Origin of the sequence: Xylanimonas allomyrinae, assembly GCF_004135345.1 — a bacterium.
Lineage (GTDB): Bacteria > Actinomycetota > Actinomycetes > Actinomycetales > Cellulomonadaceae > Xylanimonas > Xylanimonas allomyrinae.
On record NZ_CP035495.1, the window covers coordinates 1612291 to 1727633 of the forward strand.

Below are 115343 nucleotides of genomic sequence, written 5' to 3' on the forward strand. Positions count from 1 at the left end.
GCAGCGTTGATGAGGAACGCGGCCACGAAGGTGCCGGGCCGCTCGACGTCGACCAGGAAGCCGCCGACGACGCCGCCCACGCCGATGCCGAGGTTGAGCAGGGCGAAGTTGACGCCGAAGTAGCGCTGCCGCAGCTCGCCGCGCACCACGGTGGCCACGAGCGCGTTGGACGCCGGCCATGCGACGCCCAGCTGGACGCCGAACAGGCACAGCCCGGCGGCGGCCACGACGGGCACGGTCGCGCACGCGAGCAGCACCAGCCCCCGATGCCCGCGGCGAGCCCCGCGAGCACGACGCGGCGCGCGCCGTAGCGGTCCACGAGCGCTCCGGCGGGCCCGGTCACGGCCAGTCCGACGACGGCAATCAGCCCCATGAGCGTGCCCGAGAGGCCGAGGGTGAACCCGCGCACCTCGTGCAGGTAGATGATCGTGAACGGCAGCGTGAGACCGCGCCCGAAGAACTGGACGACGACCGTCGTCAGCAGCCACCGCCCGTCGCGGGGCAGGGCGAACCAGAACGCGACTGCGCCGGAGCGCGCGGAGGTGGGCACGCACCGATCCTCGCCCGTGCCACCGGCTCAGGGCGAACGGATTCCGGCGGCGGCGGGCTGACGTGACGACCGGCACAAACCGGGACATGACACCCAGTCAGCATGCGTGACGCATCTCACGGCGATCCTGACCACGTGTTGTGATCTGGGTCATAGACGATCATTCAGTTTCGTGACGGTTTTCACGAGGTCCTAAACTCGCACGCCATGGCTGCCGTTACCCCCCGCCCCACGGACCAGGTCGACGTCGTCCTGATCGGCGGCGGCATCATGAGCGCGACCCTTGGCACGCTGCTGCAACAGCTCGAGCCGACGTGGACCATCCGCCTGTACGAGCGACTCGACGACGTCGCCCTCGAGTCGAGCAACCCGTGGAACAACGCCGGGACCGGGCACGCCGCACTGTGCGAGCTCAACTACACGCCCGAGCGCAAGGACGGCTCGATCGACGTCTCCAAGGCCGTCACGATCAACGAGCAGTTCGAGGTGTCGCGCGAGTACTGGCACCACCTGCTCACCGAGGGCGCGCTGACGGGCACCGACTTCCTCCAGCACACCCCGCACATGACGTTCGTGCGCGGCGCCGAGAACGTCGACTTCCTGCGGCGCCGCTTCGAGGCGCTCTCCGCACACCCGCTGTTCAAGGACATGGAGTTCTCGACCGACCGCGACCAGATCGCGCGGTGGGCCCCGCTCCTGGTCGAGGGCCGCGACGAGTCCGAGCCGGTCGCCGCGACCCGCAACGCGGCCGGCACCGACGTCGACTTCGGCGCCCTGACCCACCAGCTCGTCGACTCCCTGGTCGCCCGCGGCGCCGAGGTGCACCTTCAGCACGAGGTCACGAGCCTGCGCCGCACGCGCGACGGACGCTGGCGGCTCAAGGTCAAGGACCGCAGCTGGAACGCCGCGAACCGGACCCGCACCGTCAGCGCCCGCTTCGTCTTCGTCGGCGCGGGCGGCGGCGCGCTGCCGCTGCTCCAGTCGTCCGGCATCCCGGAGATCCGCGGCTTCGGCGGCTTCCCGATCTCGGGCGAGTTCCTGCGCACCTCCGACCCCGAGCTCGTGGCCCGCCACCACGCCAAGGTGTACGGCATGGCCGACGTCGGCGCTCCCCCCATGTCGGTGCCGCACCTGGACACGCGCGTCGTCGACGGCCGCCAGTACCTGCTGTTCGGCCCGTACGCCGGGTTCAGCCCCAAGTACCTCAAGCGGGGCAAGTACCTGGGCCTGGTGACGTCGCTGCGGCTGCACAACCTCACGTCGATGCTGGGCGCCGGCCTGCGCAACATCGACCTCACCCAGTACCTCGTCGGCGAGCTCGTCTCCCGCCCCGAGACCAAGTTCCGCACCCTGCAGGCCTTCTTCCCCCAGGCGCACCCCAAGGACTGGGAGCGCATCACGGCGGGTCAGCGCGTCCAGGTCATCAAGCGCGACAAGAACGGCAAGGGCGTGCTCGAGTTCGGCACCGAGGTGGTCGCCGCCGCCGACGGCTCGATCGCCGGCCTGCTCGGTGCGTCCCCGGGGGCCTCGACGGCCGTCTCGGCCATGGTCGAGCTGCTCGGCCGCTGCTTCCCGGCCAAGGCCGAGGCCTGGCGGCCGCTCCTCGCCCAGATGATGCCGAGTCTCGACGGCGTCCCGGCCGACACGGGCGGGCTCGCGAGCGAGTCCCACGCGGACGCCCACGGCCTGGTGCTCGACGCGGAGGCGTACGGGGCGTAGCCGCTGCCGCCGAGTTCGAGCACTCGTCGCGGCGTTCGAGCCCCCGGGCGCTCGAACTCGCCGCAGGTGCTCGAACTCGGCGGACCCGCCCCCTCACCCCAGCAGCGCGGCACGCGCCGCCGCGCGGATCGCCGCGGCCACCGCGTCGAGCACGGGCGTCCGCAGCGACCACTGCTGCCAGTGCAGCTCGACGTCCACGTGCGTGCCCGGGCCGAGGTCCACGAGCTCGCCCGCGGCCTCGGCGTCGTCGGCGTGCTCGGCGGGCAGCAGCCCCCACCCCAGCCCGAGCCGCACCGACCGTGCGTAGTCGGCCGACGACGGCACATAGTGCCGCGGCGGATCGACCGGGCCGCCCGCGCGCTCGCGCAGGTAGCGATCCTGCAAGTCGTCCTTGCGGTCGAACATCAGGACGGGCGCACCGGCCAGCGCGGCGGGCGTGACGCCGTCGGGGAACCAGCGCGCGGCGAACGCGGGGGTCGCGAACGGCCGGTAGCGCATCACGCCCAGCCGCACCGCGACGCACCCCTGCACCGGGGTGGCCTGCGTGGTCACGGCGGCCATGACCTCGCCCTGGCGCAGCAGCTCGGCCGAGTGGTCCTGGTCCTCGCGGTGGACGTCGAACACCGCCAGGTGCGCGACGTCGGCCAGCGCCCGCAGCGCCCACGTGTTGAGGCTGTCGCCGTTGATCGCGAGCGGCACGAGCGGCAGCCCGCCCGTGGCGGTGCGCGGCCGGGGCAGTCCCGTCTCGCGCACGACGGCGAGCACCTGCCGCGCGGAGCGCACGACGTCGGCGCCCGCCGTCGTCACCCCCACGGGCCGGGAGCGCCGCAGCAGCACCGTGCCCGCTGACGTCTCCAGGGCCTTGATGCGCTGGCTGACCGCGGACGGCGTGACGTGCAGGGCGCGCGCGGCGGCGTCGAAGGAGCCCTCGTCGACGACCGCGACGAGGGCCTCCAACTGGGCGAGCTCCATTCCTCGATCATAAGGAGAACTGTTGCCCCGGTAGAAACATTCGCTGGACTGCATTCGGGTGACGTCCTAGCGTCGCGTCGTGCTCACCTCCACCGTGCTCACCTCCACCGTGCTCACCTCCACCGCCGCGCTCGCCGGAGTCTCGGGCCTCGGGTTCGGCCTGTCCCTCATCGTCGCGATCGGCGCGCAGAACCTCCACGTGCTGCGCCAGGGGCTGCGCCGCGAGCACGTGGGCGCCGTCGTGACCGTGTGCGCGGCGTCCGACGTGGTGCTCATCGCGGCGGGCGTCGGCGGGGCGAGCGCGGCGCTGGCCGCGCTGCCGTGGCTCGGGACGGCGACACGCTGGGGCGGCGCGGTGTTCCTGCTCGCGTACGCCGCGATCGCGGCTCGGCGGGCGCTGCGATCGGGCGCCGCACTGCGCGCCGACGACGGCGGGCCACGCACCGGGCTCGCCCCCGTGCTCGCCACGACGGCGGCGCTCACGTGGCTCAACCCGCACGTCTACCTCGACACCGTCGTGCTCATGGGCTCGGTCGCCTCGGGGCACGGGGACGCCCGCTGGTGGTTCGCGGCCGGCGCGATGACCGCGAGCCTGGCCTGGTTCTCGGGTCTCGGCTACGGCGCGCGCCTGCTGCGCCCGCTGTTCGCGCGGCCCGCCTCGTGGCGGGTGCTCGACGCCGCGGTCGCGGCAGTCATGACGGCGATCGCGGCGGGCCTGCTGCTCGCGCCCGGTGCGCGGTGAGCGGCCCGTGATCCCCGCGACGCTCGCACCGATGCCCGGACGCCGGGGTGACGGGTTCCGCGTCAGGGAATGTCGCCGCAGGTCGGGACGGTCCGGGCCCCCAGAGGACGGGATCGGTGCCCCACGACCGAACGACGATCACGACAGCGGCCGCGGCGCCCGGTCGTGCCAGCCCCGGAGCTCTTCGGCGCGTCCTCCGGTCAACGCGAGGCAGACGAGACCTTTGCCGTTCGCGATCATGAAGTTGACCACGCCCGGCGTGGCGTGCTCCGCGGCGACGATCAGGTCGCCCTCGTTCTCTCGGTCTGCGTCATCGACGACGACAACCATCTCGCCGCGGCGGATGGCAGCGATCGCGTCGACCGCATCCGCCAGGTCGCCATCGTGCTGGTCACCCTCAAGGGTCACGCCGCTCGCGTGTGTCATCCGGAGGCCTCCGGTCGGTACATGTTGTCTCACTAGTTGCGGGCACTGTGATTGACATGTTGCGCATCTAGTCGCCGCGTGAGACGGTGGCAACACCCTCGCCCCCCGCTCGACGCCCCTCACCCGCACCAAGGAGGACTTGACATGTCCGAGAAGGAACCGAGGACCTGTCGAGCGTCTCTCAGGAGACGGGCCACAGAACTCGACGAAAAGACAACGAGGCTGGCAATCCTCGCTGCCCACCGCGCCGGAGAGTCCCGGAACCGATCAGCTCGGCCCGATAGATGATGTGTCATGGATAGTCGCACGATGTGAAGGAGCAGTTTCAAAGATGAACAAGCTGGTGTTGCTAGCACTCCGGGTGCCTCGCGTGATCATCGGGCTCTGGCTGGTCCTTGTGGCCGCCGCAGCACCTCTCGCGATTCACCTTGACGGCGCGCTTTCCGGCGGCGGGTTCACGAACCCGCGGGCCGAAGCACTTGTCGCGCAAGCGAGCATAGAAGACCACTTCGGCGATCAGCCCAACCAGTTCGCTGTCGTTGTCAGCGCAGACGCCGGCGTGAAGCCGGAGCTGATAGCAGAGCTGGCCGATGCACTGCACAGCGCCGGAGCCGAGACGACGGCGACTCCGCGCGACAACCCTTCATGGGTTTCCGAGGACGGAACGGCTGCCCTGATCGTCGCAGGGTTCGGCGGGAGCAACACCGCCGCCCAGAACCTGGCGCCCGTCCTCCAGGCAGACCTGGACCAGCGCGCCGGTGAGGGCGCGTCGGTGCATGTCACCGGACAGGCCGCTCTCGACTACCAGCTCAACTCGCTCTCGAAGGAGGACGCGACCAGGGCAGAGCTGATCGTCTTCCCGCTGCTCCTTGTCGTCCTTCTCCTCGTCTTCCGGTCGGTGGTCGCAACGCTGCTCCCGTTGCTGATGGCAGGGTCGGCGCTCGCTGTCGCAAGTGGCACCGGGTTCCTCCTGACTCAGGTCACCGAGATATCGAACCTGTATTCGAACATCGTTTCGATGATCGGCCTCGCGGTCGCGGTCGACTATTCGCTGTTCGTCATCACGAGATTCCGTGAGGAACTGGCGCAGGGGGCGGTCCGCGAAGAGGCGGTGCGAACGGCGATGGCCACGGCAGGGCACTCTGTCGTCTTCAGCGGCGTCGCAGTGGTTCTCGCCCTCGCCTCCTTGTTTGTACCGAACGCCATGGCCTTCACCAGCATCGCGCTGGGCGGCATCGTCGTCACGCTCGCTGCCATAGCCCTGACGATGACGGCACTGCCCGCGGTGCTCGTGCTGCTCGGCGAGCGGATCAACCGCTGGGCGCTCCCGCTCCCGCGACGCCTGGCCTCAAGGACCTCGCGACCGGACTCGCCGGCATTCGGGCGTCGTTACAGGGCCGGCGGCGTGGCCGCAATGGTGGCGATGCTCGCTGCGGCTCTTCCGCTGCTCGGCCTCACCGTGCAGTCTCCGGTGGCGAGCGCCACGATCCTCCCGGCCGAAGACCCTGCCCGAGCCGGCCTGGATGTCGTCGACACCAGGATCGGAAACGGGCAGCTCTTCCCGATCCAGGTCGTGCTCACCATTCCGGGCGGCACCTCGCACTCCGAGGCGATAGCCATCGCCTCCCGGGCGCAGACTCACCTGGAAGGCGAGGTCGGGGTTGCATCGGTGACCTCCGTAGCGTCTGCGGGCCTGCCGGACGAGCAGCTCGAGGCCGCGCTCTCCTCCACAGATCCTCCCGAGCAGCTCGCGAGCCTATGGCACGAGGACGACCAGCACATCACGACGCGGCTCCTGGTGGAGACCCGCAATGGCCCGGACTCCGTTCGCGCTCACGAGCTCGTGCGCGAGATTCGCGCAGATCTGCCGGCTCTGCTCGGCAATACGACGAGCATTGCCGTGTCCGGCGCCACGGCGCAGGGCCTCGACTTCGACGAGACGATCACGCGGTCCATCCCCGTCATTGCCGCACTGGTCTTTCTGTTGACATTCGTCATGCTGGCGATCGCGTTCCGCTCGCTCCTGCTCCCTCTGCTTGCTCTGCTCTTCAACGCACTCGTCGTCGGAGCGAGCCTCGGGCTGCTGACGCTCGTCCAGACCGCGACGAGCGATCTCCCGCTCAACTCCGTCACGCCGATACTCCTGTTCGCGGTCATGTTCGGCCTGAGCATGGACTACATGGTCATCATCATCGCTCGCATGGTTGAGACCTATCGGCAGGGCATGCCCTACAAGGTCTCCGTACGCACGGGGATGACCCGCACGCGCAGCATGATCAACAGCGCAGCCATCATCATGATCACCGTCTTCCTCGCATTCATGACAGGCCAGATCAGCATCGTCCGCGAGATCGGCCTGGGCCTGGCCATCGCCGTTGCTCTCGACGCGCTGGCAATCAGGATGCTTGTCATGCCCACGCTGCTCGTCCTGATCGGCCCGCGAGCCTTTGGACGGCACACGAGGGTCCTGGAGAGCGGCCCCTCGCCTTCGAGGGCGTAGTCCCCGGGTCCGTACGGCTCCGTCGCACTCTGGGCGGTGGCCGGCGGGTGCCGGCGTGCGGCGGTGCGACACCATCGGCGCGGGTCCACGGCCGGGCGGTGCGCTCGCCGTCGGACCGTCCGGTGGTGCGCTCCTTCGTCCACCGCCTCGAGCCAGACCACGCCGCCCCGCCCACCACGAGCGGCCACCGTCGCTGGTGTCGGCGCGTCGGTCAGAACTCGCTCACGGGTCTTCGCTTGGCGGCGAAGCGCCGCTCAAGCACGTCGTGGCTCTCGGAGTCGGCGAGATAGAGGCGCAACGACGAGACGAGGCCGTCGAGCTGCGAGTGCGCGAGCTGCGCGAGCGCTCCCGCGTTGATGGCGTGGTCGATCTCTTTGAGCACCGAGACGAGTGCACGGCCGGATTCGCTGAGCTCTATCGAGACCGCGCGGCGATCGACGGTGTCTTGCGTGCGGACGACGAGTCCGCGCCTCACGAGGGTGTCCACGATTCTGCTGGGACTTCCTGCTTCGCAGACGATGAGCCCCCCGAGCTCCTTGAGCGTGATGGGGCCGAACTCTCGGAGGACGAGGATGATCTCCGCTTGTGACGCCGTCAGCTTCAGGTCTGCCAGGCGGCGGTTGACTTCCCTGCTGCCTTCCCGTTGCGCGGCAAGCACCAGATAGCGGAGCTCCGAAGGCGCCAGCCTCGACTCCGTGTCAGGGGTCAACGACGCGGACATGGGTTGCTCCTGTACTCCCGGCTTCGCCTGCACTTACATGCAACGTCATCATATGTCTCTTCGCCATTATGGGAGCGCCCGGCCCGGCGGTCGCCCTGACGCGAGCCCGTGACCTGCACCTCTGCGAGACGGGACCTAGCGCAGCCGAGCCTCGACCGCCGCGATCGTGGTGTCGAGCGCGGGCGTCGCGACGCCGTGGCTGCGGCCCCGCCGCTGCACCGCGCCACCGATCGCGTCCAGCTCACCGGCCCGCCCGGCCTCGACGTCGGCCTGGAGCGAGGAGCGCATGGTCGGCGGGAGCCCCGCGAGGATGGCGTGCAGGTCCTGCGCCGTCGTCGGCACGCCCTCGGCGGACGCGACGGCGGCGACCTCCGCGAGCAGGGCCTGTGCGCCCGCGGGGTCGCGGTCGAGCGCCTCGCCCAGGCCGGCGTCCCACCGTGAGGTGAGCAGCGCCATCGGAGCGAGGAACCGCAGCTTGAGCCACAGCACCTGTGCCTGCGTGCCGTCCACGACGACGTCGGCGGCCGTGTCGCGCAGCGCACGGACGCTGGCGAGGCCGGCGGCGTCGGCCGGGGCCACGACGCGCAGGAGCCGGCCGCGGTGGCGGACCGTCAGAGGTCCGTCGCGACCGGCCGACGTGCGCAGCGTCTCCCCGGCGATCGTGCCGGCCACGACGCGCGTGCCGGGCAGCGCGGCGCGCAGCGCGTCGAGGTGCTCGACGCCGTTGAGCAGCGACAGCACCTCGGCGGGCGCCGCGGCGGCCAGCAGGGCCGCCGCGGCCTCCAGGCCCTCGGCCTTGACGGCCACGATCACGCAGGCGCCGTGCGGCACCTGGGCCGCCGCGGCCGGTTGCGCCGTCCAGGAGCCGACGAGGTCCGACTCGACGGCGATGCCGTGCGCGGCCACCTGCGCGACGCTGCCCGCACGCCCGACGACGGTGACCGGGTGACCGGCCCGCTCCAGCAGCGCGGCGACGAGGCCGCCGATCGCGCCGGGCCCGAGGACGACGAGCGGTGCGTCAGTGCGAGGCATGCCCCGCATCCTGGCACAGCACGTCACAGCACGTCACAGCACGTCACAGCGCTTGGACGATCTTCTCCACCTGATCCTTGGCGTCGCCGAACAGCATCTGGGTGTTGTCGCGGAAGAACAGCGGGTTCTGCACGCCCGCATACCCGGTGGCCATCGAGCGCTTGAACACGATGACCTCCTTCGCGTGCCAGACCTCCAGGACGGGCATGCCCGCGATGGGCGAGCCCGGGTCCTCGAGCGCGGCCGGGTTGACGGTGTCGTTCGCGCCGATGACCAGGACGACGTCGGTGTCCGCGAAGTCGTCGTTGATCTCGTCCATCTCGAGCACGATGTCGTAGGGCACCTTGGCCTCGGCCAGCAGCACGTTCATGTGCCCGGGCAGGCGCCCCGCGACGGGGTGCACGCCGAACCGCACGGTCACCCCGTGCCCGCGCAGCCGCGAGACGAGCTCGGCCACGGGGTACTGCGCCTTGGCGACGGCCATGCCGTAGCCCGGCGTGATGACCACGGACTTCGCCGACCGCAGCAGGTCCGCGACGCCGTCGGCCAGGATCTCGCGGTGCTCGCCGTAGTCGGCCCCGGCACCCGACGACGGCGTGGCGCCGCCGTCGGCGCCGAACCCGCCGAGGATCACCGAGATGAACGAGCGGTTCATGGCCTTGCACATGATGTAGCTGAGGATGGCACCCGAGGAGCCGACGAGGGCACCGGTGACGATGAGCAGGTCGTTGCCGAGCATGAAGCCGGCCGCGGCCGCGGCCCATCCGGAGTAGGAGTTGAGCATCGACACGACGACGGGCATGTCGCCGCCGCCGATCGCGGCGACCAGGTGGAACCCGAGCAGCAGCGCGACGGCGGTCATGATCCCGAGCGGGAGCAGACCGGACGACGGCGCGACCACGAACCACACCATGAGCCCGAGCGAGGCGACCAGGGCGCCGAGGTTGAGCCAGTTGCGCCCCGGGATCGTCAGGGGCGCCGACCGCATCTTCGCGCTGAGCTTGAGGTAGGCGACGATCGACCCGGTGAAGGTCACGGCACCGATGAGCACGCCGAGGAACACCTCGACCAGGTGCACGGCACCGCCCGCGCCGGCGTGCACGCGCTCGGTGAGGTAGGAGTCGAAGCCGACGGCGACGGCCGCCAGACCCACGAACGAGTGCAGGATCGCGATGAGCTCGGGCATCTGCGTCATCTCGACGCTGCGGGCACGCCACGCGCCGACGCCCGCGCCGATGAGCAGCACGACGACGATGAGCGAGAGCGTCACGGCGACGGGGCGCTGCGACTGGTCGGCGGCGAGCAGCACGGTCGCGACGAGCGCCAGGCCCATGCCGACCATGCCGAGCGTGACGCCGCGGCGGGCCGAGGTCTGCTTGGCGAGACCGGCCAGGGACAGGATGAACAGGACGGCCGCGACGACGTACGCGGCCTGGGCGAGCTGGGTCAGCACGTGGTCACGCGTCCTTCCGGAACATGGCGATCATCCGGCGCGAGACCAGGAAGCCACCGAAGATGTTGATGCTCGCCACGGTCGCGGCGACGAACGCCAGGATCGTGACCACGAGGTTGTCGTTGCCGAGCTGCAGCAGCGCGCCGACCAGGATGATGCCCGAGATGGCGTTGGTCTGTGCCATGAGCGGCGTGTGCAGCGAGTGGCTGACGTTCGAGATGACGTAGAAGCCGATGACCACGGCGAGCGCGAACACGGTGAAGTGGCCGCGGAACGTCTCGGGCCCGTAGGTGAGCCCGAGGATGACGAGCACCGCGGCGAGCGCCCCGCCGAACGTCAGCCGCTGCGTGCGCAGCCGGGCCTTGGCCTGGGCCGTCTCGGCGGCGGCCGCGAGATCGGCCGCGTGCTGCTGGGGCGTCGGGGCGGGCGCGGCACCGGCCGGGGCCGATCCCGCCGAGACGCTCACGGGCGGCGGCGGCCAGAGGATCTCCCCCGCCCGTGCGACGGTCATGCCGCGCTGCACCGCGTCGTCGAGGTCGAGCACGAGCTCGCCGTCCTTGCCGGGCGTCAGCAGCGCGAGCAGGTTGACGATGTTGGTGCCGTACAGCTGCGACGTCTGCGCGGGCATGCGGCCGGGCAGGTCGGTGTAGCCGAGCACGACGACACCGTTGTCGGTGACGACGCGCTGCCCCGGCACGGTGGCCTCGGCGTTGCCGCCGCCCGACGCCGCGAGGTCGACGATGACCGAGCCCGGCTTCATCGCCGCGATCATCTCGCTCGTCAGCGTGCGCGGGGCCGTGCCGCGCACGAGCGCCGTCGTGATGACGATGTCGGCCCGTGCGGACTCCTCGGCGTACATGCGTGCCGTCGCGGCTTCCTGGTCGGCCGTGAGCTCGCGCGCGTAGCCGTCGGAGCTGACCTCCTGCTGCGCGGCCTCGGCCTGCACGAACGTCGCGCCCATGGACTCGATCTGCTCGCCCGCCTCGGGGCGCACGTCGAACGCGCGCACGTCGGCGCCGAGGCTCGACGCGGTGCCGATCGCGGCCAGGCCGGCGACGCCGCCGCCGATGACGAACACGGTGGCCGGCGGCGTCTTGCCCGCGGCGGTCACCTGCCCGGTGAACATGCCCTGGAACTCGGCCGCCGCCTCGATGACGGCCCGGTAGCCCGAGACGTTGGACATCGTGGAGAGCGTGTCGAGCGCCTGGGCGCGCGAGATGCGCGGCACGGCGTCGAGCGCCATCGCGGTGATGCCGCGCGCCCGGTAGTCGTCGACCCGCTCGGGGTGGGTGCCCGGGAAGAGCTGTGCGATGAGCACGGCCCCGGGACGCAGCAGTGCGAGCCGGTCGTCCGCGGGGGCGTCCACGGCCACGACGACGTCGCTGCCCCAGACCTCCTCGGTGCTGCCGGTCGCGGCGCCGGCCTCGACGAACGCGTCGTCCGAGAAGTTGGCCGCGGCTCCGGCGTCGTGCTCGACGACGACGTCGTACCCGAGCTTCCGGAGCTTCGCGACGGTTGCGGGGGTCGCGGCCACGAGCCGCTGACCTTCCCCGGACTCCCGGGGCACGCCGATGCGCATGGGACCTCCACAGGTCGGTAGGGACGAGACGCAACCTACAGACTGTGGTGACAGACCACACAATCCTGTCGCTCGGTGTGCCGTGGCTCACGGTGCGCGGGGCGGGGACCGTGCCGGCCGCCTGGCGGCTACCGGCCCGTTCGCGCCCGCGTGCGGCGCAGCGCCCCGCTGGTCACCAGGAAGGCGGCGGTGTCGCGCAGCGTCTCGCGGCTCGGGCGGGGTGCGTAGCCGAGCTCGCGCCGGGCCTTGCCGCTGCAGACGTGCGGCGCGGCTCGCAGGGTGCCGAGCGCGGCGGGCGACAGCGCGTCGACGCCGTCGCGCCGGGAGAGCGGCCCGGCGACGACGCCGATCGCCCGGGCGCAGGCGAAAGGCACGGTCAGCAGCGGCGGGCGGCGTCCGAGCAGGCCGGCCACGGCGCCGAGCATCTCGTGCATGACCAGCCGCTCGCCCGCGAGGAGGTACCCCTCGCCGGTGCGTCCCAGGCGCGCGGCGAGCAGCAGCCCGGCGACGACGTCGCGCACGTCGACGAAGTCGAAACCCCCGGCCACGTCCAGGAAGGCGGTGCCGAGCGCGGCCCGGCGCAGCACGGCGTTGGTGGGGGCGAGCCGGCCGACGTGGTCGACGGGCCCGTAGATGCCCGTCGGGTTGACGGTGACGGCGTCCAGCCCGGCGTCGACGACCCTGGCGAGCTCGAGCTCGCCTCGCGCCTTGGACCTGTCGTACACGGGCAGGCCGGCGCGGACGGCGCGCGGCGACGTCTCGTCGATGACGCCGCTCGCCAGGTCGTACGCGTGTACCGAGCTGCAGTGCACGAGCCTCCCGACGCCGACCGCGAGCGCCGCGCGCGCCACGGTGCGCACGCCGTCGGTGTTGACGGACCAGGCGAGCGGGTCGGTCTGCCGCAGCGTGATGCGCGCGGCGAGGTGGAAGACGAGGTCGGTGCCGTCGAGGGCGGCGCGCATCGCGGGGGCGTCGCGCACGTCGGCCCGGACCGCGCGCACGGCCGCCTCGGCGGTCCACGGCAGCGTGGGCGACCCGTCGACGGCCGTGACGGTATGACCCTGGCTGACCAGCGTCGGCACCAGGTTGCGAGCGACGTACCCACCGGCTCCGGTGACGGCGATGCGCACTTGCGACCTTCCTTCTGCGCTCGTGAGCCTAGTGCTCGGCGTACCCGTCAGCATCGGGCCGAAGGTCGGTATTTCGCGCGGTCGCTCCTTATTACGTGTTTGCGCAATCACGGATCATAATGAGTGGGTGCTGCGCGTCCTGTCCCACCGCACCTACCGCCACCTGTTCCTCGCCCAGGTCGTCTCCCTGGCCGGGACGGGCCTGGCCACCGTGGCGCTCGGGCTGCTCGCCTTCGACCTCGCGGGCGACCGCGCGGGCGGCGTGCTGGGGACGGCGCTCGCGATCAAGATGGCGGCGTACGTCGTCGTCGCCCCTCTGGCCGCCGCCCTGCTCGGGCGGCTGCCCCGGCGGGCGGTGCTGGTCGGCTCGGACCTGCTGCGCGTCGCGGTCGCGCTGCTGCTGCCGTTCGTCGGCGAGATCTGGCAGGTCTACCTGCTGATCTTCGTGCTCCAGGCGGCCTCGGCGACGTTCACCCCGACCTTCCAGGCCGCCATCCCGCAGATCCTGCCCGGCGACGACGAATACACCGAGGCGCTGTCGCTGTCGCGGCTGGCCGACGACCTCGAACAGGTGCTCTCCCCCCTGCTGGCCGCGGCGCTCCTGCTCGTCGTCGACTCGGGCGCGCTGTTCTTCGGGACGGCGTTCGGCTTCGCCGGGTCGGCCCTGCTCGTGGCGTCGGCCGCCCTGCCGGCGGGCGCCCGGACGGGCAGCACCGGCCCCGAGGCGCCGCTCACGCGGCGGGTCCGGCACGGCATCGCGCTGTTCGTCCGCACGCGGGCCCTGCGGCCGGTGCTGGCGCTCAACCTCGCGGTGGCCGCCGCGGGCGCGTTCGTCATCGTGCAGACGGTCGTCATCGTCCGCTCGGTCTTCGGCCAGGGCGGCGACGTCGTCGCGGTCATGCTGGCGGTCAACGGCGCCGGGTCGATGCTCGCGGCGGTCGCCCTGCCCCGCGTCCTGCACCGGCGCTCCGAGCGGCGCATCATGCTCGGCGGCGCCGTCGCGCTCACCGGAGCCACGCTGCTGGCCCCGCTCGCGCTGGCCGTCCCGTCGCCCCGGCTCGGCCTGGCCTCCGTCGGCGTGCTGTGGCTGGCCGTGGGCGTCGGCTGGTCCGCGGCCGAGACGCCGATGGGCCGCATCATCCGCCGGACCGTCCCGCGCGAGGACCTGCCCGCGGCGTTCGCGGCGCAGTTCTCCCTCTCGCACGCCTGCTGGCTGCTCACCTACCCGCTGGCCGGATGGCTCGGCGCCGTGGGCCTGGGACGCACGGCCCTCGTGCTCGCCGGGGTCGCCGCCGCCGCGACGGCAGCCGCCGCCGCGTCCTGGCCCACCGCCGCGCCGGTCGCGCAGGAGTCGACCGCCCAGGATCCGGTGCCAGGATGATGAGCGTGACCGTCACCGAGCCCCCCGCCGACGTCGAGCTCGACCACGCCGTCGAGGCGCTGCGTCTGCTCGCCGACCGCACGCGCCTGGCGATCCTCGCCATGCTCTCAGGGACCGAGATGTCGGTGACGGCGATCGCCACGACGCTCGACCGGCCCACGCCCGCGGTCTCGCAGCATCTCGCGAAGCTGCGCGCGGGCAACCTCGTCGCCTGCCGGCGCGAGGGCACGACGATCTACTACACCCAGCCCGACGAGCACGTCGCGGCGCTGGTGACCAACGCGCTCCAGTACGGCGAGCACGTCGGGTACGTCGTGCCGCCGCACCACCAGGGATGAGGTAGGCAGGCACCGTCGGCCTACCCCGCACGGGGTGTCCATCAAGGTATCCACATCGTGGACGGCACGTCGCCGCGCTCGCGGCGGCCCCTAGTCTCGGCCCGTGCTCACCGCCAGGACTCCTTCGACAGCCACCGCGTGCATCGTCGCCGCGGGCTGTTGTCGCGCCTCCTGAACACCCGGCACCAGGCCGTCGCCTGACCGTCACGGGCGCCACGTCCCCCTGACCCCGAGCGACCCGCCGCAGCCCGGGCACCGCAGCCCCCGAGCCCGCTCGGCGGTCACCTGCCTCGAACCCCGGTCGCCGCTGCGTCTCCGCTGAGCCGCCCCGCCACCGGACGAGACCGTCGTCGGACGAGACCGCCGCCGGACGAGCCGGGCACCTGCGCCCGCTCGATCCCGGTGGCCCACCGGACCCGCGTCCCCGGGCCGCGTGCCGCCCTCCCCTGCCGCCCTTCTCCGAGAGGACCCACCATGTCGCCATCTGCCCGCGCCCGGCTCACCGCCACGGCCCTCATGCTCGTCACCGTCGCGACCGTCTCGACCGTCGCCTCCGGCTGCGCCGGTGGCGACGCCGCGCACGGCGCCGGACCGACGAGCGCCGCCCCGAGCGGCTCGCTCGAGGAGATCAAGGCCAGCGGCGTCCTCACCGTCGGCGTCTTCCGCGACCTCGCCCCGTTCGGCTCCGTCGGCGCGGACGGCGCCTACGCGGGCTACGACATCTACCTCGGCGACCAGCTCGGCAAGGACCTGGGCGTGCGCGTCGACTACGTCGGCCTCGACGCCCAGGGGCGTGTGCCCGCGCTGACCAGCGGGAAGGTCGACCTGGTCCTGGCGAACTTCGCCGTCACCCCCGAGCGCCAGCAGCAGGTCGACTTCTCGCTGCCGTACATGCAGGCCTACCAGGCGCTCGTCTCGCCCGACGACGCACCCGTCACCGACGTGTCCCAGCTCGCCGGCAAGAAGCTCATCGTCACACGCGGCACGAGCCAGCAGGCGTGGTTCACCGAGCACTTCCCCGACGTCGAGCAGGCCGTCTTCCAGACCCAGACGGACGCCTACGCCGCCCTCAAGGACGGGCGCGGCGCCGCCCTGGCCCAGTCGAACCTCGACGAGCTGGCCTGGACGCGGCAGAACCCCGGCTTCACCGTCGGCGTCGAACGCATCGGTGACCCCACGCTCGTGGCCGCGGCCGTGGCGAAGGGTGACCAGAGCCTGCTCGACTGGGTCAACCAGGAGATCACCACGGGCCTGCCCGACCACTTCTTCCACGACGACTACGCCACAACCCTCGCACAGGTCTACGGGCCGGACGCCGACCCCGACGACATCGTTGTCGAGCGCGGCAAGGCCGGGGCATGACCGTGCCGTCGGCCCCGGGCTCCGCGCCGCTGCTGACCATCGAAGGTCTGCGCAAGTCCTACGGCGACCTGCTGGTTCTCGACGGCATCGACCTGACCGTCGAGCGCGGGCAGGTGCTCGCCGTCGTCGGTCCCTCCGGCTGCGGCAAGTCGACGCTGTTGCGCTGCGTCAACGGCCTCGAGGCCACGCAGGGCGGCACGATCCGGCTCGGCACGCAGACCATCACCGACCCCGGCACGAGCTGGAGCCGGGTGCGCCAGCGCGTGGGCATGGTGTTCCAGGACTACGAGCTGTTCAGCCACCTCACCGTGCTGGACAACATCCTGCTGGCGCCGCGCGCCGTCCAGCGCCGGCGCCGCAGCGAGGCCGCCGCCGAGGCCGAGGAGCTGTTGCGTCGGGTCGGCCTGCACGACAAGCGAGACGCCTACCCGCGGCAGCTGTCCGGCGGGCAGAAGCAGCGCATCGCCATCGTCCGGTCGCTGATCCTGCACCCCGAGCTGATGCTCTTCGACGAGGTCACCGCGGCCCTCGACCCGGAGATGGTCCGCGAGGTGCTCGACGTCGTCGCCGAGCTCGCCGCCGACGGCATGACGATGCTCATCGTCACCCACGAGATGGCCTTCGCCCGGGCGGTCGCCGACCAGGTCGTCCTGCTCGACGCCGGGCGGGTCGCCGAGCGCGCCGAGCCCGAGCAGTTCTTCACCCGGCCGAGGTCCGAGCGCGCGCGAGCCTTCCTCGCCAGCCTCGACTTCACCCCCCGCAAGCCCGTGCGCGCCTAGCGCGCACCCCACCAGGACCCGCTGCCCAGCGGACACGAGAGGACCCACCATGACCACCACACCAGCCACCGCGCCCGCACGCTCACGGCGCGCGTCGTGGCGCCGCATCGGCGCCGCGCTCGCTGCGACGACGGCCACCATCGCCCTCGCCGCCGGGTGCTCCAGCGCGTCCGGGGCCGGTGCGCACGCCACCGGCGACGCCTCGCAGGCGGCCGACTCGCTCGAGGCGATCAAGGCCAAGGGGAAGATCACCGTCGGCGTCTTCCGCGACCTGCCCCCGTTCGGCTCGGTCGACGCCTCCGGGGCGTACACCGGCTACGACGTCTACTTCGCCGAGCAGATCGGCAAGGACCTCGGCGTCGACGTCGACTACGTCGGGCTCGACGCCCAGGGCCGGGTCCCCGCGCTGACGAGCGGCAAGGTCGACCTGGTGCTGGCGAACTTCACCGTCACCGACGAGCGCAAGCAGCAGGTCGACTTCGCCCTGCCGTACATGCAGGTCTACATGGGCGTCGTGTCGCCCACCTCGGCCCCGATCACGGACGTGTCCCAGCTCGAGGGCAAGGAGCTGATCGTCGCGCAGGGCACCACCCAGCAGACGTACTTCACCCAGCACTACCCCGACGTGAAGCTCAACGTCTTCACCACCGAGACCGACGCGTTCGCCGCGCTCAAGGACGGCCGGAGCCCGGCGCTGTCCCAGGACACCACCAACGTCCTGGCCTGGGCGCTGCAGAACCCCGGGTTCACCGTCGGCATCGAGAAGCTGGGCGACCCGCAGGCGATCGCCCCCGCCGTGCGCAAGGGCAACACGAGCCTGCTCGACTGGCTCAACGAGGAGATCACGACGACGCTCCCCGACGACTTCTTCCTCCAGGACTACGAGGCCACCCTCGCCCCCGTCTACGGGGACGCCGCCGACCCGGCGACCATCGTCGTCGAACGCGGGAAGATCGGCTGACGATGGCCTGTCCTCGGCTCACGCGCCGGGCCTGCCGCGCCCCTCGGCCCGCGGCAGGCCCGCGGTGAACTGGCACATCGTCGCGGACTACGTGCCCCAGTACGGGCGCGCGGTGCTGGTCGTGCTGCGGCTCGCGGCGATCGCGATCGCGGGCTCCCTCGCGGTCGGGATCGCGGCGGCGCTCGTGCGCCACCACCGGGTACCGGGCGCCGCCCGGCTCGTGGCGGTCTACGTCGAGGTCTCCCGCAACACCCCCTCGATGGTCCAGCTCTACTTCCTCTACTTCGGCCTGCCGCTGGTCGGGGTCAAGGCCGACGGCTTCACGTGCGCGGCCGTCGGCCTGGTCTTCCTCGGCGGGTCGTACATGGCCGAGGCGCTGCGGTCCGGGCTGGAGGCCGTGCGCAAGGGCCAGCTCGACGCGGCCGCCTCGCTCGGGCTCAGCCCACGGCAGACGTTGCTGCGCGTCACGCTGCCGCAGGCGTTCGCCGTCGCGCTGCCGGCCCTGACCGCCAACGCGATCTTCCTGGTCAAGGAGACGTCGATCGTCTCGGTGATCGCCGTCGTCGACCTCATGGCCCTCACCCAGAACCTCGTGAGCATGTTCTACACGTCCAACGAGGCCTACCTCCTGCTCGTCGCCTCCTACCTGGTCATCCTGCTGCCGCTGTCGGTGGCCTTGCGCCTGCTCGAACGGAGGGTGCGCCATGCCTCTTTCGGTTCCTGAGTGGCTGGTCAGCGCCGGCAACGCCCGGCAGCTCGCCGAGGGCCTCGGGCTCACCGCGCTGATCGCCCTGGTCTCGGCGGCTGCCTCGATGCTCCTGGGCACCGCGTTCGGGTTCGTCCTCGCCGCGAGGCACCCGGCGGTCCGTGCGGTGGGGCGTATCTACCTGGAGGCCGTGCGCATCGTCCCGCTCGTCGTCCTGCTCTACCTCGCCTACTACGTGGCATCGGCCGAGCTCGGGCTGAACGCGTCGAACGTCACCACGTCGATCGTGGTGTTCACCGTCTGGGGCACCGGGGAGTTCGGCGACGTCGTGCGGGGCGCGGTGACCTCGATCCCGCGTCACCAGTACGAGTCGGCGCAGGCGCTCGGGCTGTCCACCACGAGCACGTACCTGCGGGTGATCGTCCCGCAGTCGGTGCGCCGGGTCGCGCCGGCGGCGATCAACCTGGTCACCCGCATGATCAAGACGACGTCGCTGTGCGCCTTCATCTCCGTCGCCGAGGTCATGACGGTCGGGCGCCAGATCGTGTCGGTGGCCAACCAGTCGTTCCAGCACCCGCAGGCGCCGTTCGTCGTCTACGCCGTCGTGATGGTCCTGTACTTCCTGCTGTGCTGGCCGATCTCGCGTGGCGCCCAGAGGCTCGAACGGGTCTGGGCCACATAGCGGGAGCCGGTTGACCGCACGAGATACCTCAGTCAAACTTGACTCTATGACCGTTGAGGCAACGGCGGACCTCACCCGGCGGGCCGCCGTCCACGCCGCGCTCGGCGACCCCGCCCGGCTGCGGATCGTCGACACCCTCACGCTCGGCGACGCCTCGCCGAGCGAGCTCATGCAGGTGCTCGGCATCACGTCCAACCTCCTGTCGCACCACCTCGGCGTGCTGCGCGACGCGGGCCTGGTCACGTCCCACCGCTCGCAGGGCGACGGCCGGCGCCAGTACGTGCGCCTGCGTGCCGGCGCCCTCGCGCTCGCCCTGCCGTCGGTGCCCGCGCCGACGCGCGTGCTGTTCGTGTGCAGCGCCAACTCCGCCCGCTCCCACCTGGCCGCGGCACTGTGGCGCCAGGCGTCGCCCGTCCCGGCGGCCTCCGCGGGCACCCGCCCCGCGGCGGTCATCCACCCGGGCGCCCGGGAGGTCGCCCGCCGGCGCCACCTCGACCTCCCGACCGTCGCACCGCGCCGGCTCGACGACGTCGCCGCGGACGGCGACCTCGTCGTCACGGTCTGCGACCTCGCGCACGAGGAGGCCGCCGTCCGCGGCGACCTGCACTGGTCGATCCCCGACCCCGTCCGCGTGGGCACCCCGGCGGCGTTCGACGCCGCCTACGACGAGCTGTCGGCGCGCGTCCGGGCCCTGGCCGCCCGCCTGGCCGCGTGAGCACCACCCGTCAGCGGCTCGTCGCGGCCGCGCACCCCCGGAAGGCACCATGACCAGCACCGGCACCGCCACCCCCGTCACGATCGTCGTCGTGGGCTCGGTCGCGGCAGGGACCTCCGCCGCCGCGAAGGCCCGCCGCAACACCGAGTCGGCGCGCATCACGATCTACGAGCGCGACCACGACATCTCCTACTCGGGCTGCGGCCTGCCGTACTTCGTGGGCGGCGCCGTCGCGAGCATCGACGCGCTGACCCCGCGCACCCCCGCCTGGTTCGCCAAGCGCTACGGCGTGGACGTACGCACGGGGCACGAGGTGGTCTCGGTCGACGCCGCGGCGCGCACCGTCGAGGTGCGCGACCTGGCGACCGGCGAGACGTTCACCGACACCTACGACGAGCTCGTCCTGGCGACGGGCGTGCACCCCGTCGTCCCGGCGGTCCCCGGCATCCCGGCCCCAGGCGTGTTCACCGTGCGCACCCCGCAGGACGCCCGCGACATCGACGCCTGGATCCGGGACCGCGACGCGCGCGCCGCCGTCGTCGTCGGTGCCGGGTACATCGGGCTGGAGATGGCCGAGCAGCTCGTCCACCGGGGGCTGGACGTCACCGTCGTGGAGGCGCTGCCGCACGCGATGGCCCGCCTCGACCCCGACATGTCGGCGCGCGTCGACGCGCAGCTGCGCGCGCACGGCGTCGACCTGCGGACCCGGACGGCACTGACGGCCGTCGAGGCCACGGCCGACGGCGTGACCGGCGTCGTCGTGCGCGACGGCGCCGGGGAGGCACGCATCGCCGCCGACCTGGTGGTCGTGGCCGTGGGCGTGCGCCCGAACACCGACCTCGCCGTGCAGGCGGGCGTGCGGCTCGGGCCCACGGGAGCGATCGCCGTCGACCGCCGCCAGCACACCTCGGTGGCGCACGTGTGGGCGGCGGGCGACGTCGCCGAGTCGTTCGACCTCGTCACCGGCGAGCCGGCCTGGGTGCCGCTCGGGTCGACGGCGAACAAGACCGGCCGCATCCTCGGCGACGCGATCACGGGCGGGCCGCTGGAGCATCGCGGCATCCTGGGCACGTCGATCGTGCGCGTCTTCGACCTGGGCGTCGGGGGCACGGGTCTGACCGAGACGGCCGCGCGCGCGGCCGGGTACGACGTCGAGGTGCTGCACAACATCAAGCCCGACCGCCCCGAGTACCTGGGCGGGCGGCCGCTGGTCATCAAGGCCGTCGCCGACCGGGCGACCGGGCGCCTGCTCGGCGCGCAGGTGATCGGCTCGTCGGGCGCCGACAAGCGTCTCGACGTCCTCGCCACGGCCATCACGTTCGGCGCCGACGTCGCCGACCTGTTCCACCTCGACCTGGCCTACTCCCCCGCCTTCGCGACGACCAAGGACCCGGTGCACTACACGGGCATGGCCCTCGACGGCGCGATCCACGGCCGGACCCCGTTGCTGACCCCCGCCGAGCTCGTCGCCCGCCGCGGGGCGGGCGAGACGATCCAGGTCGTGGACGTGCGGGGCGCGAAGGACCGGGCCCAGGGGTACGTCGACGGCTCGGTGCACATCCCGCTCGCCGAGCTGCGCGAGCGGGCCGCCGAGCTCGACCCGGCCCTGGTCACCGTGACGTACTGCAACAAGGGCGTCACCGGCAACGCCGGTCAGAACGTGCTGCGCAACCTCGGCTTCGATCGGGTCTACAACCTGTCGGGCGGCCACCAGAACTACCGGGCGTTCGTCGAGGCCCGTCCCTGAACCACGCGCCCGTCGACGCCCATCGACGCCCGTCGATGGGCATGGGAGGATGACACCATGACGACGTCGCTCCCCCTGGTCGGCACCACGAGCGACGCGTGCGGCCGTCCGGCCGCCGCCGGCCTCGGCGCCGAGCAGGCCGGCGCCGTCGCCCGGACGTTCAAGGCGCTGAGCGACCCCGCACGCGTGCGGCTGCTGTCGATCATCGCCGCAGCCCCCGAGGGCGACGCGTGCATCTGCGACCTCACGGAGCCGGTCGGGCTGTCCCAGCCCACGGTGTCCCACCACATGAAGCTCCTGGCCGAGGCCGGGCTGGTCACGCGTGAGCAGCGCGGGCGCTGGGCCCACTACGCCGTCGCTCCGGGGGCCCGGGCGCTGCTCGCGGCGTCGGCCGACGCGGCCCTCCAGCCTGCCGATGTCGCCGGTGCTGCCGAGCGATCCTGAGCGAATCCCGGCAGCTCGCTTGACACCGCACGCGAGCTCTCGCAGGATGGCCACATCGGAATGACAATCATTCCCATTTAGACCGTCCTCTCCTGCCCGCTCTTCTCTTTGGGGGTGACCACGTGACCTGGCTCGACACCGAGGCCCTGCGCCCTCACGCCCACACGCGCGGCCACCTGGCCGCCGGCGCGGCCCTGCGCTGCGGCTGCGGGTCCGACGCCCTGGACACCCCGGCCGCCACGCACGCGTGCCCGGCGGCACGCTGGGAGCCCGTGCGCCGCCAGCTCACCGGCTGGGTTCGCGCCCGGCTGATCTACTCCTCCCGGTAGCCGTCGCACCGCCGCGACGCCCGCGCCCCCGGACGGGCGCACCGCCTGCCGCAACGACCAGGCCCACCGTCGCCCACCGTCGCACCGCGCCCCACCACCGCGCCCACCCTCGCGTCCCGCGACAGCACCCACCCTCGCGTCCCGCGACAGCACCCACCCTCGCGTCCCGCGACAGCACCCACCCTCGCGTCCCGCGACAGGGGACCCCCGACCCGGAGACCTCCGTGCGCCCTGCCCGGCCCCGGCGTGCCCTCGCCGCCCTCGCCGCCCTCACCCTGCCCCTGACCGCCTGCACCGCCCGGCCCACCCTCCCCGCCGACGGCGCGCGCCTGCGCGTGGTCACGACGACCGGCCTGCTGCGCGACCTGGTGCAGCACGTGGCGGGCGAGCGCGCCGTCGTCGTCTCGCTCGTGCCCGACGGCGGCGACCCGCACACCTACGAGCCCACGCTGCGCGACGCCCGCAACGTGGTCTACGCCGACGTGGCGTTCAGCAACTACGCGCTGCTCGAGGAGCACGCCGTCATCAAGACGCTCGACGCCAACCTGCGCCCCGACGCCGTGAGCGTGTCGCTGGCCGAGGAGTCGGTCAAGTACGCGGCCGAGCTGATCCCGCTCGTCGAGGACGTCACGCTCGACACCGTGTGGCTGGGCCTGCGCGTGCAGGGCACCGGGGAGCACCTCGGCGCCACGCGGTCGTCCCAGGTGCTCGTCTCGGCGGTCGGCGCGACCGGGCCCGGCAACGTGTTCGCCTACCTCACGGGCACCTTCGGGGACACCGACGTGTACATCGACTCGTCCGACGGCTTCGACGCCGCCGACGGGTACGAGCACGACACCGTCGCCCTGCCCGCCGACGCGCACACGCACCTGTCGTGGGCGTTCACCGAACCGGGCCTCTACACCCTCACGCTGCGCGCCCGGCTCCAGGTCGACCCCACCACCCGGCCCGTCGGCCTGGGCGAGGAGACGTTCACCTTCGCCGTCGGCGTCGACCCCGCCGCGGCGCGCCCCGGCGCCGTCGTGCTCGACCGCGGGCACGCCGACCTCACGGCCGGACTGGGGGACGCCGCGACGCCGCCCGGCCTGGGCGTGCGCCACGACCCCGAGGGCGGCGGCGACCACACGCAGCGGACGCTCGGTGCGGGCGACGTCGTCGTCGACGTGCCCGCCAAGGCGCTCGACGAGATCCCCGCCGGGCCGCAGTTCCGGTTCCTCGGCACGCCGGGCGACCAGGTCTACCAGCTCCCCCAGGCCGTGCTGGGCAAGCACGTGCACGGCGAGATCGACCCCCACCTGTGGCAGGACGCGCGCAACGGGATGGCCTACGCGCAGCTCGTGCGCGACACGCTGACCGCCGCCGATCCCGCCGGCGCCGCCGTGTACCGCGCCAACACCGACGCCTACCTGGCCGAGCTCACGGCCGCCGACGACGAGGCGCGCGCCCTGCTCGCCGCTGTCCCCGCCCACCGCCGCCACCTGGTCACGACGCACGACGCGTTCGCCTACCTCGCCCACGCCTACGGCCTGCACGTGGCCGGGTTCGTGACACCGCACCCGGCGGCCGAGCCGTCGCTCGCCGACCGCCGCAAGCTCGCGGCGACGCTGCGCACGCTCGACGTGCCGGCCGTGTTCCTCGAACCCAACCTCGCGGCGCGCTCGGCGACGCTCACCGACGTCGCCGCCGAGCAGGGCGTGGCCGTGTGCCCCATCTACGGCGACACGCTCGACGACCGCGTGCGCACCTACGCCGACCTCGTGCGCTTCAACGCCCGCTCGATCCACGACTGCCTGACCCGACCCGACAGGACGACCTGATGCCCCTTGCCGCCCCTCGCCCCGCGGCGGCCGCACTCGCCGCGGCCCTGCTGGCCCTCACCGCACCCGCGTCCCCCGCGGGCGCCGCGACGGCCCCGCCGGACGACGACCCCGCCCTGGACCAGACGCTCGCGACCGACCAGCCCGTCGCGCACGGCGAGCACGTGCTGTCGCAGGGGCACGTGGACCTCGGCCCGCGATTCGACGGCGGTCGATGGAGCCTGCTCGTGCACGACGACGCCGCGAAGGCGGGCGGCACGAGCGTGTGGCGCCACCCCGACGACGTCGTGCTCCAGGTCGCGGACGCCGCGGCGGCCCAGGTGCCCGACGACCCGGCGTACGGGTTCCTGGGCGCCGCCCCCGGCGCCCAGGTCTGGGTGCTGCCGCAGACCCAGGACCCCGACGTGGTGTGGCTGGGCTGGAACACCCAGGACCCCGAGGTCATGGCGCGCATCGACCGCGGGGTCACGCTGTCGCTCGCCGGCGTCCAGGGCCCCGGGGACGTGACCGTGTACCTGCAGTCGGGCAGCTTCGGCGAGCCCGACGTCCTGGCCGACTCGCGCTCGGCGGAGCCCGGCCGGATCTGGGTCGACGTCAACACGCACACGCATGCGAGCTGGGTGTTCACGCAGCCGGGGGTGTACCTCGTCGCGCTGCGCGCCGAGGCCACCCTGATCGACGGGACGGACGTGAGCGACACGCGGGTGCTGCGGTTCGCGGTCGGCTCGGCCACTTCCGTCGCCCAGGCGCGATCCGCGGCCTGGCGGGGCGAGGTGCCCGGCGGCGCGGACCCGGCCGCGCGCGCGGCCGACGGCGACGACGGGGCGAGCCTGCCCGTGCTCGCGACGCGCGACGGCATCGCGCCCGTGCTCCTCACGGTCGGCGCGCTGGCGGGCCTCGTCCTGGCCGGCGCCGTCGTCCTCGGGGCGCGCGGGCGCCGCGCGCGGGCCCGGGCGCTGACCGCGCGCGGCACCGCGGCCGGACCCGGCGACCCGGCGCCCGGCGACGACTCGGCACCTGCTGGTGACCCCGCCGACGGCCCGGCACCTGCTGGTGACCCGGCCGACGCCGCGGCCGACCGTGCGCCCGGCGACGAGCGCGCCGCGCGCGGGTCCGCCGGTCACGGGCGCGCCGACCGGTCGCCCGGCGCGCCCGGGGACGCGCGGTGACCGCGCTGGACGTCCGGCACGCGGACGTGGACCTCGGGGGTGCGCGTGTGCTCCACGACGTGTCGCTGCGCGTGGACCAGGGCGAGCTGGTCGGGCTGCTCGGCCCCAACGGGGCGGGCAAGACCACGCTGCTGCGCACCGTGCTCGGCCTCCAGCCCGTCCGGAGCGGGTCCGTGCTCGTCGCGGGGCGCCCGGCGCGGCCGGGACGCACCCCGGTCGGGTACGTGCCCCAGCGGCACGACTTCGCCTGGGACTTCCCGATCTGCGTGGCCGACGCCGTCCTGACCGGGCTGACGGGACGGCTCGGGCCGGTGCGCCGCCCCGGGGTACGGCACTGGGAGGCGGTGGCGGACGCGCTCGACCGTGTGCGCCTGACCGCGCTCGCCGAACGGCCCGTCGGCCAGCTCTCGGGCGGGCAACGTCAGCGGGTGCTGGTCGCGCGGGCGCTCGCGCTGCGCCCGCAGGTGCTGCTGCTCGACGAGCCGTTCACGGGCCTGGACCTGCCGACGCAGGAGCTGCTGACGGCGCTGTTCGCCGATCTCGCGCACGAGGGCCGGGCCGTGCTCATGGCGACCCACGACCTGCTCGGGGCGCTCGCCGCGTGCGACCGTGTCGCGCTGCTGCACCGCACCGTGATCGCCGCCGGCACGCCCGCGACGCTCGCCGCCGACACCGCCGCGTGGACGACGGCGTTCGGCGTGGGGCCCGACAGCCCGCTCCTGCGCGCACTGCGGGCGGTGTGATGTCCCCCGCCGACTTCCTGGCCGACCTGCTCAACCCCGACCTGGTCTTCCTGCCCAAGGCGCTCGCCGTGGCCGTGATGTCCTCGATCGCGTGCGGCGTCGTGGGCTGCTACGTCGTGCTGCGCGGCATGGCGTTCATCGGCGACACCGTCGCGCACGCCGTGTTCCCCGGCCTGGCCGTGGCGTTCGTCGCGGGCGGCAACCTGGTGCTGGGCGGTGCCGCGGCCGGCGTCGTGACCGCCGTGCTCATCGCCGTGGTCGCCCAGAACCGGCGGCTGCGTGAGGACTCCGTCATCGGCATCTGCTTCGTCGCCGCGTTCGCGCTCGGGATCGTCGTGATCTCGCGGGCCCCCGGGTACGCGGGGTCGCTCCAGCAGTTCCTGTTCGGGTCGATCACCGGCATCCCGACGTCGGACCTGTACGTCGTCGCGGGCACCGGTGCCGCGGTGCTCGCGGCGCTGACGGCGCTGCGCAAGGAGCTCGTGACGGTGGCGCTCGACCGCGAGTCGGCGCGCGCGACGGGCGTGCCCGTGTTCTGGCTCGACCTGGCGCTGTACGTGCTGGTGACCCTCGCCGTCGTGATCAGCGTGCAGACCATCGGCAACATCCTCGTGCTCGCGCTGCTGGTCACCCCCGCCGCGACCGCCCGGCTGCTGACCGACCGGCTCACCGTGATGCTGTGGCTCGCCCCCGTCATCGGGTCGGCCGCCGCGGTGGTGGGCCTGTACCTGTCCTGGTCGTTCGACCTGCCCACGGGCGGCGTCGTCGTGCTGGTCCTGACCGCCGGGTTCCTCGCGGCGTGGACGCTCGCACCCCGGCACGGGGTGCTCGCGCGGCGCACGACCCGGCGGCGCGTCCCGGACGACACCCCGCCGCCCCACCCGGCTCCCCTGCCCGCTCGCGCCGACGAAGGAGCACCCGCATGAGCATCCGACGCACCCTGCACGTCCTGGCCACCGCATGTCTGCTGGCCGCGGGGGGCCTCGCGGCCGCTGGTCCGCTGCAGGCCGACCCGATCGCCCCCACCGTCGTCGACGCCGCCGCCATCGCGTCGGTCGCGCTGACGTACGAGCCGGACGCGATCGTGCTGGAGGCCCGCACGGCCGACGGCGCCACGCTCGACCCGGGCACCACACGGGTACGGCTCGGCGGCGGCGACCTCCAGGGGTCCGCGCTCGCCGTGGTGCTCGACGCCGGCCTGCTGCCCGCGGGCGCCTTCACGGACGACGCCGTCGACGTCACCGCGGGAGCCACGGAGGGTGCGGGCGTGCGCGTCGCCGCCGGGGAACGCACGCCCGTCACGTGGACGGCCGACGACGACGCGATCCGCCTGACGGCACAGGCGTCGCTGGCGGCGTCGGGCCGGCCGGTCGGCGCGCAGCTCGTGCTGGAGCGCGCACCGGCGGCCGATGCCACGCCCACGGCGACGGAGCCCGCCGCGGGCGGGAGCGGTGACCTGCCCGCGAGCGCCGACGGCGACGCGTCGCCCTCCGCGGACGGCGAGCGGCTCCCGGCCGCAACGGACGCGGCGTCCGCAGCGGACGCAGCGGACGTGGCAGACACCGCGGATGCCGACCGGTCGGGCACGCCGCCCGGCCGGGAAGGGCCCGACGCCGCTGCGGCGGCGTCGGCGGAAGCAGCAGCCGGCATCTCGGACCGGTCCGGCGAGGCGCTCACCGTGGCGCCTGGCCCGATCACCGAGGCGCCCGTGCTGCGGTCGGCACCCCGAGAGGGATCGTCCGCACGGGGGTCGGGCGGGGGTGCCGGGGAGGGCGGCGGGCCGGGCGACGGGGATGCGCCCGCGCCCGCCGCACCTTCCGAGGCGGGAGCACCGGGTGCGACCGGAGCGCCGGGCGCCCCTGCCGGGCAGGGCACACCGGCGTCGGGCACCACGCCCGAGCAGTGCATCGCGACCGGACCGGCCGCGCCCGCCGGTGCCGTCGACGTCGTCACCGAGGGGCACCTCGACTTCGGCCCCGTGCTGGAGGACGGCACGCTGCGCGCCCTGGTGAAGGACGACCGCGCATCGCCCCCGCGCTGGGTCGATCCGGCGGGCCTGGTGCTCCACGTGCAGGACAACGCGGCGGTCCAGGCCCCGGGCGGCGACTTCGCGTTCCTCGGGTCGGGCCAGGTGTGGCAGATCCCGCTCACGCAGGCGTCGGGCGTGCCGTGGCTGGGCTGGAACACGCAGCACGAGTCCGTCGCCGGCAAGACCGACGGGAACGTCACGCTGTCGCTCGACGCGCTCGACGGTCCCGGCCGGCTGGCCGTCTACTCCATGGGCTCGTTCGGCAACGTGGGCGAGAAGTTCTTCGGGACGGTCGACGGGTTCGGCCGGTCCACCGAGATCCCCGTGGGTGCCTCGGGCGTCCACGTCCACGCCATCTGGGCCTTCACCGAGCCGGGCGCCTACCACGCCACGCTCACGTTCTCTGGCACCGTCGCGGGCCAGCCCCGGACGGCCACGACCACGCTGACGTTCTTCGTCGGCCCCGGCGACCCGGCGTCCGCGGCCCGGCCCGGGGCGGCGACCACCGGGCGCACCCCGGACGGGCGCGAGTGCTCGCTCGCCGCCGGGACGCCGGGTCCGGGGAACGGGGCCCCGGGCGGGCCCACGCTCCCGCGGACCGGTCCCGCGCTCACCGGGGACCTGGCCGGTCTGGCGGTCGCGCTCGGCCTCGTCGGGCTGGCTTTCCTGGGTGCCGCGGCGCTCGCCCCGCGTGCTGCCCGCACCTCGCACGCTTGACCAGCCACCAATCCGTTCCGCCGCACGGCGGAGCCCCACGAGAAGAATGCGAGAGACATCATGCGAACCTCGTCCAAGCGACGAACGGGAGCCGCCGCGATCGTCGCGGCCCTCGCCCTCGCCGTCGTCCCGGCCTCCGCGCGTGCCGCGGGCGGTGACCTGACGGACCCGCAGCGGTTCGACACCGGCCACATCGACCTGTTCAACCTGTCCCTCAACGACGACGGCACCGTGCGGCTCAACCTCAAGGAGGACGTCACGGGCTCGCACGTCCACCGGGCGCCCGAGTCGGTGGAGCTGGTCGTCAAGGAGCAGGCGCACCTGACCGACCTGCCCGCCACGCACCTGCCGCCCGGCGCCCCGACCTCGCTGTACTACCTGCCGCTCACCCAGGACCAGAACCTCGTGTGGCCCGGCTGGGACACCCTGGAGATCGCGTCGCGCTACGGCGCGGGCGCCGACACGGACATCGTCGTCTCGGCGGTCGACGGGCCGGGCCAGGTGTACCTGTGGTCCACGGGCGCGTTCGGCGACGTGCGCCAGCTCCTGGCGGACGGGTGGACGCTGCCCGGCACCGTCCACCAGGACGCCACGGCGCACGCGCACGCCAACTGGGGCTTCACCGCTCCCGGCACGTACCGGCTGACGGCGAAGGCCACGGTGACCAGCGAAGACGGCTCCCGCACCGCGACGTCGAACGCGGCGACGTACACGTTCGTCGTCGGCTCACCCGGCGGCGAGCCGACCGGTGAGCCCACCGGCGAGCCGACCGGTGAGCCCACCAGTGAGCCGACCGGTGAGCCCACCAGCCCGCCCACCGGCGAGCCCACCGGCCAGCCCGGGCAGCCGCCCGCCACGACCACGCTCACCGTCACGGGCGTCGGCGGCCACTACCACACCGGCGACGTCGCCGGCCTGACGGCCGAGCAGTCCACCCACGTCTCCGACCGCCACCGCTGGTTCACCCGCACCGCGGCCGACGGGCAGTGGCAGCAGGTCGAGGGAGCCGACACGGACCGGTACGGGTTCGTCGTCACGGCCACGCACCAGGTCAAGGTCGCCGTCTACGACGACCACGACCAGCTCGTCGCCGAGTCGGAGCCCGTCGACATCCTCGTCGACGACCACGGCAACACCCCGGTCCTGGGGCCCGAGATCGAGGCGACGCTCCCGGTGACCGAGGGCGCGCTCGTCGTGTCCGTCTCGCCCGAGGGGAAGAAGGCCACGCTGTCCGACCTCACCCTCAACGCCACGGCCACCCGGTACACCTCGACCGGCACCATCACGGGCATCACCGTGACCGACACGCGCGCCGACAACCTCGGCTGGTCGGCCACCGGCCGCGTGCGCGGCCTGGTCGCCGTCGACGGTGGGGCCATCGACGGCGCCAACGTCGGCTGGACGCCGCGCGTCGTGTCCACGACGGGCGGCGCGGTCGCCGGGAAGGCGGTCCTGCCCGGGTTCGCCCACGGGACCGGCATCAGGGGCTGGAGCCAGCTCGGCTCGGCCCGGGCCGGGTCGTCCATCGGCACGTCGGTGCTCGGCGCCGACCTGGCGATCGACGCCCCCCTGTCCACCACGCCCGGCACGTACACCGGCCTGGTGCTGCTCGCCGTCATCTGACCGCCCGACGCCGGCCGGGCCGCCGCGCCCGGCCGGCGTCACCGTGCCGGACACCGGCACCCTCCCGTGAAGGAACCTCATGCCCCGCACCGCCGCCGTGGCCGCCGCCCTGTGGGCCGTGCTGCTCTCGCCTGCCGCCGACGCCCGAACGGCCGACCCCGAGCCCGGCCCCCGCACGTGGGCGGTCGTGCCCGCGACCGCGGACGGGCCCGACGGCCGCGGTCGCATCGAGGTCACCGTCGAGCCCGGGCGGCGCCACGAGGACCACGTGGCGGTGCGCAACCTCGGCGACCAGCCGCTGACGCTCGACCTGTACGCCCAGGACGCCGGCCAGACCCCGCAGACCGAGTTCGAGGTCCAGGCCCCGAGGACGACGCCGCACGCGTCGGCGCGTGGACCTCGCTCGCCGAGACCCGGGTCTCGGTCGCACCGCGCAGCGCCGCCGTCGTCCCGTTCACGCTCGACGTGCCCGCCGACGCCGAACCCGGCGACCACGCGGGCGGCATCCTCGCCGTGTCCGTCGTCGAGCAGGACGACGGCCCGTCGGTCGGGTACGCCGCGGGGACGCGCCTGTACGTGCGCGTCGCCGGCACGGTGGCGCCCGCCGTCGACGTCGACCGGCTCGGCGGCGCCTACCGGGGCCGCATCGGGCCGGTCTCGCCCGGCGCTCTCGACGTCGAGGCAACGCTCGTCAACTCCGGCAACGTGCGCCTCGACCCGCGCACGGTGGTGCACGTGCGCTCGCTGTTCGGGCTGTGGACCGCGACCGTCCCGCTGCACGACGTCGGCGAGGTGCTGCCGGGGGGCGCGACGACCACGTCGGGGACGCTCGACCGGGTGCCCCCGCTCGGCCCCCTGTGGCTGACGCTCGAGGCCCCCGACGTGACCTCGCGGGGTCAGGACCTCACCGCGGCCACCGCGGTGACCGGCCCGGCGACGCTGGTGTGGGCCGTGCCGTGGACGCTGCTGGCAACGCTCGTTCTGCTTGCGGCGGCCGCGGGGCTCGCGGTGCGCAACCTGCGGCGGCGGGTCCCAGGCACCGGCACGTCCGGAGCGACGAGCACGATCCACGACTCGCCCGGCACGCCACGCCGCAGCGAGTCACGCCCACACATCACCGGCGTCACGGTCAGCCCCGACCCCGGTGCGGGCGGGGAGCGGCCGACCGAGCGCGGCGCGCCGTGATCAGATGCCGTCGAGCAGGTCGACGACGCCTTGCGCGGTCGGTGTGCCGCGCAGCTGCGCCCGGAAGTCGGCATGGACGAGCCGCCGTGCCAGCGCGGCAAGGATCCGCAGGTGCTCGTCGCTTCGGTCGGCCTCGGTGACGGCGAGCTGGACGACGAGATCGACGTCGTCCTCGCCCGACCACCTCACGGCCGTCGAGAGCCGGAGGACGGCGATCGAGGTGCGGGCAACGGCGTCGGTCTTGGCGTGCGGAGTCGCGATCCCGAACCCGACGGCCGTCGACGTGGCGGCCTCACGCTCGAGCACCGCCTGCACATAGGCGTGCTCGTCGGTGAGCCGCCCCGCGCGGCTCAGTCGGCTCGCGGCGACCCTGATCGCGGTGTCACGGTCGTCCGCCGTCGCGCCGAGCAGCACGAGGTCCGGCGTGATGAGCGCGGCGTGGCCTCCGGCCGTCGTCACTGCTTTCCCCTCTGCGTCCGGAACTCGTCGAGGATCCGCAGGGCGCTGCTCGTGCCGATGCGCTCCGCGCCGGCACCGAGCATCGCCGCGCACCTCTCCCACGTGCGGATTCCGCCGGCCGCCTTGACCTTGACGTCCGCACCGACGGTCGCCTTCATCCGCCTCACGTCCTCGACGGTGGCGCCGGACGGCCCGAACCCGGTGGATGTCTTGATGAAGTCCGGGCGCACCTGCCTGGCGATCTCGGCAAGCCTCACGATCTCGGAGCGCTCGAGGTAGCAGTTCTCGAAGATCACCTTCGACAGCACGCCGTGGGGCCGGCACACGCCGACGATCCGCTCCATCTCTGCCTGCACCGACGCGAAGTCGCCGTCTTTCACCTTGCCGACGTCGATCACGTAGTCGATCTCGCCTGCGCCGTCGGCGATCGCCCGCTCGGTCTCGAGCACCTTGACGTCGGTTGTCGTCTGCCCCAGGGGAAACCCGATGGCGGCTCCCACGCGGACGCTGCTCCCGGCGAGAAGCTCACGGCACAGCGCGGTCTGCCCGGAGTTGACCGCCACCATGGCGAACCCGTTGTCGGACGCCTCGCGGCACAACCGCTCGAACCCCTCGCGCTGGGCGAACGCGGCGAGCAGCGTGTGGTCGAAGGTGGAGCAGAGCTGACTTTCGGTGATGGTGTCGGGATCGAAGACCCCGAGCGTGTTGTTGATGTCCATGGCGTCCTCCTTCGTGGGTGTTCCTCGTCTGTCAGTCGTACGAGATGACCGTCTTGATGCCCTGGCCCGCGCCGGCGAACGCGACGGCACCCGAGAACTCGGCCAGCGGGAAGACCTTCGAGATCATGGGCGGCAACGGGACGGCGCCGCCCTGTGCGACGGCCGCGGCAGTCCTGTACTGCGCCACGCTCGCGCGCGCCGACCCACAGACCCGCAGCTGCCGATAGTGAATGGTGTTCGTGTCGACCTGAACCCTGCCGGCCGACTTCGGCAGCCCCCCGAAGTACAGGACGCGACCGTTGGTCGCCATCGCCTCGACGACGGCGGCCTGCGCGGCCGCGGAGGGCGCCGCCGTGATCGCGACGTCGACACCGCGCCCGCCCGTGTGCGACAGCACCGATCCGACCATCGCCTCCTGTGCGGGGACCGCCTCGATGAAGGACCCGAGCCGGACGCAGGCCGCGACGCGCTCGGCGGACAGGTCGGTGAGCATGACGCGAGCCGCGCCGCGGGCTCGCGCCAGGAAGGCGTGCATCAGCCCGATCGGACCCGCGCCGACGACCAGGACGACGTCGTCGACACCCACACCGATCACGTCTTGGCCGTTGACGACGCAGGACAACGGCTCGTAGAGCGCCGCCGTCTCCGGGGCGGTGTCCGGTTGCAGCACGAGCAGGTTGCCTTGCGCGACCGGACCCGCGGGAACCAGCACGAACTCCGCGAACGCGCCGTCGATCGTGATGCCGAAGGCCTCGTAGACCGGGCACAGGTGCGTCATGCCCCGCACACACCACTCGCATCGCCCGCACCCATAGTTGGGCGCCACCGCGACGGACTGCCCGACCTCGTACCCCACCACCCCGGGCCCGACCTCGGCGATCGTGCCGGCGAACTCGTGCCCCAGCGTGAGGGGATGGTCCACGTCGACGCCGCGGTATCCGTTGGCGATCATGCGCAGGTCGGAGCCGCACAGGGACGCCGCGGTCGTGCGCAGGAGGATCTCGCCCGGCCCCGGACGAGGCCTGCCCACCTCCGTCACCCGAATGTCGCCCGGGCCGTACAGGCGCGCCGCCCGCATCAGCGGTCCGTTGTCCTCCATGTCAGTCCTCCTGGGCGTCGAGGGCGACACGGCGTCCCGTTCGGATGGACTCGTTGCCGGCCGCGACCATCGCGACCGCGCGGAGGCCGTCCTCGCCGGTGACCTCGGGGTCGCGTTCGGCTCGGATCGCGTCGATGAAGCTCTGGTCCTGGGCGACATAGGCCTGCTGGAACAGGTCTCGCCAGCTCGGCACGATGTCGGCACGCATGCCGGCGTCGGCCGTGCTGACGACGGTCGAGTTGCCGCGCAGGCTCCCCACCTGGACGCTTCCGTGCGTCCCCACGACGTCGACGTGCGCGTCATACCCGTACCGAACGCCTTGCTGGCCCTCGATGTTGCCCAGCGCACCGCTGCGCAGCTGCACGTTCATCAGCACGGCGTCGTAGAAGTCCGGGTACTCGGACCGCGCGGCCTCGCTGCGGAAGTTGCCGGCGAAGGCCTGCAGCGTGACGGCCTCGCTGCCGGTGAGCCACCGCAGGGTGTCGATGTCGTGACTGCTCACCTCGGCGAGCGGGCCGTTGCTCGCGCGCAGGTCGTACATCCACTCGTGCGGGACGCTCGGGCCGCGGGTGTGGGACTTGACCACCACCACGTCGCCGATGGCTCCCGACTCGATGGCCTCCTTGGCACGGCGGAAGCTCGCGTCGAAGCGACGCATGAAGCCGATCTGGAGCCGGACTCCTGCGGCGGCCGCGGCTGCGTTCATCTCCTCGCACTCCGCGACGGTGATGGCCATCGGCTTCTCGCACAGGACGTGCTTGCCGCGCGCGGCCGCCTCGACCACGATGTCGCGGTGCAGCCGGGTCGGGGTGACCACGACGACGGCATCCACCTCGGGAGCTTCGAGCAACCGTTGGTAGTCGGTCGCCCAGAGGTCGGCGCCAAGCTCTCTCGCCGACTGCTCGGCCACCTCGTGCGACGCGTCGCAGACGGCGACCAGCTCGGCGCCCACGACGTCGGCCGCGATGGCACGGCCGTGGATCCTGCCCGCTCGGCCTGCGCCGATGAGTCCGACACGCACGCTGCTGTTCATGAGTCTCCCCTTCGAGTGGAACGGACGCCTACACCGCAGCGGGCACGGGCGCAGGGGTCCGGACCGGCTTGATGACGGAGACGACCACGGCCGCGAGAACGGTGCCGGCAGCGATGGCGACCAGGAACAGCGGAAGCCGGGAGATGGCACCTGGGATCGGCAGGACGAACAGCCCGCCGTGGGGCACGGCCAGACCGCAACCGAAGAGCATCGACAGCGCGCCGGTCACGGCCGAGCCGATGGACACCGAGGGAAGCACCCGCAGCGGGTCGGCGGCGGCGAACGGGATCGCGCCCTCGGTGATGAACGACAGCCCCAGGAGCCAAGCGGTTTCTCCGGCCTGACGCTCCTCTTTGGTGAAGCGACTCTTGGCAATCACGGTGGCCAACGACATCGCGAGCGGCGGAACCATTCCGGCCGCCATGACGGCGGCCATGATCAGCGACGTCTGTCCGGCCGAGAGCGACGTGAGCGTGGCGACGCCGAAGAAGTACGCGGCCTTGCCGATCGGACCCGCCATGTCGATAGCCATCATCGCTCCCAGTATGAGCCCAAGAATGGCACCGTTCGTTCCCGAGATCGAGTTGAGCCAGCCGCTCAGAGAACTGTTGAGCGCCGTCAGCGGCTTGCCGAGGGCGAAGATCATGACCAGCCCCACGATGACCGACGAGATCAACGGAATGACGAGGACGGGCAGCAGCCCGGACAATCCGCTGGGCATCTTGATCCACTTCTTCATGGCCAGCACGACGTAGCCGGCGAGGAAGCCGGTGACGACAGCACCGAGGAACCCGGCTGTCAGGGAGTTCGCGATGAACCCGCCGATGAGGCCGGCCGCCAGGGCGGGCCTGTCGGCGATGGAGAACGCGATGAACCCCGACAGCACGGCGAACATGAGCCCGAACGCGCTCGATCCGATGGTCCCGAAGGCGCTCGCGACCGCCCCTTCCGCATGGATCCCGCCGAACGCGAAGGAGAGCGCGATGCTGATTCCGCCGGCGACGACCAACGGGATCATGTAGGAGACGCCCGTCATGAGGTGGCGGTATGCCCCGCCGAACCCCCGGCCACCACCGGTGCGCGCGGGATCGTGCGCCGCCCCCGGCGTCGCCGGCCCGCTCTCGGTGGCATCCGGGCCGTAGACGTCGACGGTCGCCAACGCTCTGTCGAGGATTTCTCCGGGCCGCCGGATACCGTCTTCGACATTGGTGTCGTAGAGCCGCTTCCCGATGAACCGGTCCTTGTTGACCGTGGCGTTGGCCGCAATGAGCACGGCGTCCGCATCGGCAATCTCCTGCGCGGTCAGCACGTGTTCAGCGCCGATGCTGCCCTGCGTCTCGACCCGCAGCGAGATCCCTTTCTCCGCGGCTGCCGCCTGCAAGGCCTCGGCCGCCATGTACGTGTGGGCGATCCCGGTTCAGCACGATGTGATCGCGACGATCCTCTTCATTGCACGCTCCTTTGCTCAGGGAGCCGAGCCGCCCGTCTCGCCCGACGCCATTGCCGGGCACCATGGGCGCCTCGCCCGCAGCCCCAGTATGCGCGCCTGTACGTACAGGATGTCAAGTTGAACGGCGCCCGTCCCCCACAGCGGTCGCCGGAGGGCGCGTCCGCACGCGGGGGAGACCGTTATCCTCTTCAGACATGAGCGAACGCATCGATCGATCGTCGCCGCTGCCGTTCTACTTCCAGCTCAAAGAAGGCATTCGCGCGAGCATCACGGATCGCGGCCTGCGCCCAGGCGACAGGATCGAAGGAGACCACGAGCTCTGCGCCCTGTACGGAGTCTCCCGGACCGTGGTCCGCCAGGCGCTGGCGGAGCTGGAGACCGAAGGTGTGATCGAGCGCGTCAAGGGACGCGGCACGTTCGTCGCACAGCCGAAGACCTCCGAAGGTCTGGTCCAGTCGCTCACCGGCTTGTTCGAGGACGTGGCGGCGCGAGGCGGGCACCTGCGCAGCGCGGTTCGTCGCGTCGACCTCGTCCCCGCCGACGAGAGAGTGGCAGATGAGCTCGGGCTCCAGCACGGCGAACCCGTGATCGAGATCGAACGCCTGCGGTTCGTCGACGAGGAACCGTGGGTGCTGACCGTGACGCACATCCCGCAGGCGCTCGCGCCGGGCCTCGTCCACGACGACCTGACCGAGACGTCGCTCTACGCGATCCTCGAGACGAAGTACGGCGTGACGTTGGCCCACGGGCGGCGGACCGTCGAGGCGGTCGCCGCCAAGTCGAGCATCGCGGCGAGCCTCGGAGTTCCCGAGGGTGCGCCGGTGCTCCTGCTCCGCTCCGTCAGCTTCGACGCCGACGGCCGTCCGGTCGAGTCCTTCGTGGCGTACCACCGCGGCGATCGAAGCCGGTTCGAAGTCGAGCTGGCACGCTCCCCACGGGGGCCCTCACGCCCCATGGCGCAGCACGTCAAGTAGGGCGCCGTCACCGTGCGACGCCGGCCCGGCCCGGCGTCGGTCGAGCACCCCGTCGCAGCCCGGCCGTGACGCACCCGCCCGTCAGGGCCGCCACGCCTCGTCGTAGTCCGGGTGGTCGGCGTACGGCAGCGCCAGCGCCTGGAGCATGCGCTCCCCCACGAACGCCACTCCGCTGTCCTCCCGGGCATTGACGGCACGCTCGAGGTCCTTGTCCATGTCGAGGCCCGTCGCCTCGTACGCGAGGCGCAGCAGCCGGCGCTTCGCGTCGACCTCGGCCTTCAGGCGCGCCGGGGTGAACGTCCGCTCGACCTCGCCTGCGTGAGTCTCGTCCAGTGCTCCTGAGCCGCGCCGGAGCTCCTCGGCCACAGCCCGCGCTTCGTCCTCGTCCAGGCGGGCGGTCAGGAAGGCGCTCAGAGTCACCCCGGCAGCATACGGGTGGGCCGCAGCCGGCATCACCCGCGTCCACACCGACGGCGATCGGAGGAGTACCGTCAAGGAGTGGGTGATCGAGGGATCGGCCCACACGAGGCCGATCATGACGGCTCGTCGGCGCAGGCACGGTCCTCCGCCCGGGACGAGGAGACTTCCAGCGCCCGGTGGGACGACGACGGCGGGCACGAGCGCGCCACCCCCGCACCCCAGCCCCAGGGCACGCTCTTCGTGCGCGGCGTGCTCACCGCGGCGCTGCCGCCCGAGCTCGGCACCGACCGCGCGCCGAAGCGGTACATGGTGCCCGGAGTCCTGTCCCGCCACGTGCTGCCCGAGGAACGCGCCCTCATCGAGAGCCCCGCCACCGCGGCGCGGCTCGCCGGTCACGGCTACCCCGGCGTCACCCTCAAGGTCGCCGACCGCCGCCTGGAGATCTCGCAGACCAGCCTCGCGACGCTCACCGGCGGGCTCGCCGCGCAGATCGCGGCGGTGATGCGCGACGCCGAGCAGTCCGTCGTCGACGCCCGCCGGCGCAGCGACGACGAACGCGCGCGGTGGACCGCGGCGGAGTCGGTGCGCGCCGCCCGGGTCCAAGCCGAGGCGGATCGTGTCCGCTTCGAGTGAGCGCCCGGCGCTGACCAGCGAGAGGACGCGGACTGCTCCCACCCGCAGGGACACGAGCCGCGACTACTCCGTCCTGGCGAAGATCGTGCGCGACTGCGGGCTGCACCGCCGGCGTTACGCGTACTACTGGACGCGGCTGGTCGCCACCGTCACCGCCTTCGGCCTGACCTGGGCGGCGATCGTGCTCGTCGGGGACTCGTGGTGGCAGCTCCTGCTCGCCGGAGCGCTCGCGGTGATCCTGGCCCAGCTCGCGTTCCTGGGGCACGACAGCTCGCACCGTCAGGTCTTCCGGTCGCACCGGTGGAACGACTGGACGGGCCGCATCCTGGCGAACGTCTTCGTCGGCCTGAGCCACACCTGGTGGACGGCCAAGCACAACGCCCACCACGAGGCGCCGAACCGGGAGGGCCACGACCCGGACATCGCGCCCGGGCTCATCGCGTTCACCCCGGCGGCCATGGCCGTCCGGCACGGATGGCGGCGCTGGTTCGCGCGCCGTCAAGGCTGGTTCTTCCTCCCGCTGCTGGCCCTCGAAGGGCTCAACCTCCACGTGGCGAGCGTGCGGACCGTGCTCGGCCGGGGCCCGGTGACCCACCGCGCGGTGGAGGTCCCCGTCCTGCTGACCCGTCTCGCCCTGAACGTCGCCGTGCTCGTGATCCTGCTCCCGCCCGCCATCGCCGCTGCGTTCCTCGCGGTGCAGCTCGGACTGTTCGGCGTGCTCCTGGGCGGGGCCTTCGCCCCCAACCACAAGGGCATGCCCATCGTCCCGGCGGACGCGGACGTCGACTTCCTGCGCCGGCAGGTGCTCATGTCACGCAACATCCGCGGCGGCATCGTCGTCGACTTCCTCATGGGCGGGCTCAACCGGCAGATCGAGCACCACCTGTTCCCGAGCATGCCCCGACCCAGCCTGCGGCGCGCCCAGCCGCTCGTGCGCGAGTACTGCTCGACCCTGGGCGTCACCTACACCGAGGTCGGCTTCTTCGCGTCCTACCGGATCGTCGTCGGCTACCTCAACGACGTCGAGCACCGCGCGCGCGACCCGTTCTCCTGCCCACTGGCGGCACGGCTCGGGCGGTGAGGAACGGACCCGGGCGGGCGCAAGACGCGTACAGTCGAAGGCATCCGGGACGAACGCCCCTCGTCTGAGGTGCGCGGGCCCGGAGAGGCAAGGAGGCCGTCATGGCCACCGCCCCCACCCCGCCGCTGGCCGACGCGACCAACGGCACCCCGCTCAGGCCCGTCGCCGGGAGACGCACGGCACCTCACGTCACGCGGACGACCACCCACCCCGAGAAGGCCCCGCGCAGCCGGGCCGGCGCGCTCTGGCTCGGGGTGTGCATCGCGGCCCTGCTCCTGGTCGCCCTCATCGTCTTCATGCTCCAGAACACCCAGCCGGTCCTCGTCTCGTTCCTGGGCATGCAGGGCGACGTCCCGCTCGCCGTCGCGCTCCTGGTGGCCGGCGTCGGAGTCGGTGTGATCGCCGTGATCATCGGCAGCGTCCGCATCACCCAGCTGCGACGACGCCTCCACCGACGCCCGTAGGACGCCACGCGGCCGGTCGCTCCGGGGCACAAACCCGGGGCGGCCGGCCGCACGTTCGGGGGACAGCCCCACTGGTCCAGGTCCCGCGCCCCCGTAGGGTGAAGTGATCCGCACGACAGAGCCGCCGCTCACCCCTCCCCGGCTGGGAAGCCGACCTCGACCCTGCGAGGCACGCATGCCCCCCGTCACCACGGTCGAGGAGCACGTCGCTCGGCTCTCGGCGGCACCCCACACGAGCTCGTACGGCGCGTTGTCCCGCACCGTCCGCGAGGCGGGACTGCTGCGGCGCGCGTACGGCTACTACCTGCGGATCGCGGGAGGGCTCGCCCTCGCGTTCGCCGGCGCCGCCACCGGGTTCGTGCTGCTGGGCGACTCGTGGTTCCAGCTGCTGATCGCCGGCGCGCTCGGCGTGATCCTCACCCAGTGCGCGTTCCTCGCGCACGAGGCCGCCCACCGGCAGGTGCTCGCCTCCGGTCCCGCCAACGACCGCGTCGGGCGCATCCTCGCCAACGCCGTCGTCGGCATCAGCTACTCGTGGTGGATGTCGAAGCACTCCCGCCACCACGCCAACCCGAACCACGTCGGCAAAGACCCGGACGTCGCCGACGACGTCATCGTCTTCACCGAGCAGGCCGCGCGCGAGCGCCGCGGGCTGCTCGCTCTCGTCACCCGCCACCAGGGCTGGCTGTTCCTCCCGCTCCTCACGCTCGAAGGGCTCAACCTCCACCTGACGTCGGTGCGGTCGCTGATGCGGCGCACCGGCCCGCCCGCGCGGGCAGCCGAGCTGACGACCATCGGCGTCCGGCTCGCGCTGGGGACCGCCGTCGTGCTCTGGTGGCTGCCGCCCGGCCTGGCGTTCGCGTTCCTCGGCGTGCAGCTCGCCGTCTTCGGCGTGTACATGGGCGCCTCCTTCGCACCCAACCACAAGGGCATGGCACTGGTCCCCGACGGCAGCCACCTCGACTTCCTGTCCAAGCAGGTGCTCACCTCACGCAACATCCGCGGCGGCGCCTGGACGAACGCCCTCATGGGCGGCCTCAACCACCAGGTCGAGCACCACCTGTTCCCCAGCATGCCCCGCCCGCACCTGCCCCGCGCCCGGCTGCTCGTGCGCGAGCACTGCGCCGCCCACGCCGTGCCCTACACCGAGACGAGCCTGCTGCGGTCGTACGCGATCGTCGTCGGCTACCTGAACCGCGTCGGCCTCGCGGCCCGCGACCCGTTCGACTGCCCGACGCGGCAGACCCTGCGGGGGTACTGACGCGGACGACGGCGTGGCGGCCCGGCCGGGTCCACGCCGTCCCCGCCCGGACGGACCGGTGACCTCGGGACCCGGTGACCTCAGAACTGGTGGGCGAAGCCCGTCACGATGGTCTCCGGCTGGCCCTTGCGCTCGTCGAGGAGCCGCTGGATGCTCTCGACGTACGCGCGGAACGCCGACGTGTCGGCCCGCCCGCTCGTCTCGAGCTCGCGCGCGATGCTCACCACCAGTGCGCGCGCCTTCGCGGCAGCCGGGCCGGTCGCGACCCGCACCACGCACTCGGACGCCCGCCAGTGCGGGACGTCGGCCGGGACGACGACGCCGTCGACCTCGTCCGGCGAGTTGTCCAGCAGCCACTGGATGCCGTGCTCGTCGAGCTGACCCGGGCCGAAGTTCTTCATCTCCATCGACTCGGGGGCCTCCGGGCCCTCGCTCTCGAGCCACTGGTCGCGCAGCAGGTCGGCGAACCCGGGGATCGAGAGGATCTCCTCCCGGACGGCCGGAGTGAAGATGTCGAGTGCGTCGAACGGCTGATCCATGGTTCTGCTCCCCGCTGTGGTGTGAGTCTGACGGTAGGCGCGGCGTGGGCCCGGCGCATCTTCCGGCGTCGCATGAGCGAGGGGCCGCGCTTCCCTGGTCGGCCGCAGGGTGACGTCGCTGGTTTTGGCCTAGTCCTTCTGGCCCGAGCGCCGTGGCCACGACGGGGTCTGCACGGTCTTCGGCTCTGGCGCACTTCCGGTGGTGGCCTGCAGTTCTGACCTGCGGTGACGCTCATGCGCAACTGCTCCGACCTGCCAGAACTGGACCTCGTCGGCGCCGTCGACGACGTCGGACCAGAACGGGACACGGCGCGGTCTGGTGCCGGTCGTCTCGCCGAGGAACTCGAGAGCGCAGTAGTCGGCGGGGCCGGCACCGGAGCAGAAGATGCCGGCCTGATGGACCGACAGGTGTCGGAGCGCGAACCGCTCCGGCCCGTCGGCCGCCTGGTGCGCGTCGACCTCGACGACGTCGAGCACGAGCTCGTCGTCGAGATCCCGAGCGCACGGCGAACCTGGGCAGCATCTGGCCCAGCCCGGCGCGCGCGACCGAGTTCGGCAGCGACGGTCCGGCTCATCGTCGCGGCGAGGTCGACATCGCGTTCCATGGTCGCCTTCTGGTACCTCAGGACGACCTGGATGTCGGCGTGACCGCCGCGGCGCATCAGCTCGGCGAACGTCGCGCCTTCCAGGGCGAACCGCGTGAGCCCCGTGTGCCGCAGATCGTGGCACCGGTAGCGGTCGCACGTCGAGCCGTTCTTCTGGGGGCGCACGAACAGCGTGGCCGACGCCCCGTCGTCGGACCACACGATGTCCCGCCGTTGCAGGTCGAGGGCCTCACCTCGGCGCCGCTGGCACCAGGCGGCGAGCAGCACGGCGATCCGCCATCGCTCCGGGGCGGCCTCGTAGAGCGCGCCGTGCCACCCCGTGCCATAGCGGATGGAACTGCTGGGCCTCTTTTCTGTCTCCAGGTGTCCACGCCTCCCCGGGCACAGCAAGAGGCCCGGACCTGCGAAAACTCGCAGATCCGGGCCTCTGACCAGATGTGATCCAGATCACGCCATACGCGTGGGATCAGAAGTTGATCATGTGCCCCGCGATCCCGTGGATCGCCTCCTGGATCGCCTCCGACAGCGTCGGGTGCGTGTGCACGTTGCGCGCGACCTCGTCGGCCGTGAGGTCCCACTTGGCGGCCAACGTGAGCTCCGGCAGCATCTCGGAGACGTCCGGGCCGATCATGTGCGCACCGAGCAGCTCGTTGTACTTGGCGTCGGCGACGATCTTGACGAACCCGGTCGGGTCGCCGAGGCCGTGCGCCTTGCCGTTGGCCATGAACGGGAACGAGGCCACCTTGACGTCGTAGCCCTCGTCCTTGGCCTGGGCCTCGGTGAGGCCGAACGACGCGACCTGCGGGGAGCAGAACGTGGCGCGCGGCATCATGCGGTAGTCGCCGAGCGTCATGGTCTCGGCGCCGGCGATGGTCTCGGCGGCGACGACGCCCATGGCCTCGGCCACGTGGGCGAGCATGAGCTTGGCGGTGACGTCGCCGATGGCGTAGACGCCGGGGACGTTGGTGCGCATGTGGTCGTCGATGGCGATGGCACCGCGGTCGGTCAGGGCGACGCCGGTGTTCTCCAGGCCGTAGCCGGCGACGTTCGGGGCGAACCCGACGGCCATGAGCACCTTGTCGACGGTGAGCTCGCCGGCCTTGCCGTCCTTGACGCCCTGGTAGGTGACGGTCACGGACGAGCCGTTGTCCGTGACGGTCTGGACCGCCGTCGAGGTCAGGACGTTGACGCCGAGCTTCTTGTACTGCTTGGCGATCTCCTTGGAGACGTCGGCGTCCTCGTTGGGCAGCGCGCGGTCGAGGAACTCGATGATCGTGACGTCCACGCCGTAGTTCTTCAGGACGTAGGCGAACTCCATGCCGATGGCGCCGGCGCCGACGATGGCGATCGACGACGGCAGCTCGCGCGTCATGATCTGCGTCTCGTAGGTGACGATGTTGTCCGACAGCTCGACGCCCGGCAGCAGGCGCACCTGCGAGCCGGTCGCGATGATGACGTTGTCTGCGGTCACGGTCTCGGTCCCGCCGTTGTTGAGCGCGACCTGGATGGTCTTGGCGTCCACGAACGTGCCACGGCCGTCGAACTCCGTGATCTTGTTCTTCTTCATCAGGAAGTGGACACCCTTGGTGCGGCCGTCGGCGACCTCGCGCGAGCGGTCCCAGGCACGGCCGAAGTCGAAGCTGACCTCTCCGGACATGCCGAAGAAGTCCTTCTGCGTGTGGAAGATGTGCGCCAGTTCCGCGTTGCGCAGCAGCGCCTTCGAGGGGATGCAGCCGACGTTGAGACACACACCGCCCCAGTACTTCTCCTCGATGATCGCGACGGACTTGCCGAGCTGCGCGGCACGGATGGCGGCGACGTAGCCACCGGGGCCCGCGCCAAGAAGAACGACGTCAAAGTGGGAAGCCATGGCGCAAGCCTAAGACGCCCGGAGCGTGCGTCTTGCGTGACGTGGGTCGCATCCGCACCCCGGCTGGCGCACGGCGACACCCGCTCGTGCGCGGACTGATCTACGTGTTTTCACGGTGGTGTGAGAACTCCACGGCGGTTCTATCACGCGCTGGAGGTGCGCCCACCAGCGGTGTTGGGATGCACAACGTTCGCCACGGGAAGCAGCCGCCCACGACGGCCACGGCTCGCCGCCCTCAGTCCATGCCCACCGCACCAACCGGCACACCGCCTCCAGCGGGTGTCGTTCTTCAACGGAGAAGACCATGTACCCATCAGGCCTGTTCGAGAACCTGGACATCTCAGGTTTCTTCATCCTGGCATCCCTCGCAGGCGGTTTCCTCGGTGCCGCCATCGGCGCCAACTTCGCATTCGGACTCACCGGCATCACGGTGCTGCTCGGGCTCGCGTCGCTCGCCGGCACCGGCTCCACGGCCGTGCTCGACTACATCGCGTTCGGTCCGTTCACCGGCCCGCATGTCGCGTTCGCGGGCGGTGTCGCCGCGGCGGCGTACGCCGCCAAGCGCGGCTACTGCGACGACGGCAAGGACGCCACCACTCCCCTGGCCCGGCTCGGCAAGCCAGACGTGCTGCTGGTCGGCGCCTTGTTCGGTGCCGGCGGCTACATCGTCCAGACGGGCATCTTCCACCTGCCCTGGTTCGGCGCGCACACCGATCCGGTCGCCCTCACCGTGGTCATCTCCGCAATCGTCGCCCGTGTCGCGTTCGGCAAGAGCCGCTCGCTGTTCGACCTGCGCCGCCCCGCCGGGCGCGACCTCGCCCCGCGCGGTCTGGCCGCGATCGCCCCCGACGACAAGTTCGCGTGGGTCCGTTACCAGGAGCGCCCCGCACAGTTCCTGACCCTGGGGCTGTTCAGCGGCGCCGCCGCCGCCGGCGCCAGCCTCTGGCTCCACGACGCGTTCCCCGCGATCGCCGAGGCCGGCACGGCCCACGTCTTCCCGTTCGCGATCAGCGCGGTCACGATCATCTTCCTGATCCTCGGCGCGCCGATGCCCGTCACCCACCACATGACGATCACGGGCGCCCTCGCCGCGGTGACCTTCCTGCCCATCGTCGGGCACAACGTCTCGGTCGCACTGCTGATCGGTGCCGCAGCGGGTGCCCTGGCGGCCGCCATCGGCGAGCTGTGCTCGCGGGGCATGCACATCCGCGGGACGACGCACTTCGACCCGCCCGCCGCGGCGATCTGGCCCACCACCACGGTGATCCTCGGTCTCGGCGCGGCGCTGGGGGGCTGACGGCGATGGACCCGCTTCGGTTCCCCACCGAGTTCCACGACGCCTACGTGTTCGACCTGGACGGCACGATCTACCTCGGCGACCATCTGCTGCCCGGCGCGGAGCGGTTGATCGGCGAGCTGCACCGCCGCGACATCCCGGTGCGGTACCTGTCGAACAACCCCACGAAGAACCCTTCGCAGTACGTGCAGAAGCTGGCGTCGCTCGGGGTGACGACGACGGTCGACGAGGTGGCGAACACCGTCGTCACCATGACGCGCTGGCTGCAACGCCACCACCCGGGAGCAGTCCTGTTCCCGATCGCGGAGGAGCCTCTGTGCCTCGCGCTGCGCGAGGCGGGGTTCGAGCTCAGCGACGACCCGGCACGCATCGACGTGGTGATCGCCAGCTACGACCGGACGTTCGACTACCGCAAGCTCCAGATCGCGTTCGACGCCCTGTGGCACCACCGCCGGGCGATCCTCGTGGCCACCAACCCGGACCGCTTCTGCCCTTTCCCTGAGGGTCGCGGGAGCCGGACTGTGCCGCGATCGTCGCCGCGATCGAGGCCTGCACCGGCGTCACATGCCAGGAGAACGTCGGCAAGCCCAACCCGCGCATGCTCACCACCGCGCTCGACGGCCTGGACGTCGACCCGTCCCGGTGCGTCATGGTGGGCGACCGCATCCAGACCGACATCCAGATGGCCCTGGACACCGGAGCACATGCCGGGCTCGTGCTCACGGGCGAGGCGACGGCCTCGGACGCGAACACCCTGCTCGACGGCGGCTACTCCGGCTACGTCCTGGACCGGGTGGACCGGCTGGTCCCGGCCTGGGCCTGGGACGAGCTCGGCTGGACGACGTCCGACTCCTGAACCCGGCCCCACGGGGCGTGTCCGGCGGCGCCGCCGGACACGCCCCGTGCACCACACCCTTCATTGCTGCCCCACGGGCACACCCGCCGCGCGACGACGCGCGAGAACGGAGACACCATCATGAACGCACCCCAGATCACCGACGGCCCCTACGTCATGGGAATCGACTTCGGCACGGAGAGCTGCCGAGTCGCGATCGTCGACCTCACCGGCCGCCCCGTCGCCATCGCGAGCACCGGCTACGTCACGAGCTACCCCCGTCCGGGCCAGGCCGAGCAGAGCCCGGACGACTGGTGGGAGGCGCTGGTCGCCTCCACGCACAAGGCGATGGCCGACGCCGGGATCGGCGCCCACGCCATCGCGGGCATCAGCTACGACGCGACCACGATGACCGTCGTCGCGATGGACGAGCGAGGCAACGCGCTGCGCCCGGCGATCATGTGGATGGACGTGCGTGCCACGGAGCAGGCCGCGCGCGCGTCCCACTCCGACAGCCCGGCCCGCCGCTACAACGGTGGGGGCTCGATGCCGGCGACGGCCGAGTGGTTCCCGTTCAAGGCCGCCTGGCTGCGCGAGAACGAGCCGCAGACCTACCGTGACGCCCACCGGCTGGTGGACGCGCCGGACTGGCTGACCTTCCGGCTCACCGGGCGCTGGACCGCGAACATCAACTCGGCGTCGCTGCGCGCCTACTACGACCGCAACCTGGGCGGTTGGCCGGTCGACTTCTACGAGGAGATCGGCTGCGGCGACGTCTTCGACAAGGTCCCGGGCGACGTGCTCGACCTCGGCGAGCCGGTGGGCGCGCTGACGGTCGCCGCCGCGACCGCGCTGGGCCTGGTGCCGGGCACGCCCGTCGCCCAGGGATGCGCCGACGCGTGGGCGGGGCAGATCGGCCTCGGGGTCCTGTCCCCCGGACGCTTCGCCCTCATCACGGGCAGCAGCCACGTGCTGACGGGGCAGACGGCGCAGCCGGTCAGCGGCCCGGGCTTCTTCGGGGCGTACACCGACGGCGTTCTGCCCGGCCAGTACACCGTCGAAGGTGGTCAGGTGTCGACGGGGTCGGTCCTCAAGTGGTTCAAGGACAACTTCGCGCGCGACGTCGTCGCGGCGGCCGAGCGGACCGGCCTCAACGCCTACGACATCCTCAACGCCCAGTCGCGGGACCTGCCCCCGGGGTCGGAGGGGCTGATCATCTGCGAGTACTTCCAGGGCAACCGGACGCCGTACACGGACTCCAAGGCGCGCGGCATCATCTCCGGCCTGAGCCTGCGCCACGGACCGGAGCACATGTACCGCGCCATCCAGGAGAGCGTCTGCTACGGCACCGCTCACAACGTCCGGGTCATGGCCGAGGCCGGCATCCCGGTCGAGGAGCTGGTCGTGTGCGGCGGTGCCACCAAGTCGCGTGACTGGATCCAGATGCACGCCGACGTCACGGGCGTGCCGATCACGTTGACGGAGGTGGGCGACGCCGTTGTGCTGGGCACGAGCATGCTCGCCGCCACCGGAGCCGGACTGTTCGCCGACCTCCCGACGGCGGCCAAGGAGATGGTCACCGAGGTGGACCGCATCGAGCCCGACCAGGAGCGCCACGAGGAGTACCAGTTCTTCGTCGACACCTACGTCCAGACCTACCCGCAGCTCAAGGAGCAGATCCACGGTATGACCGACAAAGTGAGCGCCGCATGAGCACCCTGATCAAGACCGCCCTGGAGACGGCGGACGAGACCACGGCGATCGCGTTCGGCGACGACGTCCTGCGCACGACGGGCGCCATCTTCGCCGAGCAGTTCCCGGGCGCGCGGGTGCTCGTCGTCGCCGACGACAACACGTTCGCGGCGGCCGGGGACGTCGTCCTCGCGTCGCTGGCGTCCGCCGGGGTCCCCGGCGCGGGCGACACGTACCTGTTCCCGGGCACGCCGACGCTCTACGCCGGCTACGAGAACGTGGAGCTCCTGCGAGAGCACCTGCGACCGCTCGAGAACACCGTGGTGTGCTCGATCGGGCGGGAACGCTCAACGACATCGCGAAGCTCGCCTCCGGCGAGCTGGGGCGCCCGTACCTCAACGTGTGCACCGCGGCGTCGGTCGACGGGTACGCGGCCTTCGGCGCGGCCATCACCAAGGACGGGTTCAAGAGCACGCACACCTGCCCCGCGCCCAGGGCACTGGTCGCCGACAGCGCCGTGGTGGCCTGCGCGCCCGCACGCCTGACGGCCACGGGCTACGGCGACCTCATCGAGAAGATCCCGGCCGGCGCGGACTGGATCCTCGCCGACCTGCTCGGGGTCGAGGCGATCGACGAGTACGTCTGGGGTCTCGTCCAGGGACCGCTGCGCGAGTCCCTCTCCCGACCGGAGGACCTGGCGGAGGGCAACCCGCGAGCGATCGAGCTGCTCGCGGAGGGCTCGATCATGTCGGGTCTGGCGATGCAGGCCGCGAAGTCCTCACGTCCGGCGTCGGGAGCCGGGCACCAGTTCTCGCACGTGTGGGAGATGGAGGGCCACGGGCTCGACTGGGAGCCGCCGCTGTCGCACGGGTTCAAGGTGGGCGTCGGGACGGTGGCGTCGCTCGCGCTGTGGGAGCTGTTCCTCGCGCTGAAACCGGAGGACCTCGACGTCGACCGTGCGCTCGCGGCCGTGAAGTCTCCCGACGCCGTCGAGGCGGAGGTCCGCGCGGTGCTCGGCCCGCGCATCCAGGACGAGGCGGTCCGGCACACCCTCGCCAAGCGGATCGACGGCGCTGCGCTGGTCGCTCGCGTCGAGCGCCTGCGCGAGGTGTGGCCGGAGCTCACGGCGCGCTGCGGCGCACAGATCCTCCCCGCATCCGACGCGATGGAGCGGCTGCGCACGGTCGGGGCGCCCTGGCACCCTTCGCTGATCGGCATCGATCACGAACGCCTCCGCGCGACGTACGGCAAGGCCAGGATGATCCGCAACCGCTACACGGTGCTCGACATCCTGACCGACCTCGGCCTGCTCGACGAGTTCATCGACCGGTTGTTCGCCCCCGACGGCTTCTGGGGCACCAACTGCGAGCCGGTCGCCTGACGACGTGGTGCCGGCAGGTGGCGGGCTTGCCCCGCCACCTGCCGGCATCTCGCGCGCGCCGAGCCTCGGCGCGGCGCGCGCACGCGTCATCCTCCCGAGCCGGTCCCCGCTCCGGCGACGCGCACGTGCACACCCGAGTCGCGCATCGCGGCGATCGCGGCGGCCGGCGTGGCGCTGTCGGTCACGACGAGGTCGAACTCGGTGAGGGCCGCGAAGGCGTGTCCCGCCTGCCGGGTGAACTTCGTGTGGTCCACGACGAGGATCGACGTGTCGGCCGACCGCAGCATGACGCGCTTGAGCTGGGCGAGCTCCTCGATGGGGTGATAGCACGAGCCCCGCAGGATGCCGGAGGAGGACATCACCGCGTAGTTCGCGCGCAGACCGGACAGGATCTTGGCCGTCGTCGGCCCCACGAAGCTGTCCGCCCACGGCAGGTAGGCTCCGCCGGCGACGAAGAGCTGCACGCCCGAGCGGGCGCTGGCCTCCTGCGCGATGCGCTGGGAGTGCGTGATCACGCTGAGCGGCAGCACGTCGGCCATCGCGCGCAGCACCCACAGGCCCGACGTCGAGTCGTCGAAGATCACCGAGCTTCCGGGCGAGACCTCCTGCGCGACGAGCCGGGCGATCGCACGCTTCGCGGCCTTGCGCTGCTCGATGCGCAGGCTCGCCGCCGCCTCCTGCTGGGTGGTCGCCAGCGCCGAGACCCGCCCGTGGCGGCGCTCGATCAGCCCGACGTCTTCGAGCTTGGCAAGGTCCCGGTGCACGGTCATCGCCGACACGCCCACGCTCTCGATGATCTCGCCGATGGACACCTCACCTCGTCGCGCGATCATCTCGGCGATCCGCAGCCGTCGTTGGCTCATTGTGCTCACTCGAACATCGTCGATGTGCGTCCTGGTCGCAGCGCACAGATGGCGCGAGCAACCGCCTGATCAGTCGCCGCCGTAACCCACACGACGCGCCGACGCGACGCCGGACAGCGGGTGCTCCTACGTTGGGCGCATGATGATCGGCCTGGTCGGCAGCTACGGCTCCCCCGCGCAGATGGTCCGGCTCGCGCACGAGGCCGAGCAGCACGGCTGGGACGGCTTCTTCACCTGGGACGGCGTGAGCCTCGCCGACGAGGGCTTCGACACCGTTGCGTGCTACGACCCGTTCAGCATCCTCGCCGCGGTCGCGTCCGTCACCCAGCGGATCACGCTCGGTGCGCTGGTCTTCGCCGCTCCGCGGCACCGGCCCTGGGAGCTCGCGCAGCGCGCCCTGACCGTCGACCACCTCTCGGGCGGCCGCCTGGTGCTGCCGGTCGGCGTCGGCGTCCCGACCGAGCGCGCGGTCACGTCGGTGCACGGCCAGCCGTCCGCGCGGCGCGACCGCGCCGGGCTGCTCGACGACGTCCTCGCGTGGCTGGAGCGTTCGTGGTCGGGCGAGGAGTTCTCGTTCGAGGGCACGCACCTGAGCACGGGGCCGTTCCGGTTCCCCCAGCGCCCGGTCCACGGCCGCATCCCGGTCTGGCCGGTCGCGGTGTGGGACGCGGATCGTCCCCCGCTCAAGAGCCTCGACCGCGCGCTGCGCTGGGACGGCGTGGTCGCTCAGGTCCGCGGCGACAGCCCCGAGGACGCGGAGGCGGGCCCGGAGGCGATCGCCGGGCTGGTCGCCTGGGCCGCGGCCCACCGGGATCCCGCCGCAGGGCCGTGGCAGGTCGTCGTCCAGGGACGGCTGTCGGCCGACGACGGCCAGGCGGCGGAGCAGCTCGCCGCCGCCGCCGACGCAGGCGCCACGTGGTGGGTCGAGAGCTGGTGGGACCCGCGGACGGTGACGCCGGAGCACCTGCTGAGGGTGGCCCGCCGGCGGCTCCCGCGCCCGTAGGCGACTGTTCCGGTCGCGCGGCGCGGGCATGCTGAGGACGCCGCGCGACGACGCCCGGTGCGCGGTCTCGACGCCTCGACGCCGACGGGCTCGACCGTCGTCCACGGTCGAGCCCGTCGAGCCCGTCAACCTCACGCGCTCACGCGCTCACGCGCTCACGCGCTCACGCGCTCACGCGCTCACGCGCTGCGCGCGTCAGACCTGTACCGGGCGCGCCGGCTCGATCTCTGCCTTCTCCCAGTGCTTGGCGGGCAGCGTCCTGGGCCGCCACGCCTCGCGCTGCGCCTCGAACTGCGTGATCGCGTCCTCGTTCTGGAGCGTCAGGCCGATGTCGTCCAGCCCCTCCATGAGGCGCCAGCGCGTGTAGTCGTCGATCTGGAACGGCACGGTGACGTCGTCGGCGTGCACCGTGCGGTGCTCCAGGTCGACGGTCACCTCGGTGCCGGGGCGGGTCTCGAGGACCTTCCACAGCAGCTCGATGTCCTCCTGTGCGACGACGCCCGCGACCAGGCCCTGCTTGCCCGAGTTGCCGCGGAAGATGTCCGCGAACCGCGACGCGAGCACGACGCGGAACCCGTAGTCCTTGAGCGCCCAGACGGCGTGCTCGCGCGAGGATCCGGTGCCGAAGTCGGGGCCGGCGACCAGCACCGATCCGGTCTTGTACGCGTCCTGGTTGAGGACGAACGCGGGGTCGCCGCGCCAGGCGGCGAACAGCGCGTCCTCGAACCCCGTGCGGGTGATCCGCTTGAGGTAGACGGCCGGGATGATCTGGTCGGTGTCGACGTTGCTGCGGCGCAGCGGCACCCCGACGCCCGTGTGGACGGTGAACTTCTCCATGATGTGACTTTCCTTAGCGAAGTGTCCGGGTGCGGTCAGGCGTGGGCGGCGACGGGCAGGTCGAGGTCGACGACGACGGGCGCGTGGCCGTCGAAGCCGCGCGCACCCACGCCGTCGAGCGGCGAGCCGTCGAAGGTCGTGAGGTCGACGCCGGCCGGCAGGTCGAGGTCGGCGAGCGAGGACAGCGTGCCCCGCACGGCCGTGGCCGCCGCGACGAGCGGCGAGACCAGGTGCGTGCGGCCGCCCTTGCCCTGTCGCCCCTCGAAGTTGCGGTTCGACGTCGACGCCGAGCGCTCCCCCGGCGCGAGCTGGTCGGGGTTCATGCCCAGGCACATCGAGCAGCCGGCGTTGCGCCACTCGGCGCCGAACTCCGTGAAGATGACGTCGAGGCCCTCGGCCTCGGCCTGCAGGCGAACCCGCGCCGACGCCGGGACGACGAGCACGCGCACGCCGTCGGCCTTGCGGCGGCCGCGGAGCACCTTGGCGACCGAGCGCAGGTCCTCGATGCGTCCGTTGGTGCACGAGCCGATGAAGACGGTGTCGACCTTGACGTCGCGCAGCGGGATTCCGGGCTCCAGGCCCATGTACTCCAGCGCGCGTTCGGCGGCGACCCGCTCGTTGGCGTCGGCGATCTCGGCCGGGACCGGCACGTTGGCCGACAGCGGCAGGCCCTGGCCAGGGTTGGTGCCCCAGGTGACGAACGGCTCCAGGTCTTCGGCGTTCAGCACGACCTCGGCGTCGAACGTGGCGTCGTCGTCGGACCGGAGCGTCTTCCAGTACGCGACGGCGGCGTCCCAGTCGGCGCCCTCGGGGCGTGCGGGCGACCCTTGAGGTACTCGAAGGTCGTCTCGTCGGGGGCGATCATGCCGGCGCGTGCGCCGGCCTCGATCGACATGTTGCAGATCGTCATGCGGGCTTCCATCGACAGCCGGCGGATCGCCTCGCCGCGGTACTCGAGCACGTAGCCCTGGCCGCCGCCGGTGCCGATCTTGGCGATGATCGCCAGGATGATGTCCTTCGACGTCGCGCCCGGGGGCAGCTCGCCGTCGACCGTGATGGCCATGGTCTTGAACGGCTGGAGCGGCAGCGTCTGGGTGGCGAGCACGTGCTCGACCTCGGAGGTGCCGATCCCGAAGGCCAGGGCGCCGAAGGCCCCGTGCGTCGAGGTGTGCGAGTCGCCGCACACGACGGTCAGGCCGGGCATGGTCAGGCCGAGCTGCGGCCCGACCTGGTGGACGATGCCCTGGTCCGAGTCGCCGAGGGAGTGGATGCGGACGCCGAACTCCCGGGCGTTCGTGCGCAGCTGGTCGATCTGGGTACGGCTGGTGAGGTCGGCGATCGGCAGGTCGATGTCAAGCGTCGGGGTGTTGTGGTCCTCGGTCGCGATCGTCAGGTCCGGGCGGCGGACGGGGCGTCCGGCCAGGCGCAGACCCTCGAACGCCTGCGGGCTCGTCACCTCGTGCAGCAGGTGGAGGTCGATGTAGAGGAGGTCGGGCTCTCCGTTCGTGCCGCGGCGCACCAGGTGCGCCTGCCAGACCTTCTCCGCCAGCGTGCCGGCCATCCTTGTTCCCTCCTCGGTCCCCGGTCGGGAACCTGATTCATTCCAGACTTGCAATCTCAAGTGCCGAGACGGCAATATCGCCTTATGGACGATACTAGCGGAGTCGGCGTTCTTGACAAGGCCGCGTCCGTGCTCGGCGCCCTAGAGGCGGGACCGGCCACGTTGGCCCAGCTCGTGGCCTCGACAGGGCTCGCCAGGCCGACGGCGCACCGCCTCGCCGTGGCCCTCGAGCACCACCGTCTCGTGGCCCGGGACATGCAGGGACGGTTCATTCTCGGGCCGCGGCTCAACGAGCTCGCCACGGCAGCCGGGGAGGACCGCCTGCTGGCGGCAGCCAACCCCGTGCTGATCGCACTGCGCGACCACACCGGCGAGAGCGCCCAGCTGTACCGACGCCAGGGCGACCACCGCGTGTGCGTCGCGGCCGCCGAGCGGCCCGTCGGCCTGCGCGACTCGATCCCCGTCGGCGCGACGCTCACCATGCACGCCGGCTCGGCCGCCCAGATCCTGCTGGCCTGGGAGGAGCCCGACCGCCTGCACCGCGGCCTGCGCGACGCCGTGTTCACGGCCACGATCCTCTCGGGCGTGCGCCGGCGCGGGTGGGCGCAGTCCGTCTCCGAGCGCGAGGTCGGCGTCGCGAGCGTGTCGGCTCCCGTACGCGGGCCGTCGGGCAAGGTCGTCGCTGCGGTATCGATCTCGGGCCCGGTCGAGCGCCTCACGCGCCAGCCCGGCCGCCTGCACTCGGGCGCCGTCGTCGCCGCCGCGAACCGTCTGACGGAAGTGCTGCGGCGCGCCGGGGAATGAGCCATGCGCGGGCATCGTCGGTCATTACGCTTCGCTGGACAGTGCGACAACCTCTACCCATGCCGACCCGCGTGAGGACCCGATGCCGGCCAAGGCCAAGACCCTCCTGATCTGGATCGTCGTGATCTTCGTGATCTACGCGATCGTGCAGAGCCCCGAGCGGTCTGCCGAGATCGTCGGGGCGCTCGTCGATGTCGTCGTGAGCGCGTTCAAGAGCATCGGCCAGTTCTTCGGCAACCTGCTCGCCTGACGTTCCGGAGCCGTCGTGCCGACCGCGCCGCGCGTCAACGCCCGCAAGAACCAGGACCTGAAGCGCTACATCCTGCCCACGGAGAAGGTCGTCGTCGCGACCCGGCTGCACTGGGCGTCTCTTCTCGAGCCAGCGGCGACGACGGTCGGGGTCTTCCTGTTCGTCGCACTCGTCGTCACCGCCGCGCCCCGCTCGGTGCAGCCCGTGGCCGAGTGGCTGTGGGTCCTCTGGTTCGCCGCGCTCGGGCGGTTCGTCTTCCGCTGGTTCGAGTGGCGCCACGAGTGGTTCGTCGCGACAGACCGGCGCCTGCTGCTGCTCTACGGGCTCGTGATCCACAAGGTGGCCATGATGCCGTTGACCAAGGTGACCGACATGGGCTACTCCCGTACCCCGGCCGGGCAGATCCTCGGGTACGGGCGATTCGTCATGGAGTCGGCGGGCCAGGACCAGGCCCTGCGGCAGGTCGACCACGTGCCCCAGCCCGACGCGACCTACCGCGTCCTGTGCAGCGAGATCTTCCGCCCACAACCCGCCAGGGACCCAGCGCGCCCGGGCACAGGGGCCGACGGCGCCACCGCATGGCCCCCCGTCGTCGTTCCGGGGCGCCCCGCGCCCGAACCGCGACACCCGACGACACAGCCGATCCCGGTCGTCGGCTCGGGGCCGACTCCCCCGCCGCCCCCACCGTCCGCGCACGACCTCGGGTGGGACCCGCCACCCCCCTACGACTCCCACCCCCGCTGACCTGCCGGCCGAACGGCACGGCGGCGCGCCCACGCACACCGGGAGGTAGCGCCCGTCGCACCGGCGGGGAGGCGACTCGCCGCATTCACACGGGGGGTTTCGGATATACGAAACTCTCAGTACCCTCTCAGACTGGTCCGGCCCGTTGCCGAAGCCGAACAACTCGGCACAGCGGACCGGCCACACAGGGAGGAAGCGTATGACACTGTCTCGATCCCTTCGCATCACCACCCGCGCGTTCGTCGCCACGGCCTCGGCCGTGGGCCTCGCCGCAACCGTCGCGGGACCAGCGGGAGCCTCGCCCACCGGCGCGTCCGTCGCGACCGCCGACGACGCAGGCGGCGACCTCGAGCTCAGCCACGACGAGTCGACCAAGGTGATCCCGCTCTGCGACGGCGACGCCGCGTTCGCAGAATGGCTGATCGCCAACTTCACCGACCACGGGCAAGACATCGCCGAGTACCTGACCGCGAACCCAGGAGCGCTCGCCGATCTAGGCAGCGGCAGCCAGGCCGCGACGCAGGTCCTCGACTACGCGATCAGCGACACGCTGTTCCACGGGCCGGCCACCCTCGCCAGCCTGCCATCGCACTGCGACGGCGGCGCCGCGAGCGAGGACACCGACGCGGCCGACGCCGACGCCGACGCCGACGCGAGCGAGGACACCGACGCCGCAGACGCAGACGCCGACGCGAGCGAGGACACCGACGCCGCAGACGCAGACGCCGACGCGAGCGAGGACACCGACGCCGCAGACGCAGACGCCGACGCGAGCGAGGACACCGACGCCGCAGACGCCGACGCCGACGCGAGCGAGGACACCGACGCCGCAGACGCCGACGCCGACGCGAGCGAGGACACCGACGCCGCCGACGCCGACGGCAGCAGCGAGGCCGGCAACGAGGGTTGCCCCGACGTCGACATGCTGGGCGACCTGCTCGGCGGCCTGGTCGGCGCAGGTGGGCTCGACTCCGGCGGGCTCGAGGAGCTGCTCGGCGGGCTGCTTGAGGACGGCATGCTCGACACCAGCGGGCTCGAGGGCCTGCTCGGCGGGCTGGTCGAGGACGGCATGCTCGACACCAGCGGGCTCGAGGGCCTGCTCGGCGGGCTGCTCGAAGCCGGCACGCTCGACACCAGCGGGCTCGAGGGCCTGCTCAGCGGGCTGCTCGAAGCGGGCACGCTCGACACCGGCGCGCTCGAGGGCCTGCTCGGCGGGCTGGTCGAAGGCGGCGCCGTCGGAGGCGCCGGCCTCGCCGACCTGCTGGGCGGCGGTAGCCTCGGCAGCCTCCTCGGTGGTGGCGCGCTCGGCGGCGCCGGCCTGGCCGGCCTGCTTGGCCTCCCGCTCGGGCTCCCGCTCTGACGAGGACCACCCGGTCAGCGCGCACGCCCTGTCCCAGGGCAACTGCGCCGGCGCCGTCGGCCCGGCGCTCGTCGGTACTCGCGTGCCGGCGAGCGCCGGGCCGACGGCCGACGCGCTTCCCCGGACGCGCGTCGAGGTGCGAGGACGGCACCGTCCCGGCGGCCGCGGACTCGCATGGATGCGCGCTCGGCACACTGCGCCGTCACGGCCTGACGGTCTCGGCGAATCCTGCTCCCGGCGCGGTCACGGTCGCGGTGTGCTCGCGGCCCACGGCCTCGGCGCCGGTTTTCGGGGTGTCCGGACGGGCGGCTACCGCGCCAGGCGACGCCGACCCCGCTGCGGACCCAGGGCGCTACGCGGCGGTCCCACGCCGACGTCCTGCGCGTCGTGCCAGGCTTCCCGTCGAGGTTCTCCACGCGGCTGCCGCGGTGCGCGCCCCGCGGTTGCCGCCGTCAACGGCCGCGGGGACCCGGGTGAGCGGCGTCGACACACCCGTCGGGGTCCACGCGCCTGGAGCACACCGTCGACCGGCATGGCCGACACCAGCTGTGCACCACCCTGGTGCTCGACCGGTCGTCGTTGCACGCCCGCGAGCGGGCAGCACCCGGACAATGCGAAAGGCGCCCGGAGCCGAAGCTCCTGGCGCCTTCTGTGGTACCCCCAGCGGGATTTGAACCCGCGTTACCGCCGTGAGAGGGCGGCGTCCTAGGCCGCTAGACGATGGGGGCCAGAACTCCGTTCACGGATGAACGGTGCGTACCCCCAGCGGGATTTGAACCCGCGTTACCGCCGTGAGAGGGCGGCGTCCTAGGCCGCTAGACGATGGGGGCCTGTGACTTCCGGTTCAGGAACCGGCTGCCGGAGAAGCCTACCTGACCTTCGGCGGTGCCGACGGCCACAGGTGAGGCTGCTGCGCTGGGGTACCAGGACTCGAACCTAGACTAAGTGAACCAGAATCACTCGTGCTGCCAATTACACCATACCCCATGGTGGTATCGGCCCCTGGGTCTCCCTCGGGTCTCCCTCAAAGGGCCAACAGCCGAGAACATTACCCGACGCAGGTGCCGTCCACCAAAACGAGAGCCCGCGCTGGAGCGGTGTCCTCGATCACGGCAGGATCAGCACCATGGCAACGACCGAACCACCCGTCGACCCGCACGACCACGCCACCCGGGCCGCATCCTTCTCCCGCGGCGCCGACGTCTACGCCGCCGTCCGCCCGACCTACCCCGTGACGGCGGTCGAGTTCCTGATCCCCTCCGGGGCACGCCGGGTGCTCGACCTGGCCGCAGGCACCGGCAAGCTCACGACGTCGCTGGTCGCGCGCGGCCTCGACGTCGTCGCCGTCGAGCCGTCCGCGCCCATGCTGGCCCACCTCACGCATGAGTTCCCCGACGTCGAGACGCACGTCGGCACGGCCGAGGACATCCCTCTCGATGACGAGTCGGTGGACGCCGTCGTCGTCGGCCAGGCGTGGCACTGGTTCGACGAGGCCGCGGCGTCCGCCGAGATCGCCCGCGTGCTACGCCCCGGCGGCACCCTCGGCGTTGTCTGGAACGTGCGCGACACGTCGGCCGACTGGGTGGCACGGTTCGGGGAGATCCTGCACCGAGGCGACAGGCTCGAACCGATCGACGAGCACGGCGTGCCCACGCTCGGGGCGCTGTTCGACGCGCCGGAGCACCGCACCTTCACGTGGTCCGACGACGTCGCGACGGCGTCGCTGCGCCCCCTCGCCGCGTCGCGCAGCTACCTGCTCACACTGCCCGAGGCCCAGCGCGAGGACCTGCTCGCGGCCGTCGACGATCTCGTCGCCACCCACCCCGACCTGGCCGGCCGCACGACCGTGCCGCTCCCCTATGTGACAGACGCCTATCGGGGTCGGCGCCGCTGAACGACGCGGTCGGACCCAGCGGGCGGCGGGCAGCGGCGACGGTGCCCTGCGTCACCCGCGCACGGCACCGCGCTCGCCGCCGAGCGACCGAGCGACCGAGCGACCGAGCGACCGAGCGCCGTGCGAGCACACGATCGCGGACCGTGATGCCACACCGAGCCGCTTCGCCGCCAGCGGCAGCGTCGTCGCTGCGGGACCAAGCCGCGTGCCGACCACGTGAGTTCGCGCCTCGGCCCAGCCCACACACCGACCGACGCCCGCCCACGCCGCCGCCCAGCCCACACACCGACCGACGCCCGCCCACGCCTCAGACGAGCCCGAGCACCCCCGGGAGCGCGCCGAGGCCCGCGATGCGGTGGATCCCCGCGGTCGGTGCGCGCTCGCCGGACCTCCGCACGCCAGGGCGGTCGAGCCAGACGCCGACGAGCCCCGCATCTGCGGCGGCGCGAGCGTCGACGTCGGGCTCGTCCCCCACATAGGCCGTGCGTGCGGGGTCGCTCGCGAGCCGGCGGCAACCCTCGTGGAAGACCTCGGCTCGCGGCTTTCCGAACCCGAAGGTGTCAACCCCGACCAGTACCGGAACGCCCTCGATCCGAGCGGCAGCCAGCTTCGACTCCTGCAGCTCGACCCGCGCGTTGGTCACGCAGCCCACTCGCACCCCAGCCGCCCGCAGGGCCTCGAGCGCGGGAGCAACGTCGTCGTGCGCGCGCCAGGAACGCTCGAACTCGCCCCAGAACACCGCGAGCCAGCCGGGGTAGGCCGCCTCGTCGACACGCGGACCGCCGAAGGCGACGTGCAACTCGTCAGCGCGAAGGCGGCGCTGCTCGTCGAAGCCCAGCTCGCCACGCGTGTAGGCGCGGTAGTGCCCGTGGACGTCGTCACGCCAGACAGCCAGCATCTCGGGCTCGCGCTCAGCGGGCACCTGCGGCAGGAACGTGCGGCGGACGGCGCCGACGGCGTCGGCGAACGCGGCCCGCGTGTCGACGAGCGTGTCGTCGACGTCGAACAGGACGGCCTCGACCACCACGGCTCGCTCAGCCGCCGAGCCGCGCGAGCGCCGCGTCGATCCGCGTGAGCGTCCGCTCGCGACCCAGCACCTGGAGCGACTCGAACAGCGGCAGGCCGACGGTGCGGCCCGTGACGGCCACCCGCACCGGCGCCTGAGCCTTGCCGAGCTTGAGTCCGTGCCGCTCGCCGACCGCCGTGACCGTGTCCTTCAGCGGCTCGGCCTCCCACGGTTCGAGCGCAGCGAGCGCCGCGCGGGCGTCGGCGAGGACGGCCGGACCAGGCTCCTTCATCCCCTTGGCCCACGAGGCCTCGTCGTCGACGGGCACGTCGAGGAACAGGAAGTCGACGTTGTTGGTGATCTCGCTCAGCGTGGCCACGCGCGTCTGCGCGAGCGGCGCGACCGCCGCGAACGCGGCCGCGTCGAACTGCTCGGCGGTCCACGGCGCGTGCGGGGCACGCAGCCACGGCTCGACGGCGGCGGCGAACGCCTCGGGCGACAGCGCGCGGATGTACTCGCCGTTGAACGCGGTGAGCTTCTTGACGTCGAAGAACGCCGACGAGGAGTTGACATCCGCGATGTCGAACCGCTCGACGAGCGTCTCGAACGGCAGGATCTCCTCGTCGTTGCCCGGCGCCCAGCCCAGCAGCATGAGGTAGTTGACCATCGCGTCGGGCAGGATGCCGTCGGCCAGGTAGTCCTCGAGCGCCACCTTGTCGCGGCGCTTCGACAGCTTCTGCCGCTTCTCGTTGACGATGACGGGCAGATGCGCCCACGTGGGCGGAGTCTGGCCGAGCGCTTCCCACAGCAGCTGCTGCTTGGGCGTGTTGGGCAGGTGCTCCTCGCCCCGGATCACGTGCGTGATGCGCTCGTCGACGTCGTCGACGACGTTGGCCAGCAGGAACACGGGTGAGCCGTCGCCGCGGGCGATGACGAAGTCCTCGATCGCGGCGTTGGGGAACGTCGGGTTGCCGCGGATCAGGTCGACCACCCGCGTCTCGCCGTCGTCGGGCGTGCGGAACCGCAGCGCCCGCCCCGGCTCGAACGCGAGGCCGCGCTCGCGGCAGAAGCCGTCATAGCCGGTCTGCGCGTTGCCGGTACGCGCTGCGACGTCGTCGCGCGTGCAGTCGCAGTAGTAGGCGTCGCCCTGGGCGAACAAGGTCGCGGCTGCCTCCGTGTGCAGCGTGACGTTCGCGGACTGGAAGTACGGGCCCTCGAACGCCGGATCGTCGGCGTGCATGCCGAGAGCGGCCATCGCCGAGAGGATGCCGTCGACCCACTCGGGCTTGTTGCGCGCCGCGTCGGTGTCCTCGATGCGCAGCACGAACGTGCCGCCCGAGTGCTTGGCCACAGCCCAGTTGAACAGCGCCGACCGCGCCCCACCGACGTGGAACATCCCGGTGGGCGAGGGAGCGAAGCGAACGCGGACGGAGGACGAGCCGGGGGCAGGAAGAGTCACGCGCCCCAGCGTAGTTGGCCACCGCCCCGCTACGGCGCGTGCGCGGTGCCGGCGTCACGCAGCCGCGTCCGGCTGGCGGCCGACGCGCGGCACCAGACGCGTCAGGCCGCAATTCATGGCACGGGTCCGCCCCATCTGGTCGTCGGTTCGCGGTCTGGTCGTCGGCTTGACTCGACGACCAGACCGCGAAACGACGACCAGACTCGCGTCGGCGCGGCGGCGGCGGCGTCGCGGCGGCGGCGTCGGCGCGGCGGCGGCGTCGGCGCGGCGGCGGCGTCAGCGCGGCGGTGTGGGCCGCGGGAGGCGGCGGTCCGGGCGGGCCGCGGCGCGCACGTCCGGCGGGAAGCGCGCGAGCAGACGCCTCGCCACGGCCTCTGGGTCGCGTGCGTCCACTGCCATGAACCTGACGGGCCGGACGCCGAGCGCCTCGGCGATGGCGTCCTCTCGCCGCTTCTCCTCGACGAGCGCCCGTCGTCCGTCGTAGCCGCGCCCGAACGCGCCGTCGGTGTACTTGACCTGCCCGTCGAACTCCGCGAGCACGCGCTGCTCCGGCCAGGCCAGGTCGATGCGGTAGACGCCGAGGTGCGTGGCCACCGGGTACTGGAGCACCGGTCGGGGCAGGCCGAGCCGGGCCGCGACGTAGCGGAGCCACGTCTCCCACGCCGACTGCGATCCACCGTCCATGAGGCCGAGCACGCACGCGGCCCGGGCCGTGCCGTTGGGCTTGCGGACGTCGGCGAGGCGCTGGCGCACCTCGCGCTCGCGCAGCCCTTGCCCAAGTGCCGCGTCCGCCACGACGAGGGCGTCGAGGACCGGCATCGTCAGGGCGCAGTCGAGGACGGTCTGCTCAAGCGAGGTAACGGGCAGGCCGTCGACGATGCCGTGCTGTGCGGGCAGGCCGACGTGCCGCGCGATGTCAGCGGCTCGGTCGCCGCCGGGTTTGGAGCGCTGGCGCAGGTGCGTCACATCCGAGACGGCCCAGAGCCTCAGGCCCCAGATCAGCGCGGCCGTCGCGTGCGAGAAGACGTGCGGTGCGCGGACCTGCGCGTGCACCGCACGGGCGTGGTCCAGAGCGCGCGCCCGTGCTCGCCCGGCGTCGCTGCCTGGCCGGCCGGCGCCGTCGTCGGCGGCAGGCATGTACGCCCCGCGACGGAGCCGGACGAGCTCACCGCTCGTCAGCGCGCTGCGCAGGCCGTTCGGCTCCTCGCTCCGCGCGAGCAGGATCTTCGTGCTGGACATGCCGGGCAGCATGCCGGGAACACACCCGCACCTCGGACCCCCTGTGCACAACCGCCGCCACGCGGCTGTGGCCCCGTCTGGTCGTCGGACTGGGGTCTGGTCGTCGGATCGGTCCGACGTCCAGACCCCAGACCGACGACCAGACAGGGGCGGCGTCTCAGGTTCGGCGGAACACCGGGTTGCTCATCGTGCCGATGCCCTCGACCTCGACCTCCATGCGGTCGCCGTGGTCGACGAGGCCGACGCCCGCGGGCGTGCCCGTGAGGATCACGTCGCCCGGCAGGAGGGTCATGGCCTCGGAGATGTAGGAGATGAGGAACGGGACGTCGAACACGAGGTCGCGCGTGCGCCCGTCCTGGCGCAGCTCGCCGTTGACCCGGGAGCGCACGGCGACGTCCTCGGGGTCGAGGTCGGTGTCGATCCACGGCCCCAGCGGGAGCGAGGTGTCGAAGCCCTTGGCGCGCGCCCACTGCCCGTCGGTGCGTTGCGCGTCGCGCGCGGTGACGTCGTTGGCGACGGTGTAGCCGAGCACGTAGGACAGCGCGCTCTCGGGTGTGGCGTCCTTGCACACCTTGGAGATGACGACGGCGAGCTCGGCCTCGTAGGAGACCTCACGCGTCCAGTCGGGCAGGACCACCGGGTCGTCGGGGCCGACGACGGCCGTGTTGGGCTTGAAGAACAGCAGCGGCGTCGTCGGCACCTCGCCGCCCATCTCGGCGGCGTGGTCGGCGTAGTTCTTGCCCACGCACACCACCTTCGAGCGCGGGATCACCGGGGCGAGCAGCCGCACGCCGGCGCCCAGCTCGATGCGTTCGCCCGTCGGCAGGGCCGGCATGTACAGCGGGTCGCCGCCGAGCACGGCCAGGAACGTGCGGTCCCCCTCACGCTGGACGAGGGCGAAGCGGGGGTCGTCTCCGGTGGTGAATCTCGCGATGCGCACGCAGGGAGCCTACGACGGCGTCCCGCGTCGCCGTCGTCACACGCGCGCGAGCACCTCGCCGTGCAGGATCGCGAACCAGCCGTCGGGCGCCTGCGCCCACGCGAGCCAGTCCTGCGCGAGCTGCTCGAGCGCGACGTCGTCGGCGAGGCCCGACTCCTGGGCCTGCACGGCGAAGTTCGACGCGACGCAGCGCTCCGCCCAGACCTGGCCCCACCACTGCCGGTCGGTCGGCGTCGCATAGCACCACGACGACGCGCTGGGCACGAGGTGTGCGGGGTCGAAGCCCGCCTGCTGCACCCACGAGAACAGCCGGCGCCCGGCATCGGGCTCGAAGCCGTAGGCGTGCGTGACCTCGTGGTACAGCGTGTTCCACTCGGTCAGCCCGGCCGACTCGGGGTACCAGGCCATGGCGGCGTAGTCGGCGTCGCGCACGGCGACCAGGCCGCCCGGCTTGGCGACGCGTCGCATCTCGCGCAGCGCGGCGACCGGGTCGGACAGGTGCTGGAGGAGCTGGTGGGCGTAGACCACGTCGAACGTGTCGGCGGCGAACGGCAGCTCGTAGGCGTTCGCCTTCTCGAACCGGACGTTCTGGTAGCCGACGGCGGCCGCGTGCTCGCGCGCTGCCTCCAGCACCTGCGGTGCGGCGTCGACGCCGACGACCTCGCCGCCGGCGAGCACACGAGCCAGGTCGACCGTGACGGTGCCCGGGCCGCAGCCGACGTCGAGCAGGCTCATGTCGTCGCGCAGGTGCGGCAGCAGGAAGCCCGCCGAGTTCTGCGTCGTACGCGCGCGGTGGGCGCGCAGCACCGACTCGTGGTGCCCGTGCGTATACGACTCGGACTCCTTGCTCGGCACGGTGTGGTGCGAGCTCGGCGCCTCGATCGCGTCGGTCAGGTCGGCGCCCGCGGGCGGCTCGGGGGTGCGCTCGGCCGCGCCGACGGGGCGCCAGGTCTGCTCGCTCATGGCACCACGGTATCCAGCCCGGCGCGCGGCTTCGCGCAGGGTCCCACGCAGCGGACGGCGCGGCGCGCCCCACCACGTCGCCAGCGCCACGCAAGGGCGCGCCGCGTGCCCCGGACAGCCGGGTGCGGCACACGGCCCCGGGATAGCCTGCGGGCATGCGGATCGGCGTCGTGGGGGCGGGCATCGCGGGACTCGCACTGGCCGGCGGCCTGCGTCGGCGCGGGCTTGCCGTCGAGGTCTTCGAGCGGGCCCCCGCGCTGCTGCCCGTCGGGGCGGGCATCGCGATCGCGCCCAACGCGGTGCGCGCGCTGACCCGGCTCGGCCTGGCGGATGCCGTCCTCGGCCCGGCCCGCACGCGGCAGACCGCGACGTCGGCGGTGCTGTTGCTGCCCGACGGCGCGCGCGTCGTCGGCGTGCCCGCACGGCGCGCTCACCTGCTCGCGCTCACCCGTCCCGCTCTCCACACCGCGCTCGCCGCGCAGGCAGGCGAGGTCAGGCTCGGCGCGAACGCGGCGGTCTCGCCGTCGGGCGCCCCCGTGATCACGGTCGGCAGCGAGGAGCACGAGTTCGACGTCGTGATCGTGGCCGACGGGCTGCGTTCGCCTGCCCGCGCCGCGCTCGGCCTCGACACCGGACTGCGGTACGCCGGCTGGACCACATGGCGCGGGGTCACGGCCGAGCCGTTCGACCTGCGCGGGCGTGTGAGCGAGACGTGGGGGCCCGGCGCGATGGTCGGGCTCGTGCCGCTGGTCGACGGTCGCGCGTACTGGTTCGCGGCGCAGCACGCTCCGCCCGGGGTGACGGTGGACGATCCGCGCGCCGACGCGCTCGCCCGGTTCGGGCGCTGGCATGCCCCGATCCGCGCGGTGCTCGAGGCCACACGCCCGGCCGGGGTGATCCGCGCCGACGCGTACGACCTTGCGCGGCCGCTGCCGACTTTCGTCCGCGACCGGGTGGCGCTGGTCGGCGATGCCGCGCACGCGATGACGCCCAACCTCGGGCAGGGCGCCAACCAGGCGATCGTCGACGCCGCCGTGCTGGTCCAGGTGCTCGCGCGTGCCAGCCGTGGCGACTCGGGCATCGCTCACGCGCTGCTCGAGTACGACCGCCGACGGCGCCGCCCCGCGCACCTGGTCGCCCGTGCGTCCCGGCTGGTGGGCGGGCTCGCGATCGCCGAGGGCATTGGCGGGCGCACCCGCGACGGCCTGCTCGGCGCCGTCGCGACGGCCACCGGCGGGCGGCCCCGTGACGCACGAGGAACGCCACCGGCGCAGGCGGACCCGCACGACTGAGCCCGCCTACCCTGGTGGCGTGCCTCCTGCCGCTCGCACCGCCCTTCCCCACGCCGCGTGGCGGGAGTCCGCGCAAGCGCACGCGGCGCGCGCGGACGCGCTCACCGCCACCTGGCGCGAGGCGCGTGACGCCGGCCGACGGCACGCCGTCGAGGATTTCTTGTTCACCTACTACCCCACGCGTCCGGGCACGTTGCGTCGCTGGCACCCGGGTGCCGGGACGGTCCTGGAGGTCGCGGGCACGACCTCGGAAGGCGGCTCCGAGCGGCTCGGCTGGCGCTGGCACACCGCGGCGCCGTTCCCCGCCGGCTCCGGCCCGGCGGACGGCGTGACTCTCGACGTCGCCGCCTTCCTCGCCGATCGCGGCGAGACCGTCCGGTGGGTGCGGGCGCTCGTCTCCGCGACGGCGTCGCGGCCGGGCACGTTCGGCTGCTTCGGCCTGCACGAGTGGGCGATGGTGTACCGCGACGCGGCGACAGGGCGCGACCACCGCCACCCGCTGCCGCTGCGCCTGGGTGCCGAGGGCACGGACGCCGTCGTCGAGAGCCATCGGATCGCGTGCTCGCACTTCGACGCGTTCCGGTTCTTCACGCCCGAGGCGCACGGGCTCAACACGCTGCGACCGACGCGTCCGACGCAGCCCACGATGGAGCAGCCGGGATGCCTGCATGCGGCGATGGACCTGTACAAGTGGGCGCTCAAGCTGGGTCCCGCCGTGCCGGGCGACCTGCTGCTCGACGCCTTCGAGCTCGCGCGCGACGTGCGGTACACGGACATGCAGGCATCCCCGTACGACGTCTCGGGGCTGGGCCTGGAAGCTGTCGCGATCGAGTCCGCGGCAGGCAAAGCCGAGTACGTGCGGCGGCAGCGTGGGTTCGCCCGGCGAGGGCAGGCGTTGCGCGCACGGCTGCTCACCGTCTGTGACACGGTCGACGACGCCGTGACCGGTCGGCCGCGCTGAGCCGGGCTCGCGGCCGAGGCACCGGAAGCGAGCGTGGTGCTCGACGTCGGTCCTGACGCGTCGCCCCTCGCGCCTGCCCTGAGCCCTGAGCCCTGAGCCCTGAGCCCTGAGCCCGCACGATCCGCAGGCGGCCTGCGACGCCACGTCGCGGACCGCGCGAGGGCCGCCACGCGGGCCGGACAGACCCCGTCCCGCTACTGTCTGCCGGGTGACAGCCCTGGCCCCGGACGGCTCGGTGCGCGTGCCGGATGCGGTGCGCCGCCTCGCGCGTGGCGACCGCGTGACGCCGGTCTGGCGCAACCCGCACGGCGGCCTGACCTTCCGCCTCGACGCCGTGGGCGGGTCGGCGACGCCGACGCGGTTCGTCAAGTGGTCCCGCACCGGTCTTGCGGCCGAGGCGGACCGGCTGCGCTGGGCTGCGCCGTGGACGCCCGTGCCGCGCGTGCTCGCGCACGGCACGGCGCCCGACGACACGAGCCCGGGCGGCGAGCCTGCCGAGTACCTGGTCACTGCCGCGGTGCCCGGCCGCTCCGCCGTCGACCCCCGGTGGCTCGCCGCACCGGCCACGGCCGCGCGCGCGCTGGGCGAGGGGCTGCGCGCGATGCACGACGCCCTGCCCGTCGCAGCGTGCCCGTTCGACTGGGGTGTCCGCGAGCGCCTGGCTCGCCTGTCTCCGGAGGTCGGCCCCGAGGTGCGCGCCCGGCTGCGTGACGTGCCCGACGTCGACCGGCTCGTGGTGTGCCACGGCGACGCGTGTGCGCCCAACACGCTGCTCGACGACGACGGTCGCTGGTGCGCTCACGTCGACCTCGGCCGGCTGGGTGCGGCGGATCGCTGGGCGGATCTCGCGGTCGCGGCGATGAGCACCACCTGGAACTACGGTCCGGGGTTCGGTCACCTGGTGTACGAGGGCTACGGGGTCGTCCCGGACGCCGCTCGCATCGCGTACTACCGGCTGCTGTGGGACTCGACCTGAGCCTCGTCCCTGGTCGGTGCGGGACAATGGCCGCACCATGACCACCTCCTTGACGGCCACCCCGCGCCCGGCGGGCACGCTCATCCCGTTCCTGCCGCCTCCGACGGGCGCGGCTCCCGACGCCGACGTGCTGTTCGAGGCGTACTCCCGGTGGGCGGCCGACGGCGGGCGGCCGCTGTACCCGCACCAGGAGGAGGCGCTCCTGGAGGTGATGACGGGTTCGCACGTGGTGCTCGCGACGCCGACGGGCTCGGGCAAGTCGCTCGTGGCGATGGGCGCCCAGTTCGCGGCGCTGGCCGCGCACCGCGCGGGCCACGGCGGGCGGACGTACTACACGGCCCCGCTCAAGGCTCTGGTGAGCGAGAAGTTCTTCGACCTGGTCGCGGCGTTCGGGTCGCGGAACGTCGGCATGATGACGGGCGACTCGGCGGTCAACGCGGACGCGCCGATCATCTGCTGCACGGCCGAGATCCTGGCGAACCTGGCCCTGCGCCACGGTGCGGGCGAGCCGGGCGACGAGGACGCGATCGCCCAGGTCGTCATGGACGAGTTCCACTACTACGGCGACCCGCAGCGCGGCTGGGCGTGGCAGGTGCCGCTGCTGGAGCTGCCGCACACGCAGTTCGTGCTGATGTCGGCGACGCTGGGCGACACGGAGCGTCTGCGGGAGGACCTGGCGGAGCGCACGGGCCGGCCGGTCGCGGAGGTCGCGAGCGCCGAGCGGCCGGTGCCGTTGACGTTCAGCTACGTCGTCGAGCCGTTGACGGAGGTCATCGAGGAGCTCGTCACGACGCATCGCGCGCCCGTGTACGTCGTGCACTTCACGCAGAAGGACGCCGTGGAGCGCGCGCAGTCGCTGCTGTCGATGAACGTGGCGAGCAAGGCGGAGAAGGCGGCGATCGCGGCGGAGCTGGGGGCGTTCCGGTTCGGGACGGGCTTCGGCTCCACCCTGAGCCGTCTGGTGCGGCACGGGGTCGGCGTGCACCACGCGGGCATGCTGCCGAAGTACCGCAGGCTCGTGGAGCGCCTGACGCAGAAGGGCCTGCTCAAGGTGGTGGCGGGCACCGACACGCTGGGCGTCGGCATCAACGTGCCCATCCGCACGGTGCTCATGACCGGCCTGGTGAAGTTCGACGGCGAGCGCATGCGGCACCTGTCGGCGCGCGAGTTCCATCAGATCGCGGGTCGTGCGGGCCGCGCCGGGTTCGACACGCTCGGCGAGGTGCTGGTCATGGCGCCCGAGCACGTCATCGAGAACCGTCGCGCGCTCGCCAAGGCGGGCGACGACCCGAAGAAGCTCAAGAAGATCGTCCGCAAGAAGGCGCCCGCGGGGTCGGTCAACTGGACCGATGCGACGTTCGAACGTCTCCGTGACGCCGATCCCGAGCCGCTGACGAGCCAGTTCCGGGTGTCGCACGCCATGGTGCTCAACGTGCTCGCCCGCGCCCGCTTGCACGGCGCGGCGGCCGATCCGGTCGACGCGATGCGTCACCTGCTCACGGCCAACCACGACGCCGAGGGCGCGCGCGCCGGCCATGTGCGGCAGGTGTTCCGCATCTACCGGTCGCTGCGGCAGGCGGGTGTCGTCGAGCGGGTGCGCGTGCCGGACGCGTCGCGGCCCACGGGGTGGCGGCCGAGCGTGCGGCTGACGGTCGACGTGCCGCGCGACTTCGCCCTCAACCAGACCCTCTCGCCGTTCGCGCTGGCGGCGATGGACCTGCTCGACGTCGGGTCGCCGGCGCACGCCCTCGACGTCGTCTCCGTCATCGAGGCCACGCTCGACGACCCGCGGCAGATCCTCTACGGGCAGCAGAACGCGGCGCGCGGTGAGGCGGTCGCGGCGATGAAGGCCGACGGCATCGAGTACGAGGAGCGGATGGCGCTGCTCGAGGACGTCACCTGGCCGCGCCCGCTCGCGGACCTGCTCGAACCGGCGTTCGCGGTCTACAAGCAGACCAACCCGTGGGTCGCCGACGCCGAGCTCGCGCCGAAGTCGGTGGTGCGCGACATGGTCGAGCGCGCGATGACGTTCACCGAGCTCGTCAGCCGTTACCAGCTGGAACGCACCGAGGGCGTGGTGCTGCGGTACCTCGCCGACGCGTTCCGCGCGTTGCGGCAGGTGGTGCCCGACGAGCACCGCACCGAGGAGGTCGCGGAGATCGTCGAGTGGCTCGGCGAGGTCGTGCGCGGCACCGACTCGTCGCTGCTCGATGAGTGGGAGCGGCTGGCCAACCCCACGACCGACGACGCCGACGACGTCGCCCACCTGCGTGAGCCCGAGGACGCCGAGCCGGCCACCCGGCCCGTGACGGGCAACCCGCGCGCGTTCCGGCGCCTGGTGCGCAACGCCATGTTCCGCCTGGTCGAGCTCGCGGCACGCGAGAGCTACGGCGCGCTCGCCGCCGCCTCGGGCACACCGGCCTGGGACGCCGGCGCGTGGGAGGACGCCCTCGACGACCTGTTCGTCGAGCAGGGCGACGATGCGATCGGCGTCGACGCTCCGGCCCGCGCGGCAACCCTCCTGACGATCCTTGAGCCGGGGGCCGAGCTGCCCCAGGGTGGCCGCGTCGAGCCCGGCACGTGGTGGGTGCGCCAGGTGCTCGACGACCTCGACGGCAACCACGACTGGGCGATCACCGCCCGCGTCGACCTCGCGGCCAGCGACGAGGCGGGCGCCGTGGTTCTCACCGTCGTCGGCGTCGGGACGCTGGGCGGATGAGCCGCGTCGCCCCGCCCGTGCGTGCGAGCCGCCTGGCGACGGCGGCGCTCGCCGTCGCCGTCCTCGCCGTCGGGTTCGCTGCGCACGAGCTGCTGCCGCCCGCGGTGGGCGGGCCTGCGGGCGACGCGCTGTACGCCACGCTCATGACGCTGCTCGCCGCGCTCCTGGTCGCCCGGGCGAGCCCGCTGTGGGCGGGCGCCGTCGGGTTCGCCGTCTCGGCCGTGGTCGAGGTGCTCCAGCTCACCGGGCTGCCCGCCGCGGTCGTCGCACGCGTGCCGGCCGCGCGGTACGTGCTGGGTTCCACGTTCGCCGCCTCCGACCTGGCCTGGTACGCGCTCGGTGCCCTGGTGGGTGCGACGCTCGTGGGGATCTCCCGGGCCTCGTGGCGTTCGGGTCATGTGATCGTGCGGCACGGCTACGAGCTGGGGCGTCGTCGACGCCGCGCGCTGCCGGCGGTGCTCGCGGTGCTCGTGGCGTTCGCGGCGGCGGGCGGTGTGCTGACGTGGCGGGTCGGCGCCGAGGCCGGGGACCTGCGCCCGCAGGTCGCTCAGGCGAGGCAGGTGCTGGCCGACGCCGAGGGCCGCGTCGCCGACGACGCGACCCGCACCGCGCTGGCCGCGTCGATCGACGCCGCGACGGCGACGCTCGCCGAGCGTCCCCTTCTCGAGCGTCGCCCCGGCGACGCCCGGCGCGCCGGCGACCTGCTCGCCCGGCGCGTCGACGCCGTCACCACGTCGCGCCTCACGCTCGCCCGCACCACCGCAGCCACCGCCCGCGACGCCCTGCAACCCGTGACGGCACGCGGCGAGACGGTGCTCACCGCGACGGACGGGCTCGGCGCGGACGAGCAGGTCCGCGGGGCGCTCGCGACCGCGCTCGACAGCGCGGCGGCGTCGGCGGCCCAGGCGGCCGACGACGCGCTCGGGGACGCCACGGATCCCACCGCCGTCGAGCGCACGGCGTCCGACCTGGTGGCGGCACGCGACGCCGTCGGCACGGCGACCGTCGCGCTGCTCACCGCCCAGGACGCGGTGACCTGCCCCGAACCGGACCAGGTGTGGTTCCCCGAGGGCGGCCACCTGGCCGACGACGACCTGGCCTCCGTGCCGTGGGCTCCGGGGATGCGGGTGCGGGCCGACGTGCTGCCGAGCCTGGTCCAGCTCGACGACGCCTTCCGCGCACGGTTCGGGTCCGACCTGAAGCTCAACTCGGCCTACCGTTCGTACGACGACCAGCTCGCGGTCTACGACCCGGCGCACCCCAACCCGCTCGCGGCCCCGCCCGGTTGCTCCAACCACGGGCTGGGGACCTCCGTCGACATCGACGGGATCTCGCAGCCCGGCAGCGCCGAGTACGCCTGGCTCGCCGCGCACGCCGGGACGTACGGGTGGATGCACCCGGACTGGGCGGAGCCGGGCGGGCGTCTTCCCGAGCCCTGGCACTGGCAGTCGGTGCTGACCCCGACGAGCTACTGACCGGGCCCGGCGCGCGCCGGCTACCCCGGGAGCAGGCCCACGCCGCGCGTCAGGGTGGCCAGCCCGCCCGCGTAGGCGAGCACGACCAGCACGCGGCGGGTCGCCGTGCGCGACACGTGCCGTGCGGCGACGTCGCCGATCGCGACCGCACAGACCACGGCGGCCGCGAGGACGAGCCAGGCCCACCACTCGAGCGCGGGAAGGCTCGCGTCGGTCAGCAGCAGCTTGGCCGACGCGGCCCCCGTCGCGTTGACCACGAAGAAGGGCTGCAGCGTGGCGGCGAAGCGTCGCGGGTCCCACCCGTCGAGCACGGCGTACGCCGCCAGCGGCGGCCCGCCGATGCCCGCCGCCACGCTGCCGACACCGCTGAGCGACCCGCCGACGGCGGCAGGCCACAGCGCACCCTCGCGCCACCACCGCCGGCCCGCGCGCAGCCGGTGGGCCAGCAGCGAGACCGTCATGCCGGTGATGACGACGACGCCCACGGTGACCTCCAGCGCCGACGTCGTCGCGTCCCGCAGCAGCCACGCCCCGGGCACCGTGGTGCACACCGAGGCCAGGGCCATGACCGCGAACCGGCGCCAGTCGACGTCGCGCAGCACGCGGGACAGGATCAGCGCCGAGCTCGTGGCACCCATGAGGTTGACCAGCAGCACGCCCTGGTGCGGCCCGAGAGCGAGCACCACGAACGGGCCGGCGACCATGGCGAACCCGAGGCCCGTGACGCGCTGCAGCACGCCCCCCACGACAATCGCGACAATCAGGGTGGCGAGCACGGTGCCACCCTATCCAGGCGGTGCGGCCTGGCCGGGCTGCTGTCGGCGCCCGCCCTACACTGCCCGCGTGGCGAAGAAGACCATGAAGGGCGGCCCTACCCCGGCCGTCGCCGCGCTGGAGCGGGCCGGGGTCGTGCACAGCCTGCACGGCTACGAGCACGACCCCGCCTCCGACCTGGGCTACGGCCTGGAGGCCGCGCAGGCGATGGGTGTCGACGCGCGGCAGGTGTTCAAGACGTTGCTCGCCGACGTCGACGGGCGGCTGGTGGTCGGTGTCGTGCCGGTGGACCGCCAGCTCGACCTCAAGGCGCTCGCGCGCGCCGTCGGGGGCAAGCGCGCGGCGATGGCGGCGCCCGCCGCGGCCGAACGCGCGACCGGGTACGTCGTGGGCGGCATCTCTCCGCTCGGGCAGAGGCAGCGCCACCCGACCGTCGTGGACGTCTCGGCCCAGGAGCACGACGTCGTGTACGTCTCGGGCGGGCGCCGCGGTCTCGACGTCGGGCTCGCGCCCGCGGACCTGCTCGCGCTCACCGGCGCGACGCTCGGCACGATCGCACGGTAGACCGGGCAGTCGCCGACATGCCGCCCGCGCGGGGCAGCCGGGTCAGGCGGGGACGATGACCTTGCCCAGCGGCATGAGCGAGACGGGGATGAGCTTGAGGTTCGCCCAGCCCATCGGGATCCCGATGATGGACACGAACAGCGGGATGGCCGTGCACAGGTGCATGAGCGCGAGCCACCAGCCCGCGAGCAGGATCCACAGGATGTTGCCGAGCGCGCTGCCCACCCCGGCCCGCGGGTGGTCGACGACGGTGCGGCCGAACGGCCACAGCGCATACGCTCCGATGCGGAACGAGGCGACGGCGAACGGAATCGTGACGATCGGCAGCAGCAGGAGCACGCCCGCCACGGCGTAGCCGAACGCGAGCCAGAAGCCGGCGAACACCAGCCAGATCAGGTTGAGGAGTGTCTTCATCGTCCACCCATGATCCAGCGTCCACGCGAGGCGGACATCAAGGATGACCCTGAAATAGCCCCGATCTGGCAACCCTAGACTGTCGGCATGCCCTCGCCCCTGACCGGGACCCCCCAGGCCGTCGCCCTGCGCGCCCGCATCGACGCCGTCCTCGCCCGCGTCGACGACGCCGCGCGCGCCGCGGGACGGGACCCGGGTGAGGTGCGGCTGCTGCTGGCGACCAAGACGCAGGACGCGGCGACGGTGCTCGCCGCGGTCGCCGCGGCGCCGGGCGGGCGGCCGGTGCTCGTCGGCGAGAACCGGGTGCAGGAGCTCGTCGCGAAGGCGCCGGCGCTCGCACCGCTCGTCGCCGACGAGCGGTGCGAGGTCCACCTGATCGGGCACCTGCAGCGCAACAAGGTCAACCAGGCGCTCGCGACGGCGTCGTGCGTGCAGACCGTGGACTCGCTCGCGCTCGCGACCGCGCTCGCCTCGCGCTGCGCGCGCGACGGGCGCGTGCTCGACGTGATGGTGCAGGTCAACGTCTCGGGCGAGGCCACGAAGGCGGGCGTCGCACCCGAGGACGCCGCAGGCCTCGCGCACGAGGTCGCCGCGCTGGACGGGCTGCGGCTGACGGGGTTCATGACGATCGGGGCGCGGTCGGACGACGCGCACGTGCGTGCGGGGTTCGCGCGGCTGCGCACGATCCGCGACGACGTCGTCACGGGCGGTGCGCCGGGGACGGCGGACGCACGCGAGCTGTCGATGGGCATGACGGGCGACCTGGAGCTCGCGGTCGCCGAGGGTGCGACGATCGTCCGGGTGGGCACGGCGGTGTTCGGGCCCCGGTGAGTGCGGCGGCGGACCTCACGGGACGCGCGCGATCCACTCCTCGGTCGCGAACTTCGTCTCCACCAGCTTCTGCGCGCGATCAAGCTCGTCGGGGCGCAGCGCGGAGTCGGCCGTGCGGTACTGGCTCTTGAAGTAGGCCTCGAACGCGTCCACGATCGCCTCACGCGTCATGCCGGTCTGCGAGCGCAGCGGGTCCACGCGCTTGTTGGCGCTGCGGGTGCCCTTGTCGGACAGCTTCTCGCGCCCGATGCGCAGCACCTCGAGCATCTTGTCGCTGTCGATGTCGTAGGCCATCGTCATGTGGTGCAGCACCGCGCCGCCCGCGAGCCGCTTCTGGGCGGAGCCGGCGAGCTTCCCGGCCGGGGAGGCGACGTCGTTCATGCCCGAGAAGAACGCCTCGACGCCGATGCTGCGCAGCGCGCCCAGCACCCAGGAGTCGAGGAACGCGTACGACTGCTCGAACGACAGGCCGTCGACGAGCGAGGCCGGCACCACGAGCGAGAACGTCACGCAGTTGCCGGCCTCCATGAACATGGCCCCGCCGCCCGAGATGCGGCGCACCACCGTCACGCCGTGCCGCGCGACGCCCTCGGGGTCGAGCTCGTTGACCAGCGACTGGAACGAGCCGATGACGACGGCGCGCTCGTCCCAGTCCCAGAACCGCAGGGTCGGCCCGCGCAGCCCTTCGGCGAGCTCCTCGGTGAGCACCTGGTCGAGGGCCGCGAGGGTACGCACGGGCAGCGGCTCGGGCCGCAGCACCTCGAACACGTGGTCGTCCCAGGTGGTCGCGAGCCCCAGCGCACGGCGGACGGCGACGGCGACGCCCCACGGGTCGAACCCGACGAGCACCGCGGGCTCGGCAAGGGTGCCGTCCGCCGCGGCGCGGCTCAGCGCCGCGTCGATCGCCCCGGCGATCTTGCTGGTCGGGGTGTCGGCGGCGAGGCCGTCGAGCGCTCGGTCGATGACGTCGAGCGCCTCGTCGGGTTCCAGGAAGAAGTCGCCCGAGAGGTGGGCGTCCGTCAGGTGGCCGTCCGCCACGCCGACCTCGACCGCGACCAGCTTGCCGCCCGGGACCTTGTACTCACCACGCACCGGTCCACCGTATGCCGACCGGCGCCGTCGTGGCGGCCGCGTCGCTCACGCCACGCACCGGGGTGCGCGGCGTGAGCCTCGCCGGCACCTCAGCGCGGGTCGACCCCGGCCTGGAGCAGACCGAACACGTGCGCGTCGAGCAGCGCCTCCCACGACGCCTCGATGACGTTCGGCCCGACGCCGACGGTCGACCAGGTCCGCTCGCCGTCGGTGGTGACGACCAGCACGCGCGTGGTCGAGTCCGTGCCCTGCTCGGACTCCAGGATGCGCACCTTGAAGTCGGTGAGCTCGAACCGCGCGATCTCGGGGTAGGTGCCGGTCAGCGCGCCGCGCAGCGCCTGGTCGAGCGCGTTGACCGGGCCGTTGCCCTCGCCCGTGCTGACGAACCGCTGACCGCGTGCGCGCAGCTTCACGGTGGCCTCGGCGGCGGCGACGGCGCACCGGCCCTGCCCCTGGCCGGGCATGGTCTCGACGATGGTGCGCCACGACTCGATCTCGAAGTACTCGGGCCGCTCCCCCGTCAGCTCCTCGCGCAGCAGCAGCTCGAACGAGGCGTCCGCGGCGTCGTAGGTGTACCCGACGGCCTCGGCGTCCTTGACGCGTGCGGTGACGCGCGCGAGCAGGTCACCCTGCCCGGTGAGGTCGAACCCCAGCTCGCGTCCCTTGAGCTCGATCGACGCGCGCCCGGCCATCTCGGACACGAGCATGCGCATGTCGTTGCCGACGACCACCGGGTCGACGTGCTGGTACAGGTCGGGGTCGACCTTGATCGCCGAGGCGTGCAGGCCGCCCTTGTGCGCGAACGCGCTCGCGCCCACGTACGGCTGCCGCTGGAACGGCGCGATGTTGGTGATCTCCGCGACGGCGTGGGCGATGCGCGTCGCCTCACGCAGCCCGCCGTCGGCCAGCAGCTCCATGCCGTGCTTGATCTCCAGGTTGGCGACGACGGCGATGAGGTCGGCGTTGCCGGTGCGCTCGCCGTACCCGTTGACGGTGCCCTGCACGTGGCTGGCCCCGGCGGCCACCGCGGCGAGCGAGTTCGCGACCGCGCAGCCCGTGTCGTTGTGGGCGTGCATGCCCAGCCGCGGCCCCGTGCCGACCGCCTCGCGTACCGCGCCGACGACGTCGGTGACGAACGCGGGCAGCATGCCCCCGTTGGTGTCGCACAGCGTGACGACCTCGGCGCCCGCGTCGAACGCGGTCTGCACGGCCGAGGTCGCGTAGGCGGGGTCGAACCGGAAGCCGTCGAAGAAGTGCTCGGCGTCGAGCACCACGCGGCGGCCCTCGGCGACCAGGAACCGCACGGTGTCGGCGATCATCGCGAGGTTCTCCTCGCGCGTGGTCCGCAGCGCGCGCTCGACGTGCCGCACGTCCGACTTGGCGACGAGCGTGACCACGGGCGTCTGTGCGTCGAGCAGGGCGCGCACCTGCGCGTCGGCGTCGACCGCCACCCCGGCCTTGCGCGTCGCTCCGAACGCGGCGAGCACGGCGTTCTTGAGCGTCAGCTCGGTGCGGGCCCGCCGGAAGAACTCGGTGTCCTTGGGGATCGCGCCCGGCCAGCCGCCCTCGATGAACCCGACGCCGAGCTCGTCGAGCAGCGGCGCGATCGCAAGCTTGTCCGCGACGGTGAGGTTCATGCCCTCCTGCTGTGCGCCGTCGCGCAGCGTGGTGTCGTACACGTCGAAGGTCACGTCGGGTCCTTCTTCCTCATGCTGGTCCTGCGTATGGCGCCAACAAAAAAGACCCTCCGGGTACGGAAGGTCTGCGCGTCCGGCGTGGGTCGGCCGGACGCGCTAGCCAATGATGATCGTGCTCGGGCGCTGCGAGGTCACGTGGCCATGGTGCCACACCGGCCCGCGCGGGTGCAGTCGGTATCGCAGAGCGGACGGCGCGGGACCGGTGGTGACCGGTCCCGCGCCGTGGCTCGCGCGCTCCTGGAGTGCGGCGCCGGGCTCAGGCGAGCCGGCGCATCCAGCCGTGGCGGTCTGCGGCGCGGCCGTACTGGATGTCGGTGAGCTCACGCCGGATCGTCATGGTCAGGTCGCCGGGCTCCCCCGTGCCGACCGTCGCGTCGAACGTCTCCCCCGCCAGACGCCCCACGGGCGTCACGACGGCTGCCGTGCCGCACGCGAACACCTCGGAGACCTGACCGTTGCGCAGCCCGTCGACGAGCTCCGTGAGCGGGATGCGGCGTTCCACGACGTCGCGGCCGTGGTCGGCGGCGAGCCTGAGGATCGACGAGCGCGTCACGCCCTCCAGGATCGATCCGGTCAGCTCGGGCGTGTGCACCGAGCCGTCGGCCATGACGAGGAAGACGTTCATGCCGCCGAGCTCCTCGAGGTAGGTGTTCGACCCTCCGTCGAGGAAGCACACCTGGTCGAAGCCCTTGGTGGCCGCCTCGCTCTGCGGCAGCAGGCTCGCGGCGTAGTTGCCGCCGCACTTGGCGGCGCCCGTCCCGCCCGGCCCCGCCCGGTGGTACTCGGCGTCGACCCAGATCGACACCGGCTTCACGCCGCCCGAGAAGTAGGCGCCCGACGGCGAGGCGATGACGAGGAACTCGACCTCGTCGGCCGGCCGCACGCCCAGGAACGGCTCGGAGGCGAACATGAACGGCCGCAGGTACAGGCTCGAGTCGGGCGCGTCCGGCACCCACGCGATGTCGGTGCGCACCAGCACGGCGCATGCCGCGATGAAGTCGTCGACCGGCAGCGCCGGGAGCGCCAGGCGGTGAGCCGAGCGGGACAGTCGCGCCGCGTTCTCCTCCGGACGGAACGTCCAGACGGTGCCGTCGGCGTGCCGGTAGGCCTTCATCCCCTCGAAGACCTCCTGCCCGTAATGCAGGACGGCCGTCGCCGGGTCGAGCTGCAGCGGGCCGTACTTCTCGACGCGGCGGTGGATCCACCCGTCGTCGCGCCGCCACGAGATGCGTGCCATGTGGTCGCTGAAGACCGTGCCGAACTTCGGGCTGTCGAGCTTCGCGACCCGCTCGTCGTCCGGCGTCGGGCTGTCCGTCGGCGTGACGGTGAACAGCGACGCGATCTCCTCGATGTCCTGCGAGAGGATGGCGCTCGACCCGGAGGTGCCCAGCTCAGTCGTGCTCGTCATCGGTGTACGCCCTTTCCGTGTGAACGTTCGTAGTGTTCCACGCCCGCCGCGGTCGCGTGGTGGCCTGGGAAGACGACGAGGCCCTCGCCGTCGCGGCGAGGACCCCGTGCGGTGGTGCGGTGCGCCAGGCGGCGCCGTCGTGCGGCTGAGGTCAGCGACGCACGCGGGCTGCGAGGTCGGCGCCGACCTCCGCCGTCGTGCGTACGGAGGTGCCGCGCTCGGCGAGGTCGGCGGCGACGGCGCGCTCGATGCGCGCGGCCTCGTCGGCCAGGCCGAGGTGGTCGAGCAGCATGCTCACGCTCAGCACGGTCGCGGTCGGGTCGGCCTTGCCCTGCCCGGCGATGTCGGGCGCCGAGCCGTGGATGGGCTCGAACATGCTCGGGAAGGTGCCGTCGGGGTTGATGTTCGCCGAGCCGGCCAGGCCCATGCCGCCCGTGATCGCGGCGGCCTCGTCGGTGATGATGTCGCCGAACAGGTTGTCGGTGACGATGACGTCGAAGCGCGACGGCTTGGTGACCAGGAAGATGGTCGCGGCGTCGACGTGCAGGTAGTCGGTGGTGACCTCGGGGAACTCGGCGTTGACGGCCTCGACCGTGCGGCGCCACAGGTGACCGGCGTTGACCAGCACGTTGTGCTTGTGGACGAGCGTCAGGTGCTTGCGCTCGCGATTGGCGGCCTTCTCGAACGCGTAGCGCACCACCCGCTCGACGCCGAACGCGGTGTTGAGCGAGACCTCGGTCGCGACCTCGTGCGGCGTCCCGGTGCGGATCGAGCCGCCGTTGCCGACGTACGGGCCCTCGGTGCCCTCGCGGACGACGACGAAGTCGACGTCGCCGGGGTTGGCGAGCGGCGAGGCGACGCCCTCGTAGAGCTTGTTGGGGCGCAGGTTGACGTAGTGGTCGAGCGCGAAGCGCAGCTTGAGCAGCAGGCCCCGCTCCAGCACGCCCGACGGCACCGTCGGGTCGCCGATCGCGCCGAGGAGGATCGCGTCGTGGCCCTTGATGGCCGCGAGGGTCTCGTCGGTGAGGGTCTCGCCGGTCGCGTGCCAGCGGCGCGCGCCCAGGTCGAAGTCCGTCGTGGCGACCTTGACGTCCGAGTCGGCGAGCGCCGCCTCCAGGACCGTCAGCCCCTGCTCGACAACCTCGGTGCCGATGCCGTCACCTGCGACCACTGCCAGCTCGATGTTGCGCGTCATACCACCGAGGCTACTCCGCGCCAGCCACCATGCGGGACGCCTGTCTCATTCTATGGACCCGCCTGGCGCCCCGGGTCGCACCGGGTCGCCCCCGGCCGCCCACGCGCGACGAGGGTACGCGTTCGTTCACGAAACGAGCCGGATCGTGAACGAACGCGCACCCTCGCCCGGGCATGCCGCCGGTCAGCGCGCGGCGGAGCCCTCCGTGTAGTCGGCGTCCTGCTGCTTCCACGCGAAGTGGGCGCGCAGCTCGCGGCCCGTCTTCTCGATCGGGTGCTGCGCCTCCTTCTCGCGCAGCTCCAGGAACTCCTTGCCACCGTTGTCCTGGTCGGCGATGAAGCGTGTGGCGAACGCGCCCGACTGGATGTCGGCGAGGATCGCCTTCATCGACTCCTTGACCTCGGGCGTGACGACACGCGGGCCCGAGACGTAGTCGCCGTACTCCGCCGTGTCGGAGACCGACCAGCGCTGCTTGGCGATGCCGCCCTCCCACATGAGGTCGACGATGAGCTTGAGCTCGTGCAGCACCTCGAAGTAGGCGATCTCCGGCTGGTAGCCGGCCTCGGTCAGCGTCTCGAAGCCCGCCTGGACCAGGTGCGACACGCCGCCGCACAGCACGGCCTGCTCACCGAACAGGTCGGTCTCGGTCTCCTCGGTGAACGTCGTCTTGATGACGCCGGCGCGCGTGCCGCCGATGGCCTTGGCGTAGGCCAGGGCCAGGCCCCACGCGTTGCCCGACGCGTCCTGCTCCACGGCGATGATGTCCGGGATGCCGCGTCCGGCCACGAACTCGCGGCGCACGGTGTGGCCCGGCGCCTTGGGAGCCACCATGATGACGTCGACACCCTCGGCCGGCTTGATGTAGCCGAAGCGGATGTTGAAGCCGTGCCCGAAGACGAGCGTGTCGCCGTCGTTGAGCACCGGCGCGATGTCCTGTGCGTACAGGTGACGCTGGTGCTGGTCGGGCGCGAGGATCACGATGACGTCGGCCTCGGCCGCCGCATCGCGCGGGGTCAGGACGCGGAAGCCCTGCTCCTCGGCCTTCGGGCGCGACTTCGAGCCCTCCTTCAGGCCGATGCGGACGTCGACGCCCGAGTCGCGCAGGTTGAGCGCGTGCGCGTGCCCCTGGCTGCCGTAGCCGATGACCGCGACCTTCTTGGCCTGGATCAGCGACAGGTCGGCGTCGTCGTCGTAGAAAAGCTCTGCCACGGTGATGCTCTCCTCTGTTAAGCGGTGGCACGGACGCGTTCGAGCGCCCGGTCCGTGATGGACCGCGACCCGCGCCCGATGGCGATGGTCCCGGACTTGACGATCTCGCGGATGCCGTACGGCTCGAGCGCCCCGATCAGCGCGGTGAGCTTGGCGTCGGTGCCGATGGCCTCGACGACGACGGTATCGGGCACGACGTCGACGACGTGCGCACGGAACAGGTTGACGACCTCGAGCACGCCCGAGCGGGTCTGCGCGTCGGCGCGGACCTTGACCAGCAGGAGCTGGCGCTGCACCGAGGCCTCGGACTCGAGCTCGACGATCTTGATGACGTGGACCAGCTTGTTGAGCTGTTTGGTGACCTGCTCCAGTGGCAGCGCGTCGACGTCGACGACGACGGTGATGCGCGAGATCTCCTCGTGCTCCGTCGGGCCGACGGCGAGCGAGTGGATGTTGAACGCGCGCCGGGCGAACAGCCCCGCGACGCGCGTCAGCACGCCGGGCTTGTTCTCGACCAGCACGGACAGGGTGTGACGGGTCATGGCGTGCTCAATCCTCTCGGTCCCAGCTCGGAGAGATGCCCCGCGCGTACTGGATCTCGTCGTTGCTCACGCCCGCGGCCACCATGGGCCACACGAGCGCGTCACGCGAGACGGTGAAGTCGACGACGACGGGGCGGTCGTCGATCTCGTTGGCCCGGCGGATGGCGTCGTCGACCTCGGCCACCGACTCCACCCGGATGCCGACGGCGTCGTACGCCTCGGCCAGCTTGACGAAGTCAGGCACCCGCATCGTGCCGTGGCCCGTGTGCAGGTCGGTGTTCGAGTAGCGCTCGTTGTAGAAGAGCGTCTGCCACTGGCGCACCATACCGAGCGAGCTGTTGTTGATCAGCGCGACCTTGATCGGGATCTCGTTGATGGTGCAGGTGGCCAGCTCCTGGTTGGTCATCTGGAAGCAGCCGTCGCCGTCGATCGCCCAGACGTTGGCGTCGGGGCACCCGACCTTGGCGCCCATGGCCGCGGGGATCGCGTAGCCCATGGTGCCGAGGCCGCCCGAGTTGATCCACGTGCGTGGATGCTCATAGGTGATGAACTGCGCGGCCCACATCTGGTGCTGGCCCACGCCCGAGACGAAGACCGTGCCCGGGTCGTTGATCTCGCCGAGGCGCTGGATGACGTGCTGCGGCGAGAGCAGGCCGTCCTCGGTCTGCGTGTAGCCGAGCGGGTACGTCTTGCGCCACTCGTCGATCTGGTGCCACCAGCCGGCGAGGTCGGGCAGCCCGGCGCGCTCGTGCTCGGCCTGCAGCGCGGGCAGCAGGTCGGCGAGCACCTCGCGCAGGTCGCCGACGATCGGCACGTCGACCGCACGGTTCTTGCCGATCTCGGCCGGGTCGATGTCGGCGTGCACGACGGCGGCGTGCGGCGCGAAGCTCGACAGCTGACCGGTCACGCGGTCATCGAAGCGGGCGCCGAGCGCCACGATCAGGTCGGCCTTCTGCAGTGCTGCGACGGCGGGCACGGTGCCGTGCATGCCGGGCATGCCCAGGTGCTGCGGGTGCGTGTCGGGCACCGCGCCGCGGGCCATGAGCGTGGTCACGACGGGCGCGCCCGACACGTCCACGAGCCTGCGCAGGCCGTCCCACGCCTGGGCGCGGATGACGCCGCCGCCCACGTAGAGCACCGGGCGCCGTGCCGACGCGAGCAGCCGCGCGGCCTCGCGCACCTGCTTGGCGTGCGGCTTGGTCACCGGGTGGTAGCCGGGCAGGCGCGTCTCGCTCTGCCAGGCGAACGACGTCGTCGCCTGGAGGGCCGACTTGGCGATGTCGACGAGCACCGGGCCGGGGCGGCCGGTCGCGGCGATGTGGAACGCCTCGGCGATGGTGCGCGCGATGTCGTCCGCGTCGGTCACGAGGTAGGAGTGCTTGGTGACCGGCATCGTGATGCCGACGATGTCGGCCTCCTGGAACGCGTCCGTGCCGATCATCGGGGCCCCGACCTGGCCCGTGATGGCCACCATCGGCACCGAGTCCATGTTGGCGTCGGCGAGCGGGGTCACGAGGTTGGTGGCCCCGGGGCCGGACGTCGCCATGGTGACGCCGACCTTGCCGGTCGCGTGCGCGTAGCCCGACGCCGCGTGCCCACCGCCCTGCTCGTGCCGCACCAGGATGTGGCGCAGGCGCTCGGAGTCGAGCAGCGGGTCGTACGCGGGGAGGATCGCGCCCCCGGGGATACCGAAGACGACCTCCGCGCCGACCTCCTCGAGCGAGCGGACGACGGCCTGTGCGCCCGTCATCGCCTCGCCGGTGACGGCGGCGGGCGCCGTCTGCGTTCCGGGGAGGACGGCGGAGCTGCGCGCGGCGACCTGTGCGGGGCTCGGGTGCGGCTGTGCCATCGGATTCTCCTGCCAGTCGGTGGGTGCGGGGGCAATAGAAAACCCCCCGATCCCCGGATGGAGCTGCGGGGACGATCGGAGGGTGAGCGCGCTGACGGTGCCGTCGGTACGTCTGGCGTCAGCCAGCGCGCCCGGGAAGTACTACGCGGCGGATCGTCTGCATGTCCCTGAAGGTACGCCCCGCGGGCGCGGGGTGTCACCTTTCGTGGCGCGCTTCCCACATCGTGGGATCGCGGATCGGTCGCTGGACATCAGCGGGCCCGGTCAGGACGGCTCCGCCCCGAGCGCCCGCGCCGCGGCGCCGATCTCCCGCGCGAGCGCGACGTCGCGCCGCGACAGCCCGCCGACGTCGTGCGACGTCAGCCGCACCGTCACGCTGCCGTAGCGCAGGTCGACGTCAGGATGATGGCCGGCCGCGTCGGCAAGCTCGGCGATGCGCGCCACGAGCCGCGCGCCGACGTCGAACGATCCGGTGCGGAAGACGGCCTCGGCGAGGCCGGGCACCCGCCAGCCGTCCGTCCCCTCGGCCGCCACGAACTCCTCGGGCGCGATGGCGTCGCCTGCCGTCATTCGAGCACCGCCCCCGCGACGCCGACTGCACCAGCTTGGTGTACTTCGCCAGCACGCCGCGCGTGTACGCGTGCGCGAGCGGCGCCCAGCCGTCGCGCCGGGCGGCGAGCACGGCGTCGTCGGCCAGGAAGTCGAGCGTCTTGGCGCGCACGTCCAGGCGGATGCGGTCGCCGTCGCGCACGAACGCGATGGGACCGCCGTCGACGGACTCCGGGGCGATGTGGCCCACGCACAGGCCCGTGGTGCCGCCCGAGAACCGCCCGTCGGTGACGAGCAGCACGTCCTTGCCGAGGCCGGCGCCCTTGATCGCGCCGGTGATGGCCAGCATCTCGCGCATGCCCGGCCCACCCTTGGGGCCTTCGTAGCGGATGACGACGACGTCGCCCTCGGTGATCGTGCCGTCCTCCAGGGCGTCCAGGGCGGCGCGCTCGCGCTCGAAGACGCGCGCCGTCCCCTCGAAGACGTCCTCGGTGAACCCGGCCGTCTTCACGACGGCGCCGTCGGGCGCGAGCGAGCCGTGCAGGATCGTGATGCCGCCCGTGGCGTGGATGGGGTTGTCGATCGCGCGCAGGATGACCCCGTCGGGGTCCGGCGGGGCGATGCCAGCCAGGTTCTCCGCGACCGTGCGACCCGTCACGGTCAGCGCGTCGCCGTGCAGCAGCCCGGCCTCCAGCAGCGCCTTCATGACCACGGGCACCCCGCCGACGCGGTCGACGTCGTTCATGACGTACCGCCCGAACGGCTTGAGGTCGCCCAGGTGCGGCACACGGTCGCCGATCCGGTCGAAGTCCGCGAGGGTCAGGTCGACGTCGGCCTCGTGCGCGATGGCCAGCAGGTGCAGCACCGCGTTGGTCGAGCCGCCGAACGCCATCACGACGGCGATGGCGTTCTCGAACGCCTCCTTGGTGAGGATCTGCCGCGCCGTGATGCCCTGGCGCAGCAGGTTCACCACGGCTTCCCCCGACCGGTGCGCCCAGGTGTCGCGGCGCCTGTCGGCCGACGGCGGCGAGGCCGATCCCGGCAGCGACATCCCGAGCGCCTCGGCGGCCGAGGCCATCGTGTTGGCGGTGTACATGCCGCCGCACGCACCCTCACCGGGGCAGATCGCGCGCTCGATGCGGCCGACGTCCTCCTCGCTCATGAGCCCGCGCGCGCACGCACCCACGGCCTCGAAGGCGTCGATGATCGTGACCTGCCGCTCGGAGCCGTCCGAGAGCGTGACCCAGCCGGGCATGATCGACCCGGCGTAGAGGAACACGCTCGCCAGGTCGAGCCGCGCGGCCGCCATGAGCATGCCCGGCAGCGACTTGTCGCACCCGGCCAGCAGCACCGACCCGTCGAGCCGTTCGGCCGACATGACGACCTCGACCGAGTCGGCGATGACGTCGCGCGACACGAGCGAGAAGTGCATCCCCTCGTGCCCCATCGAGATGCCGTCGGACACCGAGATCGTCCCGAACTCCAGGGGGTAGCCGCCGGCCGCGTGCACGCCCTCCTTGCACGCCTGCGCGAGCCGGTCGAGCGACAGGTTGCACGGCGTGATCTCGTTCCACGACGACGCGACGCCGATCTGCGGCTTGGCGAAGTCCTCGTCCCCCATCCCGACGGCACGCAGCATCCCGCGTGCCGCGGTCGCCTCAAGCCCGTCGGTCACCTGCCACGAGCGGGGCTTGACGTCGCGAGCGCCCATGGGCCGAGCGTAGGTCCGGTGCGCCGCCCGCGCGCGGGGCAGCGCACCGGTTCGGCTCGCGAGGGAGCCACCCGCGTCAGGGGGTTGCCCGCTCGCCGTGCTGCGGTCACGCTAGAACCGTGTTCCAGCGCCCCGCTCCTCGCCCGAACCCGCCCGTCACCCGCGACCGCGTCGAGGCCGTGCTGAAGGCGCGGGACTGGAAGTACTGGATCGACTCGGACGGCGATCTGGGCGGGAACTGGGACGGCAACCAGTTCTTCTTCCTCTTCTACGGCAAGCAGAAGGAGATCCTCCAGGTCCGCGGATGGTGGAAGCACGAACTGCCCGGCGTCGCGGAGGTCGCAGCCACGACCGTCGCCAACGCGTGGAACCGGGACATGCTCTTCCCGAAGGTCTATGTGCGGGTCAGCGAAGACGTCGTCCGCGTCATCGGCGAGCAGTCGATCGACCTTGAGCACGGCGTGACCGACGAGCAGCTGAGCCTGTTCGTGCGGTCGTCCATCTCGACCAGCCTGCAGGCGTTCGAGCGGTTCGACGAGCACTTCCGCGACCCCGTCTCCTGACGGGTCGCGCGCCCCTGACGGCGTCGCGGCGTCAGCGCCGGGGCAGGCGCGACACGTCCCGCACGGCACCGCGGTCCGCCGACGTCGCCATGGCGGCGTAGGCCCGCAGGGCCGGCGACACGTACCGGTCACGGTCGACGGGCGTCCACGGGAACTCCGACGCCTCCATCTTGGCGCGCCGCTCCGCGAGCACCGCGTCCGGCACGTTGACACGGATGACCCGGGCCTCGACGTCGATCTCGATCTCGTCGCCGTCCTCGACCAGGCCGATGGTGCCGCCCGCGGCGGCCTCCGGGGACACGTGGCCCACGGAGATGCCCGACGACCCGCCCGAGAACCGCCCGTCGGTGATCAGCGCGACGACCTTGCCCAGCCCACGGCCCTTGATGAACGACGTCGGGTAGAGCATCTCCTGCATGCCCGGACCGCCCGCGGGCCCCTCGTAGCGCACGACGACGACGTGCCCGGGCTCGACCTGCTTGGTGAGGATCTTCTCGACCGCCTGCTCCTGCGACTCGACGACGAGCGCCTTGCCCGTGAAGTGGAAGACGTCGGGGTCGATGCCGGCCGTCTTGATGATCGCGCCGTCCTGCGCCAGGTTGCCCTTGAGCACCGCGAGGCCGCCCTCGACGGTGTAGGCGTGCTCGATGTCGCGGATGCAGCCGATCGCGGCGTCGGTGTCGAGCGACTCCCACACGTTCGACGTCGAGAACGCCTGCGTCGTGCGGACGCCGCCGGGAGCCGCGTGGAACAGGTCGACCGCCCGCTGCGTCGCGGAACCGCCGCGCACGTCCCAGGCGTCGAGCCACGCGCGCAGCGTCGGGGTGTGCACCGAGGTGACGTCGTGGTCGAGCAGCCCGGCGCGGTCGAGCTCGCCCAGCAGCGCGGGGATGCCCCCGGCCCGGTGCACGTCCTCCATGTGGAAGTCCGGATGGTTCGGCGCGACCTTGCTCAGGCAGGGCACGCGGCGGCTGATCGCGTCGATGTCGTCGAGCGTGAAGTCGACGCCCGCCTCCTGCGCGGCCGCGAGGATGTGCAGCACCGTGTTGGTCGAGCCGCCCATGGCGACGTCGAGCGTCATCGCGTTGGTGAACGCGGCCCTGGTGGCGATGCCGCGCGGCGCCGCCGTGTCGTCGCCGTCCTCGTAGTAGCGGCGGGCCAGGTCCACGACGGTGCGGCCCGCCTCGAGGAACAGGTCCTTGCGCGCGGTGTGCGTGGCGAGCGTCGAGCCGTTGCCCGGCAGCGACAGGCCCAGCGCCTCCGTGAGGCAGTTCATCGAGTTCGCCGTGAACATGCCCGAGCACGAGCCGCACGTCGGGCAGGCGTTCTCCTCGACGAGCCCGAGCGAGTCGTCCGAGACGTTGTCGTCGGCCGAGTAGTTGATCGCGTTGATGAGGTTCAGGTGCGTCCGGGCGACGCCGTCGGCGACGACGGCCTTGCCGGCCTCCATCGGCCCGCCCGAGACGAAGACCGTCGGGATGTTCAGCCGCAGCGCCGCGTTGAGCATGCCCGGGGTGATCTTGTCGCAGTTGGAGATGCACACGAGCGCGTCCGCGGTGTGCGCGCTGACCATGTACTCGACCGAGTCGGCGATCAGGTCGCGGCTGGGCAGCGAGTAGAGCATCCCCCCGTGCCCCATCGCGATGCCGTCGTCGACGGCGATCGTGTTGAACTCCTTGGCCACGCCGCCCGCCTCGCGGATCGCGGAGGCCACCAAGTCGCCCATGTCCTTGAGGTGGACGTGCCCGGGGACGAACTGCGTGTACGAGTTGGCGATCGCGATGATCGGCTTGCCGAAGTCCTCGGCACCCATGCCGGTCGCGCGCCACAGGGCACGCGCGCCCGCCATGTTGCGGCCGTGGGTGGACGTACGGGAGCGCAGGGGCCGACTCATGCGGATCACCCTACGCCGCCGTCCGCGGGCTGAGCGGCCCCCGTCCGCAGGGTGACCGTCAGTCGCCCGAGGTGTGCACGCCCTCGACGACGTCGGCCGCGCGCATGCGGCGCAGCACCCACGGGCCGAGCGCGGCGACGACCCCCGCGAAGACGAGCGCGACGGCACCGATCCCGCCGAAGAACGGCGTCGGCGCGACGCCTTGCGTCGCCTGGACGAGCTGCGCCGTGATCGCCTGCCCCGCCGCGGGGGCGAGGAACCACAGCGCCATGGCCTGCCCGCGGAACGCGCGCGGCGCCAGGAGCGTCGTCGCGGCGAGCCCCACCGGGGACAGGCACAGCTCGCCGAGCGTCTGGATCACGTAGACCAGGCCCAGCACCCAGGCACCCGTCTTCGCCTCCCCCGACACCGCGGAGGCGGCCGCCAGGAACAGGAACGAGAACGCCGCGAGCGCCAGGCCGATCGCGAACTTGTACGGCGTGGCCGGGCGGTCGCCCGAGCGCAGCCAGATCCAGGCGAAGACCGGTGCCAGCACGATGATCGTCAGCGGGTTGACCGACTGGAACACCTCGGGGCTGAAGTCGTGGAACCACAGGAACGACAGCACCGTCTCGTCGCGGGCGTACGTCGACAGCGTCGTCGCGGCCTGCTCGAAGATCATGAAGAAGAGCATCGCGGCGACGAACAGCGGGATGTAGGCGAGCAGCCGGCTGCGCTCGGGGTCGCTCACCTTCGGCGACCGGTAGATCACGACGAAGAACAGCACGGGCACCACGAACGCCAGATAGCTCAGCGAGTCGACGATCGTGTCCAGCCCGAACGTGCCGTTCGCTGCCGCCACGACGAGGTAGAGCGCCACGACGCCCAGCGCGATCGTCAGGAGCAGCCGCACGATCTTGGGGCGCTCCTGCGGCGAGATCGGGTTCTCGACGTGCGCGCCCGCTCCCGCAAGGAGCGAGCGCCCGCCCACGAAGCACACCAGCGCGAAGGCCATGCCGACGGCCGCGACGAGGAACCCGGCGTGGTAGCCCCACGCGTTGCGCACCGCGCCGACGATGAGCGGGCTGAAGAACGAGCCGAGGTTGATGCCCATGTAGAAGATCGAGAACGCCGCCTGCCGGCGCGGGTCCTGGCGCTCGTACAGCTCGCCGACCATCGACGACACGTTGGGCTTTAGGAACCCCGTGCCGAGCGCGACGAGGCAGATGCCCAGCCACGAGAAGCCCGAGGCCGGGATCGCCAGCGCGACATGACCGGAGGCGATGATGACGCCGCCCAGGAACGTCGCCCGGTACGCGCCGATGACGCGGTCCGCGAACCAGCCGCCGACCACCGACAGCAGGTACACGCCCGTGCCGTAGATCGAGACGATCGCCTCGCCCTGCGTCTTGCCGAACCCGAGCCCGCCGTTCGCGAGCGTGTCGGTGATGTAGAAGACGAGGATGGCGCGCATCCCGTAGTAGCTGAAGCGCTCCCACAGCTCGGTGCCGAAGAGCGTGAACAGCGCCAGGGGGTGCCCGAAGAACCGGCGGTCACCGGCCACGGCGGCGGCGGGCGTCCGCGCCAGAGAGGGGTTCGTCACCCACTGATGCTCGCACCGCGACCGCTCCCACGCCGCTGGAGACGGCGGCGGGAGAGGCCGCCGTCCGTGCTAGCGGCCCGTCGCCGCCTGGAACTCGTCCTCCAGGAGGCTCATCACGACGACGTCCACCCAGCGGTCGCCGTCGCGGTGCGCGTCGCGCAGGCGACCCTCCTCGCGGAACCCGAGCGACTCGTACAGGGCCTTGGCACGCGGGTTGATGGTCAGCACGTGCAACGACACCCGGTGCAGCCCCGGGCCGTGCTCGAGCTCGCCGTCGACGCGCACACCCTGGAACGCGAACCGCAGCACCTCCCAGATGGCCTCGCGGCCGTACCCGCGGCCCGGTAGTCGGGGAGCATCTGCAGGCGCAGGTTGGCCGACCGCGCGACGTCGTCCAGGTCGTTGAGGACGATCTCGCCGATGAGCTCGTCGCTCACCGGCTGCCCGCCCCGGACGGCGCCGGGCGTGATCGCCCAGTCGTACCGGCCGGGACGGTCGCTGACCGTCGCCGCCCACTCGTCGACCTGTGCGCGCGTGAACGACGTCGTCGTCCCCGTCTGGCGCATGCCCTCCGGGTCCTGCAACGACTCCCAGAGGCGCTGCGCGTCACGTGCCTCGATGGGGCGCAGGCGCACCATCTCGCCGTGCAGCACGGAGCTGCGGGTCACCGGGTCCCCCGTCCCGTCAGGCGCCGATGCGCTCGAGCACCAGCTCGCGCACCCGCTTGGCGTCGGCCTGGCCCTTGGTCGCCTTCATGACGGCGCCGATGATCGCACCGACCGGGCCGAGGTTCCCGCCACGGACCTTCTCGACGACGTCGGGCTGCGCGGCCAGGGCCGCGTCGACGGCCTCGAGCAGCGCCCCGTCGTCCGACACCACCTCGATGCCGCGCGCGACGACGACCGCCTCGGGGTCGCCCTCGCCTGCCAGCACGCCCTCGAGCACCTGGCGCGCGAGCTTGTCGTTGATGCGCCCGGAGTCCACGAGCGCCTGGAGCTGGGCGATCTGCGCCGGCGTGATGGCCAGCTCGTCGAGGGTCGTCTCGGTCTGGTTGGCGCGCCGGGCCAGCTCCCCCATCCACCACTTGCGCGCGGCCGCGGGCGTGGCGCCCGCCGCGACGGTCGCCTCGATGAGGTCGAGCGCACCGGCGTTGACGACGTCGCGCATCTCCGCGTCGGCGTAGCCCCACTCGCCCTGCAGCCGGCGACGGCGCGTCGCGGGCAGCTCGGGCAGCGCCGCACGGATCTGCTCGACCCACTCGCGGCTCGGTGCCACGGGCACCAGGTCGGGCTCCGGGAAGTACCGGTAGTCCTCGGCGTCCGACTTCACGCGGCCGGCCGACGTCGTGCCCGTGTCCTCGTGGAAGTGCCGGGTCTCCTGCACGACGGCGTCACCCGCGTCGAGGATCGCGGCCTGGCGCGAGATCTCGTAGCGCACGGCGCGCTCGACCGAGCGGAACGAGTTGACGTTCTTGGTCTCGGTGCGCGTGCCGAGCTTGTCCTGCGGCGTCGGGCGCAGCGAGACGTTGACGTCGGCGCGCACGTTGCCGCGCTCCATGCGGGCCTCGGACACGTCGAGCGCACGGAAGATGTCGCGCAGCGTCTGCACGTAGGCGCGGGCGACCTCGGGCGCGCGGTCGCCGACGCCCTCGATGGGCTTGGTGACGATCTCCACGAGGGGGATGCCCGCACGGTTGTAGTCCACCAGCGAGTACTCCGCGCCCTGGATGCGGCCGGTCGCCCCGCCCACGTGCGTGTTCTTGCCGGCGTCCTCCTCCATGTGCGCGCGCTCGATCTCGACGCGGACCACGGTGCCGTCGTCGAGCTCGACGTCGACCCAGCCGTCGTACGCGATGGGCTCGTCGTACTGCGACGTCTGGAAGTTCTTCGGAACGTCCGGGTAGAAGTAGTTCTTCCGCGCGAACCGGCAGGTCTGCGCGATCTGGCAGTTGAGGGCCAGCCCGATGCGGATCGCGTACTCGACGGCCTTGCCGTTGACCACCGGCAGGGCGCCCGGCAGTCCCAGGCTCACCGGGGTGGTCTGCGTGTTCGGCTCGCCGCCGAAGGCGACCTCGGCCGCGCAGAACATCTTGGTGCGCGTGCCGAGCTCGACGTGCACCTCGATGCCGAGCACCGGGTCGTACCTCGTGACGGCGTCGGCGTAGTCGACGAGTGCGGGCGTGTTCACGGACACGGTTCGGTTCTCCGTCTTCTCGTTCGTCACAGCTCGGGGGCGCTCGCCAGCAGGGGGGCACCCCACTGGGCCTCGAGCAGGTGCTCGAGCGCCGCTCCGACGCGGTAGAGGCGGTCGTCGGCCTTGGCCGGGGCCAGGATCTGGAAGCCGACCGGCAGGCCGTCGTCCGAGACGCCGTTGGGCACCGAGATGCCCGGCACGCCGGCGAGGTTGGCCGGGATGGTCGCGACGTCGTTGAGGTACATCGCGAGCGGGTCGTCGAGCTTCTCGCCCAGCTTGAACGCCGTGGTCGGGGCCGTGGGGCTCACGAGCACGTCGGCCTGCGCGAAGGCGCCGGCGAAGTCGCGCTGGATGAGCGTGCGGACCTTCTGCGCGCTGCCGTAGTAGGCGTCGTAGTAGCCGGCGCTCAGCGCGTACGTGCCGAGGATGACGCGGCGCTTGACCTCGTCGCCGAACCCGGCACCGCGCGTCGCGCCCATCACGCGCTCGGCGGTCACCGGGCCCTCGGACGGCGTGACGCGCAGGCCGAACCGCATGCCGTCGAACTTCGCGAGGTTGCTCGACGCCTCCGCGGGCATGATCAGGTAGTACGCGTCGAGCGCGTACGGGAAGTGCGGGCAGGACACCTCGACGAGCTCGGCGCCCGCCCGTTCCAGCAGGTCGAGCGACTCGTGGAACCGCGCCAGGACGCCCTCCTGGTACCCCTCGCCCTGGAGCTCGGCGACGACGCCGACGCGCAGGCCGGACAGGTCGCCCGTCGCGCCCTGGCGGGCCGCGTCGACCAGCGACGGCAGCGGCTCGGGGATCGACGTCGAGTCGCGCGGGTCGTGCCCGCCGATGAGCTCGTGCAGCAGCGCCGAGTCGAGCACGGTGCGCGTCACGGGGCCGGCCTGGTCGAGGCTGGAGGCCATGGCGATGAGGCCGTAGCGGCTCACCGACCCGTAGGTCGGCTTCACGCCCACGGTGCCCGTGACGGCGCCCGGCTGGCGGATCGAGCCGCCCGTGTCGGTGCCGATCGCGAGCGGCGCCTCGAAGGCCGCGACGGCCGCGGCCGATCCGCCGCCCGAGCCGCCGGGGATGCGGTCGAGGTCCCACGGGTTGTGCGTGTCGCCGTACGCCGAGTGCTCGGTGCTCGACCCCATGGCGAACTCGTCCATGTTCGTCTTGCCCAGGATCGGCAGCCGCGCGGCCTTGAGCCGCTCGACGAGCGTGGCGTCGTAAGGCGGGATCCAGCCTTCGAGGATCTTGGACCCGGCCGTCGTCGGCAGGCCCTGCGTCACGACGACGTCCTTGACGGCGATGGGCACGCCGGCCAGCGGGTGCAGGTCCTCGCCTGCGGCACGCCGGGCGTCGACGTCGCGCGCGGTCGCCAGCGCCTCCTCGGTGCTCACGTGCAGGAAGGCGTGCACCTTGCCGTCGACGGCGTCGATGCGGTCCAGGTGGGCCTGCGTCGCCTCGACGCTGCTGATCTCGCGCGCGGCGAGGCGGTCCGCCAGGGCCGCGGCGGACAGGCGGGTCACGTCCGTCATCTCACTCCTCCCCGAGGATCTGCGGGACGAGGAACTTGCCGTCCTGCGAGTCCGGCGCCCCGGCGAGCACGTCGGCGACGGGCAGCGCCGGCACCGGGACGTCCTCACGGAACACGTTCGTCATCGGCAGGGGGTGGCTGGTCGCGGGCACGTCGGGAGTGGCGACCTGGTTCACCTTGGCGATCGACGTGACGATGACGTCGAGCTCGCCGGCGAGCCGGTCGACCTCCTCGGGCCGCAGGTCGATGCGGGCCAGGGCAGCCACGCGCGCGACCTCGTCACGGGAGATGGTGGACATGGCGGTCAGTCTAGTGTCCGTGCCCTGACCTCAGAGCAGCGCGGGCGTCATGGCGTCTGCCGCCCCTACCTGTCGACGTCCTGGTCCACGTCCTGGTCCAGCACGTCGGCGAGGCCGCGGTCACCGCCCGACGCCGACATCACTCCACGCCCACGCCGAGCGGCCGGGCGCCGGTGAACGGCTCCGGTTCCCCCGCGGCCTCCCGCTGCGCCGCGACGGCCTCGATGACGGCCTTCGCGACGGCCTCCACGACCTGCGGGTCGAACACGCTCGGCACGATGAAGGAGGCGTTGCGCTCGCGGTCGTCGACGACGCCGGCGATCGCGACCGCGGCCGCCCGCAGCACCTCGTCGGTGATGGCGTGCGCGCGGGCGTCCAGCAGGCCGCGGAACAGGCCCGGGAACGCGAGCACGTTGTTGATCTGGTTGGGGTGGTCGCTGCGGCCGGTCGCGACGACGGCGGCGTGCTGGGCGGCGGCGCCCGGGTCCACCTCGGGGGTCGGGTTGGCCAGCGCGAACACGATCGCGTCGTCGGCCATCGCGGCGATGTCGTCACCCGTGAGGATGTTCCCGGCCGAGACGCCGATGAAGACGTCGGCGCCGACCAGCCCCTCGCGCAGCGTGCCCTGGAACCCGTCCTCGTTGGTGTGCTCGGCGATCCACCGCCGGTGGTCGTCGGTGTGCTCGTCGCGACGGCTCACCGCCCCGCGGCGGTCGAACCCGACGATGTGCCGCGCCCCTGGACCAGGAGCAGGCGGATGACGGCGGATCCTGCCGCGCCGACGCCGCTGACGGCGATCCTCACCTCGTCGAGCGACTTGCCCACGACCTTGAGGGCGTTGATCACCGCGGCGAGCACGACGATCGCGGTCCCGTGCTGGTCGTCGTGGAACACCGGGATGTCCAGCTCGTCGCGCAGGCGACGCTCGATCTCGAAACAGCGCGGCGCGGAGATGTCCTCCAGGTTGATGCCGCCGTAGGCCGGCGCGATCGCCTTGACCGTGCGGATGATCTCCTCGGTGTCCTTGGTGTCGAGGGCGACGGGCCACGCGTCGATCCCGCCGAACTGCTTGAACAGCGCAGCCTTGCCCTCCATCACGGGCATGGACGCCTCGGGGCCGATGTCGCCCAGTCCGAGCACCGCGGTGCCGTCCGTCACGACCGCCACGGTGTTGCGCTTGATCGTCAGGCGCCAGGCGTCGGCAGGGTTCTCGGCGATGGCGAGGCACACGCGCGCGACGCCCGGGGTGTACGCCCGCGACAGGTCGTCGCGGTGGCGGAGGTTGACCTTGGGGTGCACCTCGAGCTTGCCGCCCAGGTGCATGAGGAACGTGGCGTCGGAGACGTGCCGGACCTCGATGCCGTCCATCGTCGCGAGCGTCGACCGGATCTGGTGGACGTGGGCGACGTCACGGGTGTTCGCGGAGACGTCCACGAGCATCGTGGTGTTGGTCGACTCGACGACGTCGACGGCCGTGACTGCCGCTCCCGTGGCGCCGACCGCCGCCACGAGGTCCGCCGTCGTGTGCGCCTGCGTGAGCGCGGCGATCCGCAGCGTGATGGAGTAGCTGGGGCCGGGGATGGATGTCACTGGCACGTCCTCTCGGTCGATCTGCGCGACGGCTCTCGCACCTGGCGCTACCGCTATCCGGAGTATTGTTTCCGATATGCGGAACTTTGACAATGCGCTCTGCGCCGACGACGCAGTCGCACCGCCGATGTCCGCCTGATCGTGGCACGACCACCCCGACGAAAGGAGGCCCGCGTGACACCGCCCGCCCCCGACACCACCGCCGGCCCGGCCCACCCCGCACCCCGGTCCGGTGGCGTCCAGTCGGTCGACCGCGCCCTCGAGCTGCTCGAGCTGCTCGCCGACGCCGGAGGGCAGGCCACGCTCGGAGAGCTCGCCGAGCGCACCGGGCTGCCGCTCGCGACGATCCACCGCCTCATCCGGACGCTGCTCAACCGCGGGTACGTGCGCCAGCTCCCCTCCCGCCGTTACACGATCGGCCCTCGGCTCATCCGGCTGGGCGAGTCCGCCGGACGGCAGTTCGGCTCCGACGCCCGCCCCTACCTCGCCCGCCTCGCCGCCGAGCTCGGAGAGAGCGCCAATCTCGCGATGATCGACCGGGACATGGTCGTGTACGTCGCACAGTCCTCGTCGGCGCACTCAATGCGCATGTTCACCGAGGTCGGCAGGCGGGTCCACACCCACTGCACCGCCGTCGGCAAGATGGTCCTGTCCCAACTCCCCGACCGCACCGTCACCGAGATCATGGCGCGCGTCGGCATGCCGCAGGTCACCGAGAAGACGATCACGACGGTACCCGCCCTCCTCGCGGAGCTCGAGTCCGTGCGCGCGCAGGGCTACGCGGTGGACGACGGCGAGCAGGAGGTCGGGGTGCGCTGCTTCGCCGTGTCCGTCCCCGGAGCTCCCGTCCCGACGGCGCTGTCGGTCTCCGGGCCGGACGCACGCGTCAACCGCGAGTTCGGCACCCGGGCCGTGCCCGCACTGCACCGCGTCGCCGACGAGATCGCCGCCGTGCTCCGGGCCACCTGACGCCCGGCCGCCCACGGGAGGGCCCGGTCCCGCCCCGTCAGGGCATCCGGGCGTATGCCGGCGTCGTCAGGAACTCCGCGTAGTCGTCCGAGACCGCGACCTCGAGGAAGAGCGCCTTCGCCGCGTCGTAGTCGCCCGGCTCCCCCGGCAGCGTCGCCACGACCTCCTCGACGAGCTGCCCGACCAGCTCCCTCGTGACCTTCCGCCCCGTGTCGGCGAGCACGATGTCGTTGTGCAGCCACTGCCAGATCTGCGACCGGGAGATCTCGGCCGTCGCGGCGTCCTCCATGAGGTGGTGGATCGCGACCGCGCCCTGACCACCCAGCCACGCGCGCAGGTACTGCAGAGCGACGTCGATGTTGGTGCGCAGCCCGCGCTCGGTGACGTCTCCTGGCGTCGACGCCACGTCGAGCAGCTCGGTGGCCGTCACGCGCACGTCCGCGCGCGCGTTGTCGATCTGGTTCGGCCGCTCGCCGAGGACGGCGGTGAACGCCTCGCGGCACGTCTCCACCATCCCTGGGTGCGCCACCCAGGAACCGTCGAAACCGTCGCCCGCCTCCCGGGCCTTGTCGGCGCGGACCTTCTCGAAGGCTTCCGCGTTGACGGTCGCATCCGCGCTCGGGATGAACGCGGCCATGCCGCCGATGGCGTGCGCCCCGCGCCGGTGGCACGTCGAGACCAGAAGCTCGGTGTAGGCGCGCATGAAGGGGACCGTCATGGAGATCGCGTTGCGGTCCGGGAGCAGGAACTCCCGGCCGCGCGTCCGGAAGTTCTTGATCACCGAGAACAGGTAGTCCCACCGGCCCGCGTTGAGCCCCGCACTGTGCTCACGCAGCTCGTAGAGGATCTCCTCCATCTGGAACGCGGCCGGGATCGTCTCGATGAGGCACGTCGCCCGGATCGTCCCGCGCGCGAACCCGAGCCGTTCGGAGGCGATCACGAACGCGTCGTTCCACATCCGCGCCTCCAGGTAGTGCTCCATCTTCGGTAGGTAGAGGTACGGACCCAGCCCCTTGGCGATCTGCCGCAGCCCCGCCGTCGCGACGAAGAGCGCGAAGTCGACGAGCGCACCGGCCACCACCTCTCCGTCCACCAGCACGTGCTTCTCGTCCATGTGCCAGCCGCGCGGGCGCATGACGATCGTCGCCAGCTCGGCGTCGGGCCGCAGCGCATACGGCTTCCCGTTCTCCGCCGTGAAGTCGATCCGGCGCTCGATCGCGTCCAGAAGGTTGACCTGCCCACCGATCACGGACTCCCAGCGAGGCGTGTTGGCGTCCTCCTGATCCGCGAGCCAGACCTTGGCGCCCGAGTTCAGCGCGTTGATCGTCATCTTGCGGTCTGTGGGACCGGTGATCTCGACGCGCCTGTCGACCAGGCCGGGCGCCGGGGCGGCGATCCGCCACGAAGGGTCGTCGCGCACAGCCTGCGTCTCGGAGAGGAAGTCGAGGCTCCCGCCGGCCGCCAGCGCGGCTACGCGCTCCTGCCGAGCAGCCAGCCGCTCCAGGCGCCGAGTACCCAGCGCACGGTGGAGCGCGACGATAAGTTCCTGCGCGGGCCTCGTCAGCACCTCGCCGGCGCGCGCCGGAAGGCTCCCGGCGATCTCGATTCCGCTCACGGTGTCCATCGTTGGACCTCCTGTCTGCTCACGGGCAGCGGTCACGCGCGCCGCCCCCGCACGCGGGCGCCCTCGCCTCGCGGGAAGCCCGGCGGCGCCGCGTCCGTTTTCCGTATCGTGGACTTTCGCTTCCTCTATACGGTAGCAGACGGAGAACCCGGGCATGCGAAAGACCCCGCACCGTGGGTGCGGGGTCTTTCGTGAAGGGTGTCCGGCGGCGTCCTACTCTCCCACCCCGTCTCCAGGGCAGTACCATCGGCGCTGTAGGGCTGAGCTTCCGGGTTCGGAATGGGACCGGGCGTTTCCCCTACGCTATGACCGCCGTAACTTTATCGAGTTGTTCGGGTTGGTTGCCCGTTTCTCGGGAACCGCACAGTGGACGCGTTGCATGAAGTGTGTGTGTTGAAGTTGTTGGCTGATTAGTACCGGTCAGCTGCGGCAGTCGTTGGTCCTGCCTTCCACATCCGGCCTATCTACCCAGTGGTCTCGCTGGGTGCCTTCAGACCCTTAGGTCATGGAAACCTCATCTTGAAGCAGGCTTCCCGCTTAGATGCTTTCAGCGGTTATCCTTCCCGAACGTAGCTAACCAGCGGTGCACTTGGCAGTACAACTGGCACACCAGAGGTTCGTCCGTCCCGGTCCTCTCGTACTAGGGACAGCCCTTCTCAAGTTTCCTGCGCGCGCAGCGGATAGGGACCGAACTGTCTCACGACGTTCTAAACCCAGCTCGCGTACCGCTTTAATGGGCGAACAGCCCAACCCTTGGGACCTACTCCAGCCCCAGGATGCGACGAGCCGACATCGAGGTGCCAAACCATGCCGTCGATATGGACTCTTGGGCAAGATCAGCCTGTTATCCCGGGGTACCTTTTATCCGTTGAGCGACGGCGCTTCCACAAGCCACCGCCGGATCACTAGTCCCGACTTTCGTCCCTGCTCGACCTGTCGGTCTCACAGTCAAGCTCCCTTGTGCACTTGCACTCGACACCTGATTGCCAACCAGGCTGAGGGAACCTTTGGGCGCCTCCGTTACATTTTGGGAGGCAACCGCCCCAGTTAAACTACCCACCAGGCACTGTCCCTGGTCCGGATCACGGACCGAGGTTAGATGTCCGAAGCAGTCAGAGTGGTATTTCAACGTTGACTCCCCCGAGCTGGCGCCCGGGGTTCATAGTCTCCCACCTATCCTACACAAACTGCACCGAACACCAATACCAAGCTATAGTAAAGGTCCCGGGGTCTTTCCGTCCTGCTGCGCGTAACGAGCATCTTTACTCGTAGTGCAATTTCGCCGAGCTCGCGGTTGAGACAGCGGAGAAGTCGTTACGCCATTCGTGCAGGTCGGAACTTACCCGACAAGGAATTTCGCTACCTTAGGATGGTTATAGTTACCACCGCCGTTTACTGGGGCTTAAATTCTGAGCTTCGCTTACGCTGACTCGTCCTCTTAACCTTCCAGCACCGGGCAGGCGTCAGTCCGTATACATCGTCTTGCGACTTCGCACGGACCTGTGTTTTTAGTAAACAGTCGCTTCTCCCTGGTCTCTGCGGCCGTCCCCGCTCCCACCGCTAGGGTGTTCACGGTTCGGGCCCCCTTCTCCCGAAGTTACGGGGGCATTTTGCCGAGTTCCTTAACCACGATTCGCTCGATCGCCTTGGTATTCTCTACCTGACCACCTGAGTCGGTTTGGGGTACGGGCGGCTAGAACCTCGCGTCGAGGCTTTTCTTGGCAGCTGAGGATCACCCGATATCCCGCATACGCGGTCACTATCGCCTCTCACCCTTGATGGTGTGCGGATTTGCCTACACACCGGGCTACGGGCTTGGACGTGGTCTACCATCGCCACGCCGGGCTACCTTCCTGCGTCACCCCTGTTAATACGCTTACCTACTACCCGATCGGGTCACGCGCCGCCTCCACAGTGGCACCCGAAGGTGCCGGCGTGGTCTTGGGGCGTTTAGCATCTCGAGGTTCGGTACGGGCGGTTCTTCGCCGGTAGGAGAATATCAACTCCTTGTCCATCGACTACGCCTGTCGGCCTCGCCTTAGGTCCCGACTTACCCAGGGCGGATTAACCTGGCCCTGGAACCCTTGGTCATTCGGCGGACGGGTTTCTCACCCGTCATTCGCTACTCATGCCTGCATTCTCACTCGTGTGGTCTCCACCGCTGGGTCACCCCGCGGCTTCACCGCCCACACGACGCTCCCCTACCCAGCACAGCCCTGAACCACGAAGGCTAGGGTATCGCTGCACTGCCACGGCTTCGGCGGTGTGCTTGAGCCCCGCTACATTGTCGGCGCGGAATCACTTGACCAGTGAGCTATTACGCACTCTTTCAAGGGTGGCTGCTTCTAAGCCAACCTCCTGGTTGTCTGTGCAACTCCACATCCTTTCCCACTGAGCACACGCTTAGGGGCCTTAGCCGGTGATCTGGGCTGTTTCCCTCTCGACTACGGAGCTTATCCCCCGCAGTCTCACTGCCTCGCTTGCACTTACCGGCATTCGGAGTTTGGCTGACGTCAGTAACCTGGTGAGGCCCATCGGCCATCCAGTAGCTCTACCTCCGGCAAGAAACACGAGACGCTGCACCTAAATGCATTTCGGGGAGAACCAGCTATCACGAAGTTTGATTGGCCTTTCACCCCTAACCACAGGTCATCCCCCAGGTTTTCAACCCTGGTGGGTTCGGTCCTCCACGACGTCTTACCGTCGCTTCAACCTGCCCATGGCTAGATCACTTCGCTTCGGGTCTAGACCCGGCGACTATGGGCGCCCTATTCGGACTCGCTTTCGCTACGGCTTCCCCACACGGGTTAACCTCGCCACCGAGCACTAACTCGCAGGCTCATTCTTCAAAAGGCACGCCGTCACCCCAGCTAGGGAGGCTCCGACGGATTGTAGGCACACGGTTTCAGGTACTATTTCACTCCCCTCCCGGGGTACTTTTCACCTTTCCCTCACGGTACTAGTCCGCTATCGGTCACCAGGTAGTATTTAGGCTTAGCAAGTGGTCTTGCCAGATTCACACGAGATTTCTCGGGCCCCGTGCTACTTGGGATCCCCTCAACCAGGCCACGACATTTCGTCTACGGGACTACCACCCTCTACGGTCCGGTATTCAACCCGGTTCGACTATGACGCGACTTTCTGACTGGCTGCAGTCTTGTCAGCAACTGCTAGAAGGTCCCACAACCCCGCGACAGCAACGCCTGACAGCTTTCACACTGCCGCGGTTTGGCCTCATCCGCTTTCGCTCGCCACTACTCACGGAATATCTCTTCCTGCCGGTACTGAGATGTTTCACTTCCCGGCGTTCCCTCCACACACCCTATATATTCAGGTGCGGGTACCCGCGCATGACCGCGGGTGGGTTCCCCCATTCGGAAATCCTCGGATCACAGCTCGTTTGCCAACTCCCCGAGGCTTATCGCAGGCTACGACGTCCTTCTTCGGCTCCTGGTGCCAAGGCATCCACCCTGTGCCCTTAAAAACTTCAACAAAAATGATCACACTACAGAGACGTCAGGGACGACAACCCCAAAGGGATCGCCGCCTTGAACATCTTGGATGCTCGCGTCCACTGTGCAGTTCTCAAGCTACGGACGAACCCACCAGACCAGGACCGCCTGACCACACCCCCACCCCCACAACAGGGAAGCAAGGACACGACCGGTTCGGAAACCCCACCAGTGACCCGTACTGAGCACCCCCGACCACGCGGCCGGTTGCCTCAGGACCCAACAGTGCGTTCACGCCCCCACCCCACACCAGCACCAGCGTTCCCACCTGCAAGCAGGCGTACTGACCAGCACCAACACAGGGCACGGACAACAGTCAACGTTCCACCCAGAGCACCACCACCAGCACACTCGGCCGGCGCGTGGTCCACCATGAGCACCCACCCCAGACCCGAAGGCCCCAGGCAGACACTGGTGAGCTCCTTAGAAAGGAGGTGATCCAGCCGCACCTTCCGGTACGGCTACCTTGTTACGACTTAGTCCCAATCGCCAGTCCCACCTTCGACCACTCCCCCACACAAGGTGGTTGGGCCATGGGCTTCGGGTGTTACCAACTTTCGTGACTTGACGGGCGGTGTGTACAAGGCCCGGGAACGTATTCACCGCAGCGTTGCTGATCTGCGATTACTAGCGACTCCGACTTCATGGGGTCGAGTTGCAGACCCCAATCCGAACTGAGACCGGCTTTTTGGGATTCGCTCCACCTTGCGGTATCGCAGCCCTCTGTACCGGCCATTGTAGCATGCGTGAAGCCCAAGACATAAGGGGCATGATGATTTGACGTCATCCCCACCTTCCTCCGAGTTGACCCCGGCAGTCTCCCATGAGTCCCCGGCATAACCCGCTGGCAACATGGGACGAGGGTTGCGCTCGTTGCGGGACTTAACCCAACATCTCACGACACGAGCTGACGACAACCATGCACCACCTGTGCACCGACCTTACGGGGCCACCATCTCTGGCAGTTTCCGGTGCATGTCAAGCCTTGGTAAGGTTCTTCGCGTTGCATCGAATTAATCCGCATGCTCCGCCGCTTGTGCGGGCCCCCGTCAATTCCTTTGAGTTTTAGCCTTGCGGCCGTACTCCCCAGGCGGGGCACTTAATGCGTTAGCTGCGGCACGGGAACCGTGGAATGGCCCCCACACCTAGTGCCCAACGTTTACGGCATGGACTACCAGGGTATCTAATCCTGTTCGCTCCCCATGCTTTCGCTCCTCAGCGTCAGTAACTGCCCAGAGACCTGCCTTCGCCATCGGTGTTCCTCCTGATATCTGCGCATTCCACCGCTACACCAGGAATTCCAGTCTCCCCTACAGCACTCTAGTCCGCCCGTACCCGATGCAAGCCCGAGGTTGAGCCTCGGGATTTCACACCAGACGCGACAGACCGCCTACGAGCTCTTTACGCCCAATAATTCCGGACAACGCTTGCGCCCTACGTATTACCGCGGCTGCTGGCACGTAGTTAGCCGGCGCTTCTTCTGCAGGTACCGTCACTCTCGCTTCTTCCCTGCTGAAAGAGGTTTACAACCCGAAGGCCGTCATCCCTCACGCGGCGTCGCTGCATCAGGCTTTCGCCCATTGTGCAATATTCCCCACTGCTGCCTCCCGTAGGAGTCTGGGCCGTGTCTCAGTCCCAGTGTGGCCGGTCGCCCTCTCAGGCCGGCTACCCGTCGAAGCCTTGGTAGGCCATCACCCCACCAACAAGCTGATAGGCCGCGAGCCCATCCCTCACCGAAAAACTTTCCAACCCCACCCATGCAGGCAAGGCTCATATCCGGTATTAGACCCCGTTTCCAAGGCTTATCCCGAAGTGAAGGGCAGGTTGCTCACGTGTTACTCACCCGTTCGCCACTGATCCACCCCGAAGGGCTTCACCGTTCGACTTGCATGTGTTAAGCACGCCGCCAGCGTTCGTCCTGAGCCAGGATCAAACTCTCCGTAAAAGTATCGCGCCACCCCGAAAACGAGGTAACAACCATACGGTTCATTCAACACTGACAGAACCAAGCTGAACTGCTTGATTTGTCCAAAGGAATCCAAACCACACACACCAAAGCATGCGCGGCCCGGGTTCAAAAATTTGGCATTGACTATCAAACGCACTGTTGAGTTCTCAAACAACCGACGCACACCGTGGATTCGGAGATCTTTGCTTTTCTCCGTCCCTCTCGGGGCGATGTCTTCAACCTATCAGACGTTTTTCCCTCTGCCTAATCCGTGAGGCCGAGAATCTCGGCCGCCGAATCGCTTCGTGGAAATCAGTTCGAAGGCCCCCACCCCGCCCGCAGAGCGCACTAAGCCCTCTGAGAACTTTCGGTGTGAGTTTCATGCCCCGGCGCGGCCTCCGTGCGGAGTCCGTCTGCCCGTCGGGCTGACGTCGTAGAACATTACACGTCCTGTGGAGTGCCAACAACCTCAGGCGCGGTGACGGCGCACACAACAGCCCCATGGCCCCGCGGCGGCCTCCCCGCGACACCGCCCCACCGGCCTGTGACCTGGGATGTCACGTCGCGACGAGCAGCGCGCTGAGCCTCTTCTTCTTCGCGTTCTCCCGAGCGATCCACGCCACGTCGCTGTCACCCGGGTAGGCATCCGTCAGTCCGAGGAACCTGGGCAGGCCCGGTATCGGCGCGGCCGCGACGGCGACGCTCCAGCAGTAGCCAAGGCCCTGGCGCAGCACGCGCACGTCCGCCCCCCGGCGCTCGGACGTCGGCCTGCGAGCCAGCCGATCCGTCGCCGTCGCGCAGGCGTCGAGCGCGGCCGCCGCCGTCGTCTCGTCGCCCAGCAGGCGAGGTTCGCAGATGCCGGCGACCGCCGCGCGCTGAACGAGCGGGTGCGGGTCCGCCGCCCACTCGGTCGCCAGGGACCGCAGTACCGCCGGAGCGCTGTCGCCCACGCGCTGCAGCGCCATGGCCACCGCCTCGCGCACGCGCCAGGAGGCGTCGGTGGCGCGACCACGCAGCATCGCGGTCAGTTCACGCGCCACGGCCGCGGGGTGCGGCGAGCCTTCCGGCTCCGTACCGGCCGCGCCGCGGGGAGGCTCCGGCGCAGCACCGCCGGACCGCGACGCACACGATGCCTCGGCAAGCAGTCGGCCGAGCCCCACGACGCCGCAGAACCGCAGGAACTCGTCTGCGTCGTCCGCGAGCACGCGCACCATGGCCTCAGGACCGGCGTCGGCCCACGCCTCGGCAAGCTCGAGGTTCCCGCGCGGACCGGGCAGACCCGAACGGTCGGAGAGGAAGGCGCGGACGGCGTCCGGCCCTCGGGGACGACCGCCGCGAGCTCGCGGGCGTAGTCCTGTCGGCGGGTCACCCGACCACCGTAGGCGCGCCGTGCTTGCGCAGCCCGCTGGTGACGCGCTGCGGCGAACGCCGACGAGCCACGAGGCCAGGGGTGCTCGCTAGGCGGCCGGAGACCGGTCGGTGACCACGAACGAGCTGCGACCCGGATGCGACGCAGGGCGGCACCGACCGCGCCGACGCCCAGAAGCCGACGCACAGAGAAGCCGACGCCCAGTAGGGCCGACGCCCAGGAAATCCGACGCCCAGGAAATCCGACGCACAGAGAAGCCGACGCACAGAAAGGCCGACGCGGCGGCGCCGATGCCCTAGATTCGCGGCGTGACCACGCCCCGTACCGTCGTCGTCCGCCCCGCGCGCGCCGAGGAGGCCGCCGACGTCGCCTGGCTCGCCGCCACCACGTTCCCGCTCGCGTGCCCGCCCGGCACGCCGGTCGAGGAGATGGCGCGTCACGTCGCGTCGCGCCTGACGCCTGGGCACTTCCGGACATGGGCCGCGAGCCCCGACCACGTGCTGCTCGTCGCCGCGCGCGGCGACACGCTCCTCGGCTATGCCCTGCTGGTGCTCGCCGTGCCCGGCGGCGACGAGGCCCGCGTGCTGCGCGACGCGGCCGCGAGCACCGGGCCCGTCGTCGAGCTGTCGAAGATCTACGCCCACCCCGAGGCGCTCGGCACCGGCGCGTCCTCCGCTCTCATGGTGGGGGCCGTCGAGGCCGCGACCCGGCTCGCCGCCACGCACGGGCTCGGCACACCACCGCCGCTCTGGCTCGGCACCAACGCCGGGAACGCGCGGGCGCAGGCGTTCTACCGCAAGCACGGGTTCGTCGTCGTCGGGACGCGCACCTTCGACGTCGGCGGGAAGCGGCACGACGACGTCGTCATGCTGCACCGGCCCGCGGGCGCCGCGCAGGCGACGTAGCCGCAGGCGGGCGGGCCCGCCCGGCGCCGTCGAGGTGCCACCCGAGCGCGGACCCGGGCCCCGGCCCTCACGAGCCGAGCCGAGGCCGCGGCGCGTCGTCGACAAGCTCGGCGACGACGGCGCGCACGTCGTCCGCGAGCGCCGGCAGCTCGCCGGCCCAGCGTTCGTCGGCGCGCAGCGTCACGCGCAGGCGGCCCGCGTAGGACAGCGCGGTGAAGTACACGGGCACGTTGCCCGCCGCCGACGCGACCGGGACGACGGCCTCGACCGGGACGCCCGCCAGGGCTATCGGCTCGGCGGGTCCGCGCAGGTTGCTCACGACGGTGTTGATGAGCCGCTGGCGCGCGAGCACGGGCCCGTACGCTCCCCACCGTCCGAGCGTGGCGAAGCCCCAGGCCAGCAGGGGCGCCGACTCGCCCGAGACGAACCGGCGGCGGCGGCACGTCCGGGCGCGGGTGCGGCGCAGGCGCTCGGCGGCCGCCAGCCCGGGCGCGGTGGGCACCGCGACGCGCAGCACGCCCGTGCGGGCGCGCCGATCGGGGTCGCCGGGCCGCGCGCGTGAGGCCGGCACGCTGCACACCAGCCGGGTGACCGGATCACCTCGGCGGGCGAGCAGCCCCGCCAGCGCTCCCGTCCCGGCGACGAGCAGCACGTCGTTGACCGTCGCCCCGTGACGGTGCGCGGCGGCGCGCACGCGATCCAGGTCGAGGTCCACGACGGCCAGGCCGAAACCCGTGCCGATCGGGGCGCTGAGCACCGTGCGGGGTGCCCGCGGGCCGATGCCCGCGGCCAGCTCGGCGAGTCCCAGCGCCAGGGTGCGCGCTCCGCCGAGCACGCGGTGCGTCGCGGGGGCCCGGCCCGCGCCGCGACCCGGCCGCACGCGGGGGCCCGCGCCGCGACCCGGCCGCACGCGGGGGCCGGCGCCGCGACCCGGCCGCACGCGGGGGTCCGGTTGCGCCGGCGGAGCGGTGCCCGGGTCCGGCGGTGCGAGCCCGAGCAGCGCCGACGCCGTCGCCAGCACGCCCGTGCCGTCGGTGAGCACGTGGTGCAGCGTCAGCACGACCGCGTCGCGGCCCGTGCCCGTGACCACCCGCGTCACCCGCCACGGCGGCGACTCCCCCAGCGCCCACGGCTCGCGCATGACATGCACCGTCGCGGCCAGCACATCGTCGTCGGTGGCCGAGCCGGACCGCACCGTGCGCACGTGCGCCGCGACGTCGACAGCGACCGGGTCCCAGCGCGGCCGCTCGCCGGGCGTGCGCCGCACACGGCTCGCCCAGCGGGGCGCGGCCGGGAGGCGGGCCGCCAGGATCGCGGCGAGCCGGTCCTCCGACGGCGCGGGCCCGGCCAGCCGCAGTACGACGCCGATCGTGCGCGGGTCGGGGCCGACGTCGAACGCGAGCTCGCCGCGCTCGGTCACCGTCAGGGCGCGGGGGTCATTCCGCGAACGCGTCCGGCGCATCCTCCCCTGCCCCCTCGTCGTCGGCGGCGTCGCGTACCAGGGCGGCCGGGCCGCCCGCGAGCAGACGCGTGAACGCGGCCTCGTCGAGCACGGGCACGCCGAGCGTCTCGGCCTTGGCGGCCTTCGACCCCGCGTTCTCGCCGACGACGACGTAGTCGGTCTTCTTCGAGACCGAACCGGCCGCCTTGCCGCCGGCCGCGATGATGGCCTCCTTCGCCCCGTCGCGCGAGTATCCGTCGAGCGATCCCGTCACCACCACGGTGAGGCCCGCGAGCGGGCCCGTGGGCGCGGCGCCCGCGGCGGCGCGCGCCGCCATCGCCGCCGGGCCGGGGTGGCCCGGCGTGGCGAACCGGACGCCCGCGGCGGTCCACGACTCCACGATCTCGACGTGCCAGTCGACCTCGAACCACGCCCGCAGCTCCGCACCGATGACCGGGCCGACGCCCTCGACCGCGGACAGCTCGTCGAGGCTCGCGGCGCGGACGGCGTCGAGCGAGCCGAACCAGTCCGCGAGCGCCCTCGCCGCGACCGGCCCGACGTGCCGGATGTTGAGGGCGACGATCTGACGCCACAGGTCCTTGGTCTTGGCCTGCTCGAGCTCCCGCAGGAGCGTGACGGCCTGCGCGGACGGCTCCCACTCGGGGAGGGTCTCGCCGTCGGCCTCCGCCTGGGCACGGCGCGCCTTGGTGTAGGTGAGCTTCTTGCGGAAGGGGGTGCGGCGGCGTGCGACGCCGTCGTCGTCGACCTTGGGCAGGCCCGTCTCGGCGTCGCGGACCACGACCTCGATCGGCAGGAGCTGGTCGAGCGTGAGGTCGAACAGCCCGGCCTCGGTGCGCAGCGGCGGCTCGGCCGGCACCTCGGGGTGCGTGAGCGCCGACGCCGTGACCTCGCCCAGCGCCTCGACGTCGAGCCCGCCGCGCGACCCGATGTGCTCGACACGGCCACGCACCTGCGCGGGGCACGAGCGAGCGTTGGGGCAGCGCAGGTCGACGTCGGCCTCCTTCATGGGGCGCAGCGGGGTGCCGCACTCGGGGCACGCCGCGGGCATGACGAAGTCCTCGCGCGGGAAGCCGTCGTCGGCGAGCGCCGTGACGGGGCCGACGATCTCGGGGATGACGTCGCCCGCCTTGCGCAGCACGACGACGTCGCCGATGCGCACGCCCTTGGCCCGTACGACGTCCTGGTTGTGCAGCGTCGCCTGACGCACCGTGGATCCCGCGACCTTGACCGGCTCCATGACGGCGTAGGGCGTGGCCCTGCCCGTGCGGCCGACGCCGACCTGGATCGCGAGCAGGCGGGTGTTGACCTCCTCGGGCGGGTACTTGTAGGCGATGGCCCAGCGCGGGGCGCGGCTGGTCGCGCCCAGGCGCACCTGGTCGGCGAGCGCGTCGACCTTGACCACGATGCCGTCGAGCTCATGCTCGATGTCGTGCCGGTGCGTGCCGAAGTGCTCGATCATCTCGACGACCGCATCGACCCCCGGGACGACGCGGTTGTGCGGCGAGACCGGAAGACCCCACTGCGCGAAGTGCGCGTAGGCGTCGGACTGCCGGTCGAGCGTGACGTGCTCGCCGGCCTCCCACTGGAGGGCTCCGATGCCGTGGACGTACAGCCGCAACGCCTCGACCCGGGCCAGGCCCGCCTCGGCCTCGAGGCCGTCCTTCTTGTCGAGCTGCTGACGCAGGCCACCCGCGGCGGCGTTGCGGGCGTTCGCGAACGTCGGGAACCGGCGCGTGGCGGCGACGCGGGCGGCGTCCTCGTCGAACGCGCGGGAGGTGGCCGCCCGCTGCGACCGCTCACGCGCCTGCGCGACGGCGCGCCCGCGCATCTGCTCCTGGAGCTCGTTGAGCCGGGCGAAGGACGCCGTCGGGATGAAGATCTCCCCGCGAACCTCGACGAGCGCGGGGTGCCCCTCGCCCGCGAGGCGCTGCGGGATGTCGCCGATGCGCAGCGCGTTGACCGTGACGTCCTCGCCCGTGCGGCCGTCGCCACGGGTCGCCGCCCGGGTCAGGCGGCCGTGCTCGTACAGCAGCGCGATCGCGAGGCCGTCGATCTTGACCTCGGACAGGTAGCCGACGTCGGGCGCGCCGAGGTCGCGTGCCACGCGGGCGTCCCAGTCGCGCAGCTCCTCGACCGAGAACACGTTGTCGAGCGAGAGCATGCGCTCGACGTGCTCGACCGTCGCGAAGCCCGTCGCCGCCACGCCGCCCACGCGCTGGGTCGGCGACTCGGGAGTCTGCAGGGCGGGGTGCGCGGCCTCGAGCGCCGCCAGCTCGCGCATCCGGGCGTCGTACTCGGCGTCGGACACCAGCGGGGAGTCCTGCTCGTAGTAGGCGCGCTGGTCGGCCTCGACCAGGCTGCGCAGCTCGGCCCAGCGGCGTTGCGCCGCCTGTTCGTCGAGCTCGGCCGCAGCCCGGTTCGTCGTCGTCTCGCTCACGGGTCCATCTTCGCCGAAGGCTCCGACACCGACGATGCAGGACGGGGCCCGGCGGCGCGATGCGCCACCAGGCCCCGTCAGGGCGTCCGGGCCACGATCCGGACGCCGGCGCCGGACGAACCGGCGCGGTACGAGCGGGGCCACGATCCCGCTCGTACGGTTTCCCGCCCCCGGGGCCACGAACCCGGGGGCGGGGTGCACCCCGTACGGGGTGCGCACCCGGGCCACGAACCGGGTGCCGTCCGCCGTCTGCGCCCGGAGGAGGGGCTGACGGCGGGAGCTTCCGCCGGGGCCGCGGCGGTGCCGCGGCCCCGGCGTCAGGACCGACTCAGGCCTTGCCCGGGTTCATGTCCAGGTAGGAGACACCGTCGCGGCGCTTGGCGGCGACGTCCTCGCGGGTCAGGCCGTAGTAGGCCGCGACCATGATGTCCTTCATGTCCTGGAGCATCGGCAGGCGCGGGTTGGCCGGGGCGCACTGGTCCTCGTAGGCACGCATCGCCAGGCCGTCGAGGCCGCCGATGAAGTCCTTCTCGGACACGCCCTGCTCGGCGAACGACTTCTCCACGCCGATGCGGTCGGCCAGCTCGCGCACCGCGCGGGCGTAGGACTCCACGCCCTCCTCGGGCGTCGAGGCCGGCAGGCCCAGGTGCTTGGCGATCGCCTGGAACCGCTCGGGGGCGATGTACTTCTCCGCCTTCGGCCAGCCGGTGACCTTGCCCGGGACGAGGCCGTTGTAGCGGATCGCGTAGGGCAGGAACATCGCGTTGGTGCGGCCGTGGACCAGGTGGAACTGGGCGCCCACCGTGTGGGACATGGCGTGCACGATCCCGAGGAACGCGTTGCCGAACGCCATGCCGGCGATCGTCGCGGCGTTGTGCATCTTCTCGCGGGCCTCGTCGAGGCCGGCGCCGCCCTGGAAGGACTTCTCGATGTTCTCGAAGACGAGCTTGATCGCGTGCAGCGCCAGGCCGTCGGTGAAGTCGTTGGCGTAGACGCTGACGAACGCCTCGGTGGCGTGGGTCAGGGCGTCCATGCCCGAGTCGACGACGAGCTTGGCCGGCATCGAGGCGGTCAGCACCGGGTCGACGATCGCGACCGACGGGGTCAGCGCGTAGTCGGCGAGCGGGTACTTGAAGCCCGTCGCGTGGTCGGTGATGACGGCGAACGGCGTGACCTCGGCGCCCGTGCCCGACGACGTCGGCACGCAGACGAGCTGCGCGACCTTGCCCAGGGTCGGGTACTGGAACGCGCGCTTGCGCACGTCGAAGAACTTCTCGCGCAGGTCGGAGAACTCCAGCTCGGGGTTCTCGTACTTGAGCCACATGACCTTCGCGGCGTCCATGGGCGAGCCACCGCCGATGGCGATGATCGTGTCAGGACGGTGGTCCTTCATGAGCTCGGCGCCGCGGGCGACGGTCTCGACGCTCGGCTCGGGCTCGACCGTGTCGATGATCTGCACGGCGACCTCGTTGGTGCGCCGGCGCAGGACGTCGAGGACCTTGTCGACGATGCCGATGGTGCTCATCACGCGGTCGGTCACGATCGTGACCCGCTCGACGCCGCGCATGTCCACCAGGTACTGGATGGCGTTCGGCTCGAAGTACGTCTTCGGCGGGACCTTGAACCACTGCATGTTGTTGTTCCGCCTTGCGACGCGCTTGACGTTGATCAGGTTGACGGCCGACACGTTGTTCGAGACCGAGTTGTGGCCGTACGAACCGCAGCCGAGCGTGAGCGACGGGATCAGAGCGTTGTAGATGTCGCCGATGCCGCCGAGTGCCGACGGCTGGTTCCACAGGATGCGGACGGCCTTGACGCGGTGGCCGAACTTCTCCGAGAGCTCCTTGTCCTGCGTGTGGATCGCGGCCGAGTGACCCAGGCCGTCGAACTCCACCATCTGCTCGGACAGGCGGATGCCCTCCTCGGTGTTGCGCGCACGCAGCACCGCCAGCAGCGGCGAGAGCTTCTCGCGGCTCAGCGGCTCCTGCGGGCCGACGCCCGAGATCTCCGCCAGGAGGATCGAGGTGTCCTCGGGCACGCTGAAGCCGGCCTGCTCGGCCAGCCAGACGGCGGACTTGCCGACGACGGCGGCGTTGAGCTTGGCGCCCGCGCAGTTCTCCGAGTTGGCGGTGACGCCGAAGAAGAACTCCTCGAGCTTCGCCTTCTCCTCGGCGTTGACGACGTAGGCGTGCATCTTGCGGAACTCCGCGAGCGCCGCGTCGTAGATCTCGGTGTCGATGATGGCGGCCTGCTCGGAGGCGCACACCACGCCGTTGTCAAAGCCCTTGGACAGGACGATGTCGTTGACCGCGCGGCCCAGCTTGGCGTCACGGGCGATGTAGGCGGGGACGTTGCCCGCGCCGACGCCGAGGGCCGGCTTGCCGGTCGAGTAGGCGGCGCGGACCATCGCGTTGCCGCCGGTGGCGAGCACGAGCGAGACGCCCGGGTGGTTCATGAGCTCTGAGGTCGCCTGGATCGAGGGGTGCTCGATCCACTGGATGCAGTCCTCGGGGGCGCCGGCGGCGATCGCGGCGTCGCGCACGATCTTCGCGGCGGCGAGCGACGACTGCTGGGCGTTGGGGTGGAACCCGAAGATGATCGGGTTGCGGGTCTTGAGAGCGATGAGGCTCTTGAAGATCGCGGTCGAGGTCGGGTTGGTCACGGGCGTGACACCGGCGACGACACCGACGGGCTCGGCGATCTCGACGACGCCGCGCAGCTCGTCGCGGGCGATGACGCCCACGGTCTTGAGGCCGGCCATCGAGTGCGTGACGTGCTCGCACGCGAAGATGTTCTTGGTGGCCTTGTCCTCGAAGATGCCGCGGCCGGTCTCGTCGAAGGCCAGCTTCGCCAGGTTGCCGTGCTCGTGCAGGGCGGCGACCGACGCCTTCTTGACGATGTGGTCGATCTGCTCCTGCGTGAAGGACGCGTAGGCCGCCAGGGCCCGCAGGCCGCGCTGGACGAGGGCGTCCACCTCCACCGCGGGGTCCGTCACAGCGGCGGTCTCGTCGACCGGCTTCGCCTTCTTGGTCGTGGTCGTGCTCACGGGTTCTCTCCTCCTGAGGGACCTCGTGGGTCCCGCTCGTCCCTGTTGCATGTGAAGACTTTCACAACTGTGGTCAGACCACAAATGGGCCAGACGTGACGTGCGTCACACTACCCGTGCTCGGGGCGCTCGGCCCGCCCGCGCGAGAGCCCCTCGCAGGCCGCCGCGCACAGGTGGCCGCTAGGGTGCCGAAGCATGGGCATCGCCGCAGACCACGACCCGTTCCCCGCCACCCCGCTCGACCCCGACGCAGCGGACCCGTTCGCATGGCTGGAGGACGTCGAAGGCCCCGCGGCGCTCGCCTGGGTCCGCGAGCGCAACGCACACGCCCGGCGATCGCTCGCGTCGCAGCCGTCATACGAGGCGACCCGAGACGCCGTCCTCGAGGTGCTCGACTCCGACCAGCGCATCCCCGACGTCACCAGGATCGGTGACCGGCTCTACAACTTCTGGCGCGATGGCGCGCACGAGCGAGGCCTGTGGCGGCGAACCTCCCTCGCGTCCTACCGCACCGACGCTCCCGAGTGGGAGACGGTGCTCGACCTCGACGCGCTCGCGCGGACCGAGGGCGTGAGCTGGGTCTGGCACGGCGCGTCGGTGCTGCGGCCCGACCCCGACCGCCTCGACGAGGGCGCGCCGTGGCGGCGCGCCCTCGTCGACCTCTCGGTCGCCGGCTCGGACGCCGACGTCACACGCGAGTTCGACCTCGTCGACAAGCGGTTCGTGCCCGCGCCCGAGGGCTTCGAGCGCGCCACCGCGCCGCACGACCCGTCGTCCGGCGGCGCCAAGGGCGGGCTCGCCTGGGCCGACGAGGACACCGTGTACGTGTTCACCGACCTGGGCCCCGGCACGACGACGACCTCCGGCTACCCCCGCACCGTCCGCCTGTGGCGCCGCGGCACGCCGATCGAGGACGCCACCCTCGTCTACGAGGGACGCGACGACGACCTGTACATCTCCGGGCGCCGCTCGCGCACGCCCGGCTTCGAGCGCGACCTGGTCCAACGGTCGATCGCGTTCTACCGCTCGCAGACGTTCCTCGTCACGGGCGCCGGGACGCCCGAGCAGGCGCTGACCCGCATCGACGTGCCCGAGTCGGCCGAGGTCGGCTTCCACCGCGAGTGGCTGCTGGTCGACCTGCGCGACGACTGGGCGACGGGCGGCACCGTCCACCGCGCCGGGTCGCTGCTGGCGGCGCCCGCCGAGGCGTTCCTCGCCGGCTCGCGCGACCTGACCGTGCTGTTCGAACCGACGCCGACGACGTCGCTCGCCGGCGCCACCTGGACCCGCCACCACCTGGTGCTCAACGTCCTCGACGACGTCAAGAACCGGCTCCACGTGCTCACGCCGCCCCCGTCGGCCGGCGGCCAGGGCCCGGCCGGCCCATGGACCCGCACGCCGTTCCCCGAGACCGACCCCGTCGCGACCGTCGGCGTGCGCGCCGTCGACCCCGTGGACAGCGACGACGTGTGGGTCGTCACCACCGGCTACCTCACGCCGTCGACGCTCTCGCTCGCGACCGTCGGCACGGAGGGCGCGGCCCTCGACCCGCTCAAGTCCGCCCCCGCGTTCTTCGACGCGGCCGGGCTCGTCGCCGAGCAGCACTTCGCCACGTCCGACGACGGCACGCGCGTGCCGTACTTCGTCGTCGGGCGCGAGGGCGTCCTGCACCGCCGGTGGCGCGAGCCTGCGCAGCCCGCCCCGACGCTCCTGTACGGGTACGGCGGGTTCGAGGTCTCGTTGACGCCGGCGTACTCGGGCGGGCTCGGGCGGGCCTGGCTGGAGAAGGGCGGCGTGTACGCCGTCGCGAACATCCGTGGCGGCGGCGAGTACGGGCCCGCCTGGCACCAGGCCGCGCTCGGGCGCCACCGGCACCGGGCGTACGAGGACTTCGCCGCCGTCGCGCGCGACCTCGTGCAGCGCCGTGTGACCACGCCCGCCCTCCTCGGCGCCCAGGGCGGGTCGAACGGCGGGCTGCTGATCGGCAACATGCTCACGCGCTACCGCGAGCTGTTCGGGGCGCTCGTCATCCAGGTGCCGCTGCTCGACATGAAGCGGTACTCGCACCTGCTCGCCGGCGCCTCCTGGACGGCCGAGTACGGCGACCCCGACGACCCCGCCCAGTGGGAGCACCTGCGGGAGTACTCCCCCTACCACCACATCGCGGCCGGTCGCCGGTACCCGCCCGTGCTCCTGCTGACCTCCACGCGCGACGACCGCGTCCACCCCGGCCACGCACGCAAGGCGGCGGCGCTGCTCGACGTCGTCGGCGCCGACGTCACCTACTACGAGAACGTCGAGGGAGGCCACGGCGGGGCCGCGACCAACGCGCAGGCGGCCCACATGGCGGCGCTCGCGTGGGAGTTCCTCGGCGAGCGCCTGGGTCTGCGCTGACGACGCCGGGCCTGGACGGCGTCAGGCCGCGGCGCGCTCGGCGAGGGCCTCGCCCACGCGGCCCAGGTTCGCCAGCTCGGCGCGGTGCGCGTCGACGCCCGCAGGCGCGCCGCGCGGTGCGGCGAGCAGCGTGACGCCGTCCAGGCTCGACGCCGGCAGGCCGACGCGCCGCCACGGCTCGTCGACCAGGCGCACCAGCTCGCCCAGCATCGGCCCCGCGCACTGCGAGACCTGCACGGGCGGCAGCCCCGCCCACAGACCGATCCCCCGCTCCACGGCACGCGCCACCAGCTCCCACGCCCGTTCCTGCCAGCCGATCGCCCCGACGTCGAGGCCCACCGCGTCCGCGCCCGCCAGCACGACGGGCGGCAGCCCCGCCCACGTGTCGCCGAGGTGGACGACGGCCCGCGCCCCGGCGTCGTGCACCGCCTCGATCACGGGCCGCAGGCCCTCGACCACGTCCGGCCCCGGCACGGCACGCAGG

92 protein-coding genes, 3 tRNA genes, 3 rRNA genes and 7 pseudogenes (2 of these 105 only partly in view) are annotated in these 115343 nt (G+C 72.0%); 49 read left to right on the forward strand and 56 right to left on the reverse strand.

The window, feature by feature from the left end; all coding sequences use genetic code 11:
• Nucleotides 1-257: the beginning of an MFS transporter gene (locus ET495_RS07375; protein WP_342770156.1), read on the reverse strand. The gene continues 736 nt to the left of window position 1, outside the view; 257 of the gene's 993 nt are visible here — the first part of the coding sequence; its start codon is at nt 255-257; the stop codon falls past the left edge of the window.
• Nucleotides 258-757: 500 nt separating this feature from the next.
• On the opposite strand from ET495_RS07375, the gene mqo reads away from it, so the two are divergent.
• Nucleotides 758-2269, forward strand: coding sequence for a malate dehydrogenase (quinone) (gene mqo, locus ET495_RS07380; RefSeq protein WP_129203867.1), 1512 nt, complete (start codon nt 758-760; stop codon nt 2267-2269).
• A gap of 93 nt (nt 2270-2362) precedes the next feature.
• Here the strand turns inward: mqo and ET495_RS07385 are convergent, their stop codons facing one another.
• The gene (locus tag ET495_RS07385) at nt 2363-3241 is read right to left on the reverse strand and encodes a LysR family transcriptional regulator ArgP (protein WP_129203869.1); all 879 of its coding nucleotides are present in this window, start codon (nt 3239-3241) and stop codon (nt 2363-2365) included.
• A 79-nt stretch (nt 3242-3320) separates the two neighbouring features.
• Between ET495_RS07385 and ET495_RS07390 the strand changes: the two genes are divergently transcribed.
• Entirely contained in the window at nt 3321-3983 is a 663-nt protein-coding gene (locus ET495_RS07390; RefSeq protein ID WP_245993364.1) for a LysE/ArgO family amino acid transporter, read from the forward strand.
• Between the two features lie 138 nt (nt 3984-4121).
• Here the strand turns inward: ET495_RS07390 and ET495_RS07395 are convergent, their stop codons facing one another.
• Entirely contained in the window at nt 4122-4409 is a 288-nt protein-coding gene (locus ET495_RS07395) for a 3,4-dihydroxy-2-butanone-4-phosphate synthase (RefSeq protein ID WP_129203871.1), read from the reverse strand.
• A gap of 331 nt (nt 4410-4740) precedes the next feature.
• Here ET495_RS07395 and ET495_RS07400 point away from each other — a divergent pair, with 331 nt between their 5' ends.
• Nucleotides 4741-6909, forward strand: coding sequence for an MMPL family transporter (locus ET495_RS07400; protein ID WP_129203873.1), 2169 nt, complete (start codon nt 4741-4743; stop codon nt 6907-6909).
• A gap of 211 nt (nt 6910-7120) precedes the next feature.
• On the opposite strand, the gene ET495_RS07405 is transcribed toward ET495_RS07400, so the two are convergent.
• The 5 genes from ET495_RS07405 to ET495_RS07425 form a co-directional block, all read right to left on the reverse strand.
• Nucleotides 7121-7630: a MarR family winged helix-turn-helix transcriptional regulator gene (locus ET495_RS07405; protein ID WP_129203875.1), complete on the reverse strand. Its 510-nt coding sequence runs from the start codon at nt 7628-7630 to the stop codon at nt 7121-7123.
• Nucleotides 7631-7765: 135 nt separating this feature from the next.
• On the reverse strand, nt 7766-8662 hold the full coding sequence (locus ET495_RS07410; RefSeq protein ID WP_245993365.1) for a ketopantoate reductase family protein: 897 nt from the start codon (nt 8660-8662) through the stop codon (nt 7766-7768).
• A gap of 43 nt (nt 8663-8705) precedes the next feature.
• Entirely contained in the window at nt 8706-10115 is a 1410-nt protein-coding gene (gene pntB / locus ET495_RS07415; protein ID WP_129203879.1) for a Re/Si-specific NAD(P)(+) transhydrogenase subunit beta, read from the reverse strand.
• 4 nt (nt 10116-10119) lie between these two features.
• Nucleotides 10120-11694, reverse strand: coding sequence for a Re/Si-specific NAD(P)(+) transhydrogenase subunit alpha (locus tag ET495_RS07420; protein WP_129203881.1), 1575 nt, complete (start codon nt 11692-11694; stop codon nt 10120-10122).
• 128 nt (nt 11695-11822) lie between these two features.
• Nucleotides 11823-12824 (reverse strand): NAD-dependent epimerase/dehydratase family protein, encoded by a 1002-nt coding sequence (locus ET495_RS07425; RefSeq protein ID WP_129203883.1) that lies wholly within the window; start codon nt 12822-12824, stop codon nt 11823-11825.
• Nucleotides 12825-12951: 127 nt separating this feature from the next.
• Between ET495_RS07425 and ET495_RS07430 the strand changes: the two genes are divergently transcribed.
• From ET495_RS07430 to ET495_RS07515, 18 genes and pseudogenes are all read left to right on the forward strand, one after another.
• Nucleotides 12952-14205: an MFS transporter gene (locus ET495_RS07430; RefSeq protein WP_129203885.1), complete on the forward strand. Its 1254-nt coding sequence runs from the start codon at nt 12952-12954 to the stop codon at nt 14203-14205.
• Nucleotides 14205-14543, forward strand: a complete 339-nt coding sequence (locus ET495_RS07435; protein WP_129203887.1) for an ArsR/SmtB family transcription factor — start codon at nt 14205-14207, stop codon at nt 14541-14543. Before ET495_RS07430 ends, ET495_RS07435 begins: the two co-directional genes overlap by 1 nt.
• A 474-nt stretch (nt 14544-15017) precedes the next feature.
• Nucleotides 15018-15905, forward strand: a complete 888-nt coding sequence (locus ET495_RS07440; protein ID WP_129203889.1) for a transporter substrate-binding domain-containing protein — start codon at nt 15018-15020, stop codon at nt 15903-15905.
• Nucleotides 15902-16684 carry an amino acid ABC transporter ATP-binding protein gene (locus ET495_RS07445; protein WP_129203891.1) on the forward strand — a complete coding sequence of 261 codons (783 nt, stop codon included), beginning with the start codon at nt 15902-15904 and terminating at the stop codon, nt 16682-16684. Before ET495_RS07440 ends, ET495_RS07445 begins: the two co-directional genes overlap by 4 nt.
• A gap of 49 nt (nt 16685-16733) precedes the next feature.
• Nucleotides 16734-17645 (forward strand): transporter substrate-binding domain-containing protein, encoded by a 912-nt coding sequence (locus ET495_RS07450; RefSeq protein WP_129203893.1) that lies wholly within the window; start codon nt 16734-16736, stop codon nt 17643-17645.
• A 64-nt stretch (nt 17646-17709) separates the two neighbouring features.
• Nucleotides 17710-18369, forward strand: coding sequence for an amino acid ABC transporter permease (locus ET495_RS07455; protein WP_129203895.1), 660 nt, complete (start codon nt 17710-17712; stop codon nt 18367-18369).
• Nucleotides 18350-19033 (forward strand): amino acid ABC transporter permease, encoded by a 684-nt coding sequence (locus tag ET495_RS07460; RefSeq protein ID WP_129203897.1) that lies wholly within the window; start codon nt 18350-18352, stop codon nt 19031-19033. The genes ET495_RS07455 and ET495_RS07460 overlap by 20 nt, the downstream gene beginning before the upstream one ends.
• 46 nt (nt 19034-19079) lie before the next feature.
• Complete coding sequence (locus ET495_RS07465) at nt 19080-19748, forward strand: metalloregulator ArsR/SmtB family transcription factor (protein ID WP_129203899.1); 669 nt, start codon at nt 19080-19082, stop codon at nt 19746-19748.
• Nucleotides 19749-19797: 49 nt separating this feature from the next.
• Nucleotides 19798-21495 carry an FAD-dependent oxidoreductase gene (locus tag ET495_RS07470; protein WP_129203901.1) on the forward strand — a complete coding sequence of 566 codons (1698 nt, stop codon included), beginning with the start codon at nt 19798-19800 and terminating at the stop codon, nt 21493-21495.
• 57 nt (nt 21496-21552) lie between these two features.
• Nucleotides 21553-21939 carry an ArsR/SmtB family transcription factor gene (locus ET495_RS07475; RefSeq protein WP_129203903.1) on the forward strand — a complete coding sequence of 129 codons (387 nt, stop codon included), beginning with the start codon at nt 21553-21555 and terminating at the stop codon, nt 21937-21939.
• A 122-nt stretch (nt 21940-22061) separates the two neighbouring features.
• Nucleotides 22062-22268, forward strand: coding sequence for a hypothetical protein (locus ET495_RS07480; protein ID WP_129203905.1), 207 nt, complete (start codon nt 22062-22064; stop codon nt 22266-22268).
• Between the two features lie 377 nt (nt 22269-22645).
• Nucleotides 22646-24004, forward strand: a pseudogene (locus ET495_RS07485) (anchored repeat ABC transporter, substrate-binding protein); the annotation flags it as partial.
• Nucleotides 23941-25254: pseudogene (locus ET495_RS07490) on the forward strand (TIGR03773 family transporter-associated surface protein); the annotation flags it as partial. The pseudogenes ET495_RS07485 and ET495_RS07490, both read left to right, overlap by 64 nt.
• Nucleotides 25251-25997: an anchored repeat-type ABC transporter ATP-binding subunit gene (locus ET495_RS07495; protein WP_129203911.1), complete on the forward strand. Its 747-nt coding sequence runs from the start codon at nt 25251-25253 to the stop codon at nt 25995-25997. The pseudogene ET495_RS07490 and the gene ET495_RS07495, both read left to right, overlap by 4 nt.
• The gene (locus tag ET495_RS07500) at nt 25994-26923 is read left to right on the forward strand and encodes an anchored repeat-type ABC transporter permease subunit (RefSeq protein WP_211340930.1); all 930 of its coding nucleotides are present in this window, start codon (nt 25994-25996) and stop codon (nt 26921-26923) included. The genes ET495_RS07495 and ET495_RS07500 overlap by 4 nt, the downstream gene beginning before the upstream one ends.
• Nucleotides 26920-28743 carry a TIGR03773 family transporter-associated surface protein gene (locus ET495_RS07505; protein ID WP_129203915.1) on the forward strand — a complete coding sequence of 608 codons (1824 nt, stop codon included), beginning with the start codon at nt 26920-26922 and terminating at the stop codon, nt 28741-28743. The genes ET495_RS07500 and ET495_RS07505 overlap by 4 nt, the downstream gene beginning before the upstream one ends.
• Before the next feature lie 60 nt (nt 28744-28803).
• A complete protein-coding gene (locus tag ET495_RS07510) occupies nt 28804-30366 on the forward strand; it encodes a choice-of-anchor M domain-containing protein (protein WP_129203917.1) in 1563 nt (520 codons plus the stop codon).
• A 465-nt stretch (nt 30367-30831) separates the two neighbouring features.
• Nucleotides 30832-31551 carry a hypothetical protein gene (locus ET495_RS07515; RefSeq protein WP_129203919.1) on the forward strand — a complete coding sequence of 240 codons (720 nt, stop codon included), beginning with the start codon at nt 30832-30834 and terminating at the stop codon, nt 31549-31551.
• Here ET495_RS07515 and ET495_RS07520 read toward each other — a convergent pair whose 3' ends face one another.
• The 5 genes from ET495_RS07520 to ET495_RS07540 are packed head-to-tail and all read right to left on the reverse strand — an operon-like array spanning nt 31552 to nt 36257.
• Complete coding sequence (locus tag ET495_RS07520) at nt 31552-32010, reverse strand: PTS sugar transporter subunit IIA (RefSeq protein WP_162616400.1); 459 nt, start codon at nt 32008-32010, stop codon at nt 31552-31554. It abuts the gene before it with no gap.
• Nucleotides 32007-32729, reverse strand: coding sequence for a deoxyribose-phosphate aldolase (gene deoC / locus ET495_RS07525; protein WP_129203923.1), 723 nt, complete (start codon nt 32727-32729; stop codon nt 32007-32009). Before deoC ends, ET495_RS07520 begins: the two co-directional genes overlap by 4 nt.
• Nucleotides 32730-32760: 31 nt before the next feature.
• Nucleotides 32761-33828 (reverse strand): alcohol dehydrogenase catalytic domain-containing protein, encoded by a 1068-nt coding sequence (locus tag ET495_RS07530; protein ID WP_129203925.1) that lies wholly within the window; start codon nt 33826-33828, stop codon nt 32761-32763.
• A gap of 1 nt (nt 33829) precedes the next feature.
• Nucleotides 33830-34861, reverse strand: coding sequence for a Gfo/Idh/MocA family oxidoreductase (locus ET495_RS07535; protein ID WP_129203927.1), 1032 nt, complete (start codon nt 34859-34861; stop codon nt 33830-33832).
• 28 nt (nt 34862-34889) lie between these two features.
• Entirely contained in the window at nt 34890-36257 is a 1368-nt protein-coding gene (locus tag ET495_RS07540) for a PTS fructose transporter subunit IIC (RefSeq protein ID WP_245993366.1), read from the reverse strand.
• Between the two features lie 248 nt (nt 36258-36505).
• Between ET495_RS07540 and ET495_RS07545 the strand changes: the two genes are divergently transcribed.
• A complete protein-coding gene (locus ET495_RS07545; protein ID WP_129203929.1) occupies nt 36506-37285 on the forward strand; it encodes a GntR family transcriptional regulator in 780 nt (259 codons plus the stop codon).
• A gap of 81 nt (nt 37286-37366) precedes the next feature.
• Here ET495_RS07545 and ET495_RS07550 read toward each other — a convergent pair whose 3' ends face one another.
• A complete protein-coding gene (locus ET495_RS07550) occupies nt 37367-37705 on the reverse strand; it encodes a DUF6221 family protein (protein WP_129203931.1) in 339 nt (112 codons plus the stop codon).
• Nucleotides 37706-37783: 78 nt separating this feature from the next.
• Between ET495_RS07550 and ET495_RS07555 the strand changes: the two genes are divergently transcribed.
• The 4 genes from ET495_RS07555 (at nt 37784) to ET495_RS07570 (ending at nt 41144) form a co-directional block, all read left to right on the forward strand.
• Nucleotides 37784-38338 carry a hypothetical protein gene (locus tag ET495_RS07555; protein ID WP_129203933.1) on the forward strand — a complete coding sequence of 185 codons (555 nt, stop codon included), beginning with the start codon at nt 37784-37786 and terminating at the stop codon, nt 38336-38338.
• Nucleotides 38322-39419 (forward strand): fatty acid desaturase family protein, encoded by a 1098-nt coding sequence (locus tag ET495_RS07560; protein ID WP_211340931.1) that lies wholly within the window; start codon nt 38322-38324, stop codon nt 39417-39419. The genes ET495_RS07555 and ET495_RS07560 overlap by 17 nt, the downstream gene beginning before the upstream one ends.
• A 101-nt stretch (nt 39420-39520) precedes the next feature.
• Complete coding sequence (locus ET495_RS07565) at nt 39521-39883, forward strand: LapA family protein (protein ID WP_129203935.1); 363 nt, start codon at nt 39521-39523, stop codon at nt 39881-39883.
• A 175-nt stretch (nt 39884-40058) separates the two neighbouring features.
• Nucleotides 40059-41144, forward strand: a complete 1086-nt coding sequence (locus tag ET495_RS07570) for a fatty acid desaturase family protein (RefSeq protein ID WP_129203937.1) — start codon at nt 40059-40061, stop codon at nt 41142-41144.
• A gap of 80 nt (nt 41145-41224) precedes the next feature.
• Here the strand turns inward: ET495_RS07570 and ET495_RS07575 are convergent, their stop codons facing one another.
• The 3 genes from ET495_RS07575 to lpdA form a co-directional block, all read right to left on the reverse strand.
• Nucleotides 41225-41683 carry a hypothetical protein gene (locus ET495_RS07575; RefSeq protein WP_129203939.1) on the reverse strand — a complete coding sequence of 153 codons (459 nt, stop codon included), beginning with the start codon at nt 41681-41683 and terminating at the stop codon, nt 41225-41227.
• A gap of 129 nt (nt 41684-41812) precedes the next feature.
• Nucleotides 41813-42160 carry a hypothetical protein gene (locus ET495_RS17610; RefSeq protein WP_162616401.1) on the reverse strand — a complete coding sequence of 116 codons (348 nt, stop codon included), beginning with the start codon at nt 42158-42160 and terminating at the stop codon, nt 41813-41815.
• A 594-nt stretch (nt 42161-42754) separates the two neighbouring features.
• On the reverse strand, nt 42755-44158 hold the full coding sequence (gene lpdA, locus ET495_RS07590; protein ID WP_129203941.1) for a dihydrolipoyl dehydrogenase: 1404 nt from the start codon (nt 44156-44158) through the stop codon (nt 42755-42757).
• A 304-nt stretch (nt 44159-44462) separates the two neighbouring features.
• On the opposite strand from lpdA, the gene ET495_RS07595 reads away from it, so the two are divergent.
• The 6 genes and pseudogenes from ET495_RS07595 to ET495_RS07610 all read left to right on the forward strand — a co-directional run bounded on the left by ET495_RS07595 (nt 44463) and on the right by ET495_RS07610 (nt 49363).
• Complete coding sequence (locus tag ET495_RS07595; RefSeq protein WP_211340932.1) at nt 44463-45455, forward strand: DUF7973 family transport facilitator; 993 nt, start codon at nt 44463-44465, stop codon at nt 45453-45455.
• A gap of 5 nt (nt 45456-45460) precedes the next feature.
• Nucleotides 45461-45742: pseudogene (locus ET495_RS19665) on the forward strand (HAD-IIA family hydrolase); the annotation flags it as partial.
• A 311-nt stretch (nt 45743-46053) separates the two neighbouring features.
• Nucleotides 46054-46311 carry an HAD hydrolase-like protein gene (locus tag ET495_RS18085; protein WP_211340933.1) on the forward strand — a complete coding sequence of 86 codons (258 nt, stop codon included), beginning with the start codon at nt 46054-46056 and terminating at the stop codon, nt 46309-46311.
• Nucleotides 46312-46431: 120 nt separating this feature from the next.
• Nucleotides 46432-48003, forward strand: a complete 1572-nt coding sequence (locus tag ET495_RS07605) for an FGGY-family carbohydrate kinase (RefSeq protein ID WP_129203943.1) — start codon at nt 46432-46434, stop codon at nt 48001-48003.
• A gap of 304 nt (nt 48004-48307) precedes the next feature.
• Nucleotides 48308-48457, forward strand: a pseudogene (locus ET495_RS19670) (iron-containing alcohol dehydrogenase); the annotation flags it as partial.
• Between the two features lie 45 nt (nt 48458-48502).
• A complete protein-coding gene (locus ET495_RS07610) occupies nt 48503-49363 on the forward strand; it encodes a dehydroquinate synthase/iron-containing alcohol dehydrogenase family protein (protein WP_425471243.1) in 861 nt (286 codons plus the stop codon).
• A gap of 86 nt (nt 49364-49449) precedes the next feature.
• Here the strand turns inward: ET495_RS07610 and ET495_RS07615 are convergent, their stop codons facing one another.
• Nucleotides 49450-50226 carry a DeoR/GlpR family DNA-binding transcription regulator gene (locus ET495_RS07615; protein WP_245993419.1) on the reverse strand — a complete coding sequence of 259 codons (777 nt, stop codon included), beginning with the start codon at nt 50224-50226 and terminating at the stop codon, nt 49450-49452.
• 139 nt (nt 50227-50365) lie between these two features.
• On the opposite strand from ET495_RS07615, the gene ET495_RS07620 reads away from it, so the two are divergent.
• A complete protein-coding gene (locus tag ET495_RS07620; RefSeq protein WP_129203947.1) occupies nt 50366-51229 on the forward strand; it encodes an LLM class flavin-dependent oxidoreductase in 864 nt (287 codons plus the stop codon).
• Between the two features lie 195 nt (nt 51230-51424).
• On the opposite strand, the gene leuD is transcribed toward ET495_RS07620, so the two are convergent.
• Both leuD and leuC read right to left on the reverse strand, forming a co-directional pair.
• Entirely contained in the window at nt 51425-52066 is a 642-nt protein-coding gene (leuD, locus tag ET495_RS07625; protein ID WP_129203949.1) for a 3-isopropylmalate dehydratase small subunit, read from the reverse strand.
• 35 nt (nt 52067-52101) lie between these two features.
• Nucleotides 52102-53627 (reverse strand): annotated as a pseudogene (leuC, locus tag ET495_RS07630) (3-isopropylmalate dehydratase large subunit).
• An 84-nt stretch (nt 53628-53711) separates the two neighbouring features.
• Between leuC and ET495_RS07635 the strand changes: the two are divergent.
• The 4 genes from ET495_RS07635 (at nt 53712) to ET495_RS17615 (ending at nt 56785) form a co-directional block, all read left to right on the forward strand.
• Entirely contained in the window at nt 53712-54431 is a 720-nt protein-coding gene (locus ET495_RS07635) for an IclR family transcriptional regulator (RefSeq protein ID WP_129203951.1), read from the forward strand.
• Nucleotides 54432-54513: 82 nt separating this feature from the next.
• Nucleotides 54514-54681 carry a hypothetical protein gene (locus ET495_RS17905; RefSeq protein ID WP_170220576.1) on the forward strand — a complete coding sequence of 56 codons (168 nt, stop codon included), beginning with the start codon at nt 54514-54516 and terminating at the stop codon, nt 54679-54681.
• Between the two features lie 15 nt (nt 54682-54696).
• Nucleotides 54697-55425 carry a PH domain-containing protein gene (locus ET495_RS07640; RefSeq protein WP_129203953.1) on the forward strand — a complete coding sequence of 243 codons (729 nt, stop codon included), beginning with the start codon at nt 54697-54699 and terminating at the stop codon, nt 55423-55425.
• Nucleotides 55426-55624: 199 nt separating this feature from the next.
• Complete coding sequence (locus tag ET495_RS17615) at nt 55625-56785, forward strand: hypothetical protein (RefSeq protein ID WP_162616402.1); 1161 nt, start codon at nt 55625-55627, stop codon at nt 56783-56785.
• A 652-nt stretch (nt 56786-57437) separates the two neighbouring features.
• On the opposite strand, the gene ET495_RS07650 is transcribed toward ET495_RS17615, so the two are convergent.
• From ET495_RS07650 to ET495_RS07660, 3 genes are all read right to left on the reverse strand, one after another.
• Nucleotides 57438-57513, reverse strand: a tRNA-Glu gene (locus ET495_RS07650).
• Nucleotides 57514-57542: 29 nt separating this feature from the next.
• A tRNA-Glu gene (locus ET495_RS07655) sits at nt 57543-57615 on the reverse strand.
• Nucleotides 57616-57700: 85 nt separating this feature from the next.
• Nucleotides 57701-57772, reverse strand: a tRNA-Gln gene (locus ET495_RS07660).
• A 139-nt stretch (nt 57773-57911) separates the two neighbouring features.
• Here ET495_RS07660 and ET495_RS07665 point away from each other — a divergent pair.
• On the forward strand, nt 57912-58679 hold the full coding sequence (locus ET495_RS07665; RefSeq protein WP_129203955.1) for a class I SAM-dependent methyltransferase: 768 nt from the start codon (nt 57912-57914) through the stop codon (nt 58677-58679).
• 307 nt (nt 58680-58986) lie between these two features.
• Here the strand turns inward: ET495_RS07665 and ET495_RS07670 are convergent, their stop codons facing one another.
• From ET495_RS07670 to ET495_RS07690, 5 genes are all read right to left on the reverse strand, one after another.
• Nucleotides 58987-59703 carry an HAD family hydrolase gene (locus tag ET495_RS07670; RefSeq protein ID WP_245993368.1) on the reverse strand — a complete coding sequence of 239 codons (717 nt, stop codon included), beginning with the start codon at nt 59701-59703 and terminating at the stop codon, nt 58987-58989.
• Between the two features lie 10 nt (nt 59704-59713).
• Entirely contained in the window at nt 59714-61144 is a 1431-nt protein-coding gene (gltX, locus tag ET495_RS07675; RefSeq protein ID WP_129203959.1) for a glutamate--tRNA ligase, read from the reverse strand.
• A 276-nt stretch (nt 61145-61420) separates the two neighbouring features.
• A complete protein-coding gene (locus ET495_RS07680; protein WP_162616403.1) occupies nt 61421-62383 on the reverse strand; it encodes a hypothetical protein in 963 nt (320 codons plus the stop codon).
• A gap of 157 nt (nt 62384-62540) precedes the next feature.
• Nucleotides 62541-63323: a fumarylacetoacetate hydrolase family protein gene (locus ET495_RS07685; RefSeq protein WP_129203963.1), complete on the reverse strand. Its 783-nt coding sequence runs from the start codon at nt 63321-63323 to the stop codon at nt 62541-62543.
• Nucleotides 63324-63359: 36 nt separating this feature from the next.
• Nucleotides 63360-64286, reverse strand: a complete 927-nt coding sequence (locus tag ET495_RS07690) for a class I SAM-dependent methyltransferase (protein WP_425471216.1) — start codon at nt 64284-64286, stop codon at nt 63360-63362.
• Nucleotides 64287-64441: 155 nt separating this feature from the next.
• Here ET495_RS07690 and ET495_RS07695 point away from each other — a divergent pair, with 155 nt between their 5' ends.
• From ET495_RS07695 to ET495_RS07715, 5 genes are all read left to right on the forward strand, one after another.
• Nucleotides 64442-65578 carry an FAD-dependent monooxygenase gene (locus tag ET495_RS07695; protein ID WP_129203965.1) on the forward strand — a complete coding sequence of 379 codons (1137 nt, stop codon included), beginning with the start codon at nt 64442-64444 and terminating at the stop codon, nt 65576-65578.
• Nucleotides 65579-65597: 19 nt separating this feature from the next.
• Nucleotides 65598-66539 (forward strand): 3-methyladenine DNA glycosylase, encoded by a 942-nt coding sequence (locus ET495_RS07700; protein WP_129203967.1) that lies wholly within the window; start codon nt 65598-65600, stop codon nt 66537-66539.
• A gap of 208 nt (nt 66540-66747) precedes the next feature.
• The gene (locus tag ET495_RS07705; RefSeq protein WP_129203969.1) at nt 66748-67515 is read left to right on the forward strand and encodes an aminoglycoside 3'-phosphotransferase; all 768 of its coding nucleotides are present in this window, start codon (nt 66748-66750) and stop codon (nt 67513-67515) included.
• 37 nt (nt 67516-67552) lie between these two features.
• Complete coding sequence (locus ET495_RS07710) at nt 67553-70234, forward strand: DEAD/DEAH box helicase (RefSeq protein ID WP_129203970.1); 2682 nt, start codon at nt 67553-67555, stop codon at nt 70232-70234.
• Nucleotides 70231-71709, forward strand: coding sequence for a DUF2809 domain-containing protein (locus ET495_RS07715; protein WP_129203972.1), 1479 nt, complete (start codon nt 70231-70233; stop codon nt 71707-71709). Before ET495_RS07710 ends, ET495_RS07715 begins: the two co-directional genes overlap by 4 nt.
• 20 nt (nt 71710-71729) lie before the next feature.
• Here the strand turns inward: ET495_RS07715 and ET495_RS07720 are convergent, their stop codons facing one another.
• Nucleotides 71730-72485: a sulfite exporter TauE/SafE family protein gene (locus ET495_RS07720; protein ID WP_129203974.1), complete on the reverse strand. Its 756-nt coding sequence runs from the start codon at nt 72483-72485 to the stop codon at nt 71730-71732.
• An 82-nt stretch (nt 72486-72567) separates the two neighbouring features.
• On the opposite strand from ET495_RS07720, the gene ybaK reads away from it, so the two are divergent.
• On the forward strand, nt 72568-73047 hold the full coding sequence (gene ybaK, locus ET495_RS07725; protein ID WP_129205939.1) for a Cys-tRNA(Pro) deacylase: 480 nt from the start codon (nt 72568-72570) through the stop codon (nt 73045-73047).
• A gap of 42 nt (nt 73048-73089) precedes the next feature.
• Here the strand turns inward: ybaK and ET495_RS07730 are convergent, their stop codons facing one another.
• On the reverse strand, nt 73090-73461 hold the full coding sequence (locus ET495_RS07730) for a YccF domain-containing protein (protein WP_129203976.1): 372 nt from the start codon (nt 73459-73461) through the stop codon (nt 73090-73092).
• 87 nt (nt 73462-73548) lie between these two features.
• On the opposite strand from ET495_RS07730, the gene ET495_RS07735 reads away from it, so the two are divergent.
• A complete protein-coding gene (locus ET495_RS07735) occupies nt 73549-74292 on the forward strand; it encodes a YggS family pyridoxal phosphate-dependent enzyme (protein ID WP_129203978.1) in 744 nt (247 codons plus the stop codon).
• A 15-nt stretch (nt 74293-74307) separates the two neighbouring features.
• On the opposite strand, the gene lplB is transcribed toward ET495_RS07735, so the two are convergent.
• The 9 genes and pseudogenes from lplB to ilvD (ET495_RS07780) form a co-directional block, all read right to left on the reverse strand.
• Nucleotides 74308-75384, reverse strand: coding sequence for a lipoate-protein ligase small subunit (gene lplB / locus ET495_RS07740; protein ID WP_129203980.1), 1077 nt, complete (start codon nt 75382-75384; stop codon nt 74308-74310).
• A gap of 89 nt (nt 75385-75473) precedes the next feature.
• Nucleotides 75474-77021 (reverse strand): citramalate synthase, encoded by a 1548-nt coding sequence (cimA, locus tag ET495_RS07745; protein ID WP_245993420.1) that lies wholly within the window; start codon nt 77019-77021, stop codon nt 75474-75476.
• A 316-nt stretch (nt 77022-77337) separates the two neighbouring features.
• The gene (locus ET495_RS07750; RefSeq protein ID WP_129203983.1) at nt 77338-78489 is read right to left on the reverse strand and encodes a branched-chain amino acid aminotransferase; all 1152 of its coding nucleotides are present in this window, start codon (nt 78487-78489) and stop codon (nt 77338-77340) included.
• Nucleotides 78490-78640: 151 nt separating this feature from the next.
• Nucleotides 78641-79684: a 3-isopropylmalate dehydrogenase gene (locus tag ET495_RS07755; protein WP_129203985.1), complete on the reverse strand. Its 1044-nt coding sequence runs from the start codon at nt 79682-79684 to the stop codon at nt 78641-78643.
• Between the two features lie 183 nt (nt 79685-79867).
• A complete protein-coding gene (gene ilvC, locus ET495_RS07760) occupies nt 79868-80893 on the reverse strand; it encodes a ketol-acid reductoisomerase (RefSeq protein ID WP_129203987.1) in 1026 nt (341 codons plus the stop codon).
• Between the two features lie 17 nt (nt 80894-80910).
• Nucleotides 80911-81435 (reverse strand): acetolactate synthase small subunit, encoded by a 525-nt coding sequence (gene ilvN / locus ET495_RS07765; protein WP_129203989.1) that lies wholly within the window; start codon nt 81433-81435, stop codon nt 80911-80913.
• 7 nt (nt 81436-81442) lie between these two features.
• On the reverse strand, nt 81443-83284 hold the full coding sequence (locus ET495_RS07770) for an acetolactate synthase large subunit (RefSeq protein WP_129203991.1): 1842 nt from the start codon (nt 83282-83284) through the stop codon (nt 81443-81445).
• A gap of 264 nt (nt 83285-83548) precedes the next feature.
• Nucleotides 83549-83854 carry a 4a-hydroxytetrahydrobiopterin dehydratase gene (locus ET495_RS07775; RefSeq protein WP_129203993.1) on the reverse strand — a complete coding sequence of 102 codons (306 nt, stop codon included), beginning with the start codon at nt 83852-83854 and terminating at the stop codon, nt 83549-83551.
• A gap of 10 nt (nt 83855-83864) precedes the next feature.
• Nucleotides 83865-85544 (reverse strand): annotated as a pseudogene (gene ilvD, locus ET495_RS07780) (dihydroxy-acid dehydratase); the annotation flags it as partial.
• Between the two features lie 119 nt (nt 85545-85663).
• Here ilvD (ET495_RS07780) and ET495_RS07785 point away from each other — a divergent pair.
• Entirely contained in the window at nt 85664-86107 is a 444-nt protein-coding gene (locus ET495_RS07785) for a type III secretion system chaperone family protein (RefSeq protein ID WP_129203995.1), read from the forward strand.
• Nucleotides 86108-86138: 31 nt separating this feature from the next.
• Here ET495_RS07785 and ilvD (ET495_RS07790) read toward each other — a convergent pair whose 3' ends face one another.
• From ilvD (ET495_RS07790) to ET495_RS07820, 8 genes and pseudogenes are all read right to left on the reverse strand, one after another.
• The gene (ilvD, locus tag ET495_RS07790; protein ID WP_129203997.1) at nt 86139-88001 is read right to left on the reverse strand and encodes a dihydroxy-acid dehydratase; all 1863 of its coding nucleotides are present in this window, start codon (nt 87999-88001) and stop codon (nt 86139-86141) included.
• Between the two features lie 58 nt (nt 88002-88059).
• Nucleotides 88060-89583, reverse strand: a complete 1524-nt coding sequence (locus tag ET495_RS07795) for a peptide MFS transporter (protein ID WP_129203998.1) — start codon at nt 89581-89583, stop codon at nt 88060-88062.
• Nucleotides 89584-89652: 69 nt separating this feature from the next.
• Nucleotides 89653-89823 (reverse strand): GNAT family N-acetyltransferase, encoded by a 171-nt coding sequence (locus ET495_RS19385; protein ID WP_342770157.1) that lies wholly within the window; start codon nt 89821-89823, stop codon nt 89653-89655.
• Nucleotides 89805-90251 (reverse strand): GNAT family N-acetyltransferase, encoded by a 447-nt coding sequence (locus tag ET495_RS07800; RefSeq protein ID WP_342770158.1) that lies wholly within the window; start codon nt 90249-90251, stop codon nt 89805-89807. Before ET495_RS07800 ends, ET495_RS19385 begins: the two co-directional genes overlap by 19 nt.
• Before the next feature lie 16 nt (nt 90252-90267).
• Entirely contained in the window at nt 90268-91776 is a 1509-nt protein-coding gene (gatB, locus tag ET495_RS07805; protein ID WP_129204001.1) for an Asp-tRNA(Asn)/Glu-tRNA(Gln) amidotransferase subunit GatB, read from the reverse strand.
• A gap of 26 nt (nt 91777-91802) precedes the next feature.
• Nucleotides 91803-93305, reverse strand: coding sequence for an Asp-tRNA(Asn)/Glu-tRNA(Gln) amidotransferase subunit GatA (gene gatA, locus ET495_RS07810; RefSeq protein ID WP_129204003.1), 1503 nt, complete (start codon nt 93303-93305; stop codon nt 91803-91805).
• Nucleotide 93306: 1 nt separating this feature from the next.
• Nucleotides 93307-93603 carry an Asp-tRNA(Asn)/Glu-tRNA(Gln) amidotransferase subunit GatC gene (gene gatC, locus ET495_RS07815; RefSeq protein WP_129204005.1) on the reverse strand — a complete coding sequence of 99 codons (297 nt, stop codon included), beginning with the start codon at nt 93601-93603 and terminating at the stop codon, nt 93307-93309.
• A 139-nt stretch (nt 93604-93742) separates the two neighbouring features.
• Nucleotides 93743-95193: pseudogene (locus ET495_RS07820) on the reverse strand (NAD-dependent malic enzyme).
• Between the two features lie 174 nt (nt 95194-95367).
• Here ET495_RS07820 and ET495_RS07825 point away from each other — a divergent pair.
• A complete protein-coding gene (locus ET495_RS07825; RefSeq protein ID WP_129204007.1) occupies nt 95368-96162 on the forward strand; it encodes an IclR family transcriptional regulator in 795 nt (264 codons plus the stop codon).
• A 37-nt stretch (nt 96163-96199) separates the two neighbouring features.
• Here the strand turns inward: ET495_RS07825 and aceB are convergent, their stop codons facing one another.
• From aceB to ET495_RS07850, 5 genes are all read right to left on the reverse strand, one after another.
• Nucleotides 96200-97786, reverse strand: a complete 1587-nt coding sequence (aceB, locus tag ET495_RS07830; protein ID WP_129204009.1) for a malate synthase A — start codon at nt 97784-97786, stop codon at nt 96200-96202.
• A 200-nt stretch (nt 97787-97986) separates the two neighbouring features.
• Nucleotides 97987-98103: ribosomal RNA gene (gene rrf, locus ET495_RS07835) — 5S ribosomal RNA — on the reverse strand.
• Nucleotides 98104-98176: 73 nt separating this feature from the next.
• Nucleotides 98177-101278: ribosomal RNA gene (locus ET495_RS07840) — 23S ribosomal RNA — on the reverse strand.
• Nucleotides 101279-101725: 447 nt separating this feature from the next.
• Nucleotides 101726-103243 (reverse strand): 16S ribosomal RNA (locus ET495_RS07845).
• The 16S, 23S and 5S rRNA genes sit together here, the layout of an rRNA operon.
• Nucleotides 103244-103803: 560 nt before the next feature.
• Nucleotides 103804-104460, reverse strand: a complete 657-nt coding sequence (locus tag ET495_RS07850; protein WP_211340934.1) for a HEAT repeat domain-containing protein — start codon at nt 104458-104460, stop codon at nt 103804-103806.
• A 463-nt stretch (nt 104461-104923) separates the two neighbouring features.
• On the opposite strand from ET495_RS07850, the gene ET495_RS07855 reads away from it, so the two are divergent.
• Nucleotides 104924-105520, forward strand: a complete 597-nt coding sequence (locus ET495_RS07855) for a GNAT family N-acetyltransferase (RefSeq protein ID WP_129204013.1) — start codon at nt 104924-104926, stop codon at nt 105518-105520.
• Between the two features lie 67 nt (nt 105521-105587).
• Here ET495_RS07855 and ET495_RS07860 read toward each other — a convergent pair whose 3' ends face one another.
• The 3 genes from ET495_RS07860 to adhE form a co-directional block, all read right to left on the reverse strand.
• Nucleotides 105588-106940, reverse strand: a complete 1353-nt coding sequence (locus ET495_RS07860; RefSeq protein WP_162616404.1) for a wax ester/triacylglycerol synthase domain-containing protein — start codon at nt 106938-106940, stop codon at nt 105588-105590.
• Nucleotides 106941-106956: 16 nt separating this feature from the next.
• On the reverse strand, nt 106957-109419 hold the full coding sequence (gene ligA / locus ET495_RS07865; RefSeq protein ID WP_129204017.1) for an NAD-dependent DNA ligase LigA: 2463 nt from the start codon (nt 109417-109419) through the stop codon (nt 106957-106959).
• Between the two features lie 328 nt (nt 109420-109747).
• Nucleotides 109748-112465 carry a bifunctional acetaldehyde-CoA/alcohol dehydrogenase gene (adhE, locus tag ET495_RS07870; protein ID WP_425471219.1) on the reverse strand — a complete coding sequence of 906 codons (2718 nt, stop codon included), beginning with the start codon at nt 112463-112465 and terminating at the stop codon, nt 109748-109750.
• 195 nt (nt 112466-112660) lie between these two features.
• Between adhE and ET495_RS07875 the strand changes: the two genes are divergently transcribed.
• The gene (locus ET495_RS07875) at nt 112661-114859 is read left to right on the forward strand and encodes a prolyl oligopeptidase family serine peptidase (RefSeq protein ID WP_129204021.1); all 2199 of its coding nucleotides are present in this window, start codon (nt 112661-112663) and stop codon (nt 114857-114859) included.
• A gap of 21 nt (nt 114860-114880) precedes the next feature.
• Here the strand turns inward: ET495_RS07875 and ET495_RS07880 are convergent, their stop codons facing one another.
• Nucleotides 114881-115343, reverse strand: partial view of a uroporphyrinogen decarboxylase/cobalamine-independent methonine synthase family protein gene (locus tag ET495_RS07880; RefSeq protein ID WP_129204023.1) — the 3' portion only. The gene runs 569 nt beyond the window's last position; the window shows 463 of its 1032 coding nt (coding positions 570-1032); its start codon lies beyond the right edge, outside the window — the gene reads right to left on this strand; it ends in the stop codon at nt 114881-114883.

Bases quoted from the DNA above. Each gene is read 5' to 3' on its own strand.
- ET495_RS07400 (WP_129203873.1), top strand. From the start codon at position 4,741: ATGAACAAGCTGGTGTTGCTAGCACTCCGGGTGCCTCGCGTGATCATC.
- ilvN (WP_129203989.1), bottom strand. From the start codon at position 81,435: ATGACCCGTCACACCCTGTCCGTGCTGGTCGAGAACAAGCCCGGCGTG.
- gatC (WP_129204005.1), bottom strand. From the start codon at position 93,603: ATGTCCACCATCTCCCGTGACGAGGTCGCGCGCGTGGCTGCCCTGGCC.
- gatA (WP_129204003.1), bottom strand. From the start codon at position 93,305: ATGACGGACGTGACCCGCCTGTCCGCCGCGGCCCTGGCGGACCGCCTC.
- ET495_RS07770 (WP_129203991.1), bottom strand. From the start codon at position 83,284: ATGGCACAGCCGCACCCGAGCCCCGCACAGGTCGCCGCGCGCAGCTCC.
- ET495_RS07420 (WP_129203881.1), bottom strand. From the start codon at position 11,694: ATGCGCATCGGCGTGCCCCGGGAGTCCGGGGAAGGTCAGCGGCTCGTG.
- deoC (WP_129203923.1), bottom strand. From the start codon at position 32,729: ATGGACATCAACAACACGCTCGGGGTCTTCGATCCCGACACCATCACC.
- ET495_RS07615 (WP_245993419.1), bottom strand. From the start codon at position 50,226: ATGAGCCAACGACGGCTGCGGATCGCCGAGATGATCGCGCGACGAGGT.
- ET495_RS07665 (WP_129203955.1), top strand. From the start codon at position 57,912: ATGGCAACGACCGAACCACCCGTCGACCCGCACGACCACGCCACCCGG.
- ET495_RS07710 (WP_129203970.1), top strand. From the start codon at position 67,553: ATGACCACCTCCTTGACGGCCACCCCGCGCCCGGCGGGCACGCTCATC.
- ET495_RS07405 (WP_129203875.1), bottom strand. From the start codon at position 7,630: ATGTCCGCGTCGTTGACCCCTGACACGGAGTCGAGGCTGGCGCCTTCG.
- ET495_RS07470 (WP_129203901.1), top strand. From the start codon at position 19,798: ATGACCAGCACCGGCACCGCCACCCCCGTCACGATCGTCGTCGTGGGC.
- ET495_RS07620 (WP_129203947.1), top strand. From the start codon at position 50,366: ATGATGATCGGCCTGGTCGGCAGCTACGGCTCCCCCGCGCAGATGGTC.
- ET495_RS07450 (WP_129203893.1), top strand. From the start codon at position 16,734: ATGACCACCACACCAGCCACCGCGCCCGCACGCTCACGGCGCGCGTCG.
- ET495_RS07510 (WP_129203917.1), top strand. From the start codon at position 28,804: ATGCGAACCTCGTCCAAGCGACGAACGGGAGCCGCCGCGATCGTCGCG.
- ET495_RS07435 (WP_129203887.1), top strand. From the start codon at position 14,205: ATGAGCGTGACCGTCACCGAGCCCCCCGCCGACGTCGAGCTCGACCAC.
- ET495_RS07755 (WP_129203985.1), bottom strand. From the start codon at position 79,684: ATGACGCGCAACATCGAGCTGGCAGTGGTCGCAGGTGACGGCATCGGC.
- aceB (WP_129204009.1), bottom strand. From the start codon at position 97,786: ATGGACACCGTGAGCGGAATCGAGATCGCCGGGAGCCTTCCGGCGCGC.
- ET495_RS07775 (WP_129203993.1), bottom strand. From the start codon at position 83,854: ATGACGGCAGGCGACGCCATCGCGCCCGAGGAGTTCGTGGCGGCCGAG.
- ilvD (WP_129203997.1), bottom strand. From the start codon at position 88,001: ATGAGTCGGCCCCTGCGCTCCCGTACGTCCACCCACGGCCGCAACATG.
- ET495_RS07460 (WP_129203897.1), top strand. From the start codon at position 18,350: ATGCCTCTTTCGGTTCCTGAGTGGCTGGTCAGCGCCGGCAACGCCCGG.
- ET495_RS07440 (WP_129203889.1), top strand. From the start codon at position 15,018: ATGTCGCCATCTGCCCGCGCCCGGCTCACCGCCACGGCCCTCATGCTC.
- ET495_RS17615 (WP_162616402.1), top strand. From the start codon at position 55,625: ATGACACTGTCTCGATCCCTTCGCATCACCACCCGCGCGTTCGTCGCC.
- ET495_RS07605 (WP_129203943.1), top strand. From the start codon at position 46,432: ATGAACGCACCCCAGATCACCGACGGCCCCTACGTCATGGGAATCGAC.
- ET495_RS07680 (WP_162616403.1), bottom strand. From the start codon at position 62,383: ATGTCCAGCACGAAGATCCTGCTCGCGCGGAGCGAGGAGCCGAACGGC.
- mqo (WP_129203867.1), top strand. From the start codon at position 758: ATGGCTGCCGTTACCCCCCGCCCCACGGACCAGGTCGACGTCGTCCTG.
- ET495_RS07690 (WP_425471216.1), bottom strand. From the start codon at position 64,286: ATGAGCGAGCAGACCTGGCGCCCCGTCGGCGCGGCCGAGCGCACCCCC.
- cimA (WP_245993420.1), bottom strand. From the start codon at position 77,021: ATGAACCTCACCGTCGCGGACAAGCTTGCGATCGCGCCGCTGCTCGAC.
- ET495_RS07475 (WP_129203903.1), top strand. From the start codon at position 21,553: ATGACGACGTCGCTCCCCCTGGTCGGCACCACGAGCGACGCGTGCGGC.
- ET495_RS07395 (WP_129203871.1), bottom strand. From the start codon at position 4,409: ATGACACACGCGAGCGGCGTGACCCTTGAGGGTGACCAGCACGATGGC.
- lpdA (WP_129203941.1), bottom strand. From the start codon at position 44,158: ATGGCTTCCCACTTTGACGTCGTTCTTCTTGGCGCGGGCCCCGGTGGC.
- ET495_RS07695 (WP_129203965.1), top strand. From the start codon at position 64,442: ATGCGGATCGGCGTCGTGGGGGCGGGCATCGCGGGACTCGCACTGGCC.
- ET495_RS07465 (WP_129203899.1), top strand. From the start codon at position 19,080: ATGACCGTTGAGGCAACGGCGGACCTCACCCGGCGGGCCGCCGTCCAC.
- ET495_RS07750 (WP_129203983.1), bottom strand. From the start codon at position 78,489: ATGACGAGCACGACTGAGCTGGGCACCTCCGGGTCGAGCGCCATCCTC.
- ET495_RS07385 (WP_129203869.1), bottom strand. From the start codon at position 3,241: ATGGAGCTCGCCCAGTTGGAGGCCCTCGTCGCGGTCGTCGACGAGGGC.
- ET495_RS07530 (WP_129203925.1), bottom strand. From the start codon at position 33,828: ATGGAGGACAACGGACCGCTGATGCGGGCGGCGCGCCTGTACGGCCCG.
- ET495_RS07735 (WP_129203978.1), top strand. From the start codon at position 73,549: ATGCCCTCGCCCCTGACCGGGACCCCCCAGGCCGTCGCCCTGCGCGCC.
- ET495_RS07540 (WP_245993366.1), bottom strand. From the start codon at position 36,257: ATGGCGGCCGAGGCCTTGCAGGCGGCAGCCGCGGAGAAAGGGATCTCG.
- ET495_RS07715 (WP_129203972.1), top strand. From the start codon at position 70,231: ATGAGCCGCGTCGCCCCGCCCGTGCGTGCGAGCCGCCTGGCGACGGCG.
- ET495_RS07730 (WP_129203976.1), bottom strand. From the start codon at position 73,461: ATGAAGACACTCCTCAACCTGATCTGGCTGGTGTTCGCCGGCTTCTGG.
- ET495_RS07575 (WP_129203939.1), bottom strand. From the start codon at position 41,683: ATGGATCAGCCGTTCGACGCACTCGACATCTTCACTCCGGCCGTCCGG.
- ET495_RS18085 (WP_211340933.1), top strand. From the start codon at position 46,054: ATGCTCACCACCGCGCTCGACGGCCTGGACGTCGACCCGTCCCGGTGC.
- ET495_RS07535 (WP_129203927.1), bottom strand. From the start codon at position 34,861: ATGAACAGCAGCGTGCGTGTCGGACTCATCGGCGCAGGCCGAGCGGGC.
- ybaK (WP_129205939.1), top strand. From the start codon at position 72,568: ATGAAGGGCGGCCCTACCCCGGCCGTCGCCGCGCTGGAGCGGGCCGGG.
- ET495_RS07565 (WP_129203935.1), top strand. From the start codon at position 39,521: ATGGCCACCGCCCCCACCCCGCCGCTGGCCGACGCGACCAACGGCACC.
- ET495_RS07505 (WP_129203915.1), top strand. From the start codon at position 26,920: ATGAGCATCCGACGCACCCTGCACGTCCTGGCCACCGCATGTCTGCTG.
- ET495_RS07875 (WP_129204021.1), top strand. From the start codon at position 112,661: ATGGGCATCGCCGCAGACCACGACCCGTTCCCCGCCACCCCGCTCGAC.
- ET495_RS07410 (WP_245993365.1), bottom strand. From the start codon at position 8,662: ATGCCTCGCACTGACGCACCGCTCGTCGTCCTCGGGCCCGGCGCGATC.
- ET495_RS07545 (WP_129203929.1), top strand. From the start codon at position 36,506: ATGAGCGAACGCATCGATCGATCGTCGCCGCTGCCGTTCTACTTCCAG.
- ET495_RS07445 (WP_129203891.1), top strand. From the start codon at position 15,902: ATGACCGTGCCGTCGGCCCCGGGCTCCGCGCCGCTGCTGACCATCGAA.
- ET495_RS07595 (WP_211340932.1), top strand. From the start codon at position 44,463: ATGTACCCATCAGGCCTGTTCGAGAACCTGGACATCTCAGGTTTCTTC.
- ET495_RS07850 (WP_211340934.1), bottom strand. From the start codon at position 104,460: ATGGTGCGCGTGCTCGCGGACGACGCAGACGAGTTCCTGCGGTTCTGC.
- ET495_RS07635 (WP_129203951.1), top strand. From the start codon at position 53,712: ATGGACGATACTAGCGGAGTCGGCGTTCTTGACAAGGCCGCGTCCGTG.
- ET495_RS07570 (WP_129203937.1), top strand. From the start codon at position 40,059: ATGCCCCCCGTCACCACGGTCGAGGAGCACGTCGCTCGGCTCTCGGCG.
- ET495_RS17905 (WP_170220576.1), top strand. From the start codon at position 54,514: ATGCCGGCCAAGGCCAAGACCCTCCTGATCTGGATCGTCGTGATCTTC.
- leuD (WP_129203949.1), bottom strand. From the start codon at position 52,066: ATGGAGAAGTTCACCGTCCACACGGGCGTCGGGGTGCCGCTGCGCCGC.